Source organism: Sphingobium sp. WCS2017Hpa-17, assembly GCF_031843765.1.
In the GTDB taxonomy this organism is placed as follows: domain Bacteria; phylum Pseudomonadota; class Alphaproteobacteria; order Sphingomonadales; family Sphingomonadaceae; genus Sphingobium.
Window position 1 is genome coordinate 112,125 of the sequence record NZ_JAVTIV010000005.1, and the last position, 115,343, is coordinate 227,467.

The 115,343-nt window shown below is 63.9% G+C and carries 106 protein-coding genes and 1 tRNA gene (2 of these 107 cut by a window edge); 60 read left to right on the forward strand and 47 right to left on the reverse strand.

Going from position 1 to position 115,343, the window contains the following annotated elements; genetic code table 11:
- Nucleotides 1-2,452, forward strand: partial view of a translocation/assembly module TamB domain-containing protein gene (locus RQH62_RS10445; RefSeq protein ID WP_311268694.1) — the 3' portion only. It extends 1,769 nt beyond the left edge of the window; only the last 2,452 of its 4,221 coding nucleotides appear in the window; the start codon falls outside the window, past its left edge; the stop codon is at nt 2,450-2,452.
- Nucleotides 2,453-2,468: 16 nt separating this feature from the next.
- Here RQH62_RS10445 and RQH62_RS10450 read toward each other — a convergent pair whose 3' ends face one another.
- From RQH62_RS10450 to dapA, 8 genes are all read right to left on the reverse strand, one after another.
- Entirely contained in the window at nt 2,469-2,915 is a 447-nt protein-coding gene (locus RQH62_RS10450) for a hypothetical protein (protein ID WP_311268695.1), read from the reverse strand.
- Between the two features lie 39 nt (nt 2,916-2,954).
- Nucleotides 2,955-3,749 carry a transglutaminase family protein gene (locus RQH62_RS10455; RefSeq protein ID WP_311268696.1) on the reverse strand — a complete coding sequence of 265 codons (795 nt, stop codon included), beginning with the start codon at nt 3,747-3,749 and terminating at the stop codon, nt 2,955-2,957.
- 448 nt (nt 3,750-4,197) lie between these two features.
- On the reverse strand, nt 4,198-5,271 hold the full coding sequence (gene recA / locus RQH62_RS10460) for a recombinase RecA (protein WP_311268697.1): 1,074 nt from the start codon (nt 5,269-5,271) through the stop codon (nt 4,198-4,200).
- 123 nt (nt 5,272-5,394) lie between these two features.
- Entirely contained in the window at nt 5,395-5,751 is a 357-nt protein-coding gene (locus tag RQH62_RS10465; RefSeq protein ID WP_311268698.1) for a response regulator, read from the reverse strand.
- 99 nt (nt 5,752-5,850) lie between these two features.
- Nucleotides 5,851-8,262 carry an ATP-binding protein gene (locus tag RQH62_RS10470; protein ID WP_405053537.1) on the reverse strand — a complete coding sequence of 804 codons (2,412 nt, stop codon included), beginning with the start codon at nt 8,260-8,262 and terminating at the stop codon, nt 5,851-5,853.
- A gap of 38 nt (nt 8,263-8,300) precedes the next feature.
- Nucleotides 8,301-8,894 (reverse strand): DUF2062 domain-containing protein, encoded by a 594-nt coding sequence (locus RQH62_RS10475; protein WP_311268699.1) that lies wholly within the window; start codon nt 8,892-8,894, stop codon nt 8,301-8,303.
- A 3-nt stretch (nt 8,895-8,897) separates the two neighbouring features.
- Nucleotides 8,898-9,380 (reverse strand): SsrA-binding protein SmpB, encoded by a 483-nt coding sequence (smpB, locus tag RQH62_RS10480; protein ID WP_066599515.1) that lies wholly within the window; start codon nt 9,378-9,380, stop codon nt 8,898-8,900.
- 60 nt (nt 9,381-9,440) lie between these two features.
- Nucleotides 9,441-10,319, reverse strand: coding sequence for a 4-hydroxy-tetrahydrodipicolinate synthase (gene dapA / locus RQH62_RS10485; RefSeq protein ID WP_120251565.1), 879 nt, complete (start codon nt 10,317-10,319; stop codon nt 9,441-9,443).
- A gap of 99 nt (nt 10,320-10,418) precedes the next feature.
- Between dapA and RQH62_RS10490 the strand changes: the two genes are divergently transcribed.
- Both RQH62_RS10490 and greB read left to right on the forward strand, forming a co-directional pair.
- The gene (locus tag RQH62_RS10490; RefSeq protein WP_311268700.1) at nt 10,419-12,509 is read left to right on the forward strand and encodes a lytic transglycosylase domain-containing protein; all 2,091 of its coding nucleotides are present in this window, start codon (nt 10,419-10,421) and stop codon (nt 12,507-12,509) included.
- A gap of 21 nt (nt 12,510-12,530) precedes the next feature.
- Nucleotides 12,531-13,016: a transcription elongation factor GreB gene (greB, locus tag RQH62_RS10495; RefSeq protein WP_311268701.1), complete on the forward strand. Its 486-nt coding sequence runs from the start codon at nt 12,531-12,533 to the stop codon at nt 13,014-13,016.
- A gap of 86 nt (nt 13,017-13,102) precedes the next feature.
- Here greB and RQH62_RS10500 read toward each other — a convergent pair whose 3' ends face one another.
- Nucleotides 13,103-13,987 (reverse strand): LysR family transcriptional regulator, encoded by an 885-nt coding sequence (locus tag RQH62_RS10500; RefSeq protein WP_311268702.1) that lies wholly within the window; start codon nt 13,985-13,987, stop codon nt 13,103-13,105.
- A 146-nt stretch (nt 13,988-14,133) separates the two neighbouring features.
- Here RQH62_RS10500 and bla point away from each other — a divergent pair, with 146 nt between their 5' ends.
- Nucleotides 14,134-14,979: a subclass B3 metallo-beta-lactamase gene (bla, locus tag RQH62_RS10505; protein WP_311268703.1), complete on the forward strand. Its 846-nt coding sequence runs from the start codon at nt 14,134-14,136 to the stop codon at nt 14,977-14,979.
- Between the two features lie 43 nt (nt 14,980-15,022).
- Here the strand turns inward: bla and RQH62_RS10510 are convergent, their stop codons facing one another.
- The 4 genes from RQH62_RS10510 to aspS all read right to left on the reverse strand — a co-directional run bounded on the left by RQH62_RS10510 (nt 15,023) and on the right by aspS (nt 19,348).
- Complete coding sequence (locus RQH62_RS10510; protein WP_311268704.1) at nt 15,023-15,208, reverse strand: hypothetical protein; 186 nt, start codon at nt 15,206-15,208, stop codon at nt 15,023-15,025.
- A 65-nt stretch (nt 15,209-15,273) separates the two neighbouring features.
- Entirely contained in the window at nt 15,274-16,587 is a 1,314-nt protein-coding gene (locus tag RQH62_RS10515) for a methyl-accepting chemotaxis protein (RefSeq protein WP_311268705.1), read from the reverse strand.
- A gap of 77 nt (nt 16,588-16,664) precedes the next feature.
- Nucleotides 16,665-17,450 (reverse strand): polyphosphate kinase, encoded by a 786-nt coding sequence (locus tag RQH62_RS10520; protein ID WP_311268706.1) that lies wholly within the window; start codon nt 17,448-17,450, stop codon nt 16,665-16,667.
- A gap of 113 nt (nt 17,451-17,563) precedes the next feature.
- Nucleotides 17,564-19,348 carry an aspartate--tRNA ligase gene (aspS, locus tag RQH62_RS10525; RefSeq protein ID WP_311268707.1) on the reverse strand — a complete coding sequence of 595 codons (1,785 nt, stop codon included), beginning with the start codon at nt 19,346-19,348 and terminating at the stop codon, nt 17,564-17,566.
- 124 nt (nt 19,349-19,472) lie between these two features.
- Between aspS and rnd the strand changes: the two genes are divergently transcribed.
- The 3 genes from rnd to RQH62_RS10540 all read left to right on the forward strand — a co-directional run bounded on the left by rnd (nt 19,473) and on the right by RQH62_RS10540 (nt 21,441).
- Nucleotides 19,473-20,639, forward strand: coding sequence for a ribonuclease D (gene rnd / locus RQH62_RS10530; protein ID WP_311268708.1), 1,167 nt, complete (start codon nt 19,473-19,475; stop codon nt 20,637-20,639).
- An 11-nt stretch (nt 20,640-20,650) separates the two neighbouring features.
- Nucleotides 20,651-20,950, forward strand: a complete 300-nt coding sequence (locus RQH62_RS10535) for an I78 family peptidase inhibitor (protein ID WP_311268709.1) — start codon at nt 20,651-20,653, stop codon at nt 20,948-20,950.
- A 107-nt stretch (nt 20,951-21,057) separates the two neighbouring features.
- Nucleotides 21,058-21,441, forward strand: a complete 384-nt coding sequence (locus RQH62_RS10540) for a nuclear transport factor 2 family protein (protein ID WP_311268710.1) — start codon at nt 21,058-21,060, stop codon at nt 21,439-21,441.
- Nucleotides 21,442-21,514: 73 nt separating this feature from the next.
- Here RQH62_RS10540 and RQH62_RS10545 read toward each other — a convergent pair whose 3' ends face one another.
- The 10 genes from RQH62_RS10545 to coxB form a co-directional block, all read right to left on the reverse strand.
- On the reverse strand, nt 21,515-23,341 hold the full coding sequence (locus tag RQH62_RS10545; RefSeq protein WP_311268711.1) for a diguanylate cyclase: 1,827 nt from the start codon (nt 23,339-23,341) through the stop codon (nt 21,515-21,517).
- Between the two features lie 174 nt (nt 23,342-23,515).
- On the reverse strand, nt 23,516-24,385 hold the full coding sequence (locus RQH62_RS10550) for a class I SAM-dependent methyltransferase (protein WP_311268712.1): 870 nt from the start codon (nt 24,383-24,385) through the stop codon (nt 23,516-23,518).
- 139 nt (nt 24,386-24,524) lie between these two features.
- Entirely contained in the window at nt 24,525-25,925 is a 1,401-nt protein-coding gene (gene thrC / locus RQH62_RS10555; protein ID WP_311268713.1) for a threonine synthase, read from the reverse strand.
- Nucleotides 25,926-25,969: 44 nt separating this feature from the next.
- The gene (locus RQH62_RS10560) at nt 25,970-26,623 is read right to left on the reverse strand and encodes an SURF1 family protein (RefSeq protein ID WP_311268714.1); all 654 of its coding nucleotides are present in this window, start codon (nt 26,621-26,623) and stop codon (nt 25,970-25,972) included.
- Nucleotides 26,624-26,758: 135 nt separating this feature from the next.
- Nucleotides 26,759-27,589: a cytochrome c oxidase subunit 3 gene (locus RQH62_RS10565; RefSeq protein WP_311268715.1), complete on the reverse strand. Its 831-nt coding sequence runs from the start codon at nt 27,587-27,589 to the stop codon at nt 26,759-26,761.
- A gap of 40 nt (nt 27,590-27,629) precedes the next feature.
- Nucleotides 27,630-28,199, reverse strand: a complete 570-nt coding sequence (locus RQH62_RS10570) for a cytochrome c oxidase assembly protein (RefSeq protein ID WP_311268716.1) — start codon at nt 28,197-28,199, stop codon at nt 27,630-27,632.
- Nucleotides 28,199-28,327, reverse strand: coding sequence for a hypothetical protein (locus tag RQH62_RS10575; RefSeq protein ID WP_269462514.1), 129 nt, complete (start codon nt 28,325-28,327; stop codon nt 28,199-28,201). Before RQH62_RS10575 ends, RQH62_RS10570 begins: the two co-directional genes overlap by 1 nt.
- Complete coding sequence (locus RQH62_RS10580) at nt 28,324-29,256, reverse strand: heme o synthase (RefSeq protein WP_311268717.1); 933 nt, start codon at nt 29,254-29,256, stop codon at nt 28,324-28,326. The genes RQH62_RS10575 and RQH62_RS10580 overlap by 4 nt, the downstream gene beginning before the upstream one ends.
- A gap of 133 nt (nt 29,257-29,389) precedes the next feature.
- Nucleotides 29,390-31,090, reverse strand: a complete 1,701-nt coding sequence (ctaD, locus tag RQH62_RS10585) for a cytochrome c oxidase subunit I (RefSeq protein ID WP_311268718.1) — start codon at nt 31,088-31,090, stop codon at nt 29,390-29,392.
- A 17-nt stretch (nt 31,091-31,107) separates the two neighbouring features.
- Nucleotides 31,108-32,136, reverse strand: coding sequence for a cytochrome c oxidase subunit II (coxB, locus tag RQH62_RS10590; protein WP_311268719.1), 1,029 nt, complete (start codon nt 32,134-32,136; stop codon nt 31,108-31,110).
- Between the two features lie 290 nt (nt 32,137-32,426).
- Between coxB and pyrE the strand changes: the two genes are divergently transcribed.
- The 6 genes from pyrE to RQH62_RS10620 all read left to right on the forward strand — a co-directional run bounded on the left by pyrE (nt 32,427) and on the right by RQH62_RS10620 (nt 36,937).
- Nucleotides 32,427-33,008 (forward strand): orotate phosphoribosyltransferase, encoded by a 582-nt coding sequence (gene pyrE, locus RQH62_RS10595; protein WP_311268720.1) that lies wholly within the window; start codon nt 32,427-32,429, stop codon nt 33,006-33,008.
- A 5-nt stretch (nt 33,009-33,013) separates the two neighbouring features.
- A complete protein-coding gene (locus RQH62_RS10600; protein WP_311268721.1) occupies nt 33,014-33,742 on the forward strand; it encodes a pyridoxine 5'-phosphate synthase in 729 nt (242 codons plus the stop codon).
- A 250-nt stretch (nt 33,743-33,992) separates the two neighbouring features.
- Nucleotides 33,993-34,394 (forward strand): holo-ACP synthase, encoded by a 402-nt coding sequence (acpS, locus tag RQH62_RS10605; RefSeq protein ID WP_093086118.1) that lies wholly within the window; start codon nt 33,993-33,995, stop codon nt 34,392-34,394.
- 29 nt (nt 34,395-34,423) lie between these two features.
- Entirely contained in the window at nt 34,424-35,302 is an 879-nt protein-coding gene (gene lepB / locus RQH62_RS10610; protein WP_405053539.1) for a signal peptidase I, read from the forward strand.
- A gap of 21 nt (nt 35,303-35,323) precedes the next feature.
- Nucleotides 35,324-36,418, forward strand: coding sequence for an AI-2E family transporter (locus RQH62_RS10615; RefSeq protein WP_311268722.1), 1,095 nt, complete (start codon nt 35,324-35,326; stop codon nt 36,416-36,418).
- A 186-nt stretch (nt 36,419-36,604) separates the two neighbouring features.
- Nucleotides 36,605-36,937 carry a hypothetical protein gene (locus RQH62_RS10620; protein ID WP_311268723.1) on the forward strand — a complete coding sequence of 111 codons (333 nt, stop codon included), beginning with the start codon at nt 36,605-36,607 and terminating at the stop codon, nt 36,935-36,937.
- Nucleotides 36,938-37,011: 74 nt separating this feature from the next.
- Here RQH62_RS10620 and RQH62_RS10625 read toward each other — a convergent pair whose 3' ends face one another.
- Nucleotides 37,012-37,587 (reverse strand): FKBP-type peptidyl-prolyl cis-trans isomerase, encoded by a 576-nt coding sequence (locus RQH62_RS10625; RefSeq protein WP_311268724.1) that lies wholly within the window; start codon nt 37,585-37,587, stop codon nt 37,012-37,014.
- A gap of 77 nt (nt 37,588-37,664) precedes the next feature.
- Nucleotides 37,665-37,871 carry a 30S ribosomal protein S21 gene (gene rpsU, locus RQH62_RS10630; RefSeq protein WP_056686590.1) on the reverse strand — a complete coding sequence of 69 codons (207 nt, stop codon included), beginning with the start codon at nt 37,869-37,871 and terminating at the stop codon, nt 37,665-37,667.
- A 225-nt stretch (nt 37,872-38,096) separates the two neighbouring features.
- Between rpsU and RQH62_RS10635 the strand changes: the two genes are divergently transcribed.
- The gene (locus tag RQH62_RS10635; protein ID WP_311268725.1) at nt 38,097-38,855 is read left to right on the forward strand and encodes a class II aldolase/adducin family protein; all 759 of its coding nucleotides are present in this window, start codon (nt 38,097-38,099) and stop codon (nt 38,853-38,855) included.
- Nucleotides 38,856-38,868: 13 nt separating this feature from the next.
- Here RQH62_RS10635 and RQH62_RS10640 read toward each other — a convergent pair whose 3' ends face one another.
- On the reverse strand, nt 38,869-39,801 hold the full coding sequence (locus tag RQH62_RS10640) for a toll/interleukin-1 receptor domain-containing protein (RefSeq protein WP_311268726.1): 933 nt from the start codon (nt 39,799-39,801) through the stop codon (nt 38,869-38,871).
- Between RQH62_RS10640 and RQH62_RS10645 the strand changes: the two genes are divergently transcribed.
- Nucleotides 39,800-40,459 (forward strand): hypothetical protein, encoded by a 660-nt coding sequence (locus RQH62_RS10645; protein ID WP_311268727.1) that lies wholly within the window; start codon nt 39,800-39,802, stop codon nt 40,457-40,459. The two genes, RQH62_RS10640 and RQH62_RS10645, sit on opposite strands and share 2 nt — an antisense overlap.
- Before the next feature lie 24 nt (nt 40,460-40,483).
- Here RQH62_RS10645 and RQH62_RS10650 read toward each other — a convergent pair whose 3' ends face one another.
- On the reverse strand, nt 40,484-42,112 hold the full coding sequence (locus RQH62_RS10650) for a caspase family protein (RefSeq protein WP_311268728.1): 1,629 nt from the start codon (nt 42,110-42,112) through the stop codon (nt 40,484-40,486).
- Nucleotides 42,113-42,440: 328 nt separating this feature from the next.
- On the opposite strand from RQH62_RS10650, the gene RQH62_RS10655 reads away from it, so the two are divergent.
- The 7 genes from RQH62_RS10655 to RQH62_RS10685 all read left to right on the forward strand — a co-directional run bounded on the left by RQH62_RS10655 (nt 42,441) and on the right by RQH62_RS10685 (nt 50,657).
- Entirely contained in the window at nt 42,441-42,899 is a 459-nt protein-coding gene (locus RQH62_RS10655) for a hypothetical protein (protein WP_311268729.1), read from the forward strand.
- Nucleotides 42,896-44,524 (forward strand): SUMF1/EgtB/PvdO family nonheme iron enzyme, encoded by a 1,629-nt coding sequence (locus tag RQH62_RS10660; RefSeq protein ID WP_311268730.1) that lies wholly within the window; start codon nt 42,896-42,898, stop codon nt 44,522-44,524. Before RQH62_RS10655 ends, RQH62_RS10660 begins: the two co-directional genes overlap by 4 nt.
- A 66-nt stretch (nt 44,525-44,590) precedes the next feature.
- The gene (locus RQH62_RS10665) at nt 44,591-45,502 is read left to right on the forward strand and encodes a hypothetical protein (RefSeq protein ID WP_311268731.1); all 912 of its coding nucleotides are present in this window, start codon (nt 44,591-44,593) and stop codon (nt 45,500-45,502) included.
- Nucleotides 45,503-45,527: 25 nt separating this feature from the next.
- Complete coding sequence (locus RQH62_RS10670) at nt 45,528-47,072, forward strand: C1 family peptidase (protein ID WP_311268732.1); 1,545 nt, start codon at nt 45,528-45,530, stop codon at nt 47,070-47,072.
- Nucleotides 47,073-47,080: 8 nt separating this feature from the next.
- A complete protein-coding gene (locus tag RQH62_RS10675) occupies nt 47,081-49,219 on the forward strand; it encodes a RyR domain-containing protein (RefSeq protein ID WP_311268733.1) in 2,139 nt (712 codons plus the stop codon).
- Nucleotides 49,207-49,974 (forward strand): ABC transporter permease, encoded by a 768-nt coding sequence (locus RQH62_RS10680; RefSeq protein WP_311268734.1) that lies wholly within the window; start codon nt 49,207-49,209, stop codon nt 49,972-49,974. The genes RQH62_RS10675 and RQH62_RS10680 overlap by 13 nt, the downstream gene beginning before the upstream one ends.
- Nucleotides 49,956-50,657 carry an ATP-binding cassette domain-containing protein gene (locus RQH62_RS10685; protein WP_311268735.1) on the forward strand — a complete coding sequence of 234 codons (702 nt, stop codon included), beginning with the start codon at nt 49,956-49,958 and terminating at the stop codon, nt 50,655-50,657. The genes RQH62_RS10680 and RQH62_RS10685 overlap by 19 nt, the downstream gene beginning before the upstream one ends.
- Here RQH62_RS10685 and RQH62_RS10690 read toward each other — a convergent pair.
- The 3 genes from RQH62_RS10690 to RQH62_RS10700 all read right to left on the reverse strand — a co-directional run bounded on the left by RQH62_RS10690 (nt 50,615) and on the right by RQH62_RS10700 (nt 55,833).
- Nucleotides 50,615-51,205: an ABC-type transport auxiliary lipoprotein family protein gene (locus RQH62_RS10690; protein ID WP_311268736.1), complete on the reverse strand. Its 591-nt coding sequence runs from the start codon at nt 51,203-51,205 to the stop codon at nt 50,615-50,617. The two genes, RQH62_RS10685 and RQH62_RS10690, sit on opposite strands and share 43 nt — an antisense overlap.
- The gene (locus RQH62_RS10695) at nt 51,202-52,197 is read right to left on the reverse strand and encodes an MlaD family protein (protein ID WP_311268737.1); all 996 of its coding nucleotides are present in this window, start codon (nt 52,195-52,197) and stop codon (nt 51,202-51,204) included. The genes RQH62_RS10690 and RQH62_RS10695 overlap by 4 nt, the downstream gene beginning before the upstream one ends.
- 69 nt (nt 52,198-52,266) lie before the next feature.
- Complete coding sequence (locus RQH62_RS10700) at nt 52,267-55,833, reverse strand: hydantoinase B/oxoprolinase family protein (RefSeq protein WP_311268738.1); 3,567 nt, start codon at nt 55,831-55,833, stop codon at nt 52,267-52,269.
- A gap of 304 nt (nt 55,834-56,137) precedes the next feature.
- Here RQH62_RS10700 and RQH62_RS10705 point away from each other — a divergent pair, with 304 nt between their 5' ends.
- The 5 genes from RQH62_RS10705 to RQH62_RS10725 all read left to right on the forward strand — a co-directional run bounded on the left by RQH62_RS10705 (nt 56,138) and on the right by RQH62_RS10725 (nt 60,378).
- Nucleotides 56,138-57,388 (forward strand): putative DNA modification/repair radical SAM protein, encoded by a 1,251-nt coding sequence (locus RQH62_RS10705; RefSeq protein WP_311268739.1) that lies wholly within the window; start codon nt 56,138-56,140, stop codon nt 57,386-57,388.
- A gap of 79 nt (nt 57,389-57,467) precedes the next feature.
- Nucleotides 57,468-57,815: a hypothetical protein gene (locus RQH62_RS10710; RefSeq protein ID WP_311268740.1), complete on the forward strand. Its 348-nt coding sequence runs from the start codon at nt 57,468-57,470 to the stop codon at nt 57,813-57,815.
- A 78-nt stretch (nt 57,816-57,893) separates the two neighbouring features.
- On the forward strand, nt 57,894-58,364 hold the full coding sequence (locus RQH62_RS10715; RefSeq protein WP_311268741.1) for a hemerythrin domain-containing protein: 471 nt from the start codon (nt 57,894-57,896) through the stop codon (nt 58,362-58,364).
- Between the two features lie 28 nt (nt 58,365-58,392).
- Nucleotides 58,393-59,799 (forward strand): UdgX family uracil-DNA binding protein, encoded by a 1,407-nt coding sequence (locus RQH62_RS10720; RefSeq protein ID WP_311268742.1) that lies wholly within the window; start codon nt 58,393-58,395, stop codon nt 59,797-59,799.
- A gap of 207 nt (nt 59,800-60,006) precedes the next feature.
- Nucleotides 60,007-60,378 carry a hypothetical protein gene (locus RQH62_RS10725; protein ID WP_311268743.1) on the forward strand — a complete coding sequence of 124 codons (372 nt, stop codon included), beginning with the start codon at nt 60,007-60,009 and terminating at the stop codon, nt 60,376-60,378.
- Nucleotides 60,379-60,551: 173 nt separating this feature from the next.
- On the opposite strand, the gene RQH62_RS10730 is transcribed toward RQH62_RS10725, so the two are convergent.
- Nucleotides 60,552-61,109 (reverse strand): outer membrane beta-barrel protein, encoded by a 558-nt coding sequence (locus RQH62_RS10730; protein WP_311268744.1) that lies wholly within the window; start codon nt 61,107-61,109, stop codon nt 60,552-60,554.
- 314 nt (nt 61,110-61,423) lie between these two features.
- Here RQH62_RS10730 and RQH62_RS10735 point away from each other — a divergent pair, with 314 nt between their 5' ends.
- Together RQH62_RS10735 and RQH62_RS10740 are read left to right on the forward strand one after the other, a co-directional pair.
- Nucleotides 61,424-62,146, forward strand: a complete 723-nt coding sequence (locus RQH62_RS10735) for a peptidase (RefSeq protein ID WP_311268745.1) — start codon at nt 61,424-61,426, stop codon at nt 62,144-62,146.
- Nucleotides 62,146-62,829: a hypothetical protein gene (locus tag RQH62_RS10740; protein WP_311268746.1), complete on the forward strand. Its 684-nt coding sequence runs from the start codon at nt 62,146-62,148 to the stop codon at nt 62,827-62,829. The genes RQH62_RS10735 and RQH62_RS10740 overlap by 1 nt, the downstream gene beginning before the upstream one ends.
- A 362-nt stretch (nt 62,830-63,191) precedes the next feature.
- Here the strand turns inward: RQH62_RS10740 and RQH62_RS10745 are convergent, their stop codons facing one another.
- A complete protein-coding gene (locus RQH62_RS10745) occupies nt 63,192-63,644 on the reverse strand; it encodes a peptidylprolyl isomerase (RefSeq protein ID WP_311268747.1) in 453 nt (150 codons plus the stop codon).
- 168 nt (nt 63,645-63,812) lie between these two features.
- Between RQH62_RS10745 and mgtE the strand changes: the two genes are divergently transcribed.
- On the forward strand, nt 63,813-65,255 hold the full coding sequence (gene mgtE, locus RQH62_RS10750) for a magnesium transporter (protein WP_311268748.1): 1,443 nt from the start codon (nt 63,813-63,815) through the stop codon (nt 65,253-65,255).
- Nucleotides 65,256-65,277: 22 nt separating this feature from the next.
- Complete coding sequence (locus RQH62_RS10755) at nt 65,278-65,676, forward strand: DUF1489 domain-containing protein (RefSeq protein ID WP_311268749.1); 399 nt, start codon at nt 65,278-65,280, stop codon at nt 65,674-65,676.
- Between the two features lie 115 nt (nt 65,677-65,791).
- Here RQH62_RS10755 and ppc read toward each other — a convergent pair whose 3' ends face one another.
- Nucleotides 65,792-68,506: a phosphoenolpyruvate carboxylase gene (gene ppc / locus RQH62_RS10760; RefSeq protein ID WP_311268750.1), complete on the reverse strand. Its 2,715-nt coding sequence runs from the start codon at nt 68,504-68,506 to the stop codon at nt 65,792-65,794.
- 53 nt (nt 68,507-68,559) lie between these two features.
- Here ppc and RQH62_RS10765 point away from each other — a divergent pair, with 53 nt between their 5' ends.
- From RQH62_RS10765 to RQH62_RS10775, 3 genes are all read left to right on the forward strand, one after another.
- Nucleotides 68,560-68,820: a hypothetical protein gene (locus RQH62_RS10765; RefSeq protein WP_311268751.1), complete on the forward strand. Its 261-nt coding sequence runs from the start codon at nt 68,560-68,562 to the stop codon at nt 68,818-68,820.
- A gap of 86 nt (nt 68,821-68,906) precedes the next feature.
- Nucleotides 68,907-70,355 (forward strand): helicase HerA domain-containing protein, encoded by a 1,449-nt coding sequence (locus RQH62_RS10770; protein WP_311268752.1) that lies wholly within the window; start codon nt 68,907-68,909, stop codon nt 70,353-70,355.
- The gene (locus RQH62_RS10775; protein ID WP_311268753.1) at nt 70,355-70,813 is read left to right on the forward strand and encodes a low molecular weight protein-tyrosine-phosphatase; all 459 of its coding nucleotides are present in this window, start codon (nt 70,355-70,357) and stop codon (nt 70,811-70,813) included. The genes RQH62_RS10770 and RQH62_RS10775 overlap by 1 nt, the downstream gene beginning before the upstream one ends.
- A gap of 118 nt (nt 70,814-70,931) precedes the next feature.
- Here RQH62_RS10775 and RQH62_RS10780 read toward each other — a convergent pair whose 3' ends face one another.
- Together RQH62_RS10780 and RQH62_RS10785 are read right to left on the reverse strand one after the other, a co-directional pair.
- The gene (locus RQH62_RS10780; RefSeq protein ID WP_311268754.1) at nt 70,932-71,945 is read right to left on the reverse strand and encodes a substrate-binding domain-containing protein; all 1,014 of its coding nucleotides are present in this window, start codon (nt 71,943-71,945) and stop codon (nt 70,932-70,934) included.
- Nucleotides 71,946-71,954: 9 nt separating this feature from the next.
- A complete protein-coding gene (locus RQH62_RS10785) occupies nt 71,955-73,292 on the reverse strand; it encodes an MFS transporter (protein ID WP_311268755.1) in 1,338 nt (445 codons plus the stop codon).
- A gap of 276 nt (nt 73,293-73,568) precedes the next feature.
- On the opposite strand from RQH62_RS10785, the gene RQH62_RS10790 reads away from it, so the two are divergent.
- From RQH62_RS10790 to RQH62_RS10800, 3 genes are all read left to right on the forward strand, one after another.
- Nucleotides 73,569-75,692 (forward strand): sodium-translocating pyrophosphatase, encoded by a 2,124-nt coding sequence (locus RQH62_RS10790; protein ID WP_311268756.1) that lies wholly within the window; start codon nt 73,569-73,571, stop codon nt 75,690-75,692.
- A gap of 218 nt (nt 75,693-75,910) precedes the next feature.
- On the forward strand, nt 75,911-76,906 hold the full coding sequence (locus RQH62_RS10795; RefSeq protein ID WP_311268757.1) for a sensor domain-containing diguanylate cyclase: 996 nt from the start codon (nt 75,911-75,913) through the stop codon (nt 76,904-76,906).
- Between the two features lie 96 nt (nt 76,907-77,002).
- Complete coding sequence (locus RQH62_RS10800) at nt 77,003-78,961, forward strand: S9 family peptidase (RefSeq protein WP_311268758.1); 1,959 nt, start codon at nt 77,003-77,005, stop codon at nt 78,959-78,961.
- A 171-nt stretch (nt 78,962-79,132) separates the two neighbouring features.
- Here RQH62_RS10800 and RQH62_RS10805 read toward each other — a convergent pair whose 3' ends face one another.
- Nucleotides 79,133-81,196 carry a TonB-dependent receptor gene (locus tag RQH62_RS10805; protein WP_311268759.1) on the reverse strand — a complete coding sequence of 688 codons (2,064 nt, stop codon included), beginning with the start codon at nt 81,194-81,196 and terminating at the stop codon, nt 79,133-79,135.
- A 315-nt stretch (nt 81,197-81,511) separates the two neighbouring features.
- Here RQH62_RS10805 and RQH62_RS10810 point away from each other — a divergent pair, with 315 nt between their 5' ends.
- The 15 genes from RQH62_RS10810 (at nt 81,512) to RQH62_RS10880 (ending at nt 96,036) form a co-directional block, all read left to right on the forward strand.
- Complete coding sequence (locus RQH62_RS10810) at nt 81,512-82,201, forward strand: DUF2490 domain-containing protein (RefSeq protein WP_311268760.1); 690 nt, start codon at nt 81,512-81,514, stop codon at nt 82,199-82,201.
- Between the two features lie 123 nt (nt 82,202-82,324).
- Complete coding sequence (locus RQH62_RS10815; protein ID WP_311268761.1) at nt 82,325-83,971, forward strand: DNA methyltransferase; 1,647 nt, start codon at nt 82,325-82,327, stop codon at nt 83,969-83,971.
- Nucleotides 83,972-84,014: 43 nt separating this feature from the next.
- Nucleotides 84,015-85,139 carry an 8-amino-7-oxononanoate synthase gene (locus tag RQH62_RS10820; protein WP_311268762.1) on the forward strand — a complete coding sequence of 375 codons (1,125 nt, stop codon included), beginning with the start codon at nt 84,015-84,017 and terminating at the stop codon, nt 85,137-85,139.
- Nucleotides 85,136-85,750, forward strand: coding sequence for a dethiobiotin synthase (gene bioD / locus RQH62_RS10825; RefSeq protein ID WP_311268763.1), 615 nt, complete (start codon nt 85,136-85,138; stop codon nt 85,748-85,750). The genes RQH62_RS10820 and bioD overlap by 4 nt, the downstream gene beginning before the upstream one ends.
- Nucleotides 85,751-85,872: 122 nt before the next feature.
- Nucleotides 85,873-87,918, forward strand: coding sequence for a M13-type metalloendopeptidase (locus RQH62_RS10830; RefSeq protein WP_311268764.1), 2,046 nt, complete (start codon nt 85,873-85,875; stop codon nt 87,916-87,918).
- Between the two features lie 225 nt (nt 87,919-88,143).
- Nucleotides 88,144-88,551, forward strand: coding sequence for a DUF4168 domain-containing protein (locus tag RQH62_RS10835; RefSeq protein WP_311268765.1), 408 nt, complete (start codon nt 88,144-88,146; stop codon nt 88,549-88,551).
- A 144-nt stretch (nt 88,552-88,695) separates the two neighbouring features.
- Nucleotides 88,696-90,507, forward strand: coding sequence for a sodium:proton antiporter (locus tag RQH62_RS10840; RefSeq protein ID WP_311268766.1), 1,812 nt, complete (start codon nt 88,696-88,698; stop codon nt 90,505-90,507).
- A complete protein-coding gene (locus RQH62_RS10845; RefSeq protein WP_311268767.1) occupies nt 90,504-91,139 on the forward strand; it encodes an OmpA family protein in 636 nt (211 codons plus the stop codon). The genes RQH62_RS10840 and RQH62_RS10845 overlap by 4 nt, the downstream gene beginning before the upstream one ends.
- A 32-nt stretch (nt 91,140-91,171) precedes the next feature.
- Complete coding sequence (locus RQH62_RS10850; RefSeq protein WP_311268768.1) at nt 91,172-92,461, forward strand: adenosylmethionine--8-amino-7-oxononanoate transaminase; 1,290 nt, start codon at nt 91,172-91,174, stop codon at nt 92,459-92,461.
- A 58-nt stretch (nt 92,462-92,519) separates the two neighbouring features.
- On the forward strand, nt 92,520-92,738 hold the full coding sequence (gene infA, locus RQH62_RS10855; RefSeq protein ID WP_003049127.1) for a translation initiation factor IF-1: 219 nt from the start codon (nt 92,520-92,522) through the stop codon (nt 92,736-92,738).
- A gap of 11 nt (nt 92,739-92,749) precedes the next feature.
- Nucleotides 92,750-93,322: a nucleoside triphosphate pyrophosphatase gene (locus RQH62_RS10860; RefSeq protein WP_311268769.1), complete on the forward strand. Its 573-nt coding sequence runs from the start codon at nt 92,750-92,752 to the stop codon at nt 93,320-93,322.
- 8 nt (nt 93,323-93,330) lie between these two features.
- Nucleotides 93,331-94,320 carry a ribonuclease gene (locus RQH62_RS10865; RefSeq protein WP_311268770.1) on the forward strand — a complete coding sequence of 330 codons (990 nt, stop codon included), beginning with the start codon at nt 93,331-93,333 and terminating at the stop codon, nt 94,318-94,320.
- Nucleotides 94,310-94,504: a DNA gyrase inhibitor YacG gene (locus RQH62_RS10870; RefSeq protein WP_311268771.1), complete on the forward strand. Its 195-nt coding sequence runs from the start codon at nt 94,310-94,312 to the stop codon at nt 94,502-94,504. Before RQH62_RS10865 ends, RQH62_RS10870 begins: the two co-directional genes overlap by 11 nt.
- 50 nt (nt 94,505-94,554) lie before the next feature.
- Nucleotides 94,555-94,630 (forward strand) — tRNA-Phe (locus RQH62_RS10875).
- A 173-nt stretch (nt 94,631-94,803) separates the two neighbouring features.
- The gene (locus RQH62_RS10880; RefSeq protein WP_311268804.1) at nt 94,804-96,036 is read left to right on the forward strand and encodes a phage integrase central domain-containing protein; all 1,233 of its coding nucleotides are present in this window, start codon (nt 94,804-94,806) and stop codon (nt 96,034-96,036) included.
- A 105-nt stretch (nt 96,037-96,141) separates the two neighbouring features.
- Here the strand turns inward: RQH62_RS10880 and RQH62_RS10885 are convergent, their stop codons facing one another.
- On the reverse strand, nt 96,142-96,726 hold the full coding sequence (locus RQH62_RS10885; protein WP_311268772.1) for a hypothetical protein: 585 nt from the start codon (nt 96,724-96,726) through the stop codon (nt 96,142-96,144).
- Nucleotides 96,727-96,735: 9 nt separating this feature from the next.
- Nucleotides 96,736-97,482: a hypothetical protein gene (locus RQH62_RS10890; RefSeq protein WP_311268773.1), complete on the reverse strand. Its 747-nt coding sequence runs from the start codon at nt 97,480-97,482 to the stop codon at nt 96,736-96,738.
- A gap of 419 nt (nt 97,483-97,901) precedes the next feature.
- On the opposite strand from RQH62_RS10890, the gene RQH62_RS10895 reads away from it, so the two are divergent.
- Nucleotides 97,902-100,067, forward strand: a complete 2,166-nt coding sequence (locus RQH62_RS10895) for a hypothetical protein (protein WP_311268774.1) — start codon at nt 97,902-97,904, stop codon at nt 100,065-100,067.
- A 142-nt stretch (nt 100,068-100,209) separates the two neighbouring features.
- On the opposite strand, the gene RQH62_RS10900 is transcribed toward RQH62_RS10895, so the two are convergent.
- The gene (locus tag RQH62_RS10900) at nt 100,210-101,868 is read right to left on the reverse strand and encodes a hypothetical protein (protein ID WP_311268775.1); all 1,659 of its coding nucleotides are present in this window, start codon (nt 101,866-101,868) and stop codon (nt 100,210-100,212) included.
- A 551-nt stretch (nt 101,869-102,419) separates the two neighbouring features.
- Between RQH62_RS10900 and RQH62_RS10905 the strand changes: the two genes are divergently transcribed.
- The gene (locus RQH62_RS10905; RefSeq protein ID WP_311268776.1) at nt 102,420-103,385 is read left to right on the forward strand and encodes an HNH endonuclease; all 966 of its coding nucleotides are present in this window, start codon (nt 102,420-102,422) and stop codon (nt 103,383-103,385) included.
- Between the two features lie 237 nt (nt 103,386-103,622).
- Here the strand turns inward: RQH62_RS10905 and RQH62_RS10910 are convergent, their stop codons facing one another.
- The 7 genes from RQH62_RS10910 to RQH62_RS10940 all read right to left on the reverse strand — a co-directional run bounded on the left by RQH62_RS10910 (nt 103,623) and on the right by RQH62_RS10940 (nt 107,485).
- Nucleotides 103,623-104,501 (reverse strand): 3'-5' exonuclease, encoded by an 879-nt coding sequence (locus tag RQH62_RS10910; protein ID WP_311268777.1) that lies wholly within the window; start codon nt 104,499-104,501, stop codon nt 103,623-103,625.
- Nucleotides 104,502-104,517: 16 nt separating this feature from the next.
- Complete coding sequence (locus RQH62_RS10915) at nt 104,518-105,207, reverse strand: RES family NAD+ phosphorylase (protein ID WP_311268778.1); 690 nt, start codon at nt 105,205-105,207, stop codon at nt 104,518-104,520.
- Nucleotides 105,208-105,233: 26 nt separating this feature from the next.
- Nucleotides 105,234-105,647, reverse strand: coding sequence for an MbcA/ParS/Xre antitoxin family protein (locus RQH62_RS10920; protein ID WP_311268779.1), 414 nt, complete (start codon nt 105,645-105,647; stop codon nt 105,234-105,236).
- Between the two features lie 204 nt (nt 105,648-105,851).
- Complete coding sequence (locus RQH62_RS10925) at nt 105,852-106,040, reverse strand: helix-turn-helix domain-containing protein (RefSeq protein ID WP_311268780.1); 189 nt, start codon at nt 106,038-106,040, stop codon at nt 105,852-105,854.
- Nucleotides 106,037-106,264 carry a DUF2274 domain-containing protein gene (locus tag RQH62_RS10930; protein ID WP_311268781.1) on the reverse strand — a complete coding sequence of 76 codons (228 nt, stop codon included), beginning with the start codon at nt 106,262-106,264 and terminating at the stop codon, nt 106,037-106,039. The genes RQH62_RS10925 and RQH62_RS10930 overlap by 4 nt, the downstream gene beginning before the upstream one ends.
- A gap of 1 nt (nt 106,265) precedes the next feature.
- Complete coding sequence (locus RQH62_RS10935; RefSeq protein WP_311268782.1) at nt 106,266-106,937, reverse strand: TrbI/VirB10 family protein; 672 nt, start codon at nt 106,935-106,937, stop codon at nt 106,266-106,268.
- A complete protein-coding gene (locus tag RQH62_RS10940) occupies nt 106,862-107,485 on the reverse strand; it encodes an enoyl-CoA hydratase-related protein (protein ID WP_311268783.1) in 624 nt (207 codons plus the stop codon). Before RQH62_RS10940 ends, RQH62_RS10935 begins: the two co-directional genes overlap by 76 nt.
- Nucleotides 107,486-107,517: 32 nt before the next feature.
- On the opposite strand from RQH62_RS10940, the gene RQH62_RS10945 reads away from it, so the two are divergent.
- From RQH62_RS10945 to RQH62_RS10970, 6 genes are all read left to right on the forward strand, one after another.
- Nucleotides 107,518-108,150 carry a DUF3363 domain-containing protein gene (locus RQH62_RS10945; RefSeq protein WP_311268784.1) on the forward strand — a complete coding sequence of 211 codons (633 nt, stop codon included), beginning with the start codon at nt 107,518-107,520 and terminating at the stop codon, nt 108,148-108,150.
- Between the two features lie 185 nt (nt 108,151-108,335).
- Nucleotides 108,336-109,559, forward strand: coding sequence for a DNA (cytosine-5-)-methyltransferase (dcm, locus tag RQH62_RS10950; RefSeq protein WP_311268785.1), 1,224 nt, complete (start codon nt 108,336-108,338; stop codon nt 109,557-109,559).
- A gap of 3 nt (nt 109,560-109,562) precedes the next feature.
- Nucleotides 109,563-110,015 (forward strand): DNA mismatch endonuclease Vsr, encoded by a 453-nt coding sequence (locus tag RQH62_RS10955; RefSeq protein WP_311268786.1) that lies wholly within the window; start codon nt 109,563-109,565, stop codon nt 110,013-110,015.
- Complete coding sequence (locus RQH62_RS10960) at nt 110,016-111,338, forward strand: MvaI/BcnI family restriction endonuclease (RefSeq protein ID WP_311268787.1); 1,323 nt, start codon at nt 110,016-110,018, stop codon at nt 111,336-111,338.
- Nucleotides 111,339-111,579: 241 nt separating this feature from the next.
- Nucleotides 111,580-112,791 carry a sigma-70 family RNA polymerase sigma factor gene (locus RQH62_RS10965; RefSeq protein ID WP_311268788.1) on the forward strand — a complete coding sequence of 404 codons (1,212 nt, stop codon included), beginning with the start codon at nt 111,580-111,582 and terminating at the stop codon, nt 112,789-112,791.
- A complete protein-coding gene (locus RQH62_RS10970) occupies nt 112,792-114,399 on the forward strand; it encodes an NERD domain-containing protein (RefSeq protein ID WP_311268789.1) in 1,608 nt (535 codons plus the stop codon).
- Here the strand turns inward: RQH62_RS10970 and RQH62_RS10975 are convergent.
- On the reverse strand, nt 114,380-115,343 hold the 3' portion of the coding sequence (locus RQH62_RS10975; protein ID WP_311268790.1) for a hypothetical protein. Its footprint extends 755 nt past the window's final position; only the last 964 of its 1,719 coding nucleotides appear in the window; the start codon falls outside the window, past its right edge; the stop codon is at nt 114,380-114,382. The genes RQH62_RS10970 and RQH62_RS10975 overlap by 20 nt on opposite strands.

Below are 115,343 nucleotides of genomic sequence, written 5' to 3' on the forward strand. Positions count from 1 at the left end.
GTCGAAACAATATGGGCCGCTGGCGCTGACGGTGCGCGGGACGATGGAACGGCCGCAGGCGGTGTTGCGCGCGACGCGGCCCAATGTCGGCGTGCAATTGACCGATGTGGTCGCGAAGCTGAATGGCGAGGCGGCCGGTTATCGGCTGGAAGCGACAGGCGGGTCGCCTTATGGTCCTTTCTTCGCCAATGTGCTGATCCGCACGGCGCAGGGGCCGTTGACCATCGACGTCACCAAGGCGCGCTTTGCCGGGGTCGATATGAACGGCCGAATCCAGCAGAGCGCCGCTGGCCCCTTCACCGGGCAGCTGGCGCTGAACGGCTCCGGCATCAATGGCGCGGTCAAGCTGGCAGCAGTGGGCAAGGTGCAGGGCGTCGACGTCAACGCCACCGCCAGCAACGCCAAATTGCCGGGTGAGGCCGATGTGGTGATCGGCCGGGCGATCGTGACCGCGTCCATCCTGCTGACCGATCAGCCGCAGATCAAGGCCGACGCCCAAATCGCCAATGCCGCCTATGGCGACTATGTCGTGCGCAAGGCGCGGGCGCGGCTCGACTACCAAGGCGGACGGGGACGTGCGCAGATGGTCGCCGACGGGTCGAGCGGCGTGCCATTCTCCATCGCGGTCAATGCGGCGTTGCGCCCCGACCTTTATGCCGTGGTGTTGCAAGGCAAGGCCGCCAATGTCGATTTCAAGCTGGCGCAGCCGGCGATCATCCGCACCGATGCGGGCGGTTACAGGCTGGAGCCGGTGACGCTGGTGTTGCCGCAGGGCAAGGTCGACCTGGCCGGTCGCTTTGGCGACACGACCAGCGCGCAGGCGCGGTTCAAGGATTTCGACCTCGCCATCGTCAACATGATGGCGCCGGGCATGGGCATTGGTGGCCGGATGACCGGGACGCTGGATTATGCGCAGAAGGGCAGCGCCTTCCCCACTGCGACGACGCGGCTGGCGATCAATGATTTCCGCCGGTCCAGCCTGACCGCCGTGTCCGATCCGGTGTCGATGAGCGTCGAGGGCAAGCTGTCCTCGGCCGGCGGTGACCTGCGCGGCCTGATCCGCGAGGGCAGCAGCACGCTGGGCCGCTTTACCGCCACGCTGGCACCGCCGGGCGCGGGCGCGAGCTGGGCAGAGCAGTTGCAGAATGCACCGTTGGGCGGTGGCATCCGCTATGCCGGGCCGGCCGATGTGCTCTTCTCCTTCGCCGGGATGGCGGACCAGCAGTTGACCGGCGGGCTGGCGGTTGCGGCCGATTTCAGTGGGCGGCTTGCCGACCCGCGCCTCAACGGCGTGGTGCGGGCCAATGCGCTGACTTATGAGAATGAGACGTTCGGCACGCGGGTTACCCAGATGAAGCTGGATGGCCGCTTCACCAACGATCATCTGGAGATTCGCGACTTTTCCGGCCGGGCCGGCGACGGCACGGTGCAGGCATCGGGCAATGTCGGGCTGGCGGCGGACAGCGGTTTCCCGATGGATATCGCGGTGAAGCTCAACCGGGCGCGGCTGGCGCGCAGCGAGGCGATCACCAGCGTGGTCAGCGGGACGCTCAATATCACCAACAGCGCGGCCAATGGCGGCCTGATCAAGGGAGACCTGAACCTGCCCGAGACGCGCTATCGCGTCGCATGGCAGGGTGGCACGGAGATCCGGCAGCTGACGGGCGTGCGGCGCAAGGGTGATGGCTCCGATCCGCTGGCCGAGCGGCTGGCGGCGCGCAAGGCTGCGAGCAAGCCGGCCGACTGGAAGCTGGACATCCGGGTGCGGGCCGACAACGAGATTTATGTGACCGGCATGGGGCTTGATTCCGAATGGAAGACCAATATGCGCGTCACCGGCACCACCGCCAATCCGCGCGTGGTCGGCAAGATCGAATCGCTGCGGGGCCGCTACAGCTTCTCAGGCCATCAGTTCGACCTGGAACAGGGTGTCATCACCTTCAACGGGCCGATGCTGAACCCGATCCTGCAAATCAAGGCGCAGACGCGGATCGACACGGTGACGGCGGGCATCCAGGTGACGGGATCGGCGCAGCAGCCCGACATCGCCTTCATCTCCACACCCACTTTGCCGCAAGACGAAATTCTGTCGCGCATATTGTTCGGGGACAATGTGGCGAATCTGTCGCCGATGCAGGCGGTACAGCTTGCGGCAGCGCTCAATGGCCTGCGCGGTGGCAGCGGCGGCTTGAACCCGATGGGCAAGTTGCAGGGCGCGTCGGGGCTTGACCGGATCGGTATCGTCGGCGGCGACGAGACGACCGGACGCGGCACGTCACTGGCAGTCGGTCAGCATATCTCCAACAATATCTATGTGGAGGTGATCACCGATTCGAAGGGCTTCACCGCCACCCAGCTGGAGATCGCGCTGTCCAAGACGTTGAGCCTGTTGTCGAAGACCGGCACCAATGCCGGATCCTCGGCGAACCTGCGTTATTCGAAGGACTATTGAGGCGGGAGGAAGAGAATCAGTCCTCTTCCTCCACCCAGAAGGTGAAGGCGTGGTCGCGATCGAAACCGATCAGGCCGCAGTCGAAGGTTGCCGAGCTAAGGGCAGTCCATTCCATGCTGCCATCGGCGTCAGCCGACCACAGGCCGTTGGCGACGAAGTTACGGTTCGATCCAAGGGCGTTGAGGGCAAGTGCGGCGCTCTTGAAGTCATCTGAGCGGGGAGCGCGAAAGCCGTAAGCCAGACCGACTGTCCCGGCGACCGCCAGCACATATGCAACCTGCTGAAAATTCAGTGTCAGCAAACCGGGCGGCACGAAGGGGTCGTGGCGGGCGGTGGGATAGCCAATATGCGCGGCGATAGCGCGAGGAACGCTATCCGCCGGGCCATCGGGTCGGGGACCGATCCACCACCGTGCATCGCAATGGGCAGCATATAGGCGGAACAGGCTTTCGAGCATTTCCATGATGCCAACCAAGCATAGTCGCGCGCCGACAACCAGCCGCTATGCCAGATCGTCGACGACTCGGGTGACGCTGATCGACTGGGCGTTCATGGTTGCGCCGCCGAAAATGGTCATGAAGGCAATGTCGGTGGCGTCTCGACCGACGGCGATCCGGACCATGGTTTCGACCGGGGCGAGGCCGGTGGCATCGACCAGATGCCAGGCCCCGTCGAGCCAGACTTCGACCACGGCGTGGAAGTCCGGCGGATCGAGATCGAGGGCGTAGACCGACACGAGCCGGGCGGGAATGTCGCGCGAACGGATGAGTGCGGCGGTCAGATGGGCATAGTCGCGGCAGACGCCCTGCTGCGCGACGAAAGTGTCGGCGGCGGTGGTGGTGATGTTGGAACTGCCCGGCACATAGACGAGATTGTCATGCACCCAGTCAACCAGTGCCTGCACCAGCGCGCCGCCCTCAAGATCGGCGAAATGGCCGCTGACGAAGCTACCGAAACGGTCGGCTTCGCAATAGCGGCTGGGCCAGATGAAGGGGAGAACATCTTCCGGGAGGCTGGGCAACGGGCTTTTGGGCAGGCTGCTGATGGAGACAGGCAGGCGGTCTATCTCCACCGTCGCGCGATAGGTGCTGAGCATGCGGCCGGTGCCGGTACGCGTCCAGGTGCGGCGACCGATGCCGCTGCCGCCGACCTTGTTGGTCAACGGGCCGGCATTGTCAATGATGTGCGATTGGGTGACAACCCGCTGGTCGGGCACGGCCGCCGCCTCCACAGCCAGCAGCACATCGGTCGGTTCGGCAAATTGATAGTCGAGTATCGCTTCGATCGCGACGCGCATCTTTATATGTCCGGATGTCAGAGGGGGCGGCCGAATCGGGCTGCTACATGCAGCATCGTGGGGCCGCAGGCGGCGCGCAAGAGCCGGTTGGAGCGAGGCGTGGAATCTGCCTGCCGACCAGAGCCTTGCATGACTTTCAGCAGGGCCCTTCGACAGGTTCAGGGCGAACGGATCAAGAGTATGACGCCATATTGAGAAGCCGCGGCGGCGTTCATGCCGCCCCTTAGCGAAGTAGGATTACCTACGCTTAACTTCGCACATTTCACGCAGAATCAGACATTTTGTTGCGTCATCCTGATCCTATCGGAAAGTCGCTCCCTCCCCGCCATCAACGGTAAAAGGCCCGCTGCGTGGGAGACGCAGCGGGCCTTTTCGGTGCGTGATGCGCAAGGCGGGCGGGGGCCATGGGGTACGTTCCGGCTGATCCGGCCGGACGCTCCGTCAGGGCTTATTCGCCATCATCCTCCGCATCGGGTCCGGTCATCATGCCTTCGGCGACTTCATCGGTCTTGCCACGAATCGCCTGTTCCAGCTTGTCCGCCAGTTCGGGATGTTCGCGCAGATAGGTTTTGGCATTTTCACGCCCCTGCCCGATACGGATCGAGTCGTAGGAGAACCAGGCGCCCGATTTCTCGACCAGGCCGGCCTTCACGCCGATGTCGAGCATTTCGCCGATCTTGGAAATGCCTTCGCCATACATGATGTCGAATTCGACCTGCTTGAAGGGCGGGGCGACCTTATTCTTCACCACCTTCACGCGGGTCGCGTTGCCGACGATATCGTCGCGATCCTTGATCTGGCCAGTGCGGCGAATGTCGAGGCGGACCGAAGCGTAGAATTTGAGCGCATTGCCGCCGGTCGTGGTTTCCGGATTGCCGTACATCACGCCGATCTTCATGCGTACCTGGTTGATGAAGATCACCATACATTTGGAGCGCGAGATCGAGCCGGTCAGCTTGCGCAGGGCTTGCGACATGAGGCGGGCCTGAAGGCCGACATGGCTGTCGCCCATTTCGCCTTCGATTTCCGCACGGGGCACCAGCGCCGCAACGGAGTCGATCACGAGAATGTCGATGGCGTTGGAGCGGACCAGCGTATCGACGATTTCCAGCGCCTGCTCGCCGGTATCCGGCTGCGACACGATCAGTTCGTCGATATCGACGCCCAGCTTCTTGGCATAGGCCGGGTCGAGCGCATGTTCGGCGTCCACGAAGGCAGCGGTGCCGCCCGCCTTTTGCGCTTCGGCGATGGCGTGCAGCGTCAGCGTGGTCTTGCCCGAGCTTTCCGGGCCATAGATTTCGATGATCCGCCCCTTGGGCAGGCCGCCGATGCCGAGCGCGATGTCGAGGCCGATGGAGCCGGTGGAGATGGATTCAATCTCCAGCTTCTCCCGGCTGCCCAGCTTCATCGCCGAGCCTTTACCGAAGGCGCGGTCGATCTGTGCGAGCGCCGCGTCCAATGCTTTCTGTCTGTCCATGTTTCCCGTCTTCTTGGAATCGATGAGTGAGAGCAGTGCAGTCATCGGCCAGTCCTCTGTCAAGCGGAACGCATGGGCTCCGTGCGTCTGACCGATGATGTATCCCGTTTGTTCCACGAGAACAAGAGGGGAACGGAAATTTCCTATCCTGTTCCTGCTATCCTGTTTTTATCCGCCCAATATTTTACCCAGCGCGCGTTCGACCGCGCCGATGGTGAAGGGTTTGGGCAAGGTCGGGCGATCCGCATGCGCGGCCGGCAGGTCATCAGCCATGCCGCCGGTGGCGAAGATGAAGGGAATGTCCTGCTGGGCCAATATGTCGGCGACGGGCCAGCTTTTTTCACCCTGCAAATTGCAATCGACCAGCGCCGCGTCGAACCCGCCCGCGCTGGCCAGAGCACAGGCTTCGTCGACCGAAGCAGCGAGGCCGTGCAGGCGATAGCCCAGCGCGTCGAGATAATCCTCCAGCATCATGCCGATCATCGCCTCGTCCTCGACGATCAATATGCTTCTGGCGTCCGACATGCTGCTGTGTCCCCTGTTCTTCTGGCCCTTTGATGCAGCCGAATCGCTACCGCATCACGGCGGCATTGCCCAGCATATTCACCTTGATCCAGCGCAGGCCTATTCCGCCGCCGATGCACTCGCCAGCGCGTCACGCGCCGCCTCGGCTAGCTGGTTCACCGAGAAGGGCTTGGGCAGGAAGGCGACATTGGCGATATCGATCGACTTGCGCAGCTGTTCCTCCGCATAGCCCGACATGAACAGCACCGGCAGGTTGGGATGGGTGCGGCGGGCCTGCGCCACCATGGCGGGGCCATCCATATTGGGCATGACCACGTCGGAGATCAGAAGGTCGATCTTTTCGGCGCCGTTCAAGACCTCCAGCCCCTGCTCGCCGTCATTGGCGGTCAGCACCTTATAGCCTTGCCGGGTCAGCGCCCGTTCGGCGACGGCGCGGACCATATCCTCATCCTCCACCAGCAGCACCGTGCCAGTGCCCCAGGTTTCGGCGCGCGGGGCCGATGCCTTGGGCGCGGCCGGCTGTTCGACGTCGATGCCGCTATGGACAGGCAGGTAGATGACGAAGCTGGCGCCGCGGCCCAGTTCGGATTCGGCGAAGATATAGCCGCCCGACTGTTTCACGATGCCGTAGACGGTGGAGAGGCCAAGGCCGGTGCCCTTGCCCAGTTCCTTGGTGGTGAAGAAGGGTTCGAAGATCTTCGCGAGGATATCCGGCGGGATGCCGAGGCCAGTGTCGGACACGCGCAGCGCGGTATAGTCGCCGGCGGGCAAAATCTGCTGGCGCATTTCCCGCACCTTGATGGCAGGGACGGCATAGGTCTGGATATTGACGGTGCCGCCTTCCGGCATGGCGTCGCGGGCATTGACCGCGAGGTTGACAATCACCTGTTCCAGCTGGCCCGGATCGGCCCGGATCGCGCCCAGATTGCGGCCATGGGTGACGTCCAGCTTCACATTTTCGCCCAGCAGGCGCTTCAGGAGTGTGGAGACGTCGGCGACGATGTCGGGCAGTTGCAGGATTTGCGGGCGCAACGTCTGCTGGCGCGAGAAGGCGAGCAGCTGGCGGGTGAGGCCGGCGGCGCGATTGCTGTTCGACTTGACCTGCTGAATATCGTCATAGTCGCTGTCGCCGGGCGTATGGCGCATCAGCATCAGGTCGCAATGGCCGATGATCGCGGTCAGGATATTGTTGAAGTCATGCGCGACGCCGCCGGCCAGCTGGCCGATGGCCTGCATCTTGGTCGCCTGCGCCACCTGTCGCTTGAGATTGCTCTCCTCGCTATTGTCCTTGAGGCTGAGCAGCACCGCCGCTTCGCCAAGGCCGCGCACGCCGGCCAGCGACAGCGCGATCGGATCGTCGGGATTGTCGCGCATGCGCACGGCGATATCGCCCGACATTTGCGGACCGACGGCAAAGCGGCGCACCGCGTCGGCGACGGCCGCCTGATCTTCCCGTACGACGAGGTCGCCGGGGTAGCTGGGCTTTTCGCCATCGCGCAGGCCGGCGACGCGGGCGAAGGCATTGTTGAGGAAGAGGACGCGGCCGTCCCGGTCCGCCATGGCGAGGCCGAAGGGCAGCAGCGACAGCAGGGTTTCGATATAGGAGAGCGCCGAGGTGCCGCCGCCGCCCGAAGGCTCGTCGATCAGCAGGAGCAGCATCGGGCCGTCCTGCATCGACGCCTGCGATCCGTTGGGCTGGGCGGCGCGCTTCAGGGGCACCTGAAGCAGGCGCAACGGCAGGCCACCCTGCTCTTCGCGCGCCAGGAACAGCCGGCCCTTGTCATCCACCCGCATATGGGCAGCAAAATCCCGGCCGCTGATATTGGCGTCGATGCGCCCCGCGGCCCGCAGCAGGAAGGCGCCATTGGCCGCGCGGATGCGGCCTTCGCCGCCGATCATTACCGCCATGATGCCCGCTTCGCCCAGTTGCCGACCGGCTTCCCCGGTCAGGAAGCGGTTGACGTCGTCCAGTGCGCTCGGCTGGCGCACCGGGGTAAAGCGCCAGAGCAGATAATCTTCTGACCGGCCGGTGCGGGCAATGTCGATGTCGAGGCGGAGCGCGCCCTGGGTGAAGCCCTCCACCTTCGCCTCGCCATCGCGCCAGGCGGCACGGGCGGCTTTGGCCAGCGTATCGGCCAGCGCTTCGTCGGCGGTGACGGCGGGCGGGGTCGGATAGCCGGGAAACCATTCGCCGAACAGATCGCTGGCGCAGACGAGGCGGCCGGCCCGGTCGGTGACGGCGATCGCCATGCTGGACGCATCGGCAGCGGCGCGGGCGACGGTCCAGTCGGGCGTGGCTTCGCGATCGGATATCTGGGGCGGATAAAGATGCTGGTACCAGGTCAGCAGCGCGGCGGCGGTGAGGATGGTAGAGCCGAAACCGGCGGCCAGCGGCCAGCTTCCCACGGCGTAGAGGACGAGCGCGGCCGACGCCAGCGCGGCCAGGATCAGCAGCGGCAACGCCAGTCGCGAGCGCGGCTGGATCAGCCAGGCCTCTTCACCTCTTTTCAAACCCGATTTCCTGCTTTTGGTACCGAAATGCGCAGGCGTCAGCCGCCCGTCGCCTTCTCCAATGCGCCGCTTTTATGGACCTTGCCAATCCTCAATTTGCGCGCCTGCCATTTCCGGCCCATGCGATGGCGCCAGAACCAGTCGGCGACCACATAGCCGATCACGGCACTGACGAAAGAGATGAGGAAGAGGCCGATCAGCATGGCCGGGGCCGCTTCCGACAACAACCATGAGGTCCACTGGCTGACCGAGGCATGGCCGTCCACCAGCGCCATGAAGCCCGATGCGTCGGCGCTGCGGCCGAGCATCCAGTTGCCCAGCCACACCGACGCCATCAGGATGAGCGGGGTGGTGGCCGGGTTGGAGAGGAAGGTCATGGCCGCCGCCACCGGGATGTTTGCGCGGAAGGGCAGTGCGAGCAGCGCGGCACCGGCGATCTGGATGCCGGGGATCAGCAGGAAGATGCCGACGAACAGGCCCAGCGCCACGCCGCGCGGCACCGATCGGCGGGTGAAGCGCCAGAGCGAGGGTTCCAGCACGCGATGGGCGACGGGGGCAAGAATGCGGCTCTTTTCCAGCGATTCGCGGGTCGGGGCATTGGCATGCCACCAACGGGTGAGCCGATTGTCCATGGATCAGCCCTTGTCCCGCATGATGCGCTGCTGATCCCGCTTCCAATCGCGATCCTTGATCGTCTCGCGCTTGTCGTGATTCTGCTTGCCCTTGGCCAGCGCCAGTTCGATCTTGGCGCGGCCGGTGCTGTTGAAATAAATCATCAGCGGCACCAGCGTCATGCCCTTGCGGGACACGGCGCTGTGCATCTTCTCGATCTCCCGCTCATGCAGCAACAGCTTGCGGGGGCGTTTGGGCTCGTGATTTTCGCGGTTGCCATGGCTATATTCGGGGATGTTGCTGTTCACCAGAAACACCTGATTGCCCTTCACCTCGGCATAGCTTTCGGCGATATTGCCCTCACCGCCACGCAGCGCCTTCACCTCCGTGCCTTGCAGGGCGATGCCCGCTTCGAACACGTCCTCGATGAAATAATCGAAACGCGCGCGCCGGTTTTCGGCGACGATCTTCTTCTTGTCGAAGGTTGCGGGACGGGGGCGGGCCATGACTGTCTAACTACTCATTTCACTCTATGGGGCCACATATATGGGCCACCGACCGCGACTTTACACGAGGCCGGCAATTTCCAGCGCGCGATCGACCGCCGAACGGCTCGATTCCGACGGCCAGGTGATCGGCAGGCGAACGTCGCTGGGCATGTCGGCGCGGACGCGGGTGAGCGCATATTTGACCGGGCCGGGTGAAGAATCGCTGAACAGCGCGTCGTGCAGGGGGTAGAGACGATCCTGCAACGCCAAGGCGCCATCCCAGTCATGCGCGGCGCAAGCCGCCTGAAATTCGGCGCACAGGCGCGGTGCGACATTGGCGGTGACGCTGATGCAGCCGCGGCCGCCCATGGCGTTAAAGCCGAGCGCGGTTTCGTCATTGCCCGACAACTGGCAGAAGTCGGGACCGCAGGCTAGACGCTGGGCGGTGACGCGGCCGAGATTGCCGGTGGCGTCCTTGATCCCGACGATCGACTGATATTCCTCCGCCAGGCGATACATGACCGGCACGCCGATGTCGGTGATGGTGCGGCCGGGCACATTGTAGAGCACGATGGGGAGGTCGCAGCGTTCGGCCAGATAGGCGAAATGCTGGTAGACGCCGTCCTGATTGGGCTTGTTGTAGTAAGGCGCGACGACCAGCGCGGCATTCGCGCCGGCACCCTGCGCCGCATACATATGTTCGAGCGCGATTCGCGTGTCATTGGAGCCGCAGCCGGCGATCACGGGGACGCGGCCGGCGGCCTGATCGACGCAGATGGCGATGACCCGGTTATGCTCCTCCACCGTCATGGTGGCGCTTTCACCGGTCGTGCCGCAGGGGACGAGCGCGCTCGATCCTTCCTCTATCTGCCAGTCGACCAGCGCGCGAAACGCCGCCTCATCCACCCGTCCGTCGCGAAACGGGGTCACCAGAGCCGGAATCGAGCCCGAAAACATGATTAAACTCCTTCAAATCTCCGGGCAGCCGGGGCATGATCGGTCGAGCCGCGCGCTATAGCGCGTCATTCAGGGCCTGATAAGGATGCAATTGCGATTATGTCCAGCATGCGCACGCCCCCGATTGTCGAAAGTTACCTGATCCGCATGCCTATTATCGCCTTATTGCTGATGACCGCCGGTGCCGGCGCGCAAACTGAAACGGTCCAGCGCATTCCGCCGGAATATCCCGCCACCAGCGGTCCCATGGTGCAGCCCCTGCCGGCGCAGGACAGCGGCCCCAGCCCCTGGCAGCAGGCGCAGAGCCGAATCGGCGTGGCGCAGGACAGCAGCGTCACCGGCACGATCAACACATGGCGCGCGCTTCAGCAGAGCGACGGCCTGGGCTTTTCCACCTATGCCAGCTTCATCGTCGCCAATCCCGGCTGGCCGGGCGAGGACCGGATGCGGCGGCTGGCGGAGACGGGCATCAATCCCGACAGTTTCGACCCCAATCAGGTGGCGGGCTTCTTCGCACGCTTCCCGGCGCGCACCGCGACCGGCCATGCCCGCAACGCAGTGGCGCTGATGCAGTTGGGGCGCATGGACGAGGCGCGGGTCGCCGCGCGCAATGCATGGATCGGCGGATCGCTGAGTGTGACGGACGAGGCGCGGCTGCTTTCGCTGTTCGGGTCCAGTCTGACGCCGGCCGATCATGACCAGCGCGCCGATGCTTTGCTGTGGGCCAATGACAGCAATGGCGCGGCGCGGATGATCGCCTATGTCAGCCCGGCGCGCCGGGCCGCATTCCAGGCGCGGATCGCCTTTCGCCGCCAGTTGCCCGATGCCGCGTCGCTGATGCAGGCGGCCGAGGGAATCGGCGCCAGCGATGCGGGCTATATCGCCGACAAGGCGGCATGGCTGCGCGATACGGGTAACTGGGTTGCGGCGCGGCAATATCTGGCGAACCGGGGCAGCGTGACCTACCGCCCGTCCAATGCCGAGAAATTCTATGAAGTGCTGCTGGGGCAGGCGCGGGCTGCCGCCAATGACAGCCAGTGGAGCTTCGCCTATGGCATCGCCAGCAAGATCGACGATGCGATCGCGCCCGGCACCGATGTCAGCATCCAGCCGATCGGCGTGCGCGACGATTATACCAGCCTCGCCTGGCTGGCGGGCAGCACCGCCTTCTATAATCTCAATCGCCCGACCGATGCGGTGACGATGTTCCGCCGCTATGCCGACGCGGCCAAATCGCCCCAGACCAAGTCGAAGGGCTATTATTGGGCGGGCCGCGCCGCGTTGCAGGCCGGGGATCAGGCCAGCGCCAACAGCTATTTCACGCAGGCCGGCGTCTATCCCGACCAGTTTTATGGCCAGTTGGCGCTGGAACGGCTGGGCAGGCCGATCCCCGCCCCCGCCACGGTCGAGCGGCCGGTGCCGATTTCGGCGGCCGAACGTGCATCCTTCGACAATCGGACGGTAGTGCGCGCGGTCAAGGCACTGGGCCAGATGGGCTATTGGGAAGACCAGAGCAAATTCGCCCGCGCGATCGCCAATAATGCCGACAGCGACGTCGACCATTATCTCGCCGCCGAACTGGCGCAGAAGATCGGCCGTCCGGACATGGGCGTGATGGTGGGCCGCCGGGCGGTGTCGAGCGGCCTGACCGGCTATGGCGAGGCCGCCTTCCCGCGCGTGCCGGTGCCGTCTGAGGCGCAATATAACTGGACTATGGTACATGCCATCGCCCGGCAGGAAAGCCAGTTCGACAAGCAGATCGTATCTCATGCCGGCGCCCGCGGCCTGATGCAGTTGATGCCCGGCACCGCGCGCGAGCAGGCGGGCAAGCTGGGGATGAGCTATAATCCCGGATCGCTCAACGAACCCAGCTACAATATCATGCTGGGATCGGGCTATTTCCAGCGGATGCTGGACTATTATGGCGGCAGCTATCCGCTGGCGGTGGCGGCCTATAATGCCGGGCCGGGCAATGTGAATAAATGGGTCCGCGCCAATGGCGACCCGCGCATGCCCGGCGCCGACATGCTGCGCTGGATCGAACAGATCCCGATCTTCGAAACGCGCAACTATGTGCAGCGCGTGCTGGAAAATGCCGTGGTCTATGAAGCGATGAACCCGGAACGGGCGAAGTTCCGGGGGACCAACGCCGTGCTGAGCCGCTACCTGGGGAAGCAGACACCCGGCTAAGTTTGCGTTAGGGGGGTGGCGATGACCACCCCCTATCCCAATTATATCTCGCCCGAAGGGTTCGCGAAGTTGCGGGCCGAATACGACCATCTGCTGGGCGTCGAGCGACCGGCCATCGTGGAGGTGGTCAGCTGGGCGGCGGGTAATGGCGATCGCAGCGAGAATGGCGACTATCTCTATGGTCGCAAGCGGATGCGGGAGATCGATTTCCAGCTGAAGCGCCTGTCGAAGAAGATGAAGGACGCCAAGGTCGTCGATGCCCGGCAGCAGCCCGACAAGGGCCGGGTCTATTTCGGCGCGACCGTCACCATCGCCGACGAGGATGACCATCATCGCACCGTGACGATCGTGGGCAATGACGAGACGGATGTGGATGCCGGGCGGATCGGATGGGGATCGCCGATCGCGCGCGGGCTGCGCGGCGCAGCGGTGGGCGACCTGCGCCGGGTCAGGTTGCCGGCGGGCGAGAAGGAATATGAGGTGATGGCGATCGCCTATCCGGCCTAGGGCCGCGCGCCCTGCACCATTTGAGACAGCGAGTTGGACAGCTGTTTCGGTTTTGCGCTTTTTATGCGCAGTTGGAAGCAATCGCCTTATTCATGATTTTGAATCACGGATGACGCGGTGATCAGCCAGCGGCGGAAGTCGGCCATGGCGGGACTGTCGGGTCGCGACATGAGGCGGGTGAGCCAATAGCCGCCCAGATCGACCGAGGCTGTAAAAGGCTGGATCAGACGGCCGGCGCGCAAATCGGCTTCGAACAGCAAGGGCGGGGCGAGCGCGACGCCAAGGCCGCGCAGCGCCGCCTGTATCATCAGGATCGAACTGTCGAACACCGGCCCGCGCAGTGGCGGACAGGCAAGCCCCGCCAGCGCGAACCAGCGCGGCCATTCATCAGCGCGGTAGGAACGGAGCAGGATGTGCCGGGCGAGCGCGGCAGGATCGGGCAGATGCGCGGCCAGCTCTGGTGTACAGAGCGGGGCGAGCGGCGCGCGCAGTATCGGGTCGGCATGCGTGCCGTGCCAGGCGCCGTCGCCGAAGCGGATGGCCAGGTCCAGCCCCTCCCCCGCCAGATCGACGCGGTTGTTGTTGGTCATGATGCGCAGGTCGATATGAGGGCAGGCCCGTTCGAAATCGGCCAGCCGGTCCAGCAGCCAGCCGGCGGCGAAGGTGCCGACCACGCCGAGATTGAGGATTTCGCGCGGGTGGCCGCCCTCGATCCGGGCCAGCGTCGCGCCGATCCGGTCGAGCGCATCGCCCATCACCGGGAGCAAGGCCCGCCCCTCGTCCGTCAGCATCAGGCCACGCGGCAGGCGGCGGAAGAGCGGCGCGCCGAGCCGCGCTTCCAGTTGCGCGACCTGCTGGCTGACCGCGCCCTGACTGACGCAGAGTTCGATCGCGGCCCTGGTGAAGTTCAGGTGGCGCGCGGATGCCTCGAAGGCGCGCAGGGCATTTAGCGGCAGTTGGGCGCGGTCCATGGCCTTAAGGCATAAGCTGACCTCATGCCTCTGTCGAGAAATGATGCTTTGTTCGGGGCGTATGCGTGCGGCAATCTGAAGGCATTCAGGGTATGGAGGCGAAAAAGATGCGGAAGATGGCTTGTCTGGCTATTAGCGTGGCTGGGATGATGATGACGGGTGCCGGCAAGCCGGACGATCCGCTGACACGGCCGATCGCGCCGGAGTCTGCGAAGCGCTGGCTGGCGCCGCAACCGGCGGTGCGATTGCATGGCGCCACCTATCTGGTCGGCTTTGGCGGCCTGAACGTCGCGCTGATCCGCACCAGCGCGGGGCTGATCCTGATCGACGGGGCGGTGCCGCAGGCGGTGGGGGATATCGAGCGAAAGATCGCCGCAATGGGCTTTTCAATCAGACAGGTGAAGCTGATCCTGAGCACGGAGCCGCATTTCGACCATGCCGGTGGCATCGCCGCGCTGGCGCGGGACAGCAGCGCGACGGTGATCGCGAGTGGCCCGGCCGCCGCTGTGCTGCGTCAGGGCGGTGGCGATCCCGACGATCCGCAGGCCGCCTGGCTGGAGCGCTTTCCCGGCGTGACCAAGCTGCGCGTGGCGCGCGATGGCGAGACGATCCGGCTGGGCGATACCATCGTCACCGCGCAGGCGACGCCGGGGCATACGCTGGGCAGCATGAGCTGGCGCTGGAAAAGCTGCGAGGGGAAGGATTGCAGGACGATCGTCTTTGCCGCCAGCCTCAATCCGATCGCGGCCGATGGCTGGCGCTTTGCCGATCCAGCGCACCGGCAGTTCGTGGCGGCATTTCGCAGCAGCATCGCACGGATGAAGGTGATGCCGTGCGACATGCTGATCGCGTCACATCCACAGGATGGCGATGCGGAACGGGTGGCGCAACTGGCCAGGGCGCGCACGCCCAATCCGTTCGTCGATCCGGGCGTGTGTCGCCGCTATGCCGAGCGGGCAGAGACGGCGCTGGCGAAGAAGCTGGCGGAGTAGGAGGGCGCCGCGCGCGCGCCTGAGCAGGCGCGCGGCCGTCCTTTCAGTCGTGCGGACGGAGCGCCTGGTTGAGGGTTTCTATGACGGCATCGATGGGTTCGGTGACGGTCACGCTGCGCCCCTCTCCGAAGCGGATGCGGGTGCCGTCAGTGACCTGGGTGACGAAGGTGACCTGCGCGGGGTTGATCGCAGTCTGGGTGCGATCGGTGCCGACGAACATCACGAGCATGGCGTCCTCTCCTTTTTATGGAAGGACAGCCTAACGCTTTTGCGCGCAGATGCCAGAGGGATTGCTCAGGCCGCGCGGATCGCCGCGATGAAGCCGCCGGCGCGCTGTTCGAGCCGGTGCGCCTCCCCCGCCAGCCGGTCGGCGACGTCGCGCATGCCGCGCGCCGCCAGCGCCGTAGCCTGCGCATTGTCACTGATCTGGCGCGCGCCAGTGCGGATATGGGCGCTGGAGGCGCCGGCCTCCGCCACGCTGTCGGCCATGGTGCGGCTGAAGGCGCTCTGGCGCGCGACCGCTTCGAACACCGCCGCCGACAACCGGTCGGCACGGGCCATGGTGGCGTCCATATGGGCATGGCTGGCCGCGACATCGCCGATGGTGGCGCGGATATGGTCGATGCGCCCGGATATGCCGGCCGCAGCCTCGCGCGTCTGCTGCGCAAGCGACTTCACCTCGCGCGCGACCACGGCAAAGCCCTGCCCCGCCTCCCCGGCGCGGGCGGCCTCTATGCCGGCATTGAGCGCGAGCATGGCGGTGGCCTTGGCGATGCTGTCGATGAGGGCGATCACTTCGCCGATGCCGTCCGCCTCGATCCGCAGCGCGGCGCTGCGCTCCATGCCGGAGCGGCTGCGCGCGGCGGCTTCGGCAATGGCTTGCCCGGCGGCTTCCGCTTCGGCCTCCATCGCGCGGAACAACTGGCCCAGTTCCGTTCCGCCGGCAGCCAGTTGGCCCAACCGTTCGGCGGTCTGGGCCGCTGCAACCACCATGGCGGCCGAATCGGCACCGTCGCCGGCCGCGCGCACCGCCGCCTGCCCCGCCAGCGCCGACAGGCGTTCGGCCATGGCGGCCATGTCGGCGATCATGGTCGCGATGTCATGGCGGAAAGACGCGCTTTCCTGCGTGATCTGTTCGACGCGCACCGCCCGCTCCAGCGCCACACGGGCGTCGCGCTCCGCCGCAAGGCGCAGCAGCAGCGGGCCACCCAGCACGCCTTCATACCGGCCACCATCAGTGACGATCAGCCCTTCGCAGCCCGCGCCCTGCGCCGCGAACAGGTCGACCAGCGCCTCCACGCTTTCCATGCGATCGACGCTGGCGCAAGGGCGGACATGATCGTCCAGCCGCCCGCCGAAGCTGGGGTTGCGCAGCAGTGCATGGCCGAAGGGGTTGAACAGGATGCGGCGCATGTCGCGTTCATAGATGGCACCGACCGGCCGGTCCGCCGCATCCAGCACCGGCAGCAGGCGCAGGCCCGAATCGCGCTGGAACCAGTCGACCGCCTCGCTGAGCGGGCGGCCCAGCCGGATGATCGGGCTGCGTTCGGCCAGCGCGAAGTCCAGCGCGGCAGATGCGTCGGACAAGGTGAGAGGGACGGCGTTCATACTGGCCGGCCTAGTCCCGCAATGGTAAAGACGGCGTTAGATTTTGATGACAGTTTTGTTACAAGACACTGTTTTCACTATGTTTTTGCCTTATATCCAAAAGCATCCCGCGCCAGTTTGACGATCGCCGGATCAGCATCGGGAAAGTCCATCGGCACCAGTTTCTCCAGCCGGCCCGCGACATAGGTCAGCGCGGCGATCCGCCCCGCCTTGCGGTTATTATTGTCGATGACCTGCCAAGGGGCATGTTTGGTATCAGTCTTCTTAAACATCGACTGCATCGCGTCGAGATAGTCGGCGCGTTTGGCCCGGTTGCGATAATCGTCGGCGCCGGTCTTCCACCGCTTCCACGGCGTGTCGAGCCGTTGGGCCAATTGCTCGTCCTGTGTTTCCTGCGTGATATGGACGAAGAGCTTCACGAAATTCGTGCCGGCCTGCGCCAGCTGTTTTTCGAAGGCGTTGATTTCGTCATAGCCGCGCTTCCAGTCGGCCTTGCTGCAATAGCCCTCTACCCGCTCGACCAGCACCCGACCGTACCAGCTGCGGTCGAAGATGCCGATATTGTGGCTGGCGGGCAGGCGGGTCCAGAAGCGCCAGAGGAAATGATGATCCTGTTCGATCTGGGTCGGCGCGGCGATCGGATGGACCTGATAATAGCGCGGATCCCAGTCGGCGCTCAGCCGCTTGATGATGCCGCCCTTGCCGGCCGCATCCCATCCTTCCAGCAGGATGACGCTGCGCCGGCCGTGCAGGATATGGGCGACCTGAATCTTGGCGAGGCGCTGCTGGAGGGCGACGAGGTCGGCCTCATAATCGCCCTTATATTTTGCGCCCTGTTCGTAATCGGCAAGGTCGATGGTCATCACTCAACTCCGTTCGGCCCTTCGGCTTTGCTCAGGAGAGCCTGTCGAAGCCCTGTTCTTCTTTAAGAACAAGGATGGTCCTTCGACAAGCTCAGGACGAACGGAGGTTGACTTTATACCTTGGTCTGCGGCTCCACGACGCGGACGTGCAGTTCGCGCAGCTGCTTGAATTCGGCGGCGCTGGGGGCGCCCATCAGCAGGTCTTCGGCGCGCTGGTTCATCGGGAACAGCGTGATTTCGCGCAGATTCTGTGCGCCGCACAGCAGCATCACGATACGGTCGACGCCGGCCGCCATGCCACCGTGCGGCGGCGCGCCGTACTGGAAGGCACGGTAGAGGCCGCCGAAACGTTCCTCCACATCCGCCTTGCTGAGGCCGACCAGTTCGAACGCCTTGACCATCAGGTCGGGCGACTGGTTGCGGATCGAGCCGGACGCGATTTCATAGCCGTTGCAGACCATGTCATACTGATAGGCGTTGATGGTCAGCGGGTCTTGCCCGTTGAGCGCGTCGAGGCCGCCCTGCGGCATGGAGAAGGGATTGTGGGCGAAGTCGATCGACTTCGAATCCTCATCATATTCGTAGAAGGGGAAGTCCACGATCCAGCACAGGTCGAACCGGTCCTTGTCGATGAGGTCCAGCTGTTCGCCGACGCGGATGCGGGCGAGGCCGGCGAGCTTGGCGGCCTGCGATTCCTTGCCGGCGGCAAAGAAGACGCCGTCGTTCGGGCCGAGGCCGAGCGCTTCGATCAGCCTGGCGGTGGCTTCCTCGCCATGATTCTTGGCGATAGGGCCGCCGGGGACGCCTTCCTTGATGTTGATATAGCCAAGGCCCGAATAGCCTTCGCCACGCGCCCAGACATTCATGTCGTCGAAGAATTTGCGGCTGCCAGCGCCAGCGCCGGGCGCCGGGATGGCACGGATGCGCGCGCCGCCATCGACCAGAGACGCGAAGATGCCGAAGCCCGACCCCACGAAATGGTCGGTCACATCCTGAATGATGATGGGGTTGCGCAGGTCGGGCTTGTCGCTGCCATATTTCAGCATCGCTTCGGCATGCGGGATGCGCGGGAAGCTGCCGGCCGGGGTGACAGGCTTGCCCTCGGCAAATTCCTCGAACACCGAAGCGATGACCGGCTCCATCGTGTTCCAGACGTCTTCCTGCGTGACGAAGCTCATTTCGAGGTCAAGCTGGTAGAATTCGCCGGGCAGGCGGTCGGCACGGGGATCTTCGTCGCGGAAGCAGGGCGCGATCTGGAAATAACGGTCGAAGCCCGCGACCATCAGCAGTTGCTTATATTGCTGGGGGGCCTGCGGCAGGGCGTAGAATTTGCCGGGATGGATGCGCGACGGCACCAGGAAGTCGCGGGCGCCTTCCGGGCTGGACGCCGTCAGGATCGGCGTCGAATATTCGGTGAAGCCTGCGCCCTCCATGCGGCGGCGCATGTCGGAAATGACCTTGGTGCGCTTCACGATGTTGGCGTGCAGCGTTTCGCGGCGCAGGTCGAGGAAGCGATAGCGCAGGCGGATATCTTCGGGATAATCCTGTTCGCCCGCCACCGGCAGCGGCAGTTCGGCAGCGGCGGACAGGATGGTGACGCTGTCGGCCACGACTTCGATCTCACCGGTCGCCATCCTGGGGTTGATGGCTTCGGCGGCGCGGGCGACGACCTTCCCCTCGATCGTCACGACGGATTCGAGACGGAGCGATTCCAGCGCGCGGAGCGGATCGCTGTCCGCCTTCGCGACGATCTGGGTGATGCCATAATGGTCGCGCAGGTCGACGAAGAGGACGCCGCCATGGTCGCGCTTGCGATGGACCCAGCCAGACACGCGCACATCATTGCCGACCTCTGAAGTGGTCAGGGCGCCGCAGGTATGAGTGCGATAGGCGTGCATGGCGTTTCGATCTTTCAGATTCGTTTTACGGAAATGACAAACTGTTGCAGTCCCGCTATGGCCAGCAATGTCACATTGACCAGCCCACGGACGCGGGCCAGCCCATAATAAGATCGAAGACCATATGCAAATTCATCCGCTGATTACCGACAGCAAGACTCTCTCCGATTTCTGCGCCCGCATCGCAAAATCCCCGTACATCGCCGTCGATACCGAATTCATGCGGGAAAACAGCTATTGGCCCGAACTGTGCCTGGTGCAGGTCGCCGACCCGAACGAGGCCGCCGCGATCGACCCAAAGGCGCCCGGCCTCGACATGAAGCCGCTGCTCGACCTGCTGGTGAACAATGAGGAGGTGCTCAAGGTCTTCCATGCCGGCGGGCAGGATATCGAAATTGTCCACAACCTGACCGGCAAGACGCCGCACCCGATGTTCGACACGCAGATTGCCGCGATGGCGCTCGGCCTTGGCGAGCAGATCGGCTATGGCAATCTGGTCGATGCCTGGATGGGCGTGGTACTGGACAAAGGCGCGCGCTTCACCGACTGGGCGCGCCGCCCGCTGGACAAGCGCCAGATCGACTATGCGATTGGCGACGTCACTTACCTGATCCAGATTTTCCCCAAGATGCTGGACGAACTGCGCAAGACCGGGCGTGGCGACTGGCTGGATCAGGAAATGGAGCGGATCAGCGATCCGTCCCATTATGAAAATGACCCGCAGCAGGCGTGGCAGCGCGTGCGCATCGCCAGCAAGAAGCCCGACGTATTGGGCCGGCTGAAGGCACTGGCGGCATGGCGCGAAATGGAAGCGCAGGACAAGAACCTGCCGCGCGGGCGAATCGTCAAGGACGAGACGCTGGCCGATATCGCCAGCCATCCGCCGCGCAACCAGGAGGATCTGGGCAAAGTGCGGGGCTTGTCCGCCACCTGGAAGAGCAATGATATCGGCGCGCGGCTGATGAATGCGCTGGCCAAGCATCAGCCGCTGGGGCGCGACGAGATGCCCGATCGCGAACCCCGCCGGCCGGGGCTGGGCAAGGATGGCGCGCTGGTCGCCGACCTGCTCAAGCTGCTGCTCAAGATCCGGTCGCGCGATATCAATGTCGCGGCGCGGCTGATCGCGCGGACCGACGATATCGATGCGCTGGCGGCGGGCGTGCGTGAGGGCCTGTCGATTCTGGAAGGCTGGCGGTATGAACAATTCGGCCGGGACGCGGTTGATCTGGTCGAAGGCCGCATGGCCTTTGCCGTCCGCAACGGGCGGCTGAAGATGACGCGCACGGAATAAGGAGAGCGGTGATGCGGATGGCGATCGTGGGTCTGATGATGCTGGGCCTGTCCGCATGCGCCGGCGCGGGGGCCGAAGGACCGGCCACTCCGCCGGCCGCCGCCGAAGGACCGTGCAGGAATGACGGACTGGACCGCTTTACCGGACAGAAAGCCAGTGCGGAGGTTGGCGCGGCATTGCTCAAGGCTTCGGGCGCGAAGACGCTGCGCTGGGGCGGTCCCGGCATGGCGATGACGATGGATTTCCGGCCCGACCGGCTGACCGTCAGCTATGACGAAGCGATGGTGATTACATCCGCCCGGTGCGGGTGAACCTCTAGCACCGTTCGAGCTGATCCTGTCGAAGTTCTGTTCTTGCTCTAGAGAAGAAAACCCCTTCGACAGGCTCAGGGCGAACGTGCTTTTTGGATTTTGAAGACATGACCGCCACCGCCGACTTGGCCATCCGCATGGCGCGCGCTGCATTCAACCGGGCGCTGGCGGAGGGCGACCTCAATGCCATCGGGCCGCTCCTCACCATGAACGTGGTGATGATGACCGGGACGGACAGCGCCATCATCGCCGGGCGCAAGGCGCAGTTGCTGGCATGGAAGCGCGAGTTCGCCGCGAAAGAGCGGATGATCTATAGCCGCACGCCCGACAGGATCATCGCCTCCCCGGTCGAGCCGATCGCGATGGAGCATGGCCACTGGACCGGCATGGTGCGCGGTACGACGGTCGCGTCGGGCGCATATAGTGCCAAATGGCGGCATGTCGGGGGTGACTGGCTGATCGAGGCGGAACTCTATCTGACGATGGCCTGAACTGGCATCAACGTCCTTCGACAGGCTCAGGACGAACGGAAATCGGGTGATCCCAATTTGCCCTAAAATGCCTTCACGTGGCAGCGGCCAGATCGATGACGGTGCGGTTGCGGCCTTCGCGTTTGGCCCGGTAGAGCGCCGCGTCGGCCAGTTGCAGCAGCGCGGCGCCATCGCCCGCCATATTCTCGTCCCAGGTCGCGATGCCGAAGGACATGCTGGTCGATCCCAGCGCCCGGCCGCCATGGCGTAGCACGATTTCGGTGATGCCCTTGCGCACATCCTCCACCCGGCCTGCCAGCGCCTGCGCCGTAGTACCCGGCGCGATGACGGCAAATTCTTCCCCGCCATAGCGGCAGACGATATCGCCGTCGCGGAAGCGGCTGCGCATTTCATTGGCGACCGCCTGCAACACGACGTCGCCGGCATCATGGCCGAATTCGTCGTTGAAGCGCTTGAAATGGTCGACGTCGCACATGACCGCGCTGAGCGGTACGCCGGAGCGGCGGGCACGCGCGATCTCGATCGTCAGGGCTTCCTCCATGTAGCGGCGGTTGAACAGGCCGGTCAGCGGGTCGCGGATCGTCTGTTCGCGCAGGCCCCGCTGGAGGCGATGGTTGACCAAAGCGGAGCTGATATTTTCCGCCATCACCGTCAGACGGAACCGGCTTTCATTTTCGACCACCCCTTCCAGATAAAGGGTGCCGATCACTTCACCGCCGGCCAGCAGTGGTTCGCAATGATAGATGGCGTCCGGATCGACATGGGCGCAGACGATGTCGCCGCCCGGTTCCGCGACGAAATGGCTCTGCCCGCGCCGCAATGCCCAGCATTGATCGGGGGCGAAGCCGTCGGCGCGCGGCACATAGCCGCCCCATCCGGCGATCGGCACCAGCAGGTTGCGGCTGTTATTATGGGCATAAAGCCCGCCGGCGATACCCGGCAGCACGCGGGGCACGAAGACGCGGATGACCTGCGCCAGTTCCTCGTCCGTGCGGGCCGCCTGCATGCGATGGGCCATACCGCCCAGCAGTTCGATCACGCCGCCGCGTTCGCGCAGGACATCGCTGTTGCGCATCAGTTCGGCATGAGCAGCCTTCAGTTCCACTTCGCTGCGCCCCTGATCGGCGACGGCCGCCTGCAACTGGTCGGCCATTTCATTATAGCCCGAGGCGAGTTGGGCAAATTCCTGCGATCCCATGCCTGTGGTGACGCGCATGCTGCGGTCCCCATCGCCCAAGGCGGTCATCGCCCGGCGAATGACGCCGGCCGGGCGACGGATGCCCCAGATCAGCAGCAGCGAGACGGACAGGATGGCGATCGCGATGATCGGCCCGCCAATCAGCGCCAGTTGCCGGACCCAGGCCAGCCGGCGATCGGCGGCGTCGATGCGGGTGAGCCGCAGCGCCCGCTCTTCGGCGAGGAAGCTGTCGACGCGCAGGGAGACCATGGCCATCAGATCACGGCCGGTGCCGCTGGCGATGATGGTGCGCGCCTTGTCGAAATCGCCGCTGCGGGCATCGGTCAGCGTGCCGCGCAACATGGTGATGCGACGATCCATCAGGCTGCGCAATTCGCGGGCGCGCATATTCTGGGTCGGATTGTCGGCGGTCAGTTCGACCAGATGGTTCATCGCCTGGCGCGACACCGCGAGCCGCGCATCGGCCGGATCGGCGAAGCTGGCATTGCGGGTGAGGACGAAGCCGCGCTGGCCCGATTCCGCTTCGCGCAGGGCTGACAGCGCATCATCCATCGTCTCGATCACCTCGGCCGAATGGGTGACCCAGCGGAAGCTGTCGCGCGTCTGGATCGACGCGCCCACCAGCATCCAGATGAGCGCCCCCAAGGCGATGAAGACCAGCACACCAAAGGCGGCGATCCGGGAAGAGAGCGAGTTGAACATGCGCGACCTTGTTAAACGGCCGTCACGCTACCGCTCCAATGGTAAATAAAAACTATAGACTGCGACGAACCGAGGTGCCCGACGCGCTTTTGGCAAAGGATTGCCAAAGCCTGCCATCACCCATATTTCCGTTACGTTTCCAGGGTTTTGCTCGACAAGGGCCAGGGTGGACCGTCAGCGCTTCCAACGCGCCCAGATGGCAGTCGGCAGGCCGATGCCACGTGCCTCTTCACGTACCGCCAGTTCGCCCGCTTCCACGGTGCCCGGCAGGTCGGCAAAGGCCTGACGCAACAATTCGCCGATTGCCAGCGCGGACATGCGCACGGCATAGACGGTCAGGAACAGGAAGCGGCTGTCGGCATCCAGAAGCGCGCGGCAATTGGCGATCAGGCCGGGGAGATCCTCTTCCAGCCGCCAGACTTCGCCATCGGGACCACGGCCATATTTGGGTGGGTCGAGCAGGATGCCGTCATAGCGGCGATTGCGGCGCACTTCGCGGGCGACGAACTTGGCGGCGTCCTCCACGATCCAGCGAACGGGTTTGTCCTCCATACCGGACAAAGCGGCATTGGCGCGGGCCTGCGCCACCGATTTCTTGGACGCATCGACATGGACCATGCGCGCGCCGCCGGCCGACAGGGCCAGCGTGCCGACGCCGGTATAGCCGAACAGGTTCATGACCTCTGCGTCGGGCTTGTCGGCATAAGTAGCGCGCAGATCGTCCCAGATCGGCGCCATGTCGGGGAAGAAGCCGAGATGGCGGAAGGGGGTGCAACTCGACTGAAAGGTGACTTCGCGCCAGTGCAGCGGCCAGCCTTCGGCCGGGACCGGCTTGTCATAATACCAGCGGCCGCCGCCATCCTCGTCCGATCCGGGGATGAATTCGCCGTCGGCGCGCCAGTCGGTGGTCGCGGGCTTCCACATCGCCTGCGGTTCGGGGCGGATGAAGCGGAAGCGACCATAGCGCTCCAGCTTGCGCCCGTCGCCGCTGTCGAGCAGGCCGTAATCCGACCAGGGTTCGCCGATGAGGGTCTTGAGTTCCATTATATCCCTCCGTTCGCCCTGAGTAGCCGCTGAGCGAAGTCGAAGCGGCGTATCGAAGGGGCGGTTCCGCGCGATGCTTCGATACGGGTCTTCGACTTCGCTCAGACCCTACTCAGCACGAACGGCATCAAATTACCAATCAGCCCCGCGGCGTCGCGCGTTCGGCGACGTAGGCGGTCACGGCCTCGAACGTGCCGGGCAGCTTGGCATAGCTTTCCTCACGCGAGAAGAGGTCGCCCACGCGGGCGGGAAGCGGCGGACGGGTGCCGGTCGCCCGTTCCACGGCATCGCGGAACTTGGCCGGGTGCGCGGTCGCCAGCGTCACCACCGGGATGGAGGCATCGATGCCGGCCTCGCGGGCCGCCGCCAGACCAATCGCGCTGTGCGGATCGACGATCTGGCCGGCGCCGTCATAGGCCCAGCGCATCGCCATGGTCATGCCATCGGCGTCGACGCGGGCGGAGGAGAAGAGATGGGCGGCACCTTCGCGCTGGGCGTTGGTGAGGCGCATCGCCTTGCTGGCTTCAAAGCCGCGCATCTGGTCGGCGAGCGCAAGGCCATCACGGCCGCCGGCGTCGAACAATAGCCGCTCGAAATTGGAGCTGACCTGAATGTCCATGCTGGGCGTGGCGGTCGGTACAACCTGGCCTTGGCTATAGTCGCCTTCGGACAAAGCGCGGTGCAGGATGTCGTTGACGTTGGTGGCCACGATCAGCTTGGCGACGGGCAGGCCCATCTTCGCCGCGACATAGCCGGCGAACACGTCGCCGAAATTGCCGGTGGGGACGGAGAAGGCCACTTGCCGGCCCGGCGCGCCGAGGCGCACAGCGGCGTAGAAATAATAGACGACCTGCGCCATCAACCGCGCCCAGTTGATCGAGTTGACGGCAGACAGGTTGAAGCGGCTCTTGAAGTCGGCGTCGTTGAACATCGCCTTCACCAGCGCCTGCGCATCGTCGAAGCTGCCGTCGATCGCGATATTATAGACGTTGGGGGCCAGCACGGTGGTCATCTGGCGACGCTGCACGTCCGACACCCGGCCTTCGGGATGGAGCATGAAGATGTCGATCTTCTCACGGCCGGCCACCGCGTCGATCGCGGCGGAACCGGTATCGCCCGACGTGGCGCCGACGATGGTGAGGTGATCGTCCCGGCGCGAGAGGAAGCGTTCAAACAGCTGGCCAAGCAGCTGGAGCGCGACATCCTTGAACGCCAGTGTCGGGCCGTGGAACAGTTCCAGCAGCCAGTGCTGATGATCGAGCTGCACCAGCGGGGTCACGGCCTGATGGCTGAAGCGGCCATAGGCGGCGGTGCAAAGCTCGCGCAGTTCGTCTTCGGTCAGCGATCCCGCGACGAAGGGGCTCATGACCCGCACGGCGGTTTCGACATAAGAGAGGCCGGCCAGGGCGCTGATCTGGTCGGCGGTAAAGGCCGGCCAGCTGGTCGGCAGATACAGGCCGCCATCGGACGCCAGACCGGCCAGCGTCACATCCTCAAAACCGAGCGCGGGCGCGCTCCCCCTGGTGCTCTGATATTGCATAATGGGAAAGCGCGGTAGCGGCCCGCGCGCGCGGGAGCAAGCGATTAGGCGCTTTTGTTCCGGCGGCGCAGGGCGAGGATGTAGATGATGACCGCGACGGCGGCGAAGATGAACCATTGCACCGCGTAAGCGAGATGGTTGTTGGGCACGTCGGCGGCGCTGGGCGGGGCAGCTGGCTTGAGGCCGGCGGGCGCGGTGCGGGCGATCAACATCGGGCGGAGCGGCGGCGCCTTGCCGCCGATACGCTCGACAAGGGCGCGATGGTCCGGCTCCTGCGAAATCCAGCCTGCCACCTGCCCGCCGGTCCAGTTTGGTATGTCATCGGGCTTTTGCCCCACGCCGACCGCGACCAGCGCGCCCGGCCCTTCCGCCCCGGTCGCACATTCGGCGATATGGCGATAGCCGGTCGATCCGTCGTCAGCGCGTCCCGCTTCCACCCGCCAGCCGACGACGCGCAGGCAATGGATCGAAGACGGGCGGAAGAGGATGTCGGCTTCGACCGGCGGTAGTTTCGGGAAAGACACTGCTGGACGGCCGGGATTGGCGGCGGCCAGTGCAAGGGCTGCTGCCTTTTCGCCGCGACGCTGCAATTGCCACACGCCAAGGCTGATCATCACCAGCACAGCCAGCGCGACGAGGATGGTCGGGATCAGCGGAATGCGGGCGGGACTGGAAGCGAGCGGGGGCTGATCGGTCATGGCCGGTCCTTGATAAGCGATCGCAGATCTACAGTGTGCAGTCCGTCATGATAGTCTTTACGCCAAGCAGGACAAAAGAAAACGGCCGGAGCGCAAGGCCCCGGCCGCTTGATCTTTTAGCCCTAGTGCGTTGCCTCAGCCACCGTGGACCGGTGCGCCCCAGCCGCCCCAGACATAGACGGCGACGAACAGGAACAGCCACACTACGTCAACGAAATGCCAGTACCATGCGGCGGCTTCGAAGCCGAAATGCTGGCGCGGGGTGAAGTGGCCCTTATAGGCGCGGACCAGATTGACGATCAGGAAGATGGTGCCGACCAGAACGTGGAAACCGTGGAAGCCGGTCGCCATGTAGAAGGCCGAGCTGTAGGGATTGCCACCGAAGTCGAACGGGGCATGGGCATATTCATAAGCCTGCACCGACGAGAAGATCGCGCCCAGAATGATGGTGCACCACAGACCCTTGATCAGTCCATCGCGGTCGCCATGGATCAGGCTGTGATGCGCCCAGGTGACGGTGGTGCCCGAGCAGAGCAGGATCAGCGTGTTGAGCAGCGGCAGCTCGAACGCGTTCATCACTTCCACGCCCTTGGAGGGGAACATCCCCTCGATCGGGGCGAGCGCGCTGGGGAAGAGCGAGAAGTCGAAAAAGGCCCAGAACCAGCCGACGAAGAACATGACTTCCGAGGCGATGAACAGGATCATGCCGTAGCGCAGATGCAGTTGCACCACCGGCGTATGGTCGCCGGCATGCGCTTCGGCGATGACATTGGCCCACCAGCTGTAGAAGGTGAAGAGCACCCCGCCGACGCCCAGCAGGAAGACCCAGCCGCCGCCCGGCCCCATGGCATCGGGATGCAGCCACATGATCGCGCCCAGAGCCATGACCAGCGCCGACATGGAGCCGAAGAACGGCCAGATGCTGGGCGGAAGGATGTGATAATCGTGGTTCTTGGCGCCTGCCATCGTCTCTTCCCTGTTCGCTTTTCCGTTATCGTTTCCAGCTTTAGCTTGGCTTCCCGCCCTGCTCAACAGGGTAGAAGGTGTAGCTCAAGGTAATTTGCTGGGTGTCCTTGTTGTCGGGATCCTGCAAAATCTTCGGATCGACATAATAAAGCACCGGCATGCGGACCTCTTCACCGGGCTTGAGCGTCTGCTGGGTGAAGCAGAAACACTGGATCTTGGTGAAATAGGCGCCGGCCTGAGTCGGGGTCACGTTGAAGCTGGCGGTGCCGGTCACTGGCTTGTCCGACATATTCTTCGCGATGAAGATCGCCATGTCCTTGCGCCCGATCGTGACGGTATCCGTGCGATGTTCCGGGTAGAATTGCCAGGGCATGCCGGGCTGGACGTTGGAATCGAAGCGGATCGACATGGTATGGCCGGTGGCCACTGGTACGTTAGTCGATGCCTCGGCGCGCTGCGTCGTGCCACCGAAACCGGTCTGCTCGCAGAAGATACGGTAGAGCGGGACAGACGCGAAGCCTAAACCAAACATCCCAAGCGCGACCAGCGACACCTTTATCATCGTGCGGCGGTTACGACTTTTGGGATCTTTGGGATCTGGCTGCGCCATCAGTTGCCGCCCATCTTGGCGATGGTGATGCCGTAGAAGAGCAGGACGAGCGCGCCGAGCAGTAGGCCCATCACCAGCGCGCGCGACTTTTGCCGGGCGCGGATGCGGTCATTTTCCTCGGGCGTCATGCGAGCAGCCAGCGGTCGACGACCACTGCCCCGAACAGGAGGAAGAGATAGAGGATCGAATATTTGAACAACCGCTTTTCCGGGGCCATGCGGGCCGGATCGCTTTCGCGCCGGCGATAGACCTGGAAGGCGAAGACCGCGAAGAGCGCGGTGCCGAGCAGTGCGGCCGTACCATAGACGATTCCGGTCAGTTGCAGCAGCACTGGTGCCATCGCGGCGATCGCCATGATCGCGGTATAGCCCCAGATTTGGCGACGGGTCACGACTTCGCCTGACACCACGGGCAGCATCGGGATGCCGGCGGCGGCATAATCGGTCTTCACGAACAGCGCGAGCGCCCAGAAATGGGGTGGTGTCCAGAAGAAGATCAGCATGAAGAGCGCTACGGGAAGCGCGCTGATGTCGCCCGTCACCGCCGCCCAGCCGATCACCGGCGGGAAGGCCCCGGCCGCGCCGCCGATGACGATATTCTGCGCCGTGCGGGGCTTCAGCCAGATGGTATAGACGAGGACATAGAAGAGGATCGAGACGGCCAGTACGGCGGCGGCGAGCCAGTTGGTCGCCAGCCCCAGCAGGACCACCGAAAAGAAGGAGAGGCCGACGCCGAAATGCAGCGCCGATTGCCGGTCCATCCGGCCGGCGGGCAGCGGGCGGTTGGCGGTGCGCTTCATCTTTGCGTCGACATCCGCCTCATACCATTGATTGAGCGCGGCGGCCGCCCCGGCACCGATGGCGATGCAGAGAATCGCGGTGAAGGCGAGGATGGGGTGAATATGTCCCGGCGCGGCGAGCAGTCCGCACAGGCCCGTAAACACGACCAGAGTCATGACTCTGGGCTTGGTCAGCGCGACGAAATCGCGCCAATGGGCAGGCAGCATGGGGCTGTCGGTAGGGGCTTGCGCCCCGGTGGCGAACGGCGAACTGGCCATAATCTCCTCGTGGGTTCAGCCCGGCGCCTTTACACGGCCGGGCTGATCCGGGCAACGGGCTCGCCTGTGGGCAGATTGTCCGCCCCGGCACCCTTGGGGCGCCCCGGCAAACCGGAGCGCCCATTGGCAGCGATTAATGATGTGCCGTGTCGTCGATCACCGGCAGGGTTTCGAACTGGTGGAAAGGCGGCGGACTGGACAGCGTCCATTCCAGCGTGGTGGCGCCTTCGCCCCAGGGATTGCCTTCCGCCTTCTTCCCTGCGGCCAGCGACCAGATCAGGTTGATGAAGAAGATGCCCATGCCGGCGGCCATGATTTCATAGCCATGGGTCGCAACCGAGTTCCACTTTTCAAAGGCAGCCGGATAGTCCGGATAGCGACGCGGCATGCCCGACAGCCCCAGGAAATGCATCGGGAAGAACAACAGGTTCACGCCAGCGAAGAACACCCAGAAATGCAGGTGGCCGAGGAACTCGTTGTACATCTTGCCCGACATTTTCGGGAACCAGTAATAGAAGCCGGCGAACAGGCCGAACACCGCGCCCAGCGAGAGGACGTAGTGGAAATGCGCCACGACATAATAGGTGTCGTGCAGCACGTCGTCGACGCCGCCATTGGCCAGCACGACGCCGGTCACGCCACCCACGGTGAAGAGGAAGATGAAGCCCAGCGCCCAGACCATCGGCGTCTTGAAGCTGATCGACCCGCCCCAGATGGTCGCGATCCACGAGAAGATCTTGATGCCCGTGGGAACGGCGATGACCATCGTCGCGGCGGTGAAATACATCTTCACATTCACCGACATGCCGGTGGTGAACATGTGGTGCGCCCACACGACGAAGCCGACCACGCCGATCGCGACCATGGCGTATGCCATGCCGAGATAGCCGAACACCGGCTTGCGGCTGAAGGTCGAGATGATCTGGCTGACGATGCCGAAGCCCGGCAGGATCATGATGTAGACTTCGGGGTGGCCGAAGAACCAGAAGAGATGCTGGTAGAGTTCGGGGTCGCCACCGCCGGCGGCATCGTAGAAGGTAGTGCCGAAATTGCGGTCGGTCAGCAGCATGGTGATTGCGGCGGCCAGGACCGGGAGGGCCAGCAGCAGCAGGAAGGCCGTGACCAGCACCGACCAGACGAACAGCGGCATTTTATGCAGGGTCATGCCCGGTGCGCGCATGTTCAAAATGGTGGTGATGAAGTTGATCGCGCCCAGAATGGAGCTGGCGCCCGCGATGTGCAGAGACAGAATCGCCATATCGACGGCGGGACCGGCCGATCCGCTGGTCGAGAGCGGCGCATAGACGGTCCAGCCCGTGCCCGCGCCATAGCCGGTGCCGCCGGGCACGAAGGCCGATCCGAGCAGCAGGGCGAAGGCGGGGATGAGCAGCCAGAAGCTGACATTGTTCATGCGCGGGAAGGCCATGTCCGGCGCGCCGATCATGATCGGCACGAACCAGTTGCCGAAACCACCGATCATGGCGGGCATGACCATGAAGAAGACCATGATCAGGCCGTGCGCGGTGATCAGCGCGTTCCACAGATGATAGGCCTGATCCAGCGAGGCCGGCTCGACGCCCAGCAGGCTGTGCTGCATGTTCGCCCAGGTCTGAAGATACTGGATGCCCGGATGGGCCAGTTCGGCGCGCATCAGGCCGGAAATGGCCCCGCCGATGATGCCCGCGATGATCGCGAAGATCAGGTAGAGGGTGCCGATATCCTTGTGGTTCGTGGACATGAACCAGCGCTGGAAGAAGGCTGGCTTATGGTCGGCATCGTGATGATCGTGATCATGGGCATGATCGCCGTGATGATCTGCGGTGATGGTGGTCATGGCGTTCCTACCCCTGATCAGATTTTCGCGTCGGCGGCGGGCGCGGCGTCAGCCGTCTTCTCCGCATTTGCCGGTGCCGAGGCGGTCGCAGCCGCAGGTGCGGCCGCTCCGGCGGGCTTGCCGCCCTGCGAGAGCACCCACTGGTCGAACTGTTCGGGCGGCAGCGCCTCGATCGCGATCGGCATGAAGCCGTGGCGGGCGCCGCACAGTTCCGAACATTGGCCATAATAGACGCCCGGCTTGTCAATGGTGAAGCTCTTCTCGTTCAGACGGCCCGGCACGGCATCCATCTTCACCCAGAGCGAGGGCACGGCGAAGGCGTGGATCACGTCAGCGCCGGTGATGATCAGCTTGATCGGGCGACCGGCGGGCAGGACCAGACGATTGTCGGGCGCGAGCAGATAGGGCTCGCCATTTTCCTTCGCCTTGTCTTCCGGCAGCATGTTCGAAACGAATTCCGGAATGCCGTTGTCGGGATATTCATAGCCCCAATACCATTGATAGCCGGTCACCTTGACGACGACGGCGTCCTTGGGCGCGGGCTTATACTGGTCTGCGAGCAGGCCGATCGACGGGACCGCGATGACCAGCAGGATCACGACCGGCACGACGGTCCAGATCACTTCGATCAGCGTGTTGTGCGAGGTCTTCGACGGCACCGGATTGGCGCTGCGGCGGAAGCGGACCATCACATAGAGCATCAGGATCAGGACGAAGACCGAGATGATGGTGATGAGCGGCAGCAACATCACGTCATGCAGCCAGCGCGCGGTGTGGCCGGTCGAAGTGAATTGTTCCTGAAGGGTGATTTCGCCGGGCTTTGGCATGCCGATGCCTTCGGTCGGCTTCATCCGGGGCGGTGCTGCGACAGTGGCGGCGGGTGCGGCCTCCGTAGCATTGGCGACCGATTCGGCCGGTGCGGCGGCATTTTCCGTAGCTGGTGCGGCAGCGACGGTATTGTCCTGCGCAAGTGCATATCCGCCCATCGCGAGCGAAGGCGCTAAGGCCAACAACCCGGTTAGAACGAGCGATTTCACCTTTTTCATAGCGTCTTCTACCCCGTAACCCCTTGGCGCCGCTGCAACGAAGACGCGCATGTCATGCGCTCATAGTCCTCGCCCGTTTCGGTTCTGCCGCGGCTTATAGGCATGGTTTTCCCCTGCCTCAAGCATGACGGAGCAGATTTTCTTCGCTGTTGCAACGCTTCCCTTGGCCGCCTATTCGGCAGGCTCCGCGCACAGGGGCGCGATCATGGCGTGCCAGCGCGCGCGCCATGCGAGGAAAAGACCGACCGGACCGCAGGGCACCGGGTCGCACGACATGGATTTAGGACGGCATGACAGACGAGGAAGTATTGGCGGAATTCCGGGCAGCGGGGGCGCTGCTCGAAGGACATTTCATCCTGTCGTCGGGCCGTCGCAGCGCCAATTACCTGCAATGCGCCCGCGTGCTGATGAACGCCGAACGCGCCGGCAAGCTGGCCCGCGCCACCGTGCAGCAGTTGCCGCGCGAATTGCGGCAGGAGATCGACCTGGTCGTGTCGCCGGCCATGGGGGGCCTCATCATCGGCCATGAAGTCGGCCGCGCGCTCGACAAGGACGCGGTGTTTCTGGAGCGGCCCGAAGGCACGTTCGAACTGCGTCGCGGTTTCGCGATCACGCCGGGGCAGAAGGTGCTGATGGTCGAGGACGTGGTCACCACCGGCCTGTCGTCGCGACAGGCGATCGAAGCGGTCGAGGCGGAAGGCGGCATCGTCGTCGCCGAAGTCGCGCTGGTCGACCGGTCGGCCGGCGAAGTGGATCTGGGCGTCCCCTTCTACCCGCTCGTCTCCATCAATTTCCCGGTCTATGACGCCGATGCCATCCCGCCGGAACTGGCGGCGGTGCCGGCGATCAAGCCCGGCAGCCGGAAGCAGTAAGACAGATGACCACCCCCTTGCGCCTTGGCGTCAATATCGACCATGTGGCGACCATCCGCAACGCGCGGGGGGGCGAGCATCCCGATCCGGTCAAGGCCGCGCTGCTGGCGGTGAAGGCCGGAGCGGATGGCATCACGGCGCATCTGCGCGAGGATCGCCGCCATATCCGCGATGAAGATATCGCGATGCTGATGGCGGCGCTGGACGTGCCGCTCAATCTGGAGATGGCGGCGACGGACGAGATGCTGGCCATCGCGCTGCGCCACAAGCCGCATGCCGCCTGCATCGTGCCGGAAAAGCGCGAGGAACGCACGACCGAGGGTGGCCTCGACGCGGCGGGACATCTGGACACGCTGATGCCGATCGTCGGGCAACTGAATGATGCGGGGATTCGCGTCAGCCTGTTCATCGAGGCGGATGCCGCGCAGATCGACGCGGCGATCAGGCTGGGCGCACCGGTGGTGGAATTCCATACCGGGGCCTATGCGCATCTGACCGGCGAAGCGCGCGCGACCGAGTTGCGCCGGATCGCCGACGCCGCCGCGCTGGCGGCCAAGAACGGGATCGAGCCGCATGCCGGCCACGGCCTGACCTTCGACAATGTCGCGCCGATCGCGGCGATCCCGCAGATTGCCGAACTCAATATCGGCCATTTCCTGATCGGCGAGGCGATCTTCGGCGGGCTGGAAGGCGCGATCCGCGAAATGCGGCGGCAGATGGATCTGGCGCGGTGAGCAAACGAGCCGACTTTGTTCGTAGGCAACAACGATCGGCATCTCGGTTCTTCAAAACCGTCCCATTTTTTGTGGCGGTTATTTTCGGCCTGAATATCTGGGACGATGTATCTGAAAATCGGCCATTCGATTGGTCGAATGTCATAGATCCTTTGTGGATCGCCCTCTTTTGCGGGCTAGTATATCTGCTTTGCCAGCTTATTTTCAAACTCGTATTGGCAACCATTCCGCAAGAGGACGAAACCCGGAAGTGATCATCGGCCTCGGTTCCGACCTCTGCAATATCGAGCGCATCCAGAATTCGCTCGATCGCTTTGGTGAGCGGTTCGTGCAACGCGTCTTTACGCCGGTGGAGCAGGCCAAGGCGGAGCGCCGGCCCTTCACTAAGGCCGGCACGCTGGCCAAGCGCTTCGCGGCCAAGGAGGCTTTTTCCAAAGCCGTCGGCACCGGCTTCAAGGCCGGGGTGTTCATGAAGGATATCGGCGTCGTCAACGCGCCATCGGGCGCGCCGACGCTGGCGCTGACCGGCGGGGCGCTCAAGCGGCTGGAATCCATGGTACCGGCGGGGCATAAACCGGTCATTCACCTGACGCTCACCGACGATCATCCATGGGCGCAAGCCTTCGTCATCATCGAAGCGCTCCCCCTGTGAGCGATACTCCCCCAAGCGAAAGCCAGCCCGTGACGGCCATCGACCTGCCAGAAGACCAGCCCGCTCCCGACATGCCGCAGGAGGGCAAGGCCCCGGCGGTCAACTGGCTGCACGAGTTGAAAAGCATCGTCCTGTTGATTCTGGCGGTGCTGGCCTTCCACAGTTTCGTCGCCAAGCCCTTCTACATCCCCAGCGAATCAATGATGCCGGTGCTGCTGACCGGCGACCGGCTGGTGGTGAGCAAATTCCCCTATGGCTGGTCCTATGTCTCGCCCAGCTTCCACCCGCTGCCCTTCCTGAAGGGGCGTGTACTGGGGCGGCTGCCGGAACGGGGCGATATCGTCATCGTATCCCCCCAGAACCGGCGCGAGGATTATATCAAGCGGGTGATCGGCCTGCCCGGCGACATCATCGAAGTGCGCGGTGGGCAGGTGATTCTGAACGGCGTGGCGGTGAAGCAGAAGATGCTCAAGCCCATGCGGCTGGCCGTCGACGGTAACGCCCCCTGCCCGCCGCTGCAATTCCCCGGCGCGCTGGTGACGGACAAGAATGGCAAGGAATATTGCGAACTGCCGGTGCGGCAGGAAATCCTGCCCAATGGCAAGACCTACATCACGATCGACATGGGGCCGAGCGCGCTCGACTGGTATGGGCCGGTGCGGGTGCAGCCCGACCATGTCTTCCTGATGGGTGACAATCGCGACAACAGCGCGGACAGTCGCGCCCCGCTGGAGGAAAATGGCCTGGGCGGGCCGGTGCCGTTCGAGGCGATCGGTGGCCGGGCGGAGTTCATCACCTTCAGTCTGGACGGCGATTCGACCTGGAATCCGATGACCTGGCTGCATGCCTTTCGCAGCGGCCGGGCCGGGAACAGCCTGCGGCCAAAGAGCGTTACAGTCCCGGAATAATCGCAGAAGGGGCACCGGGTTTTGAGCGACGCGCACGAGCATCATGTCGAATTGCCCGGCCCCAGCGAAGCCCGCAGCCCGTTAGTCAGCCATGAATTGAAGCGGGCCGGCGTCTGGTTCGCGCTGGCCATCGCGGTGGCGCTGGTCGTGCTGCTGGCGCAGCCGCTGATGCTGATCATGGGCGCATTGGTGCTGGCGACGATGATGGATGGCGGCACGCGATTGCTGGGCCGCATCCTGCCGATCTCGCGTGGATGGCGGTTGACCATCGTGCTGCTCGGCGCGGTCGCCTTCATGGCCTATACTTTCTACCTGACCGGATCGAGCCTGGCGGCGCAGGCGCAGGCGATGCGCGGCATTGTGGAGGGACAGGTCGCCCGCATCGGCGGCTGGATGCAGCAACTGGGCATTTCCACCACGCCGGATGACCTGAAAAGCCTGGCCAGTCAGGCGATGAGCAGCATGGGCCGGGTGACGGCGGCGGTCGGCACGGCGGTCGGCGCGATTACCAGCGGCGTCATGATGCTGGTGCTGGCGATCTTCATCGCGGTGGAACCGAAGCTCTATGAGCGCGGCGTCGCCTGGATGCTGCCGATGGAGAAGCGCGCGCATTTCTACGCCATCGCCGACAAGATGGGCTGGACGCTGCGCCGGCTGATGTTCGGGCGGCTGATCGGCATGGCGGTGGAGGGCGTAGGCACATGGCTGCTGCTATGGGCCGGCGGCGTGCCGATGGCGGGGTTGCTGGGCATATTGACCGGCCTGTTCGCCTTCCTGCCCAATATCGGGTCGATCATATCGGGCGCGCTCATCATCATCGTCGGCTTTTCCGGAGGTACGGATACCGGCCTCTATGCCTTTGGCGTCTATATGGCGGTGCAGATCGTCGACGGTTATCTGATCGTGCCGATGGTGGCCAAACGCGCCACCGATCTGGCCCCAGCGCTGGTGCTGGGCGCGCAGATATTGTTCGGCGCGCTGTTCGGCATCATGGGACTGTTCCTGGCCGATCCGATCGTGGCGATGATCAAGGTCTATCTGGAGGAACGGTCCAAGGCGCTGGCCGGAAAGAAGGGGCTGATTCAGACCGGTACTGGTGGAGCGAAGGACGCTTAACTTCGCGCATTTCCCGTTCGTTCCGACATGTTCGAACCGAAGTTGGACATTTTCTGTCGCACCGCGATCGGTAGCCTTCCTTATAGCTATTTGCCCGCCTGTAGGACAGGATGGGGGAACCACAGCGGCAGGCCGGTCATTGGTCTAGTAACAGGTTCAAAGACCGGCGCTGGAGAGGAAATGACGATGACCATGCCATTGGACAAACAGAAGAAGCTGCATTTCGACCTGACCAATGTCGGGATGCGCGCGCAGGCGACCGCCGTCGGGTTGTTACAGCTCTGTCTGGAACTGCGCCGCGCGGGTGTGCTGGATGACGGCGCGGTCGAGCGGATCAAGGGCGCGATCGCCTGCGACATCGAAGTATCCGCGCCGCGCTCCGTCGCCACGGCCGAATATCGGCGCGACATCAAGGTCCGGCTCGACAAGCTGTTCAGCGGGGAAGAGAAGATCGGCAGCGCCGATGCGCTGGCTTTCGGCACCATGGGTGACGATTCGGTCTGTCAGGGGCATGCCTGACTCAAGGCCCGATTCGGGCATGAAAAAAGGGGCCGCGAAACGGCCCCTTCTTCACGCGAAGATGCTTGCCCGGCTCAGTGACCAGCGGGCGGTACGGCGCCCTGCGGCATCCCACCCTGCTGCTGCTGCATCTGCTGCTGGAGCTGCATCAGTTCCGCCTTCGACTTATAGTCGTGCAGCGTGACGTCGAACACCAGCACCGAACCGGCCGGGATCGGGCCGGCGGCCTGATCGCCATAGCCAAGCTGCGGCGGAATCCACAGGCGGTACTTGCCGCCCTTCTTCATCTTTTGCAGGCCTTCCGAGAAGCCGGGCACGACGCCGTCGATCGGCATCGGCGCCTGCGGATTCTCGTCGAACACCGTGCCGTCGAGCAGCGTGCCCTTATAACCCACCAGCGCCACGTCGGCGGTGGTCGGGCTGGCGCCGGTGCCTTCCGAAAGAACCTTATACTGAAGGCCTGATTCGGTGGTCACGACGCCGTCGGCATGGCTGTTCTGCGTCAGAAACGCGGCCGGCGAAGGCTCGACGCCCTGCTGCCCCGCCCATGCGAGGCCGCCTGCGGCCAGCGCAACGGCGGCGACGCCGATCCAGAGACGCGTGAGCGACCCCTTGGCGATAGGACGAAGGGGAACGGCCGTCGTGGACATGGGCGTTAGCTCGCAATTATGGGCAGGAAAGCAGCTTCAAGAGAGCGGGGCGGCGTATGAACCGCCCCGAACGGCGCTTACTTCGCGCCGTCGCGCTCGGCGCGCTTGCGCTCCATCTTGCGCGCGCGGCGAACCGCAGCAGCCTTTTCACGGGCGCGCTTTTCCGACGGCTTTTCGTAGTGGCGACGCAGCTTCATTTCGCGATACACGCCTTCACGCTGCAGCTTCTTCTTGAGCGCGCGAAGAGCCTGGTCGACATTGTTGTCGCGAACGATGATCTGCATAAGTCCGTCAATCTCCAATCGAAAACGGGCGGTTCGCCGGGACTTGTCTGTCCATCCCGACGGGCCGACCGAATAGCAAAGCCAGTGAGTCGTCGCGGGTCACCCCACGCCATGTGGGCGGCGCCCTACCAGCAGGCCCATGCAAATTCAACCCCAAAGGGCCAAAACTCGACATTCCGAACGGCCAGAGCGATAGTGGTGCGATAAAGATACAGGAGGATGCCCATGGCCACCGCTGCCAAACGCCCAGACATGTCCGCCGCCGAATGGGAGGCGCGCCAGCAACTCGCCGCCTGCTACCGCATCTTCGACCATATGGGCTGGTCGGAACTGATCTACAACCACATCACCCTGCGCGTACCGGGCGAAGACGGCGCTTTTCTGATCAATCCTTTCGGCCTGGGCTATGATGAGGTGACGGCGTCGAACCTGGTGAAGATCGACATTGACGGGCATGTGCTGGATGGCAGCCCCTACCCCGTCAATCGCGCCGGCTTCACCCAGCATAGCGTATTCCATCGGCATTTATCCGACGCCCATTGCATCATCCATACCCATACGACGGCGGGCATGGCGGTCAGCGCCTGCGCCGAAGGACTGCGGCCGATCAGTTTCTACGCTGCGGCCTTCATCGGCCGAATCGCCTATCATGATTTTGAGGGCGTCACGATTCGGCCGGAGGAGGGCGAGCGGTTGATCGCCAATCTGGGCGCGCGGCGGGTGATGCTGCTGCGCAACCATGGGACTTTGGTGATGGCCGGTAGTCTGCCCGAGGCCTTCCTTACCCACTGGCTGCTGCAACGCGCCTGCGAGATTCAGGTGGCGGCCGGCGCGGCGGGCACGCCGGTCGATATTCCGGCCGAAGTGATCGCCGTGCATCAGCGCGACCTGAGCGCGGTGCAATTGCCGGTCGGGCCGGGCGTGCCGGATTTCCAGACGATGCTGCGGCGAATCGACCGGATCGACCCAAGCTGGCGGGATTGAAAGCAGGCGGCGGTCAGGGCCGGGGGCAGTTTTCACCCTCGACCGCGAGCCGCCGCACCTCCTGCGCCGCGACCTGCGCCAGCCAGGCGCGCCGTTCCGCCTTGTCGGCATTCTCCTCCGCCAGCTTGCGCGCGGCCTGCGCCGCGTTGCGCTGCTGCACAGCCATGCGGGCATAGGAGAAGGCCGCGATCGACAGGCCCGACAGGGTGACGATGAGCAGGAAGGCGACAGCCGAGAGGGCTGCGGCGATTCGCCGGCTGCGGCGCTGGTCACGACGATAGAGCGCCGCATAGGGCGCGCCGAGCAGCCCGGCGATCAGCTTCAGCTTGACGATATTGCGTTCATTTTTTTGCAGGTCGGGCGCGAGCGGTTCGAGTGGTTGGCTGCGATCCAGTTCGCCCGCCGCGTCGAGCGCGAACAGCAGGGGCGCGGGAAAACAAGCCTGCCCCCCGTCACCGGGGACGCCGGCAGCGATCAGCGCGAAGACCGGCGCATCCGGATTCAGGCGCTTGAAGGAGCGGATTTCCTGATCGACCCAATGCGATCGGGCGGCATTGGGCGAGCATATGACGATGAGCGCATCGGACCGGGCCAGCGCAGCTTGCAGCTTTGGCCCCAATTCAGCCGCGCCGGCCAGTTCATCCTCGTCCCGAAAGATCGGGCGCAGCCGCGCCGGGATCGGCCCGCGATCGCCCTGCGTCCCGACCAGCGATTTGGGCACGCGGTAATTTTCGATTGCCCGGTGTAGCCAGCGGGCCACTTTCATGTCGGCATGGCTGTAGCTGATGAAGGCGGCATAGCGGCCATTGCCCGCGCCGCCGACGAGCGCCGAAAGCTGTTTATGGGCATAGCCGGCCAGTTCCGCACCGCCCGCAAGCACTGGCTTTCCGACCGCCGCGGCAGTATCCACAGGGGCGGAGAAAATCTTACCGAGGGGGTTGGACATGGTGCGCGGATTCCTGATCGCGGGAGCGATGATGGCCATGAGCGGCCCGGTGGCAGCGCAGGAGCAGGTGCCCGCCCCCACGCCTGTCTCGACAGCGCCGCCCGCCGCGCCGGCCGATCCCTTCGCGCAGGCGATCGCCGCGCGGCAGGTGGCCGACTTCGCCCGGCGTGAGCGCGATCCCTATGCGATGCTGACCGCCGCGCGGATGCTGCAACAAGTGCCGATCAGCGAGGAAAAGGCGCAGGGCGATGCGCCCTTCTCGCCCGAAGCGCTGTTCACCGAGGCCAAGGCGCTGGCGCGCGACGACCAGAATGTGCTGTTGCAAATCCGCATGGCGCAATCGTCCGGGCGCGGCGTGGTCGCCTCCGCCTTCGGCAAGGGGCTGGTGCGGCGGGTGCTGGATGTCGATCCGCGCAACGCCTATCGCTTCACCGTCACCGCCAAGGGGGGAGAGCCGCTGCGCATCGGCGCGATCGGTGACATCGGCACCAATATGTATATCCGCCTGCTCGATACGTCGGGCAAGCAGATCTGCCTGGACGACAATAAGGATTATGCCCCGGTCTGCGCGGTCACGCCGCGCGCGTCGGGGCAATATCGCGTCGACATCGGCAATCGCAGCACCGCCAGAAGCCGGACCGTGGTCCTGAGCAATTAGGCACGCGGGCGGCGACATGGCGGGTCAGTTGCCGGTATAGAGTTCGCCGATCGACAGGCTGGCCTGCCCTCCGGCTTTTATCAGCAGCGCGCGAATCGGTTCAATCAGCCGGGCGGCGGCGCGCTGATTCTCCACTGTCCGTAGCAGCAGGCGGAAATCCTGTGGCGGCTGCGGCGTGACCAGCGCGACGACATGATCGGCGCCGAAGGGCGGAATGACCTGGCTTTCGAGGACGGGGAGCGACTGGCCGGCGGCCAGCGCGCCATCGCCGTCCGAGGCGGCGACGGGGAAAAGCCGCTGGATCGTACCATCCGAGGCGATGTTGAACACGGTCGCGTAACGCGGACCGGGCGCGACGTCCTGCGTCTGGGCCAGCGCCAGCGTCACCGGCGCGCCGGACGGATAGCGCGCGCCATTGTCGAGCGGACCGACCATCAGCCGGGCGCTGCGTTCCGACAGGAGCGGGCGCAGCGCCTCCAGCGCCCCCCATGCGTCGATCACGCCGCGCACCTGCGCCGGCGTCTTCACATTCTGCGCGACGATATCGCCGGTCCGCCGCAACATCGCCTGCGCACGCGCGTCCCAGACGAAGTCGGCGCCCTGCCCGTCGGTCAGGATGCGCCAGGGATGATCGCCGCTGACGCTGGCACGCGCCTTGAGGTCCGCGACATAGAGGCCGGGCAAGGGCGGCGGCGCGGGGGGCGCTGGCGGCGGCGGCGCGGTGGCGAACAGGCCCTGCCGCTCCCGCCCCGGCGGGATGACGATATTGCTTTCCTGCCGCTGGCCGCTGAGCACCCGCACCTGCACATTGAGATAGGCGCCGAGTTCGCCGATCGAGAGCGTGCCGTCGCCATCCTGATCGGCGGCCATGCCCTTGCCGTCGGGGCGGGAGGTGGTGACGCCCTGCTCGAACGACCAGGTGAGGAAGCCGCGAGTCGGCGCGCCCTCCACCGGCAGCGCATTTTCCCACGCAATCTGGTCATCGCGCGCGGCGGCGATGTAGAAGAGGTTGGGCAGATCGTCGCGGGTGGCGCTGGCCCCCGCCCCATCACCGGTCGCCAGTACCGAGGCGAAGCGCGGCGCGGGCCGGGCGCCCAGTTCGACATTGCGGGCGCCCAGCGTGAGGCGCGGCGTCATGCCCATGGCGCGCGGATCGACCGAGCGATGCAGCGTGCCCGAATGGCAGGTGTCGGCCATCATCAGCACCTGCACGCCGCGCGGCACGTACAGGGACAGCCATGTGTAAAAATCCTTGTCGACGATGAAGCGTTCGGCATCCTTCACATCGGGATCGAAGCCCGGCAGTGGCAGGAACTGGTCGGTATCGCCGTCGCGCGTTCCCTTAACCGCCGCCTCCGCCAGCGCGCCATGGCCGGTATAATAGAGGAATATCCAGTCGCCCGGCTTCGACCGCAGGCCCAGCGCATGCAGAGCGGTTTCCACGGTCGTGCGGCTGACGCCGTCATTGCGCAGGACCGTGACGTCGCTGGCCCCCTGCCCCCGGATCAGCGTCTCCATCGCCGCCAGATCATTTTCCGGCCCGACCAGATCCATGATAAGACTGGATTTAAATTGCCATGCCCCGACCAGCAGCGCGCGCGTCTCGGCATGGGCATAACCCGGATGGGTTATTAGTGTGACAAATCCGGCCAATATTGTTGCCCAGAATCCACGTCGCCCCACCGACATTAGGAATCCCCCGCGCTTTTTTGTTGCCTTGAAACCCCTACACTCATAATCATGGATAAGTAATCGGGGCAATAACTATATCATGACTCGGAGCGGGCATATGACCGTGTTGCGTTGCACTATAGGCATTGCTTCGCTTCTATTTTTTTCCGGAAGCGTAACGAACGGCCTGGCGCAGGATGTGACCGTTCCACCGTCGGATCAGGCACCGGCAAGCGGCGCGACGGGCCGTGGCGTACGAATTTTGCCGCCGGAACAGCCGGACTCCAAAGTCGTTGCAAATGAGCAACAAGTGCAACAGCCGCCCGCCCATGCGGTCGCGCCTGCACCGGCGGCCGATCCGGGCAAGCAGGCGGCGGCGCTCCCTGTCCTCAAAAGCTGCGACCGGCCGGTGACAAAACCGGCCCTCCGCTTCGGCGACGGCGCCGGCTTCGATCATGCGCTCAAGGGCAAGCTGCGGCGCAGCCGGACCGTGGTGGTCGACATGGATACGCCCTATGCGGCGGATCATGAGGCGCCGCTGCCGCTCGGCGCATGGCTGAACGAGGTCAAGCAGAGCGGCGGCACCGTCAGCGTCGCGCCCTATTGTCAGAAGGGGCGCGGCTTTGGCGGCTTCTTCGCCAAGCTGTTCGGCGGCGGCCCGGCCGAACCCTATAAGGCCGCGCGCCGCTATGATGCCGTGCTGCATGTCGACGCCGTCGATCAGGTCGTGACCCAGGTCGAGTTCGCGCCGCGCAAGGCCGCGCGATGACACCCGTTCTGCCGGGGGGTAGGCGCGACCGGCTCCGCGCGCTGGCGGTTCTGCTCGGAACGCTGATGCTGACGCTGGCGGGGCCGGTGCGCGCAGCAGAGGAACCACGGCTGGCGCTGGTGATCGTCAACGGCGCTTACCAGTCGTTCGACAGACTGGGTTCCACTTATAGCGATGGCGACAAGATCGCGACCGCGCTCAATGCGACCGGTTTCATCGATGCCAGCGGCACCGGGCCGGTGCAGGTGCGCCGCGACCTGACCCGCGAAGCCATGAGTCAGGCCATCGCCGATTTCCGCGCGAAGCTGACCGCCGCCGGGCCCAAGGCGTTCGGCACGCTCTATTTTTCCGGCCATGGCGCGGCCCTGGGCAGCTATGGCGACGTCATGCTGCTGCCGGTCGATGCCGGCCGCGACCTGACACCCGAAAGCGCGACGATGACGCGCGCGGCGCTGACCCACAATCTGCTGGGATCGGGCGCGAAGACGGTGCTGATCGTGCTGGACATGTGCCGTAACGTGCTGCCCGCGCCGCCGCCCTCCCTGACCCAGATGATCGCCGCCGAAACCGGGACGGAGGCCAGCGCGGTGGGCGAACTGGCTGGCAGCAAGGGGCTGCGCCGCATGGTACGCGCGCCCGCCGCCGCGATCCGGCCGGATCAGGGCTATCTGGTCGCCTTTTCCACCAGCGCCGATCAGGTTGCGTTCGACGATGGCATTTTTTCCCGGATATTGGCCGAGGAAATTCGCCGGCCGCAGCAGAATATCGCCGATGCGCTGAAGCGCGTGTCGGACCGCGTCGCTTTGTCATCTGCCAAGAATTTCCAGAAACCGACCTTCGACTATGGGCTTCAGGGTGCGCCACCCTGCTTCATCAGTTGCGACCGGGCGGCGAGTGATCGTTTCTACGATTGCGCCAGCTGCCCGTGGATGCGCGCGATTCCGGCCGGGATCACGCCGTTTGGATCGCCGCCCTCCGAACCGGGGCGTAGCGGCGACGAGATGTCGCAGGCCGATGTGAAGATCGACCGGCCCTTCGCGATCGGCGTCTATGAAGTGACGATTGCCGAATGGAATGGCTGCGTGCGCGACAATGCCTGCCCGAAGCTGGGCAACTGGTCGAAGGAAAATCCCAATCCGCTGATCCCGGCGAGCGACATCAGCTATGAGGATGCGCAGGCCTTCCTCGCCTGGCTGACGGTCCAGTCGGGCCGCGCCTATCGCCTGCCGAGCGAGCAGGAATGGGAATATGCCAGCCGCGCCGGTGCGCCCACGGCCTTTCCCTGGGGCGACGATATCGGCCCGTCCATGGCCAATTATGATCATACCGCCCGCTATCATGGCTCAGAAACCGCGCCCTATCGCGGTTATCCTGAGGCGGTGAACAGCTATCCCGCCAATGCCTTCGGCCTCAATCAGATGCAGGGCAATATGTGGGAATGGACGGCGGGCTGCACCGATACGAGCTGCAAGGGGCGAATCATGCGGGGCGGGTCGTTCGAGAGCGCGCCCGATGCGCTGCGATCGGCCAACCGCTTTACCGTACCGCCGGGCAAGCGCCGGCAGGATGCAGGATTGCGCGTGGTGCGCGATCTGGATCAGGACGAAATCGGGGGATCGTCCTGATCCGGGGTTGAATGAGGGTTTGCACCGGCAGGTGGGACTGCCGGCGCATGATGAGGGGTAATATCCATGAACAAGTTTATGATCGCGGCCGCGGTGGCGGTCCTGGTGCCGGGCACGGCCTTCGCTTCGCCTTATTATGCGAGCATCGGCAGCCCGAACAGCCTGCAACATACAGCGGTCACGACCGCGCTCAATCTGAACGACCTCGACTATGACGAAAATCTGGACACGCCCGGTTTCGACATGGAGGGCGATGCCGACACGATCGGCGGTGCCTTTACTTATTGGGGCGGCGCCGGCGCCGAAGGCCAGCGCTACGAACTGCGCTACCAGAAGGCCTTCCGTCCGTTCGAGGGCAGCCGCGCCCGCGTGCTGGTCGATCCGATCCTGAACGTCCTGCATGTGAACAAGGGCGACACGGCGGTGCTGGGTACCCTGTCGGCCGGTGTCGAACTGCCGGTCCAGCCCAACTGGCTGATCACCCCGCGCGTTGCATTTGGCGTGTCGAACAATGACGGCTATTTCGGTGCCAGCAGCGAAGTGCTGACCCTGTCCGCCACCAGCCGCTACAAGATCGCACAGGTCGGCCGTGGCGACCTGACCATCGGCAACATGGTCGGCTGGTCCACCACCACCGATACCGGCATCGGCAAGAAGCCCTTCTTCTATTTCAAGGAAGATGTCTGGTCGTTCCGCAACGGCGTCGCCTACCAACTGCCGTTCAAGGGGCGGATGTTCGGCGGGCGGCAGGGGTCGCTGCGCGCCAGCTACACCTGGACCAAACTGGCCGGCGATCCGCAAGCCTATGAAAATGTGCATGAAGCCGCGCTGAGCGTCGGCATCCGCACCCGCGAGGTGGAGCAGAAGAGCCGCGCCGAGCAGCTGCGCATCGGCCTCATCTACACGCGCGGCGTCAGCAGCTTCTCGCATGATTTCGATTTCGACGCGGTGACGCTGACCATCGGTTATCGCTTCTAAAAACATATCGGGGGAGGAACGGGTGATGACACGCCGTCTCGTGAGTTGGGGAGCGCCGGCCTTGCTGGCGCTTTCGGGTGCGGGGCTTTCGGCGCAGCAGGCCGACGACAGTCCGTTCATGACCGGCGCCGAGCCCGTTTCCCCCGAAGATTATGCCAAACTGCCCAAACAGGGGCGGTTCCGCGCCTATCTGCCCAAGCAGGTCGACCTGTCCAACGCCTATCCGCCGCCCGGATCGCAAGGGCCGCAGCCCAATTGCGTCGCCTGGGCGACCACCTATGCCGCGCGCACCTTCCTCAATTTCCGCGACAAGAATGTGCAACCGGACGAGCCGGCCGAGCAGATGAGCCCGGCCTATGTCTATAACCGGCTGCGCCCGGCGGGGTCACCCTGCACCGGGTCCATCACCATCGTCCAGGCGCTGACCCTGTTGAAGAATGAAGGGGCGGTCAGCCTGGCCGACTTCCCCGACGACATGACCAAATGCGCCATCCCCGCACCCGATGCACTGAAGACGAAGGCGGGCGATTTCCGCCTGCTCGACTGGCGTGCGGTCGATCGCGAGGTGAAGGACGACTGGCGCACGCCGATCGTGCTGGACGATGTGAAAGGCGCGCTGGCACGGGGCGCACCGGTGATCTTCGCCATGCCCGCCGCGGCCGATTTCAAAGCGTTTAGGGGTGATGGCATCTATGCCCGCGCCGACAGGCCGGACAAGGCCGGCTATCATGCCATGGCGATCGTCGGCTATGACGAGGACCGGCAGGCGTTGCGCATCATGAACAGCTGGGGACCGGGCTGGGGCGACAAGGGCTATGCCTGGATCGGCTATGACACGTTCAAGCGACTGACCGGCGAGGCCTATTCGCTGGAAGCGCCGGTCGTGCCGGCCGCGCCCGGCACGCCGCCCCCGTCGCCGCGCAGCGACGCGCAGGTCTTCGCCGAACAGATGGCGGCCATGCCGTGCGGCGCAGTGTCGGTGCAAGGCGGCAGCGTGACCGGCTTTTCCGGCGACATGAATGCGATCGCCGCGCTGCGCGAGGCATCGACCAAGGCCGATCCTAGCCGCAGCTTCGCGGTACGCCATTTGCCCTGGCCACAATGCGAGGCGGCGCTGACGCTGGCCGCGCCGCTGGGACGCGAAGGCACCGCGATCAGCGTGCTGACGCAGGATGGCAAGGAGCGGGACGGCGATCCGGTGACGATGCGCGAGAATGACATTTTCGGCGTCAGTGCGACGACCAGCGCGGCGCGGCCTTATCTCAGCATCATCTATCTTCAGGCAGACGGCAGCGCGGTGGAACTGCATCGCGGCCATCCCGAGCCGGATCGCAAGGGCGTGCGCCGCGTCACCATCGGCCTGTCCCAGACGGCGCAGCGCTATCAGGTCGCGCCGCCCTTCGGCCCGGAAATGATCGTCGCGCTGGCGTCGGCCAAGCCGCTGTTCGGCGATGACGAGGTGGTGAACGGCACGGAACGGCAGTTCCTGACCCGGCTGCGTGCCCGGCTGGCCGCGCAACGGGGCGAGGGCGTATCGGCCGCCTTCGTCCGGCTCCAGACCAGCAACTGACCCCGGCGATGGGCGGCCGGGGCCATAAGGGACGACAGGCTCGCGGGACAGGGCTACGCCTGCCGCCGGTGGCCCCGGTCGTGCGCTTCGGCGCGATGGCGATCGCCTTCCTGCTCGGCACCTGGGGCTTTGCCCAGGCCTATGCCGAGGCGCGGCTGCCCACGACCGTGATGCAGGACGGGCTGCGCGCGCTGCGCCTGATCGTCGGCAGCTTTCCGCAGGTGCTGGAGGGACGCGACCTGCCGGTGGTGCTGAACATCGCGCGCTGGGCGCTGCCACTGCTGACTTTCTGGTCGGCCGCAGCGTTGGCCTGGGAACAGTTGCGCAATCCGCTACGGCTGGCGCTGATCCGGGCGCGGGGCGAGCATCTGGTGATCGCCGGCGACGAGAGCGGCGGACTGGCGGCGCAGGCGGCGCAGGGCGCGCTGACGGACGGACGGCGCGTGCTGCTGTGGCCGCAGGACCGGCGGAGCCTGTGGATCAGCGACGCGCTGGAGGCCGGCGCGGCGGAGGTTCAGCAAGACGTGGCGGAGGAGAGCGCCGCCGCGCTGGCGCTGGACAAGGCGCGGGCGGCGCTGCTGCTGTCGAACGAGGCGCGCGGTAATATTGCGCTGGCCTCCGCCCTGCTGGCGCAGGCCGCCGCCGTGCGGCCGGCGGGCGACCCGATCGACATCATCCTGCGCGTCGATGACCTGGACCTGCGGCGCAGCGTCGAGCAGCGATTCGACCATGGCGACCGGCGCACCGCGCGGGTGCGGCTGGCGGCGCTGCCCGACATTGCCGCGCGGCATCTGGCGCTGGCCCGGCCGATCGACGCCTTCACCCGCGACGGACAAGCGAACCGAGGCGTGCTGGTGATCGGCTTCACCCCGCTGATCGAGCGCTATGTGCTGCGAACGCTGGCAGGCGGTCATTATCGCGACGGCGGCAAGCCGGGCTTTACGATCCATATGGCCGATGCCGCGCAGGGTGAGGCGGCCTTTCGCGCGCGCAATCCCGGCGCGGACCGCCTGTCGCCGCTGCGCTTTGTGGAGGCGCGGCCCGATCCGGCGGGGATGGCGGGCCTGATCGACGTCCATGTCGCGCAGCATGGCGAACCGGTCGCGATCCTGATCGACCTGCATCACGACGACCGCACGCTGGCGGTGGCGCTGGCGGTCGATGCCCGCTATCGCGCCGCCGCCCTGCCCGCACCACCGATCCATGTGCGGATGGCAGGCGACCATGACCATCGCATCGGGGCGGGCATATTCCCGTTCGGGAGCCTGGTCGACCTGGCCGATCCCGACATGCTGTTGCAGGACCGGCATGATGCGCTGGCGCGGTCGATCCATGATTTCTACCTGGAAGGGCGCTTTGCCGAGGGCGAGCGGATCGGCGCGCGGGCGTCGATGCAGGAGTGGGAGGATCTGCCCGAAAGCTTTCGCGACGATAACCGGCTGGTCGCAGACTGTTATCAGTTGAAGTTGCGCGATATCGGTGCGCGGCTGGTCGAGGGCAGCGGGCCGTCGCTCAGCCTGACGGCGGACGAACTGGAGCAATTGTCGCGGGCCGAACATGACCGCTGGATGGCGGCGAAGCTGGTGCAGGGCTGGACCTATGCCCCGGTGCGCGACGATGCCCGGAAATTGCATCCCGATATCGTGCCTTATGATGACCTCAGCGAGGCGATCAAGGATCTGGATCGGGAGCAGGTGCGGATCATGGCGCGGTTGCTGAGCGCGTCCGGTCAGCGGGCCTTGCGCACGCTGACCGTGGCGCTGCGGCCGGGTGATGCCGGCGGCGTGCCCGATCCCGCCGCGCTGATCGCCGCGCTCGGCGTCCATTATCCCGACCGGGCACCAGTCTTTGCCGGCGACCTGTCTGATGACTGGTCGCGCGCGCTGATGATCGCGTTGCAGGATCGGGGGCAGTTGGTGCAACTGATCCTATCCGCCCATGTGCAGGCGATCTTCGATCCCCTGCCCGGCCGCGAAGCGACACAGGCGGCGACACTGCTGCGCGGAGCCGACAGCATCCATGCCGGCGCGATGGCGGGGCATATGGCGCGCGCGGACCTGCTGCTCGTCCCGGCGGCAGTCGACGATGGGCGCGCCATCCTGATCGAAGCGGACGGCGCGATCGGTCTGGCGCCATGGTCGCGCTGAACGGCTGGGCCAAGCTGCTGGCCGCGATCGGTGCGGGGGCCTGGCTGACAGCGCAGGCGGGCATGGGCATGGGCCGGCGCATCATCGCCGGCGATGCGCTGGCGCGACAGCAACTGGCGGACGGGCTGCCGCTGCATGTCTGGCGGCCGCTGCGCACCCTGCTGCCGCTCGCCGCGCTGGCGGGAGTCATCGCGGGCATTGGCGCGGCACGGCTGCTGGCGCTCTATAATGCGCAGATTCCGGTGCTGAGCGCGCTGGCGGATATCCTTCTGCGCGACATCGTGCCGCTGCTGGTCGGCTTGTTCGCTTGCGGCAGCGTGACGGTGGCGCTGTCGTCGCGGCTGGGCGCGATGGCGCTCAACCGGGAGATCGACGCGCTGGAGGCGCTGGGACGCGATCCGGTCGCCCATGCGCTGGGACCGGCGCTGGTCGCGGTGCTGCTGTCCGCGCCGATCCACATGGTGCTGGGCGGGATCGCCGCGATCCTCGGCTGCGCGCTGCCGCTGGCGATGATCGCCAATGTCGGCTGGGCGCTGTGGAGCGGTTTCGCTTTCTCCCATGATGCGGCGCAGGCGATGCTGACCGGCATGGCCAAGCTGCTGCTCTATGCCCTGATCGCCTTTGGCGTGGGCAGCGCGGTGGGGGCAAGGCCGGTGCGGTCGCCCGCCGATATCGGTCGGCGCGCGACCACCGCCTTCACCGCCGGATTGCTGGGGATATTCAGCGCGGCGGCGCTGTGGACGGCGTTGCTGTGAATACGCTGCTGGCGTTCGAAGCGGTGAGCCTGATCCTGGGGGAAACGCGGCTGCTCGACCGGGTGGATTTGACCATCGGGTCGAGCGAGCGGGTCGCTATCCTGGCGGACAGCGGGACGGGGAAAAGCTGGTTGCTGAAGCTGGCGATCGGGCTGGCGTCGCCCGGCAGCGGCACGGTGCGACTGATGGGGGTAGCGCTGGACGAGGCCGGGCCGGCGGCGCGGCGGTTGTTACGGGCGCGCTGCGGCGTGGCGATGCAGGGCGGGTCGCTGCTGGGCGACCTGAGCGTCGAGGAGAATATGCGGCTGGCGATCGGGACGGGCGGCGGGACGACGGCACGGCGGATCGACCGGCTGCTGCTGGAGTTCGGGCTGGAGCAGGTGGCGGCGACGCGGACCGATGCGCTGTCGGTGGGGGAGCGGCGGCGGGCGGAACTGGCCCGTGCCTTCGTGCGCGATCCCGAACTGCTGATATTGGACGAACCGTTCGAGGGCGCCTTCGCGCGCGGCGACAGGCTGGAGGCGCAGGTGCGGCGGCGGATCGTGCCGCAAGGCCGCGCGCTATTGCTGCTGACGCAGGATGCGGCACTGGCCGGGCGGCTGTGTGAGCGGGTCTATCGGCTGGACCGAGGCCGGCTGGTTCAGCAGGACGCGGCGGTGACGGTGCCGGCCGCGACATCCTGAACGAAGGCAACGACCGCCTGTTCGATCGCACCCTGGAAGGCGGCGGCGCGGGCGGTACCGGCAGCAGCAGCGATCGGCCGGGTCGCGCAGTAGCGGCCGGCCCAGATCGCCTTGCCTTGTGCGACCTGCGTGACGTCGAAGGCGATGACGGCCTGTGCGCCGGTGGGGGCGCTCACTTCCTCGAACCGGTCGAGCGTCGCCACGACGCGGCGTTCGGCGGCCAGTGGCAGCGACGGGCCGGTCACACTGGCGAAGCGGGTACGCAGGCCCGCGACCAGCGCACGGGCGAGGCTGTCGGCCGGCGGCTCTTCCCAGAAATAGGTGGCGGCCTGCCGGATTTCTCCGGGCGCGGCAGCATCGACATAGGCATAGCGCAACCCGCCCGACAGGCCGCGCGCCTGCACCGGAGCGACGGTGAAGCTGGGGCTGGCGATGGGCTGGCCGGGGGCGAAGACCGGGGAAAGGCGCAGGATGACGGGCGTGTCGCCAGCCTTGAGCGCGGCACAAGCGGACAGGGCGGCCAGGAGCATGAGGGCAATGGGCTTCATTTCTGGCCTCCCGGCGGGGGCGGATCGGCGTAGCGCTGGCCCCGGATCGCGAAAGTGGGATCGCCGGCCAGCCGCTCGCTGAGCGTACCGAGGCTGTTGCTGGTGCGCTCCAGATTGGCGCTGGTCGCCACCAGCGAGGCGGACGCCCCCTCCAATATGGTGCGCACTTCGCCGGCGCTGCTCTTTCCTTCGGCCAGCAGGCCGGCGATGCTGGCCTGATTCTGCGCCACCAGCGCGCGGGTTTCGCGCAGGATGCCGTTGAGCGCCGCGACGTCGATTTCCGACGCGCGGCCACTCGCCTGCCGGACATGGGAGAGGGTGACGGCAATGTCGCCACGGCCGGGCGTGAAGCTGCGGTCGAGCTGCGTGCTGAGGCTGTTGAGCGCGGCGAGCGTCTGGGTCGCATTGCGGGCGACCTGTGCCATGTCGACCGCGCTGCCGGTGCCGTCGCCCTGCAACAGGCCGGAGAGTCTCTGGGCCATGGCGTTGGCGGTGCGGGCGACATTGGCCGCTTCGCCGATGGCGAGCGCGGCGGTTTCGAACAGGTCGGCCGGGCGGCGGCAGCCGGTCAGCATCGCTCCGTCGCGCCCGGCCGGCACCGGATCGCAGCCATAAGCGCGGCGGGCGGCGGGGCATTGCGCGGCGGCGGTCTCCAGCGCCACCAGTTCGATGCGCGGCGCGGTGAGCGGATTGGCGGAAGCGACGGTGGCGAAGGAACAGGCGGACGGCTGCCAGTTACGGTCGATACCCATTTCGACGGCGAAGGTGCGGTTCCGGCGGTTGAGATCAACGGAGCGGACGGCGCCGACCGGGGCGCCCCGGAAATAGACCTGCACACCCGGCGACACGCCCTCCACATCGTCCAGCGTGGTGGCGATTGCCCGCTGGCGAAAAAAGGGATCGGGCACGAGCGCAAGGATGGCGACGACCGCCACAGCCAGCAGCGCGGCCCCCACACCCCATCTGATCTGCGTCGCTGAGTCCGGCGTCATGCCCCACTCCCCCGACAACAGAACAGACCTCTAAGGGGCGCTTGTCAAGCGGTCAGACCCGGATCGGGATCAAGCGCCAAAGCCGCCGCCGCCGGGCGTTTCGATGACGAAGGCGTCACCCGCGGAAAGGTGCACCGTGGCGGTGGGGCCGAGCGGTTCGATGCTGCCATCGGCGCGCTCCACGCTGTTGCGGCCAAGCGCGCCGGGCGCGCCGCCATCAAGGCCGAAGGGCGGTACGATGCGGCGGTTGGAGAGGATGCCGGCGGTCATATCCTCCAGGAAGCGGATGCGGCGCAGCGCGCCGTCGCCGCCACGGTGCCGCCCCTGCCCGCCCGATCCGGCCCGGACGGAAAATTCCTCCAGCAGCACCGGGAAGCGGGTTTCGAGGATTTCGGGATCGGTCAGGCGACTGTTGGTCATATGCGTCTGCACCACCGACGCGCCGTCGAAATCCGGGCCGGCGCCGGCCCCGCCGGCGATCGTCTCATAATATTGGTGGCGGTCGTTACCGAAGGTGAAATTGTTCATCGTCCCCTGCGCGCCGGCCATGACGCCCAGCGCGCCGAACAGGGCGTCGGTCACGACCTGGCTGGTTTCAACATTGCCCGCGACCACGGCGGCGGGGAAGCGCGGGCGCAGCATCGAGCCTTCGGGGACAAGGATCGTGATGGGTTTGAGGCAACCGTCATTCATCGGCACGGCTTCGTCGATCAGGGTACGCACGACATAAAGGACGGCGGCGCGCACGACCGAGACGGGGGCATTGAAATTATTGGGCAATTGATCCGCTGTGCCGCTGAAGTCGATAGTCGCGGCACGGGCGGCGCGATCGACATGGACAGCGAGTTGGACAGCCGATCCGCTATCCATCGCATAGCGGAAATGCCCGTCGGTCAGGCGATCGATCAGGCGACGGACGGCGGCTTCGGCCTGATCCTGCACATGGCCCATATAGGCCGATATCGTTTCGTAACCGTAACTATTGCTGATGCGGCGCAGTTCGCTCGCCCCCTTGGCACAGGCGGCGATCTGGGCGGAGAGGTCGGCGATATTCTGGTCGATATTTCGGGCGGGCCATGGGCCGGAGCCGAGCAGGTCGCGGATGGCGGCTTCGCGAAACGCGCCCTGATCGACCAGCAGCAGATTGTCGAGGACGATGCCTTCCTCCTCGACGCTGGTGCTGCCGGGCGGCATGGAGCCGGGGGTGATGCCACCGATATCGGCATGATGGCCCCGCGCCGCGACGTAGAAAGCGGGCGCTGCGGTGTCGCCGACGAAGACCGGCATCACCACCGTGACGTCAGGCAGATGGGTGCCGCCATCATAGGGGGCGTTGAGCGCATAGACGTCGCCCGGCAGCATGCCGCGCCCATCGATCGGCTGTCCGTCCGCGCCTATATCGCGACGACGCATGATGGTGCGGATGCTGTCGCCCATGCTGCCCAGATGCACGGGCATGTGCGGCGCATTGGCGACCAGATTGCCCGCCGCGTCGAACAGCGCGCAGGAGAAATCGAGCCGCTCGCGGATATTGACCGAGGAGGCGCTATGCTGGAGCGCGGCGCCCATTTCCTCCGCGATCGCCATGAACAGACCGCCCATCACCTCCAGCCGGACCGGATCGACGGTAGTGGCATCAGCGCTTTCAGGTCGGGCGCGGGGGATGTGGCGGGTGAGGATGAGATTGCCATGCCCGTCGAGCTGCGCGCGCCAGCCGGGTTCGACCGCCGTGGTGGAGACGGGGTCGATGATGAGCGCGGGGCCATCCACGATGCTATCGGCAGAGAGGGTGCCGCGGTCGTGGACGGGGGCAGTCGTACCGGCATAATCGACATGGGCGATGGGCGCGGCGCCCTGCGCGGCGATAGCCACGATGCCGTCCATCGCCTCCTGCGTGGACGCGATCGCTTCGACGCGGGCCATGTCGATCAGGATCGCCCCCTTGCCGGCAAAGCCGAAGCGGGCCTGATGCTGGGCGAGAAAGTCGGCCTGCATCGTTTCCGTGTCGGACAGAGGCACATCGAACAGGCTATCGGTGCCGTCATAGCGCAGGCGCAACAGCGTTTCGATTCGGTCGGCCTGCGGCAGGTCGGCGCGGGCGTCGGCGGCAAGGCTGGCGAGGGCGGCGTCGAGCGCTGCGTCACCCAGCGGCAGGGCGAGCGTGCGTTCGCGCACGGCGCGGCGATCGGCCAGCCCCATGCCATAAGCGGACAGCACGCCGCCCAGCGGATGAATCATCACCCGGTCCATGCCAAGCGCGTCCGCGACCAGACAGGCATGTTGTCCCCCTGCCCCGCCGAAGCTGGCCAGCGTGTAGCGCGCCACATCATGCCCGCGCGCGACGGAGATGCGCTTGATCGCATTGGCCATGCTGGCGACGGCGACGGCGATAAAGCCCTGTGCCGCTTCGCGCGGGGTCATGGTGCGGCCGGTGTCCGCCTCCACCTGCGCGCAGAGGGTGGCGAAGCGGGCCTCCACCGCTTGCGCGTCGAGCGGCTGGTCGCCATTCGGGCCGAACAGGCTGGGGAAATGGGTGGGCTGGATCTTGCCCAGCATGACGTTGCAGTCGGTGATGGTGAGCGGGCCGCCGCGCCGGTAGCAGGCGGGTCCGGGCACCGCACCGGCGCTTTCCGGGCCGACGCGGAACCGGCCGTCCACGAAGGAACAGATGGAGCCGCCGCCCGCCGCGATGGTGTGGATGCGCATCATCGGCGCGCGCAGGCGGACGCCGGCCACGCGGGCTTCATTGTCGCGCTCGTAAGCACCGGCATAATGGGACACGTCGGTGGAGGTGCCGCCCATGTCGAAGCCGATGACTTCGCCGAATCCCGCCTGCTCCGCCGTGCGGGCGAGGCCGACGATGCCGCCGGCCGGGCCGGACAGCACCGCGTCCTTGCCGCGAAACAGCGCGCCGTCGGTCAGGCCGCCGCTCGACTGCATGAACAGCATGTCGGCCTCTTCGCCCAGCGCGGTGCGCAGGCCGTCGACATAGGTCCGCAGGACAGGCGAGAGATAGGCGTCGGCCAGGGTCGTATCGCCGCGCCCGATCAGTTTGATGAGCGGGGCGACATCATGGCTGGCGCTGATCTGGGTGAAGCCGATATCGGCGGCGATGCGCACTAGCGCCTGTTCATGGGCGGGGTGGAGATAGCTGTGCATCAGCACGATCGCGACGGCGCGCAGGCCCTTATCATAGGCGGATTGCAGCGCGGCGCGGGCAGCAGTTTCGTCCAGCGCGGTGCGGACGCTGCCATCGGCCATCAGCCGCTCGTCGATTTCGATGACATCGGCATGGAGCGGATCTGGCAGGATGATCTGCCGCGCGAACAGGTCCGGCCGCTCCTGCGTGCCGATGCGGATGGCGTCGCGATAGCCACGCGTGATCGCCAGCAGCACCGGTTCGCCCTTGCGCTCCAGCAGGGCGTTGGTGGCGATGGTGGTGCCGATGCGCAGGATGCAGGGCGGAATCGGTCCGTCACCCGCGCCGGTCAGGCGGCGCACCGCCTCCACCGCCGCGTCGGCATAGCGTTCCGGATCGCTCGACAGCAATTTGGCGGTGTGCAGTTGCCCGTCGGGCGCGCGCGCCACCACATCGGTAAAGGTGCCGCCGCGGTCGATCCAGAATTGCCATGTCATGACGCGGGTGATGGCGGGGCGGGGTGGCGATGGCAAGGGCTGGGGGGAAGACGGACAGTCCTTCTCCCTTGGGGGAGAAGGATATGTAGCCTTGCCGCATAGCGGCTAGGCGGAGTTGGATGAGGGGGATTAACGCGAAACCCGTGCATCAATGCAACCTCCCTTCCCCCTCACCCAGCTTCGACTAAAGCAGCAAGCTGCCAAGTCTCCGCAACCCTGAGAGGGATATGGTTGCTCCTGTCCCTTGGTGCAGTTCTTGATCGAGATTGTGGACAGGTGGCCATATCGAACATATCAGGAACGAATGGCGCAGTTATCCACCCGTCAGAAGTTAGAGATATTGGCCGATGCGGCCAAATATGATGCCTCCTGCGCGTCGTCCGGCACGGCCAAGCGGGACAGCCGCGACGGCAAGGGCATCGGATCGACCGAGGGGATGGGCATATGCCATGCCTATGCGCCCGATGGCCGCTGCATATCGCTGCTGAAGATATTGCTGACCAACAGCTGCATTTTCGATTGCCATTATTGCATCAACCGCCGGTCGAGCGATGTGCGGCGCGCGCGCTTTACCGCACAGGAGGTGGTGGAGCTGACGCTCAACTTCTATCGCCGCAATTATATCGAGGGGCTATTCCTCTCGTCGGGGATCATCGCGTCGTCCGATTATACGATGGAGCAGATGGTCGAGGTCGCCCGATCGCTGCGCGAGGATCATGATTTTCGCGGCTATATCCATTTGAAGACGATCCCCGATGCCGACCCGGAATTGCTGCGGCTGGCAGGACTTTATGCGGACCGGTTGTCCATCAACGTTGAATTGCCGACCGAAACGGGCCTGCAACGGCTGGCTCCGGAAAAGGACGGCAAGCGGATCGAAGGGGCGATGGGGCAGCTGCGCAATGGCATCGAGGACGGCCATGATGCACGGCGCAAATATAAGAGCGCGCCGCGTTTCGCGCCCGCCGGTCAGTCGACGCAGATGATCGTGGGCGCTGACGCCGCCGACGATCGGGCGATCATCGCGAAGGCCAGCAGCCTCTATGACCGGCATAAATTGCGCCGAGTCTATTATAGCGCCTTTTCGCCTATCCCCTCGCCCAGCGCGGTGCTGCCGCTCAAGCGCCCGCCGCTAATGCGGGAGCATCGGCTGTATCAGTCGGACTGGATGATCCGCTTCTACGGCTATGATGCGCGAGAGATTGCGGCGGCGACCGATGCGACGACGGGCTGCCTGCCGCTGGACATCGATCCGAAGCTCGCCTGGGCGCTCAACCATCGCGCTGCTTTCCCGGTGGATGTGAACCGGGCGCCGCGCGAGGCCCTGCTGCGGGTGCCGGGGCTGGGCGTGAAGGCGGTGGATCGCATCCTGATGAGCCGTCGCCATCGGCGATTGCGGCTGGAGGACGTCGCGCGGCTGACGACGTCGATCAGGAAATTGCGGCCGTTCCTCGTCACGGCGGACTGGCGGCCGGTGGCGCTGACCGACCGGGCCGACCTGCGCGCCCGTCTCGCGCCGCCCGCGAAACAGCTGGATTTGTTCACATCACTGTAATTTTGGCCCCATTTTTCTATTGATCGCGCGCGCTACACATGAAATTCTGTCGCCAGGGTCACAAAAGGAGAATGGGGTCTTGGCGACCGCAATCGGCAATCGCGCGCAGGGTAGAGGTTTCGCCAAGCGCATCAGCTCGCATCTGGCTGCTGCCCTGGTCGTCTTCTGCCTTGCCCAGATCTTCATCGTCGCCAAGATGGGCGGCTCGCTCGTCCTGCACCTTGGCATCATCGTCGCCATCGGCGGCTATGGCATCGCCGCGCGCGGGCTGGAACGGCGCTGGCAGATGCTGGAACAGGGCGGCCTGTCGCAAGGCGGCATGGCGCTGCGCTTCCGCCGCGACGTGTTGCAGCTCTGGGGCGCCAGCATCCTCGGTGCGCTGCTGTGGATTCCTGTGGCGATCATCTTCCGCTTCCTGTTCGGCTGATCCTTCGGAGCCAATTGCCGCGGCCGGAGCCAATTGCCGCGGCCGTCGTTCTTCCTTCTCGCACGAGGAGGAACATCCATGGCCGACGCTACTATTTTCGACCGCCTGAAACAGGATCACGACGCCCATCGCCAGCTGTTCGCCAAAATGGCGGAGGCCGAGCGCGAGAAGGACGAGGACCGGCTGGAAAAGCTGTTCGAGCAATTCACTGTCGAAGTGTCTGCCCATGCTGCGGCGGAAGAGGAGTCGCTCTACGCGACCATGCTGGCGCAGCCGGACCTGCGCGAGGATGCACAGCACAGCGTGTCGGAACACAAGGAAATCGACGATTATCTGGAGGAACTGGCCGACCTGAAATTCAACGGCGAGGCGTGGCGGAAGAAATTCGCCGAAATGAAGAAGCGCTATCTCCATCATATCGACGAGGAAGAGGAAGAGATGTTCCCCGACGCCGCCAAGGCGCTGTCGGCAGCCGAGGAAGAGCGGCTGGGCAAGCTGTTCGCCAGGCGCAAGCCGGCCGAACTGGAGCGGGCGCAGGCCGAGGATTGATCCGCCCGCCGGTGCGTGACGGGGCCAGATGTACCGCATTGCGCTGACCGCACCGGACGATTTCGACGGCTGGCGCGCGGCGGCGCGGCAGCTGGCGCTGGCGGGCGTCGATCCGGCGGATATCGTGTGGCAGGTCGGCGAGCACAGCGTCGACCTGTTCGGCGATACGCCGCTGCCGGCCGAGCGGCCCGGTGCGGGCTTTGCCGTGCCGCGCGCTTTTGTCGATCTGGCCGAGAAGGCGATCCTCCATAGCGAACCGGCGCGCTTTGCCTTGCTTTATGCGCTGCTATGCCGGTTGCGCGCGCGGCCGGGGCTGATGGAGGACAAGGCCGATCCGCTGCTGCGCCGGGTGGACATGCTGGCCAAGGCGGTGCGCCGCGATATCCACAAGATGCGCGCCTTCGTGCGCTTCCGCGAAATGGCGGATGCGCAGGGCGAACGCTTCGTCGCCTGGTTCGAGCCGGAGCATCATATCGTCCGCGCCAATGCCGGCTTCTTCATCCGCCGCTTCGCCGCGATGCGCTGGTCGATCCTGACGCCGGAGATCAGCATCCATTGGGATGGCGCAACATTGACGCAAGGGCCGGGCGCGCAGCGGGGCGATGCGCCCGACGGCGATCCGGTCGAGGCACTATGGAAGGGCTATTATGCCGCGATCTTCAACCCGGCGCGGCTCAAGACCGGGGCGATGCTGTCCGAAATGCCGAAAAAATATTGGCGCAACCTGCCCGAAGCCGCGCTGATTCCGGACCTGATCGCCGGGGCGCAGGCGCGGGAAGCGGCGATGATCGCGACTGCGCCATTGCCGGAGAAAGCCCCGAAAAGGCAGGGTGATGTCGCGACCGTCTGGGCGACGATCCGGGGCAAGGCGATGGGCTGCACCCGCTGTCCGCTCCACCGCGATGCGACGCAGATGGTGTTTGGCGAAGGGCCACTGGACGCGTCGCTCATGCTGATCGGCGAGCAGCCGGGCGATCAGGAGGATCTGGCGGGTCGGCCCTTCGTCGGGCCGGCGGGTCAGTTGCTGGACCGTGCGCTGGCGCAGGCGGGGGTGGACCGGTCCCGCGCCTATGTCACCAACGCGGTCAAGCATTTCAAATTTGAGCGGCAAGGCAAGCGGCGGTTGCACCAGTCGCCCGACGCGGGCGAGATCGAGGCGTGCCGCTGGTGGCTGGGGCAGGAGATCGACCTCATCCGGCCGCGCATCATCGTCGCGCTGGGCGCCAGCGCGGCGCGGGCGATGCTGGGCAAGGCGGTGACGATCGGCCGCGCGCGGGGTGCGGCGATCGCGCTGGAGGACGGCGCGGAGGGATGGGTGACGGTGCATCCCAGCTATTTGTTGCGTCTGCCCGATGCGGAGAGGCAGGCGGCGGAGCAGGCACGGTTCGTGGATGACCTGCGGGTGGTGGCCGAGCGGGTGAACGCGCTGGGGTGAGTTTGTGGTGACAAGTGGCGAACGCCCCTATTCCAATCGTCATCCCCGCGAAGGCGGGGATCCATCTCCCCAGCGTTGTACCTCACGCAAGGTCAGGAGATGGGTTCCCGCCTTCGCGGGAATGACGAAAAGGGGTGGGTGGCGGACTGTCGGGTTTCGGTTTAACAGGGGTAGATAGCAGACATTCGTCGTGCCAGATTGCGCCCCATGGAATCTCGGACCGAAAAGCTACCCAAGGGTCGAAGCTATCCACTTCGTCCATCCATCCTTTCCGCTGCGGTCGAAGCGAGCGGCATCCTTATCCCAGTTCAACTCACGCGATGGGACAGGGGAGATTTTGTATTCGAAGCGAGTTTCATGCCAAATGGTTTTGTTAAGCTGGCAGAGCATGAATTGTTTTGGGTTTGTTGTCGGGCAGTTCCTTCAAGCGGCGCCAAGGAAGCAAGGACAGTAATCGAACAGCAGGCAATTCCGCAATTCATTGAATGGGCGAAGAGCATCGACAAACTGGACGCCACATCGACAGTTCGGCGTGAAAGCCAGACGTTCCGGTTTCCGGTAGAAGGCGTTGCTTCCTAAACGACAAAAACTGGTCGTTTTCAGACGCCCATCCCGCGCAAAATCGGGGGAATGCGGAACGGTTGCAGTCCTAAAAACCGTTCCGCACCCCAAACTCCTGCATCAAGAGGAACAGGAGGTTGACCGTAGGACGGAGCGGATCGCGCGGACCCGCCCCGTTCAACTATGCTCGATCAGAATTTCGCGACGACACCCGCCATCGGGCGGATTGAGCGGAAATTGCCCATCGTGTCGGCCTGGACGCGCAGGCGGATGTTGCTGCTCTGGGCCGATCCGCCCATGTCGGCGGGCGACAATTCGACGCCGGCGCCATAGGTGGTGCCATGGAAGTCGGGGCTGTCGGGACCAAGCGCGTCGAAATTGACCCACTTATAGCCGACCTTGCCGAAGATCAGGCTGTCCTTGCCCGCCTTCACGCCGGCGCGGCCCGCCACGCCATATTCCCAGTCGATATCGCCCGACACGCCCTTGGACGCGGTGCCTTCGACGCCGACGACGATGGGGCCGGCGACATTGTAATTCACGCCGGCGACGCCTTCGACCATGCGGCCCTTATAGCCGACGGGCGGAATGCCTTCCTTACCGGTTTCGCTGTCGAAATTATGCACGCCGCCCATCACGCCGACATAGGGTTCGATGCGACGGGTGGAGGAACCGGCATCGTCCTGGGCCATGGCAGCGGCAGGGAACAGGAACGCGGCGGCGGCTGCCGAAAAAAGCAGTGTCTTCATGGGTATGACCCTTTTTCTGTTGTGGATTTTATGCGGCGGTGTGGACCCGCCGGGCCGATGCGAGCGCTCAAAGCGGCTGCTGTCGACAGGGGGGATAATCGCCGGCCCGGACGGAAGGTTTCCTGAACGATTCCGAAAAGAGCAGCAAAAGGCGATTATGTGACGGAAAGAACACGCTTTCTGTCACCCGGATGAACAAAAGCCGGTTTTTCTGAACCTGCGATAAACGCTGGCGAAGAAAGGCTAATCCATTCACAACCAATTCAAGCGGGCCGCGTTACGCCTGACAGAAGATGAAGATGAGGAGAAAGGCGATGACGGGCATCCGACATCGGTTTCTGGCTGTGATCGGGCTGGCGGGCGCGCTGGCATTGGGCGGTTGCGCCTATGACGACGGTTATGGCTATGGCGGCGTGAACGTGGGCAGCGGCTATTATGGCGGCGGTGGCTATTATGGCGACGGCTATTATGGGCCGTCGGGCTATTATCAGCCCGGCCTCTATGGCGGCTGGTACGACAATTATTATTATCCGGGCAGCGGCTATTATGTCTATGACCGCGGCGGCCGGCGCCACCGCTGGAATGATGGCCAGCGCCGCTATTGGGAAGGCCGCCGGGGCGACCGCCGCGGTGATGACCGCTGGCGGGATCGGGACCGCGACGGCAACTGGCGGGACAGGGATCGCGATGGCCGGCCGGGCAACTGGACACGACCGCCGCGCCCGCCACAAGGCACCGGCAACTTCGACGGAAATGTGGGCCGCGACCGCAGCCCCGGCGACTGGGCGCGCGACCGCAACTGGAACCGCGACCGCAATCCGGGCCAGGGCGGCGACCGCAACCGCTGGCGCGGCAATGACGGACGCCGGGACGGCGCGCGTCCCACGCCGCAGCCGGGTCTGCGCCAGCCGCAGGCGCGCCCGCAGCCCCGACCCAGCCGCCCGCAGATGAGCCAGCCGCGCCCGCAGCGCAGCTGGAACAGCCCGGCGCGATCAGGCGGTGGACGCGAGCCGGCGGGCCGGGTACGTCCTGACTGATGCGGGCCTATAAGACGACCATGTTTCTGCTGCCCCTCCTGCTCGTCGCGGCCTGCGACGGGCGGGAGGAGAGCGCGATCGACAATCTGGCCAATGGCGCCAACGCGGCGCAACTGGGCAATAATGTCCGGGCCGAAGCCATGGCCCTGATGGAGCCGCTGAACCCGCCCGAGCCGGGCACGCCCGGCGGCCTGCCGATCGACCCCGAACCGATCGTGGAAGGCTCCATTACCCCCGACAGCGCGCAGGGCGCGGCGCAGGTGGTGCAGGGCTATTATGGCCTGCTGGAGGAAAAGCGCTTTGTCGACGCGCAGGATCTGTGGGACCAGAGCGGCGCGATCGGATCGCAGGATGACGCGCATTTCGCGGCACGCTTTCGGGGCTTCAGCGAGATTCATGCCAATATCGGCGCGCCATCCGAGCCAGTGACGGAACCGGAAGGAACCGCGAGCCATGTCACCGTACCGGTGCAGGTCTATGGCCGCATCGCCGCCAACGGCAAGCCCTGGCATGTGCTGCGGCAGGTGCTGCTGCGCCGGGTCGAGGATGCGCCGGAGGACAAGGCGGAACAGCGACGCTGGCATATCGAGTCGATCGGCGCCTATGTCCCCTCCCCGGACGCGCAGGCTGCAGCGCCGGCCCATGCCATTTCGATGACGGACGGCATGGCGAAAAAGCCGTAGCCCCCATTCACGCAGGGGGCCCATCAAGCGCCACGTCATCCTGAACCTGGTTCAGGATCCATTGCGCCTCCATGCCCTTTTCGTCTCGGGGGAAAGATGGATGCTGAGCCGCAGGCCAGCGCAGCTAAACAAGTTCAGCATGACGATGGAATAAAGCGAGCCACAAAATGGGATTATTGGCTCGCCAAACCGCTTCATACAAAAAAGGGCGCCCGGTCATGCAACCGGGCGCCCTTTTGCTGTCCGTTCAGGCCGTGCTTTAGAGCAGTTTCCGATCCGATTGCATCGGCCCGGCTGCTCTAAATTTTCGGCTTACCGCGTTTTCCGAGTCAGCAGGTGATTCCACCTGCTTAGAAAACGCTTTAAGCGACGGTCGCCTTGACGATCTTGCCCGGCGTGCGCGGCGGCTCGCCCTTGGGCAGGGCGTCGACATGCTCCATGCCCGACGTCACTTCACCCCAGACGGTGTACTGGCCGTCGAGGAAGGTGGCGTCGTCGAAGCAGATGAAGAACTGGCTGTTGGCGCTGTTCGGGTTGGACGAACGGGCCATCGAGCAGACGCCGCGGACATGGGGTTCGCGGCTGAATTCGGCCTTGATGTCGGGCAGCTTCGATCCGCCCATGCCGGTGCCGGTCGGATCGCCGCCCTGCGCCATGAAGCCGGCGATGACGCGGTGGAAGACCACACCGTCATAAAAGCCGTCCTTGGCCAGCGTCGTGATGCGCTCGACATGGCCGGGGGCGAGGTCGGGGCGCAGCTTGATGACGACGTCGCCGCCGCTGTCGAGGGTGAATGTAAGCGTTTCGTCGGCCATGAGGCTACCTCTCGTGGTTGAAGGAGTGATGCCCCCATATAGAGGCTTCAAAAGGGGATGGAAGTTTCTTGTGGAGAAGCCGCGCAACCGGCCCGATCCCCATTGCAATTCGATGGTGCATAAGCGAAAGCAGCCCAATGTTACAGGAACCGGACAGTAGGGGGCGCCATGAGCGAGCGCGGCGATCCAGCCGACCCCCTGTTGCATGGGGACGAAACTGACGAAGACATCATCCTGGAACAGGCCGAGACGGGCCTGGACGAGGATGACCGGCTGAAGCCTGAATTTCTGTCCGCCGTGCTGGACGCGGTGGAGGACGGCGACAGCGAGACGGCGCGCGACCTGGTATCGCCGCTGCACCCCGCCGACATTGCCGACCTTCTGGAACTGACGCCGTCGGAGCAGCGCGCCGATGTCGCCGCCGCGCTGGGCGATCTGGTCGGCGCGGAAGTTCTGTCCGAACTCAATGATTATGTCCGCGACGACCTGATCGGGGCGCTGGCGCCTGAGCAGGTCGCGGAGTTCGCCGCCGAACTCGATACCGACGACGCCGTCGCCATCATCGAGGATATGGAGGAAGCCGACCAGCAGGCCGTGCTGGAGGCGATGGAGCCGGAAGATCGCGCCGCGATCGAATCCGCCCTCTCCTACCCGGAAGAATCCGCCGGTCGCCTGATGCAGCGCGATCTGGTCGCGGTGCCCGAACATATGACGGTCGGTCAGGTGATCGACTATCTGCGCGACAATGCCGACCTGACCCGCGATTTCTGGGAAATCTACGTCGTTGACGCGGCGCATCGGCCGATCGGCTATTGCCAGCTCAGCTGGATACTCACCTGCCCGCGCGGCATATCCATGGCCGACCTGATGAAGCGCGAACAGACGCTGATCCCGGTCGACATGGATCAGGAAGAGGTCGCGCTGCGCTTCCAGAAATATGCGCTGATCTCCGCCGCCGTGGTCGATACGGCGGGCCGGCTGGTCGGCATGATCACGGTCGATGACGTCGTCCACATCATTTCCGAGGAAGCGGGCGAGGATATTTTGCGCCTGTCGGGTGCGGGCGAAGGCGACATCAACGAGCCGGTGATGGACAGCTATCGCGCGCGCGTGCGCTGGCTGCTGACCAACCTCGTCACCGCGCTGGTCGCGTCCACCATCATCGGCATATTCGAAGGGACGATCCAGAAGATGGTGGCGCTCGCCACGCTGATGCCGATCGTCGCAGGGGTCGGCGGCAATGCCGGCAGCCAGACCATGGCCGTCACCGTGCGCGCGCTCGCCACCAACCAGATCACCGGGTCCAACGCCCGCCGCACCATCGTTCGCGAAATCCGCGTGGCTTTGCTCAACGGCGTGACTGTGGCGCTGGTGCTGGGGCTGGGGGTCGCGCTCGTCTTCCAGAATATGCCGCTGGGCGGGGTGATTGCCGCCGCGATGGTGACCAATATCGTGACGGCAGGGCTGGCCGGAGCGGCGGTGCCGCTGGCGTTCGACCGGCTCAATCTCGACCCGGCGGTCGCCTCCTCCATCTTCGTGACGATGATCACAGATTCGATGGGCTTCCTCGCTTTCCTAGGCCTCGCCACGGCGGCGGGATTGACCGGCTGATAACAGCGCCCATCTAAGCCCCATGCCGCTGCACATGACCAAGATCGCCTTTGGCGCCGAAAGCCCCGCCACCCTACGTGCATGGCTGGAAAGCCATGCGGGCGAGGCGCGGACCACTACCCGTTACCTGCCCAAGCGGGTGGAGGAGATGGCGGGCGGATCGCTCTTCTGGATTCACGGCCATATGCTGGTGGGGCGCAGCCCGATCATCGGGTTCGAAGAGACGGGACAGGGCCGCTACTGGATCAGGCTGGAGCCGAAACTGATCCCGGTGCGCGCCAAGCCCAAGCGCGCGCATCAGGGCTGGCGCTATCTGGAGGACAAGGACGCCCCGGCCGACCTGAACGGGGGCGAGGCCGACGATCTCGACGCGATGCCGCCCGCGCTGATGAGCGAATTGACGAAATTGGGGTTGGTTTAGAACCCCATCCGTCATCCCAGCGTAGGCTGGGATCTCCCTTTTCTTTGCCCGGTCGTAGCGGTTGAAGAAAGAGGGATGCCAGCCTTCGCTGGGATGACGGTGATCAGGAGAAATCCTACCCGCTGTTCCGCAGCGCCGTGGCGATCGCGTTGATCGACAGTTCGATGCCTTCCTTGATCCGTGCATCATCCTCGCCCGCGCGGTGGCGTTTCAGCAGTTCGACCTGCAACAGGTTGAGCGGCTCGATATAGGGCAAACGCAGGCGGATGGATTCGTCGAGCGCCGGGTTCTTTTCCAGCAAGCGCGACTGGCCGGTCGCGGCCAGCAGCCCGTCATGCGCCTGTTGCCAGCCGCTGCGGATGCGGCCGAAGATCGCCTCGCCCGCCGCCTGATCCTCGACCAGCGGCAGATAGCGTGCGGCGATGCCGAGGTCCGATTTGGCCAGCACCATTTCCAGATTCGCGAGCGCGGATTGCAGGAAGGACCAATGCTGCCCCATATCGGCCAGCAGCGCCTTGTCCTCGAACGCGGACAGCGCCTGCCCCACGCCATACCAGCCGGGCAGCATGACCCGCGCCTGCGCCCAGCTGAATACCCAGGGGATGGCACGCAGATCCTCGATCGCGTTGCTCTTGGTCCGGCTGGCCGGGCGTGAGCCGATCTTGAGGCCGGAAATTTCCTGAATCGGAGTCAGCTGGCGGAAAAATTCCTTGAAGCCGTCCGTCCCGTAGACGAGGTCGCGATAAGCGGCGAAGGCGTTCTTGGACAGCTCGTCCATCGCCGCGCTGAACCGGGCGGCGTCGCGGTCGGAAATGCCCTCCGGTTCCAGACTGGCGAGCAGGGTCGCGCTGGTCATCGCCTCCAAATTGGTCATGGCGACGTCGCGCGTGCCGAATTTGGCGGCGATCACCTCGCCCTGTTCGGTGATGCGAATGCGGCCCTGCACGCTGCCGCGCGGCTGCGCCTGAATCGCCTTGAAGGCGGAGCCGCCGCCGCGCCCAACCGCGCCGCCACGCCCGTGGAACAGCTGCATTGCCGCGCCAGCCTCGGCAAAGACCGGCTCCAGCGCCTGACTGGCCTTGTACAGGCTCCAGGTGGAGGTGATGTAGCCGCCATCCTTGTTGCTGTCGGAGTAGCCGATCATCACTTCCTGATGGCCGCGATCCTTCACCACGCCGGCGATTTCGGGCAGGCCGAAATAGGCGGTCATGATGCTGGGCGCGGCTTCGAGGTCGGCGATGGTTTCGAACAGGGGGATCGCCATGATCGCGGCCTGCGGCGGCGCGCCGTCCGTGCCCGCCTGCCACAGGCCGGCTTCCTTGAGCAGGATGTTCACCTCCAGCAGGTCCGACACGCTTTCGGCCTTGGAAATGATATAATGGGTGATGCTCTGCGGCCCATAGGTGCGGTGCGCCTGCGCCGCAGCATGGACGATCGCCAGTTCCGACGTCGTTTCCTCCGAATAAGCGGAGAAGCGCCCGCCCAGCGGCCGGTTGTTCGCCAGTTCCCGCCGCAGCAGCGCGATGCGGGCATATTCGTCGAGCGCGAGATAGTCGGCCTCCACCCCCGCGACCTTCAGCAATTCGGCCACGACCCGCTCATGCACGGCACTGTTCTGGCGCATGTCGAGCGTGGCGAGATGGAAGCCGAACGTCTCGACCGCGCGAATCAGCCGGCCGAGCGCGCCGCCGGTCGACAATGCACCGTCGCCCTCGCTCGCCAGCCCCTGCGCGACGACGACCAGATCATGGCGCAGGTCGCCCGGCGTGGCATAGGCCTTGCCCTTCAGCGCGGAAGGGCGCGGCGGCGCTTTACCGACCAAGGCGGCATAGGTGGCGGCGAGCCGCGCATAAATGCCCGACAGCGCCCGGCGATAGGGTTCGTCCAGCCGGCTGGGCGACGCGTCGCCGCTGGCCTCCGCCAGATCCAGCACGGCTTGCGGCACATGGGCCAGTTCGGTCGAGAGCGACAGTTCGGCGCCCAGTCCGTGGATACCCTCCATATAGAAGGCCAGCGCCGCATCGCAGCCGCGCCCCAGCGCCGAGCGCAGCTGGTCCGCCTGCACGAAGGGATTGCCGTCGCGGTCGCCGCCGATCCAGTTGCCCACGCGCAGGAAGCTGTGCGGCCGCGCGCCGAGCACCCGTTCCCAACGCGCATAAAGCGCGGGCAGCACCGGCAGGAAGACGTCGCGAAAATAGGTCAGGACATTGTCGATTTCGTCCTGCACGAACAATTTTTCGCGGCGCAACGGGCGCGTCTGCCACAGCAAAGCGATCTGTCGGAAAATCGCTTCGTCCAGCTGTTCGCCCTCGTCGGTTTCGGTGCGGCCGGCATCCTTGAGCTGCATCAGGTCGGCGATGCGATTCTTGTGATCGATCATGCTCTTGCGCCGCACCTCGGTCGGGTGGGCGGTCAGGACTGGCACGATCAGACTGCGCGACAACAGGTCCAGCACGGCGTCGCGATCGACCCCATGGGCGGCGAGCCGCTCGACGGCGGAGGCAACGTCCGCGCCCGGCTCCGCCGCCACGCCCTGCCGATCCTCAGCCAGATTGGCGAGCATCGAGAAGAGCATGAAACCACGGGTGAAATTCAGCGTGTCGTCGAGGTTCAGCGCATCCAACCCGGTGTCGGTCAGGTCCGCACCCTGCAATCCGCGCGCCCGGTCGACCGAGGCGGAGCGGATATATTCGGTCTGCTTGTAGAGTTTCTCGCCACCATAAGCGCGAATGACGTCGCCGAGCAGCCGCCCGAGATAGCGGATATCGGGATTCTGCGTGATCGCAGGGGCGGCCTGCGCCGCGGGCGTGGCGGGTGCTGTTCTCTCCATAATGCGCTGATGCTGCACCGCAACAATGGGATGGTCAAGGGGAGGATGAATGGATGCCCTGTTTGAAGGAGAGATTAGACAATGTCGGTGCCTCCGGGCATCATCAGGACATGATGATCCTCTCCATTATGGCCTGGGCCGGGATGCTGTTTGTGGGTTGGCAAATATATGCCGGATTACGAAGCGGTATCATGACTCCCATCATCAGCATGGGCGCAAAGCCGGTTTCCTCGACGGAGGGCGGCAAATATCGGCTGATAGTTGCATATAACTTCATGATATTATTTTGTTTTATTTTATACCTATTTGGATAGAGCAGTGTTCATGACAGCTTGCCATGGCCGCGATCCCCTATCGTGATGGGCTTGCACTCCCCCACCCCCTGCGCCAAAGACGCTTCGTGACCGCCAGCATCAGCATAGGAACCGATCATCACGGCAAGGACGTGCTGGTCGATGTCGAGGAATTGCTCGCCACCCGTCTGCTCGTTCAGGGCAATTCCGGGTCGGGCAAGTCGCATCTGTTGCGCCGCCTGCTGGAGGAAAGCGCGCCGATGGTGCAGCAGGTGGTGATCGACCCGGAGGGCGATTTCGTGACGCTGGCCGATCAATATGGCCATGTGGTGATCGACGCGGGCGACTATAATGAGCGCGAGATCGTCAAGATGGCGACGCGCATCCGCGAACATCGCGCCTCGGTCGTCCTCAGCCTCGAATCGCTGGAGCTGGAGGCGCAGATGAAATGCGCCGCATCCTTCCTGTCCACCCTGTTCGATGCGCCGCGCGACCATTGGTATCCCGCGCTGGTGGTGGTGGACGAGGCGCAGATGTTCGCACCCGTCTCCGCCGGCGATGTGTCGGACGAAGCACGGCGGCTAAGTTTGGCCGCCATGACCAACCTCATGTGCCGTGGCCGCAAGCGTGGCCTGGCCGGCGTGATCGCGACCCAGCGGCTGGCGAAACTGGCGAAGAATGTCGCGGCCGAAGCGTCCAACTTCCTGATGGGCCGCACCTTTCTGGATATCGACATGGCGCGCGCCGCCGACCTGCTGGGCATGGAGCGTCGGCAGGCAGAGCAGATTCGCGATCTGGAGCGCGGACGGTTCCTGGGCCTTGGCCCGGCCATCGCGCGGCGGCCAGTGGCGGTGAAGATCGGCACGGTGAAGACCGGTACGCGCGGCGGCACCCACAAGCTGATGCCGCCCCCGGTGACGACCGGCGGCGATTTTCAGGAAATGCTGTTCGCCAAGGTCGAGGAAGAGGCGCTGCCGCCGCCCCCGCCCCGCCCCGAACCGCCGGTTCGCCCGGCCGAGGATATCATGCGCGCGCTGGCCGATACGCCGTCGGCCAAGCCCGCCGCGCCGGAACTGGATTTCGGAGAGAATGAGCCGGTCGTCATCGCCGTTCTGGAGGATATCGTCGCGGATCTTGGCGATGCCGCGCCCAGCGTGTCGGCGCTCTATCAGGATTTCGGCGTGCGCTGCCGGATGAAGGGGCTGAAGCGATCGCCGCTCGACCTGCCCGCCTTCCGCAAGCGCTTCGCCATGGCGCAGGCGGGCATGGCCGATGCCGACGACCCGCGCTGGCAGGATGCGATCCGCGCCGCCGAGCCGGTGCCGGAGGATATGCTGGCCCCCTTCCTGCTGATCGCGCGGGCGGCGCTGGACGGGCAGCCCTGCCCCGACGATGCGTTGCTGGGTCGCGCCTATGGCACCAGTTCGCCGGGCCGCGTCCGCCGCCTGATCGACTATATGGAGAAGTTGGGCGTCATCGTCGCGCGCACCGATTTTTCGGGCAAGCGGTCGATCGGCGTGCCGGGGCTGGGCCTCTCGACGGCGGCAGCGGACTGATGGCGACGCCTTCGGTCCTCTTCGTCTGTCTCGGCAATATCTGCCGGTCGCCGCTGGCCGAAGCGGCACTGCGGGCGGAGGCTGAGAAGGCCGGCTTCGATATCCTCGTGGACTCCGCCGGCACCGGCGACTGGCATATCGGCAGCCCGCCCGATCCACGCGCGCAGGCGGTGGCGCGGCGCCATGGCATCGACATCAGTGGCTATGCCGGGCGGCAGGTGACGGCGGAGGATTTCCGCCGCTTCACCCATGTGTTCGCGCTGGATGCGGACAATCTCAAAAATCTGCGGCGCATTCGCCCGTCGGACGGCACGGCAGAGTTGCGCCTGCTGATGGACATGGTGCCGGGGCGCGAGGGGACAAGCGTGATCGATCCCTATTTTGGCGACGATGCCGGGTTCGACCTGACCTGGGACGATGTGACCCGTGCCGCCAGGGCGATCGTCGCAAACCTCTGAAATAAGAACCGTTCGCCCTGAGCCCGTCGAAGGGCTATTCTTTTTTCCAAGCCCGTGATGAAGAAGAGCGGAGCTTCGACAAGCTCAGCCCGAACGGGGTTGTTTGGACGCAAACAACTCAGGACGATTCCCGCACCACCAGTTCCGGCGCGATCTGGAACGATCCGGCATCTTCGCCGCCGATCCGGCGGAACAGCAGGTCGACCAGATGATGCGCGCCCGCTTCTATATCCTGACGGATGGTGGTGAGCGGCGGACGGGCGAGCCGAGCCAGCGGAATATCGTCGAAGCCGACGATCGACAGGTCGCGCGGCACATGCAGCCCCTGCTGCTCGGCGGCGGCGATCAGGCTCATCGCGACCACATCGGACGCGGCGAAAATGCCGTCGGGCCGGTTGCCCGCCGCGAACCAGTCGCGCGCGGCCTCCTCGCTCGCTTCAGGCGTCACCGGACTGGGAACCAGCGCCACGTCGTCGCGCAGTTCCGGCGGCAGGCCGGCGAGGAAACCGGCATGCCGCGCGGCAAATTCGGGCACGCCGACATCGCCGAAAAAGGCGAGTCTGCGCCGGCCGCGATCGACCAGATGCTGCGCCGCCAGCCGCCCGCCGGCGACATTGTCCGTTCCTACGGTCGTGGGACCGTCACCGGGCGCCTGCTCGCCCCAGACCAGCAGCGGCCGGTATTTTGCGGCAGCGCTGGCGAGCACCGCGCCCTGATCCGACTGGCCAATGACGATGACGCCATCGGTGCGGCCGGTACGGATGAAGGTGTCGAGCCAGTCGTCCCGGCCCGGTAGTACACGCGACAGCAGCATATCATAGCCGCGATCGGTGAGTGCGTCGGCCAGATAGCCAAGCATGGTGAGGAAGAAGGGATCGGACAATTGCTGGCCGCGCGCATGGCCCAGCGGCATCAAAACGGCGACCGCGCCGGTGCGCCCCAGCCGCAAATTCTGTGCGGCGACGTTCAGGCGGAAACCATGGCGATCGGCCAGCGCCTGAATCCGTTCGCGCGTGCCCTTGTTGAGCGCGCCCTTGCCGGTCAGCGCCCGCGACACGGTGGACACGGACACGCCCGCCAGACGCGCCAGATCGGCGATGCTCTTGAGCGGTCCGGAACCCTGATCGTCCATGGCCGCAGACTAGGCCAAATCCGGGGCTTTCACAATATTTTGCGGATGAACCCTGACCAGCAGCGTCGCCGCCCCGGCGCACAGCATCATGACGCCCGCCAGCAGGATCAGGTTGCGCGGATCGCCGCCCAGCAGCGGGCGATAGACAAGCGGCACGACCAGCGTTTCCGCCAGCATGGGCAGGACGATGAACATATTGAAAATGCCCATGTAAATGCCGGTCCGCTCCGGTGGGATCGCGCCCGACAGCAGGACATAGGGATTGCCCATCATGCTGGCCCAGCCGATGCCGATGCCGATCATCAGCGCGAACAGCATGGCCGTATCGCGCGCCTGCGGGATGGCGATCATCGCCGCGCCCGACAGCGCGACCGACAGGGCATGGAGATTGCGCACCCCGATCCGACGGCTGAGTGGCATCATCGCAAAGGCAGCCACACAGGCAATGACATTGTAAAGCGCGCCCGCCTGCCCCGCCAGCAACACCGCCTGACGAAAGCCGGCGCTGGCCGGATCGGCAGTGCCCAGCAGCGACCGGGCCAGCGCGAAGGCAATATATTGCCAATAGGCGAACATCGCGAACCACTGGAACGCCATCGACAGGGCCAGTTGGCGCATCGGCAGCGGCATGTCCCGCACCGCCGCCCCGAAATCGCGCAGCGCGGTACGCAGCGACAGCGGCTCCGCCTGCATATGCGCAACCTCTGCGGTGGAAAGCGGCAGTTCGCGTACCCGCAGCACCGACCAGAGAATAGTGGAAAGCGACACCACCGCCCCGATCAGGAAGGCGATGCGGGTGATGTTCGGTATGCCGTTGGCATCGACCAGATCGGCGTCTGCCCCCCACCAGACCAGCAGCGAGGGTGCGAGATAGGACAATGTCTGGGCGAGGCCGGTAAAGGCGCTTTGCGTCAGGAAGCCGACGGTGCGCTGCCGTTCGTTCAGCCGGTCGCTGACATAGGCGCGATAGGGTTCCATGGTGATATTATTGGCCGCGTCGAGCATCCAGAGCAGGCTGGCCGCAAACCACAAGGTCGGGCTGTAGGGCATCGCCAGCAGGCCGATGCTGCACAGGATCGCGCCGAGCAGGAAATAGGGCGTGCGGCGGCCCCATTGGCTGACCGTGCGGTCGCTCATCGCGCCGACGATCGGCTGGACCAGCAGGCCCGTCACCGGCCCGGCCAGCCAGAGCAAGGGCAGGCTCGCCTCATCCGCGCCCAGATAGCGATAGATCGGCCCCATATTCGCCTGTTGCAGACCAAAGGAGAATTGGATGCCGAGGAAGCCGAGATTCATCTCGACGATGCGCGACAACCGCATGATCGGCCTGTTGCCCGCATTGTCCATGCTCGTCCCCTCTCTTTGTCTCTCTTTTATCCACAGGGACACCGATGCGCCATCCTGTTCCCCAGCCATCTTGACGCGCGCGGTCAGGTCTGTAGCTTCCTTGCACCCTATTCTCAGCCGGTTGGAGCGCACCTATGCGCATGGTCCAGTTGCTGATTGACGCGGTGCCCGATGCCGGACCGTCCTCGTCCGGCCGCCCGCCCTTATGCCTATCGCCTGCCCGTCATTCCCTGCGGAGTGGTCGATGACAGTCATAACAGGGGGAGAGGAACATCCATGCAGATTGTCTATATCGCCATAGGGTGCGGGCTGCTGGCCGTACTCTACGGGCTTTTCACCAGTCGCCAGGTCTTGAGCCAACCACCCGGCAATGACGTCATGCAGGCGATCGCCGGCGCGATTCAGGAGGGGGCGAAAGCCTATCTTGGCCGCCAATATACCACCATCGCCATCGTTGGCGTGGTGGTGGCGGTGCTGGTCGCCCTGTTCCTGGGCGTCACCTCCGCGGTCGGTTTCCTGATCGGCGCGATCCTGTCGGGGGCGGCAGGATTCATCGGCATGAATATTTCGGTCCGCGCGAACGTCCGCACCGCCGAAGCCTGTCGCGGCACGTTGCAGAGCGGCCTGACCGTCGCCTTTCGGGCGGGGGCCATCACCGGCATGCTGGTGGCAGGCCTTGCCCTGCTGGCGATCAGCCTCTTCTTCTGGTATCTGACCGGCCCGGCCGGCCATGCGCCCGACGACCGGCTGGTGATCGACAGTCTCGTCGCACTGGCCTTCGGCGCGTCGCTCATCTCCATCTTCGCGCGGCTGGGCGGCGGCATCTTCACCAAGGCGGCCGATGTCGGCGCGGATCTGGTGGGGAAGGTCGAGGCCGGCATTCCGGAGGATGACCCGCGCAACCCCGCCGTGATCGCGGACAATGTCGGCGACAATGTGGGCGACTGCGCCGGCATGGCGGCCGACCTGTTCGAAACCTATGTCGTGACCGTCGGCGCGACCATGGTGCTGACGTCGCTGCTGGTGACGGGCGTGGACAACGCCTTCCTGATGAAGCTCATGGCCCTGCCGCTGATCGTGGGCGGTGTGTGCATCATCACCTCCATCATCGGCACCTATATGGTCCGTCTGGGCGCCAGCCAGTCGATCATGGGGGCGCTCTACAAAGGCTTCTGGACCACGGCGATCCTGTCCATCCCCGCCATATATGTCGCCACCCAATATACGCTGGGCGACCTCAACGCCGTATTCGGCGCGGATCTGGACGGGGTCGGCGGCTATACCGGCATGGCCCTCTTCTGGTCGATGCTGGTCGGCCTCGCCGTCACCGGCCTGCTGGTGGTCATCACCGAATATTATACCGGCACCGCCTATCGCCCGGTCCGTTCGATCGCCAAGGCATCGGAAACCGGCCATGGCACCAACGTCATTCAGGGGCTGGCGATCAGCCTGGAATCGACCGCGTTGCCGACCTTGGTGATCGTGGTCGGCATCATCGTCGCCTATCAGCTGGCGGGCCTGATGGGCATCGCCTTTGCCGCTACCGCGATGCTGGCGCTGGCCGGCATGGTCGTGGCGCTGGACGCTTACGGTCCCGTCACCGACAATGCCGGCGGCATCGCCGAAATGGCGCATCTGGACGATAGCGTCCGGGTGAAGACCGACGCGCTGGACGCGGTGGGCAACACCACCAAGGCGGTGACGAAGGGCTATGCCATCGGCAGCGCCGGTCTGGCCGCGCTGGTGCTGTTCGGCACCTTTACCGAGGATCTCGACTATTATGGCTCCGCATTGGGGCTGACCCAGCCGGTCGATTTCAGCCTGAAGAACCCATACGTCATCGTCGGCCTGCTGCTGGGGGCTTTGCTTCCTTATCTGTTCGGGGCGATGGGCATGACCGCCGTGGGCCGCGCGGCGGGCGACGTGGTCAAGGACGTGCGCGACCAGTTCGCCACGAACAAGGGCATTATGGAAGGGACGTCGCGCCCCAATTATGCCCGCACGGTTGACCTCGTCACCCGCGCCGCGATCAAGGAAATGATCGTGCCCAGCCTGCTCCCCGTACTGGCGCCGATCATCGTCTATTTCGCGATCGCGGCGGTGGCGGGCAGCGATAATGGCTTTGCCGCGCTCGGTGCCCTGCTGTTGGGCGTCATCGTCTCCGGCCTGTTCGTCGCTTTGTCGATGACGTCGGGTGGCGGCGCATGGGACAACGCCAAGAAATATATCGAGGACGGTCATCATGGCGGCAAGGGCAGCGAAGCCCATAAGGCAGCCGTGACCGGCGATACGGTCGGCGATCCGTACAAGGACACTGCCGGCCCGGCGGTCAACCCGATGATCAAGATCACCAATATCGTCGCGCTGCTGCTGCTGGCCGCGCTGGCGCATGGCGGCTGATCGACCGTGAAGGGATGGAGGAGGGGTTTCACCTCTCCTCCCCTCATCTTTGGCCCGACCGGTCGCGCGGGGCCTTCCCAATCTAAACATTAACCTTTTCTTCAGGGCAGGGGCGCAGTCTGTCGCCGTGGTCGGCCGGTTAGGGGGCGGGCCGCACCGCAGCTTATGTCCCGCCATGCCCCTGTCGGCATGGCCTAGTTCGAGCAGCGGATGCCCTGATGATGCACGCGATTGTGAACGACGAACCCGGCCGTATCGCCGCCCTGCACCGTTACCAGATTCTCGACACCCCGTCCGAGGGCGCGTTCGACAAGGTCACCAACCTCATCCGCACCTTGTTCGGCGTACCGATGTCCGCCGTGTCGCTGATCGATACCGATCGCCAGTGGTTCAAATCGCTCGCCGGCCTCGACGCCACGCAAACCCCACGCAGCGAAGCCTTTTGCGACCATGCCATCCGCCAGGACGAGCCGCTGATCATCACCGATGCGCGGGACGACCCGCGCTTTTGCGACAATCCGCTGGTCACGGGCGATCCGGGCATCCGCAGCTATGCCGGCGTGCCGCTGCGCACGCCCGATGGCTATAATATCGGGTCGCTCTGCGCCATCGACACCCGCGCCCGCGACTTCGCGCCCGAACAGATTGAAATATTGAAGAGCCTGGCCCCGATCGTGGTCGAACAGATGGAGTTGCGCCTGCTGGCCGAGCGTGACCATCTGAGCGGCGCGATGACCCGCCGCGCCTTCGTCGCCGCGCTGGACAAGGCGATCGCGCTCCACATCCGGCACCAGCGCCCCGCCGCGCTGCTGATCCTGGACATCGATCATTTCAAGCGGATCAACGACAGTTATGGCCACCCGGTCGGCGACCGGGTGATCGAGGCGGTGGCGAAGCGCTGCGTGGAACTGTCCCGCCCCAGCGATTCGCTCGGCCGGATCGGCGGGGAGGAATTTGCGTTGCTGCTGCCCGAAACCAGCGAGGCGGATGCGCTGGCGGCCGCCCGCCGCTTCTGCACGGCGATCGGGGAAATGCACATCCCCAACGATCCGCCGCTGCGCGTCACCGCCAGTTTCGGCGTGGCCGCGATCGGCCCCGGCCGTATGACGAGCCAGGACTGGCTCTCCGCCGCCGACGCCGCGCTCTATGAAGCCAAGCGCGGCGGCCGCAACCGCGTGGCGCTGGCACCGCTGGCGGCGGATTGCGCCGCCTGACTCGTTCGCGCCAACGGATTGATAACAGCCTATTTTAAATGACGCGCGACGCGCGACGCCCTATATCGGCCCTGGGGTCGATCATTTGGGGGGATTATGTCGCGCATCATCATGCTGCTTGCGGGCGCAGCCATTTGCGGAAGCGCGGTGGCGCAGACGCCGCCTGCGGAAAACGCAGCACCAGCTGCCCCGCGCCAGTGGACGATCAAGGATTTCGCCGCCCTGCCGCTGATGAGCCAGCCAAGCCTGTCGCCCGATGGCCTGCATGTCGCCAGCCGGGTTGCGATCAATGGCGAATTGCGGCTGGTCATCGCCGACGTCTATGAAGGCCCCAACCGTATCCGGTCGATGGGTCTGGGCGAGAATGATCTCAACTGGTGGCAATGGGTCAATGACGACTGGCTGATCGCCGGGGTCGGCAATGAATCCAACGTACAGGGCAATCCCTGGTATATCAGCCGCGTCGTCAGCGTGAAACGCGACGGCAGCAAGGTGACGCTGCTCGCCAAGAATGTCGCCGCGCAAAGTGCCGACGACGTCATCTGGATCGCCCGCGACGGCAGCCCGCGCATCCTGCTGTCCTATCAGACGTCCATTTTCTACAATGATCCCGGCTTCTGGCCCAAGGTGGACGAAATCGACATCAGCACCGGCCGGATGCGCCATGTCGTGCCGCCCCGGCAGAATGTGCGTGGCTGGTATGCCGACGCCGGCGGCACGGTGCGGATGGGTGTGGGCTATAACGATTCCAGCCGCACGTCGACCCTGCTCTACCGCCCTGATGCCAAGGCCAGTTTTCGCGTCGTCGACCGCGCCGACCGGCGCAAGGATGAATCGCTGGTGACGCCGCTGCTGTTCACCGCCGATCCGGGCAAGGCTATCGCCAGCGACGACCGCGAAGGCACCGACGCGCTGTACGAACTAAACCTCGCCACGCTGGAACTGGGGCGCAAGATCTTCTCCGCGCCCGGTTTCGACCTGGGCGGAATACAGGAGGATGCATCCGGCACCGGCCTGGCCGGCGTGCGCTACACCGCCGATGCGCCGACGGTCCATTGGTTCGACGCCAATCTGGCCAAGATTCAGGCTGACATCGACAAGGCGGTGGGCGACCGGCGCGCCCGCATCGTGTCCACCAGCCGCGACGGGCAGAAGCTGATCGTCCATGTCGGGACAGCGGACCAGCCGGGCGCCTATTATTATTACGATACCGCCGCCGGGGCGATGAGCGTGCTGTCGCGCGTCAGCGACGCGTTTCCGGGCAAGACCCGCCTCTCCCCGGTCAAGACCATCCGCTACAAGGCGCGCGACGGGCTGGAAATCGCCGCCGTGCTGACCCTGCCCATGGGCAGGGACGTCAAGAATCTACCGCTGATCCTGATGCCCCATGGCGGCCCCTTTGCCCGCGACAGCGAGGAATGGGACTGGTGGGTGCAATATCTGGCCTGGCGCGGCTATGCCGTGCTGCAACCCAATTATCGCGGATCGTCCGGCTATGGCACCGCCTTTGCGAAAAAGGGCGAGGGGCAATGGGGGCTGGCCATGCAGGATGACCTCAACGACGCGGTCGACTGGGCGGTGCAGCAGGGACTGGCCGATCCGAAGCGGGTCTGCATGGTCGGCGCCTCCTATGGCGGCTATGCGGCAATGCGCGCGGCCCAGCGCGACGGCGCGAAATATCGCTGCGCCATTTCCTATGCCGGCGTGTCGGATCTGGCGGCGATGATGCGCTATGACGGCCGCTTCCTCAACCATGGCGGGCGCAAGGACTGGATGAAGGAACAGGCGCCCGATTTCGCCGCCGTTTCGCCGATCGGCTTTGCCACGCAATTCTCCACCCCGATCCTGCTGATGCACGGCAAGAAGGACCGGCGCGTGCCCGTCGCCCAGTCGCGCGAGATGGCGGAAAAGCTGAAGGCGGCCGGCAAGGTGGCGGGCAAGGAGTATATCTATGTCGAACAGCCGCTGGCCGACCATTTCTTCTCACGCGAGGCCGACCGGCTGGAATTTCTGGAGAAGATGGACGCTTTCCTGAAGGCGCATAATCCGGCCTGAGAGTCTGTTTGGAAAATGCGCGGAAGAGCGCATTTTTGATGCGGCACCGGCCCGCTCCCCCCACCCGACCACCCATAAGGGTACCATGTCTGGGCGGTCGGGTGGGCGAGCGGGCCGGTGCGGATGCGCCAGAGGCGCAGTTCCAAACGGACTCTCAGGCCTGCATGGCGATCAGAAATCGCGGCGCAGTTCCAGAAACACCGTGCGCGGGCGCCCGACAAAGGCGCCCTTGCGCGCATCGAACGTCGCCAGCGCATAGGTCTTGTCGAAGATATTCTCGACCCGCAGCATCGCTTCGACGAAGCCCAGATCCTTGGTGATGCTGCCGTCGAACACGGTGAAGCCGCGAATATGCGCACCGCGCCGGTCCAGCTGCCCCGACACATATTGGCCGCCGAGCGCGATCGCCGCGCCCCAGGCCGGTATTTGGTAACGGGACCACAGGCCCGTCTGATGCCGCGGCGCATTGGGGAAGCGCCCGCCCACGGCATTGTCGATCGTCGCGCCCGGCGCACTGTCGGTGATGCGCGCGTCATTATAGGCGTAGTTGGCGGTCAGCACCCAATTCTTGGTCAGGTCCGCCGACAGGGTGAACTCCGCGCCCTTGCTCGTCACCTCCCCCACCGGCGACAGCTGATCAAGGCCGCCGACCGGCGGCAGATCGGGATCGACCTGCACGATGCCGTTGCGCACGATATGATAGAGGGCGATCGTAGGTTGCAGCTTGCCGCCCATCAATGCGCCCTTTGCCCCGACCTCGAACTGGCGGCTGCTGATCGGGGCGAAGGGGCCGCCGACCGCCGGATTCTGGTTGCCGGCATCCTGCGGCTCGAAGCTTTGCGAATAGCTGCCATAGAGGGACACGGATGTGACCGGCTTGTAGATGCTGCCGACGCGCCAGCTCCACCGCCCCCCTTCCGCATATTCGCCGCCGATCCGGTCCTTGTCGTCGAACCAGTCGTGCCGCACGCCGCCGACCAGGATGACATGATCGCCGATATCCGCCTGTTCCTGCGCATAGACCCCATAGCGATGCGCGCGCGACGCCGTCACTTCGGGCGTCAGGCCCGCCAGATCCGCCTCGCTCGGGTTGCTGAGGCCATAGACCGGATTGCTGAGCGACAGACCGGGCACAGCGTTCAGCGACACGCCGGTGAAATCGGACGTTTCACGATACCAGTCCGCGCCGACCAGCAGCGTGTGTCGGACCCCGCCCATCTCCAGCTTCGCCACCAGATTCGACGCCAGGCTCAGCCCCTCGATATCGCGATGCTGCGACCGGAACTGGCGCGGCTGGGTATCGACCACCCCGTCGCCGTCGGTATCGACCGGCCCCAGCGGCTCATGATAGCGCTGATCTTCCCTGTAGCGGAACCAGCGGCCCGACGCATTGACGCTGACCGCATCGGACAGGCGGCTGTCCAGCCGTGCCTGCAACACCGTGCCTTTGAGCGCCAGCCGATCGCTCTTTTCATTATGTGTCCATGTCCGGTCGGCCAGGAAATCGCCATCGGCGTCGATCGCCACGCCGCGCAGGCGATTGCCCGGCAATGTCTGGTCATAGCGGGTCGCCTGCACGGTCAGGCTGGTGTCGGGTGCCAGCCGGAATGTGAGGCCACCGTCCGCCACCAGACTGCGGCTGCCGGAAAAACGCTGCACCGTGTCGAGCCGTTCGTAGAAGAGGCCGGCACGCCCCGACACCACGCCGTCAGCGTCGATCGGCCCGGTCACTTCGGCCGATCCGCCGATCCGGTCATAATTGCCCACCACCCCGCGCAAGGAGGCCGCAAATTCTTCCTTCGGTTTCTTCGTCACATAATTGACCATGCCGCCCGGCGAACTGGCGCCGTACAGCATGCCGACCGGCCCCTTCAGAAATTCGACCCGGTCGATGCTGAACAGGCTGGGCACGGCAAAGCCCTGAAACGGGTCGCCGCGCAGCCCGTCATAGAACATCGATTCCTGTCGGAAGCCGCGATAGGTGACTGTGGCATATTGGTTGGCGCTGACGCCCGCGACATTGCGATACAGATCGGTGATATCGCGCGCGCCCTGATCGCGGATCAATTCGCTGGTCAGCACCTGCACCGACTGCGGGATATCCATCGGATCGGCGCCGATCTTGCCGATCTCGCTGTGGTCGACGCGATAGAGTTTCTCCGCCCGCGCCGTCACCAATATGTCGGAATCGATAGCGGCATCCAGCGGCAGCTGGGCCTGGGCCAGACCGGGCAAGACAATTGGCAGGGCGAGCAAAGACAGGGAGCGGAAGCGAGGCAAGGCGGGGTTCCCGTAGGCTGGAAATGACGGCGCCGTGCGCCGTTATGAGCCTCTCCGTGCACGCGTCGCTAATGCGATTGCGAATAGATTTCAATATGTAACGTGCATGTTTCCGTCATTTTCGACGGCTATGCCAAGGCGGACCGAGTCCAGCCATGATGCAACGCTGACAAGGCAATGATTGTCATGAAATAGAAATATAAATGACGCCGTCATGTCACATGTTGGTCATATTGGGCGCGGCGACCCGTTGTTGGGAGAGGAATTGCCGTGCGCTTCATTCGCCTGTGTCTGTCGTCCGTTGTCGCCCTGCCCCTGTTGTGGGCCGCGTCCCCCGCCCATGCCAGTGAGGATGAACAATTGTGGACCACCGCCAGCGCGACGGTGAAGCTGGACGATCACTGGCGCCTGTCGCAGGAAATCGTCGCCCGCTTCAGCAACGACCGCAAGGGCCTGTATGAAGTCGAATCCAACACGCTGGTCGGCTACAAACTGTCGAAGGCAGTGACGGTCTGGGCCGGCTACACCCATGACCCGCAATATGCCGGCGGCGATTTCACCGTTATGGAGCATCGCGGCCGCCAGCAGGTGACGTTCGACAATATCGCGAAGATCGGCCGCATCTCGATCAGCGCCCGCATGCGGATGGAGGAGCGGTGGCGCGACGGGGTGGACGGCACCGCCTGGCGGCTGCGCCCCTATGTAAAGCTGGTCATGCCCTTCCGCGAAGGCGGCAAGACCGCGCTGGTGCTGAGCCATGAGAGCTTCTTCGACCTCAACAAGACCAATTTCCAGCGCGTGCAGGGCGAAGAGCGGATGCGCAACCTGATCGCCATCACCACCCCGGTCGCCAAGAATGTCAATGCGGAAATCGGCTATCTGCACCAGCACGGCTTCCGCCCCGACGCGGACGACAGCAACGACAATGTGGCGTCGTTCGCGCTGAGCTTCAGTTTCTGATCCGCGCGCAAATGCTCGACAAGGGACTGGATTTACAGTCGATCCGATTCACTCCGGACCGAATTGGATTGGCCTTGCTCCCTCTCTTCTGATGCTCTGCCCCCAGCAGAGAGGGCATTGGGCATGGCAAGCAAGGACAGCGGTAGCAGGCTCTATTATGGCGACAATCTGGACGTTTTGCGGGAACATGTCGCGGATGGCAGTGTCGATCTGGTCTATCTCGATCCGCCGTTCAATTCCAACGCCAGCTACAATATCCTCTTCCGTTCGCCCGCTGGCACGGGCGCCGACGCCAGCATAGAGGCATTCGACGACACATGGAGCTGGGGCCCGGCGGCGGCCAGCGCCATCATGGACATTACGGAAAGCGGTAATCACAAGCTGCATGTCCTGATGCAGGCGATGCGCACGGCGATCGGCGAAAATGCGATGATGGCTTATCTCGCCATGATGGCTGTGCGGTTGCAGGAACTGCACCGCGTGCTCAAGCCCACGGGCAGCCTCTACCTCCACTGCGATCCGACCGCGAGCCATTATCTGAAACTGGTGCTCGATGCGGTGTTCGGGGCCGAGCATTTCAGGAACGAGATCGTGTGGAAACGATCCACTGCCAAGGCACTAATGTCGCGTCGGTTGCCTACAAATCATGACGTCATTCTTGCATACACAAAAGCTAGTGAGGCAACGTGGAATGAGGACACAGCCTTTCAACCCTATGATCCTGCGGATTTGCCTGAAAAGACGGCGGCCAAATATTCCCGCAAGGATGAAGCTGGCCGACTTTACCGGCTCGATAATCTCATCAACCCCAATTCCAACAGACCCAATCTGACATACGAATTTCTTGGCATTACTCGCGTATGGCGATGGACGCGGGAGCGCATGCAGGCGGCCCACGACAATGGGTTAGTGATCCAGACCAGGGTGGGCTCTGTTCCGCAGTTGAAACGGTATCTCGACGAACAGAGAGGCGTTCCGCTGAGCGACGTTTGGACCGACATCCCACCTCTCAATTCCCAAGCCCAGGAACGCCTCGGCTATCCCACGCAAAAGCCGCGCGCATTGCTGGAACGGATCATCGCCGCGTCCTCCAATCCCGGCGACATCGTCCTTGATCCCTTTTGCGGGTGCGGGACGGCGGTGGATGCGGCGCAGAAGCTCGGCCGGCGCTGGATCGGGATCGACATCACGCACCTCGCCATCGGCCTGATCGAGAAGCGGCTGCGCGAAGGCTATGGCGATGCTGCCCAATTCGAAACGATCGGCAGCCCCCGCGACCTCGCATCTGCCCAACGACTGGCGCAGGACGATCCGCATCAGTTCCAGCACTGGATCACGCTGCGGCTGGGCGGATGGCCATGGATGGGCGGCAAAAAGGGTGGCGATCGCGGCGTCGATGGCTATTTCTATTATGTCGGCGTTGGCGGCCAGACCGAAACCGGCGTCATTTCCGTCAAGGCGGGGCATCATGTAAATCCGGCGATGGTCCGCGATCTTGGCCGGGTGATGCAGCGCGATGGCCATAGCCTTGGCCTGTTCGTCTGTGCCGGACTGCCGACGCGCGGCATGGAACAGGAAGCCGACAGCCATGGGCTGGTCCAGACCGAGTTCGGCCGCTTTCCGGCCCTCCAGATCTTCACTCTGGCGGAACTGTTCGCGGACCGGCACCCGCGCCTGCCGCCATTGGTCAGCCCCAATCGCAAGGCGCCGCGGGTGGAAACCCGCCGTTCGCACCAGCCCGGTGCGCAGGCCGCACTCGACCTGCAATAACCGCCGCTTGCCGCCTCCTCCGGCCGGGCTTATAGCCCGCGCCATGACCGCCGAACCCTATGCCAAGCAGCTTGCCGCGCTGGAGTCGCGCGGGCGGCTGCGTCGCCTGATCCCCCGCGCCGGCCGCGATTTCGCGTCCAACGACTATCTGGGGCTGGCCGGCGATCCGATCATTGCGCAGGCCGTCGCCGACGCGATCGGGCGCGGCGTGCCGGTGGGGTCGGGCGGATCGCGCCTGCTGCGCGGCAATGCGCCGGAACATGAAGGGCTGGAGGCCAAGGCCGCCGACTTCTTCCGTACCCAGGCCGCCCTGTTCGTCGCCAACGGCTTCGTCGGCAATCTGGCGCTCTTTTCCACCCTGCCGCAACGCGGCGACCTGATCGTTGCGGACGAACTGATCCACGCCAGCGCCCATGACGGCATCCGCATGGGCAAGGCGCAGGCCGTCTTCGCCCGCCATAATGATGTGCAGAGCTTCGCCGACCTGATCGCCGGCTGGCGCAAGGAAGGCGGTACCGGGCGCATCTGGATCGCCGTCGAGACGCTTTATTCGATGGATGGCGACATGGCGCCGCTGGCCGATCTGGCAAAGCTGGCCGCGACCCATGGCGGGATGCTGCTGCTGGACGAAGCCCATGGCACCGGCGTCTTCGGTCCCGGTGGACGCGGCCTGTCGGCGGGACTCGATGGCCTGCACAATGTCATCACGCTGCACACCTGCGGCAAGGCGATGGGGGTGGAAGGTGCGCTGATCTGCGGCCCGCGCATCCATATCGACTATCTCATCAACCGCGCCCGCGCCTTCATCTTCTCGACCGCGCCTTCGCCGCTGATGGCGGTAGCGGCATCGGCCGCGCTGGACCGGATCGAGCAGGCCGGCGACCTGCGCGACCGGCTGACCACATTGCGGCAGGATGCGGCGGAGGCGATCTGCGCGCCGCTGGGCCTGCCTTCGCCCCGCAGCCAGATCGTGCCGGTGATCCTGGGTGATGACGTTCGCACCATGGCAGTGGCGGTGGCCTTGCAGGAGGCCGGCTTCGACGTGCGCGGCATCCGCCCGCCGACCGTACCCGCCGGCACCAGCCGACTGCGCATATCGCTGACCCTGAATGTCGGCCGCCACGATGTCGCCGCGCTGGGCGACGTGCTGCGAAAGGCGATGGCATGAGCGTCCTGATCGTCACCGGCACCGACACCGGCATCGGCAAGACCGTCTTCGCCGCGGGCCTCGCCGGCGCGCTGGGCGCTCATTATTGGAAGCCGATACAGGCCGGGGTCGATCCCGAAGGCGACAAGGAAACGGTGGCCGCCCTCTCCGGCCTGCCCGCCGACCATATCCTGCCAGAAGCCTTTCGCCTGACCACGCCCGCCTCCCCGCATCTGGCCGCGCGGATCGACGGCGTCACCATCGCCCTCGACCAACTGGCATTGCCGCAGGTGGACGGGCCACTGGTGGTGGAGGGCGCGGGCGGCGTTCTGGTGCCGATTTCCGAAACGCTGCTGATGGCGGACCTGTTCGCCCATTGGGGCCAGCCGGTGATCCTGTGCGCGCGCACCGGGCTTGGCACGATCAACCACAGCCTGCTCAGCATCGAAGCGCTGCGATCGCGCGGCGCGCAGCTGGCGGGCATCGCCTTCATCGGCGACGCGCATGAAGAGAATGAGCGGATCATTCCCCAACTGGCCGGCGTGCCCTCGCTCGGCCGGTTGCCGCATCTGGACCGACTCGATCCGGCGTCCCTGAAGGCAGCGTTCGCGGCGAACATCCAACTGCCCTAATATTTCAACGGCCGACAATTTTCGACCAACGACATGGACAAGCCTGTTGCACGGGCGTTCAAGTCCCGGTCACGCCGGGCCTGCTACCGCTTGCCCATCTGTCACAAGCAAGGGATGCTTTGATGAAAACCCTCCTCATGGGCGCTGCCGCCACCGCGCTGGCGCTGGCCGCCACCATGGCGCAAGCCGATCAGTCCGCCACCCCAGCCACCGCTGCCGCCAACAGCACCAAGCCGACCTATGGCAGCTATGGTTTCGACGCGACCGGTATGGACCAGTCGGTCAAGCCGGGCGACGATTTCTACGATTATGCCAATGGCACATGGGCGAAGAACACGCCGATTCCGGCCGACAAGTCCAATTATGGCGCGTTCAACACGCTGGACGACCTGTCGCGTGAACGGACCAAGAGCATATTGGAAGCGGCCAAGACCGACCCCAACAGCAAGATCGGCATGGCCTATGCCAGCTATCTGGATGGCGCCACCGTCGAGAAGCAGGGCCTGACCCCGATCAAGCCCTGGCTGGCCGAGATCAAGGCGGTCAAGGATGTGAACGGCTATGCGCTGGTCGCGGCCAAGGCGGCGCGCGCCGGCGTCGAAGGCCCGTTCCGCTTCTATGTGGGCCAGGACGACAAGGATCCCGAAACCTACATCCTCTCGATGAGCCAAAGCGGCCTTGGCCTGCCCGACCGCGACTATTATCTGGATCAGGACGCCAAGATGGCGGCGATCCGCACCGCCTATGTCGCGCATCTGGAACAGATGTTGACGCTGGCCGGGCAAAGCGATGCCAAGGCGCGCGCCGCCGCGCTGATGGCGTTCGAGACGGAAATCGCCAAGGTCCACTGGACGCAGGTCGACAGCCGCGACGCCGACAAGACCTATAACAAGATGACGCTGGCCGACCTGCAGAAGGCCGCGCCGGGCTTCGACTTCGCCGCCTATTACAAGGCGAACGGCCTGACCCCGACCAGCCTGCTGGTGGCCCAACCCAGCGCCATCACGGGTGAGGCCGCGCTGATCGCCAAGACGCCGATCGGCGTGCTGAAGGACGCGCTGCTGCTGCGCAGCCTGCATGGCTTTGCCGACAAGCTGCCCGAAAATATCGCCAACGCCGATTTCGCTTTCTACGGCACCACCCTGTCCGGCACGCCGGAGCGGGAAGAGCGCTGGAAGCGCGGCGTCGATTTCCTGAAGGAATCGCTGGGTGAGGAAGTGGGCAAAGCCTATGTCGCCCAATATTTCCCGCCCGAAACCAAGGCGGCGATGGATGTGCTGGTCAAGAATGTGCTCGCCGCTATGGGCCGCCGCATCGACGCGCTGCCGTGGATGAGCGACACCGCCAAGGCGCGCGCGCACAAGAAGCTGGCCGCCTTCACCCCCAAGATCGGCTATCCCGACAAGTGGCGCGACTATGCCGGCCTGACCATCAAGGGCGGCGACCTGTTCGGCAATGCGCTGCGATCGAACCAGTTCGAATTCGACTATAATATCGGCAAGCTGGGCAAGCCCATCTATCGCTGGGAATGGGGCATGACCCCGATGGAGATCAACGCCTATGCCAATTTCGGCATGGTGGAGATCGTCTTCCCCGCCGCCATCCTGCAACCGCCCTTCTTCGATCCCAAGGCGGACCCGGCGGTCAATTATGGCGGCATCGGCGCGGTGATCGGCCATGAACTCAGCCATCATTTCGACGATCAGGGCGCGAAATATGACGAGACGGGCAAGCTCAATCAGTGGTGGACCGATCAGGACGTCGCCAATTTCAAGGCGCTGACCGGCAAGCTGGGCGCACAGTACGACGCCTATGAACCCTTCCCCGGCGCGCATGTGAAGGGCGCCTTCACCATGGGCGAGAATATCGGTGACCTGGGCGGCCTCGCCGTCGCGCTCGACGCCTATCACGCCTCGCTGGGCGGCAAGCCCGCGCCGGTGATCGACGGCATGACCGGCGACCAGCGCTTCTTCCTGGGCTGGGCGCAGGTGTGGCGCCGCAATTATCGCGAGGCCAATCTGCGCCAGCGGCTCATCACCGACCCGCATGCGCCGTCGCAATATCGCACCGACATCGTACGCAATTTCGATCAGTGGTATGATGCGTTCAAGCCCGCACCGGGCGGCAAGATCTACCTCGCGCCCAAGGATCGCGTGAAAATCTGGTAAGCCAAAAGGCAGCGGCCCGGATCGGGGTACGAATCCGGGCCGCCGCTTATTCCGCACCTGCGAATAGGGGCTGCGACGAATGGCGCCTGTCCGGGGACGAGCCGTTTTTGCGAGTCCTGTTATCTTTTGAATCGCACGGCTTACCGTTGCGCCCTTTCTTGCCCGGAACGATTTCAACAGCTTGACCGTCTGTTCATCAGCATATCGGTCAAGAGGAGAAAAAAGTTGACGGGTCTGAAAACCACCGCCCTGCTGAAAACGGGCTTTGCATCGCTGGCTCTGTTCGCGGCCTATCCCGCACTCGCGCAGGATGCCGCCGCACCGGCAGCCGCTCCGGCCCCCGCCGCCCCTGCGGCCGGCGCCAGCAATTTCAGCGATAGCGACATCAAGCAATTTGCCGCCGCAGCGGTCGAAGTGACGAAGATCCAGTCGGACACGTCCATCGCCGAAGCCGACAAGCAGCCCAAGATGCTGGCCGCGTTGCAGGCATCGGGCCTGCCGCCCGAAAAGTTCAACCAGATCGGTCAGGCCGCCGCCGCCGACCCGGCGCTCCAGCAGCGTATCCAGGCGGCCGCACCGCCGGCGCCGGCGGCGCCTGCTGCTCCGGCAACTCCGGCACAGCCGCCGCAATAAGGCAAACAGGAAAGGGCCGGTCATTCACCGGCCCTTTTTCTTTGCACAGCGGTCCCGCGCCACACATGGCCGGACCGATTGTTCCCCAAAGCGCAAAAAATATCGGGCGTGACGGGCGCGTTTCGCTCCGTCTATTCTGCCGCAATGCAGCAACAAGCTCTTTCCATCGCGCTGATCGGCATATTGGGGATCGGCGCGCAGTGGGTGGCCTGGCGCACAGGCTGGCCGGCGATCGCGCTGATGCTGGCCGCTGGCGTCATCGGTGGCCCCGTGCTGGGCCTGATCCACCCCCATGCCGTGTTCGGCGATCTGCTGGAGCCGATGGTGTCGGTCGCGGTCGCCCTGATCCTGTTCGAAGGGGGCCTCAGCCTCAATTTCCGCGAATTGCGCAAGACCGACGGCGCGGTGACGCGCCTCGTCCTGCTGGGGTCGCCGATCGGCTGGGTGCTGGGATCGCTCGCCCTTTATTATATTGCAGGGCTGGTCTGGCCGGTTGCCATCCTGTTCGCCGGCATCTTGGTCGTGACCGGGCCGACGGTAGTGCTGCCGCTGCTGCGCCAGTCCAACGTCGCCGCCCGCCCCCGCGCCATCCTGAAATGGGAAGCGATCGTCAACGATCCGACCGGCGCGCTGCTGGGCGTCGTCACCTATGAATATCTGCGGCGATCCGGCGAAGGCGGGACGTTGGCGTCGGTCATTCTGTCGCTGATCGCCGCCGCCATCGTCGCGGGGCTGATCGGCTGGATTGCGGCGCGCATCATCGGCTGGCTGTTCCCACGCGGTCATGTGCCCGAATATCTCAAGGCCCCGGTGCTGCTGGTCGCGGTCATCAGCGTGTTCGTTGGGTCCAACATGATCCAGCAGGAAACCGGCCTGCTGGCGGTGACGGTGATGGGCATCGCGCTCGCCAATATGCGGCTCGATTCCCTGCGCGACATCCAGCCGTTCAAGGAGAATGTCACCGTCCTCCTCATTTCCGGCGTGTTCGTGATCCTGTCCGCCTCGCTCGACCTCAATGTCCTGCGCCAGTTCGAATGGCGCTTCCTCGCCTTCCTGCTGGCGCTGCTGTTCGTCGTGCGCCCGGCGACCGTGCTGCTGAGCCTCGCTTTCTCCAAAGTGCCCTGGAACGAGCGGCTGCTGGTCGCCTGGATCGCCCCGCGCGGCATCGTCGCGGTCGCCATTTCCGGCCTGTTCGCGCTGCGGCTCGATCGGCTCGGCTATAGCGACGGGTCGATCCTCGTCACCCTGTCCTTCTCCGTGGTGGTGGCGACGATCCTTTTCCATGGCTTTTCGATCAAGCCGGTGGCGCGGCTGCTCAAGGTCACCGGTGCGTCGGAACGCGGGCTGCTGATCGTAGGCGCCACGCCGTTCAGCCTGGGCTTGGCTGCGCAATTGCGCCTGCTGGACGTGCCGGTGACCATAGCCGACACCAGTTGGCAACGGCTTGCCCCGGCCCGGCATCAGGGCATTCCCACCTATCATGGCGAAATATTGTCGGAGGCGACCGAGGAGCGGCTGGACCTGACCCAGTTTCAGATGCTGGCCGCAACCACCGACAACGAAGCCTATAATGCGCTGGTCTGCAACGAATTCGCCCCGGAGATCGGCCGCGACAATGTGCATCAACTGGGTGACGCCAGCGATGATGACGATCCGCGCACCCTGCCCGAATCGCTGCGGGGACGCGCGCTGTTCGCATCGGGCCATGGCGTCGAGGATATCATGCAACGCGAGGAGCAGGGCTGGGCCTTCCGCAAGACGCGGATCAGCGAGCAGTTCGATTATGACGCCGCGCGCGCTTCGCTGCCCGAAGATGGCGACATGCTGCTGCTGCTGCGCAAAAATGGCGCGCTGCGTTTCTTCACCCACGCCTCGCGGCCGACGCCCCAGCCCGGCGACACGATCTTATCCTATGTCCCGCCAACCCAGAAAAGGCCGAAAGGAGAGGAAGAATGACAAGATTTGCCCCGGCCGCCATCATCCTGAGCGCCGCGCTCGCCGCCTGCCAGCCGCCATCGGACGGCAGTGCCAGCAACGCGGCCAATGAAGCGGACAATGGTGCCAATGCCATGGCCGCCAACGCCGCCGACAATGGCGTGGAACCGCAACGCTCCATCCTGCGCCCCGAAGTGGTGCCGGAGGTGGAGGAGCCCAAGATCGAGCCGGTCGACGCGCTGGTCGGGTTCGGCACGTCCCCGATGGCACTGGACGATGCCGCCAGGACGACGCTCGATACGCTGCTCGACACCCCGGCGATGAAGGAAAGCGGGCCGATCACCCTGCGCGGCCACAGCGATTCGCGCGGCAATGACGGGGACAACAAGGTCGCATCGCGCATCCGGGCGGAAAAGGTGCGCGACTATCTGATCGCCAGGGGCGTGGACAAGGCGCGGATCAGCATCGTTGCGCTGGGCGAAGCGCGCCCCGCCGCACCCAATGCGACCGAAGATGGCAAGGACGATCCCGAAGGCCGGGCGAAGAATCGCCGGGTCGAGGTGCATGTGGCGCTGCCCACCGTGATGGTGCCGCCGCCCGTCGTCGCCAATCAGGCCGAACCGGCGAAGGCAGAGGGTGGGGCAAAGCCGTAGAAATTGCACGCGGCCGCGCGTAAGGCTCCGTCATGACCTCTCCCGTCTGGCACCCCTTCACCCAGCATGGCTTGAACGAGCCTATCCCCCATGTCGTGCGGGCGCAGGGCGCGACGCTGCATCTGGCAGACGGCAGCACGCTGATCGACGCGATTTCGAGCTGGTGGGTGACGACGCACGGTCATTGCCATCCGCGTATCGCCGCCGCCATCGCGCAGCAGGCCGGTCAGCTCGACCAGCTGATCTTCGCCGCCTACACCCATGAACCGGCAGAAGAGGTCGCGCGCGGCCTGATCGCCATCGCCCCGCGCGCCGAGGGCCAGCCCGAACTCAAACATGTCTTCTATTCCGACAGCGGATCGACGGCGGTGGAAGTCGCGCTGAAGATGGCGCTCGGCTACTGGCATAATCTGGCGCTGGACGGATTGGCGGAATCGCGCAGCCGCATCCTCGTTCTCGAACATAGCTATCATGGCGACACGATCGGCGCGATGTCGATCGGCGAGCGCGGCGTCTATAATGCCGCCTGGCAGCCCCTGCTGTTCGACGTCGGCACCATCCCCTTCCCCGCATCGGGGCAGGAACAGGCCTGCCTCGACGCGCTGGAGGCCGCCTGCGCCGACAAGCCCGCCGCCTTCATCGTCGAACCGCTGCTGCTGGGCGCCGGGGGCATGTTGCTCTATTCGCCCGTCCTGCTGCGCGACATGGCGGCGATCTGCCGCAAGCATGGCGTCTTGTTCATCGCCGACGAGGTTATGACCGGCTGGGGCCGAACCGGTACGCTCTTCGCCTGCGAACAGGCGGGCATCGTACCGGACATCATGGCCGTGGCGAAGGGCATCACCGGCGGCGCGATCCCGCTGGCCGCCACGCTGGCGACCGCGCCGATCTTCGATGCGCATCTCTCCACCGATCGCGCCCGGCTCTTCTATCATTCGTCCAGCTATACGGCGAACGCCATCGCCTGCGCTGCCGCTGCCGCGAATCTCGCCATCTGGCGCGAAGAGGATGTGCTGGGCCGCATCGCGCAACTGGCCGACGGCATCGCCACGCGACTCGGCACATTGGCGACTCATCCCGCCTTCGCCAATGCGCGCCAGCTGAGCACGATCGCCGCGATCGACCTCATCGCCGCCGACGCCGGCTATCTGTCGGACCTTGCCCCGCGGCTGCGCGCCTTCTTCCTGGAACGCGGCCTCTTGCTAAGGCCGCTGGGCAACACCATCTACCTCATGCCGCCTTATTGCCTGGACGCCGATCAGCTCGATCGGCTGTTCGCGGCCCTCGCCGAAGCCGGCGATATATTCGGCATGCAACCCTGACTTTCATTTTCCGCAATTTGGCGCTATGGCGGCGCGATTTTGCGAATTCGGGACAATAATGGCTAAAGAAGAACTGCTTGAAATGCGCGGACAGGTTGTGGAGCTTCTCCCCAACGCCATGTTCCGCGTCCGGCTTGAAAATGACCACGAAATTCTCGGCCACACCGCCGGCAAGATGCGCAAGAATCGCATCCGCGTGCTGGTGGGTGACGAAGTGCTTGTCGAGCTGACCCCCTACGACCTGACCAAGGGTCGGATCACGTACCGCTTCAAATAAGCCGGCAATTGATGCGGCTTATTCTAGCTTCGGCTTCCCCCAGACGGCGTGACCTTCTGGGCCAGATCGGTGTCGTCCCCGATGCGGTCGACCCGGCGGATATCGACGAAACGCCCCGGAAGGCAGAAGTTCCGGCCGCCTATGTCGCGCGCGTGGCGGCGGAAAAGGGCGTGGCAGTGGCCACGCGCCATCCGGGCGCCCTGATCCTCTCGGGCGACACGGTCGTGGCCGTCGGCCGCCGCATATTACCTAAGACGGAAAGCGAGGAAGAGGCGCGCGCATGCCTTACCCTGCTGTCAGGTCGCCGGCATCAGGTGTATAGCGCCATCACTCTGATTAATGGCGAAGGTCGCGCATGGCATCGCCTGTCGTCCAATATCGTCATCTTCAAGCGGCTGGAGCCGGCCGAGATCGACGCCTATATTGCCAGCGACGAATGGCGCGGCAAGGCGGGCGGCTATGCGATACAGGGCCGCGCAGCCGGCCTCATCCGCACGATACAGGGCAGCCATAGCGCGATCATGGGCCTGCCGCTTTACGAAACCCGCACGCTGCTCAAGGCTGCGGGCTACCCGATCGATTAGGAACGAACATGGCCGAATGGCTTTATGAAGAAGGCATTGGCGAGGCCCGCGCCGCGCTGATCGAAAAGGGCAAGCTGGTCGAGGCGCTGATCGAGCGTGACGGCGATGCCGTTCGTCCCGGCGCCGTGGCGCAGGGCCGGCTGGTCGCCACCCTCATCCCCAAGAAGCGCGGCGTCGTCCGCCTGATTTCGGGCGAGGAAGTGCTGCTGGAGCCGATCCCGCCCCGCCTGTCCGAAGGCGCCAATGTGCTGGTCGAGATCATCCGCGAAGCGATCGCCGAGGAAGGCCGCCCCAAGCGCGCCAAGGGCCGCATGCCCCAGCCCGGATCGAAGCCCCATGCCGGCCCCAGCCTGCTCCAGCGTATCCGCGCCACCGGCACCCCTGTCGTCCCCTGCCCCGCGCATGAGGAAGACCGGCTGGAAGCCCATGGCTGGAGCGAATTGATGGAAGAGGCGGTGAGTGGCGAGGTCGGCGCGGAAGATGCCGCGCTGCGCCTGTTCCTGACGCCGGCCATGGTGCTGATCGACGTCGACGGATCGCTCCCTCCCGCCCAGCTTGGACCCAAGGGCGCGAAGCTGGCGGCGCAGGCGGTGCGGCGCATGGGCCTGTCCGGTTCGATCGGCATCGACCTGCCGACGATGAACAACAAGGACGAGCGGATGATCGCCGCCGCCCAAGTCGACAAATTCCTGCCTCTCCCCTTCGAGCGCACGGCGGTGAATGGCTTCGGCTTCCTTCAGATCATCCGCCGCCGCGAGCGCGCGAACCTGATGGAATTGCTGCGTGAAGATCCGGTGCTGACCGCTGCCCTCGCTCTGCTGCGCCGCGCGGAACGCCATGGCCAGGGCGGCGCCGCCACCATCACCGCCGCACCCGCGATTATCGACCTGCTGCACAAGCGGGCCGACTGGATCGAATTGCTGGCCAAGCGCCGTGGCGGAGCCATTACGCTGAAGGCAGACGTCGCGCTGGCCCTTCCGGGCGGCCATGTCGCCTAAGCCTGCCTCCTGCCCCGTCTGCGGCCAGCCTGCGCAGGCCGCGACGCGTCCCTTTTGCAGCCCCGCCTGCCGCGACCGCGACCTGCTGCAATGGCTGGGCGAAGGCTATCGCGTCCCCGGCCCGCCCGCCGATAGCGACATGCAAAAAAACGGTAATTATGGGCTGGACAGCGAGCCGGATTGACGCTTATAGGCACGCCTCCATCCGGCGGACACCTCCGCCGTTGACCCGATGCCCGGGTAGCTCAGTTGGTAGAGCATGCGATTGAAAATCGCAGTGTCGGCGGTTCGAATCCGTCCCCGGGCACCATTTGTTCTCTTTTCAGCATCCAGCAGCGTCCAGAGGCATCCCAAAAGTGGCGGAAAACGTGGGTTTTTGAATAGCCCTTCGTCCTCCCACGTCCCCGGGGGTGCACTGTCAGCCACACCCTGATCATGGTATTTTCATGGTATCCGGCAATTTGCCATTTCGGAGATACCATGATGGCCCTCACAGTGACGGCGATAAATGCAGCAAAATCAAAGGATAAGCCCTACAAGCTGACCGATGGCTTGGGCTTGTATCTTCTGGTCAAGGAGACGGGCGGCCGGCTCTGGCGGATGAATTACAGCTTCCTTGGAAAACAGAAGACGCTCTCCTTCGGCAGCTACCCCGAAGTGTCTCTCGCTAAGGCTCGCGAGAAGAGAACGGCGGCGCGAGAAGCGCTGGCGGATGGGCAAGACCCGGCTGAAGTGCGGAAGGCCAAGGTTCGCGAGGCAAAGGCCAAATCGGAAGAAACCTTCAAGGCGATCGCCGATGAATGGCTTGCCCGCCTTGAGATCGAGGGGCGTGCGCCCAAGACGCTCCAGAAAATGCGCTGGCTGCTCGACCTCGCCTATCCACTCATTGGCAGCCGGCCCATCGCAGACCTCACGGCACCCGAACTGCTGGAAGCCCTCCGCACGGTTGAGGTGCGCGGGCGGTATGAGACGGCAAACCGCCTCCGCAGTACCTTCGGCACAATCTTTCGCTACGCGATCGTAACCGGGCGTGCGCAGCGGGACGTGGCCGTCGATCTTCGCGGCGCTCTGATAACGCCGAAGCCGCAGCACCGGGCGGCGATCCTGGAGCCCAAGGCGCTTGGTGGCCTCCTTCGCGCGGTCGATGCCCATGACGGCCAGCCCACCGTGCGAATCGCGCTAAAGATGCTTCCACATATGTTTCCTCGGCCCGGCGAACTTCGGATGGCCGAATGGAAGGAATTCGATTTCGAGGCAGCCGTCTGGACTATTCCGGCGGCGAAGACGAAGATGCGTCGCCCCCATAAGGTGCCGCTCACGCAGCAGGTCCTGGACATGCTGGTGGAACTGGAGCCGATCACCGGCGGTGGCAAATATCTCTTTCCCAGCGTTCGCTCCGCGGAGCGGCCGATTACCGACAATACCCTGAATGCAGCACTCCGGCGGCTCGGGTTCGGGAAAGATGAGGTGACGGCTCATGGGTTCCGAGCCACCGCCAGCACGCTTCTGAACGAAATGGGCAAGTGGCATCCCGACGCCATCGAGCGCCAGTTAGCCCATGTCGAATCCAATGATGTTCGACGAGCCTATGCGCGCGGCACCCATTGGGACGAGCGTGTCAGGATGATGCGGCATTGGTCGAACTACCTCGATGGCTTGCAGGCCTACGGGAAGGTCCTGAAGGCAAATTTCAGGCGGGGAGAGAGGCCGGATTGATCGAACTGCTTGACCGACATCCGGAGAAAGTCGAATTTCTTGGTTCCATTCGTTTGACAGCGCAAAACACCCCGTCCAGGAAACCAGCGCCACCTCAGTATCTTCTCAATCTTCCGCAGTGGTGGCACGCGCAATGGCTTCCCAGGCTTGATCTGTCCATGGCTTGAAAGGCTCTAAGTCAACGGTTTCGCCAAAGGGAATGATTTCCTCTTGGGTCCAGAGCATGTCATATCCCTCTCGGTCCCAACCTTTTAGAGGGCATATGTCGAGGAGCCGGCGGCCATCGATGCCGTAAACCAGCACGCCAAGCTGCAAGCCGGTCTCAGACCAAAGCCCGGCGGCAAGCTCTAAAGAAAGGCCTGCTCGCTCAAAACGCCTACTAAAACAGCCCTCATCCCATACGGTCCAAGCGCTGACGCTTAAATCTGGACGCGCCGGATTGCTAGGAGCACACGGCCTCCAAGCGGTAGGGACATCTACCCAAACATGGCGCCACAGTTCCTCAGTGAAGATGGCAAACTCTATCGGAACCTGACGCGCTGCCAACGACGCACGGTAGAAGGCAGGCACGTCTTTCCACTGCAGATTGTCAGGAACCTTCGGCTCCTTTTTTGCGAGCAGTAAATCTACGGCTGACTGTACAGCGGGCTGCTCAAAATATGCCAGGACACTTTGCGGGACGGTGATCACTACGCTCTCCTAATAAGCCCTATGCCACACCGTCCGGCGAAAGCGGCGATAGTCGGAGCAATCATGGGCTGGATCGATTTGCTGTTCGAGATGGCTAAGAAGGGTCCACCATGAAGCCGCGCGCCAACCAAATTTCTTGTTTTGGCGCAGAATGGCGCTGTTTAAGGCGGTGGTATCGGGGGCAACAACGAGGAATATGGATTGGTTCATTGCCCATCGGCAAACATCACGGGCGTGGTTATAGGCTTTGGGTAGCTGCCCCCGCGTTAGCTGGTGACCAAATTTGGCCTCGATGGAAGCGCCTATCAATTTCGATCCCGATCGTAGCTCAATCAGGATGTCTGTGCGGTTTTCTTCAGCGACGCAGCGAACCGAAAAGTCATCGAAGCCGTCAATTTCATCCAATTTCTGGTCAGAGCAGAGCGCTGCTGCTTGGAACAGCGCAAAAGCGCGGGATCTGCGAACCTTATGGGAGCCCTCGTTGAGAAAGTGCGCGAAGCCCGCCGTGATTTGTGGTTCATGAAAGCGCGTCCAAGCGTGCGGGCTGACGCTAAAACAATGGGACTGCCTATGAAGGCCGAACAATTGCTCAATGCCATGGCGTCCTGCCGCCCACGGTTGTGGCGCGATCATCGGAATTCCACGCCTGATAAGGGACACGGGGTCGCCTATAAGCTCTAAATATTCTTCGAGAATCTGTGCGTCGAAGGCGCGCGCGAAGATGCGTGATGCGTCAGCCCAACTTTCAATGGTCACGACTGCTAGCCTCTGCCGCACTGTTTTTTAAGGGCTAGAGAGGGCTGGGTGAGGCAACGACCATAAAGAGCATATGCCTTCGTGCCGACGCCAACATATATAATATCTTCTCGCATTGCGCTGGTCATGGTCTGCGATGAAGCAATCGGCAAGTCGAAAGCCAATGGTTCAAGGCCAAACTCCTTCGCCAAGGAGCGAGCGAAAGAAGAAGCTTGCCTCCATAATATGTAAGTCGACATTCTGTCTAACCAGTCCGCGCTACTGAGCCGCAATGAACCGATGGTCGCTTGGAGACGAGAATTGAAGGCGCGGCTATAGGCGGTCGATTATGGGCATCATAAGAGGTGCTGCGTACAAGGGCTGCGGTGCAGGATGGGCGTGCAGGCAGCTCTTAGCGGAAATTCGAAGAGGGAATTTGGATGTCTGGAACGCTGCAAGTCGAAATGGTGGGGGTCGGCCATGGAGACTGTTTTGTTCTGCGCTGGCTGCCGAGCGAAGGAGATCCAAGTGTTATCGTGATCGATGGCGGGCCAAGAGGGGGTGGGAGCAAGCTCGACACAACATTGAGGTCAATGGGCGCTGATAAGATTGATCTTATGGTGCTCAGCCACAGCGACGCTGATCATGTTGATGGCCTTCTTGAATATGCCAAGCTACCCTCGCGCGCGCCTATCAGCAGATACTGGGGGCCTTGCCTGCCGGCATTCGAGCGGCATCGATGGCTTTTTCCCCTGCGCATCGCGCGGGGGCTCGACGTCGCAGCAAATCTGGAGGCGGCGCTACGCAGTGAGACCAATATCTCATGGCCTGTTGAGCACGCTTTGTGGCAGTCCGAGGATGGAGGGTTGCGGATAAGGGTTCTCTCGCCAGCTGGGCGCCTCATCGAGAGGCTGCTTATTGGCGATGACGCTTTGGCCCTCTTTCTAGAACAGCCTATGCCACTGGGATGGTTGCTCGGCCCGCAGGACGATGCGGGGCCTGAAGATCGATATGCGGACCTTCGTGCCGCCATAGCTTCAGGTGAAATTGATCCTGCACGTATGCCCGATGATTTGCCCGGTGTGAGGCGAGTAGACCAGGCCGCGGTCGCTGGAGAAGCGGCGCGCGACTATGGGATTGAACCAGAGTTCTTCGGAAACTCGGTCCTCAACGACACCTCGCTCGTCCTACTGGTCGAGGCGGACCTAGGTGGAGCGCCTAAGAGATTGCTCTTCACAGGCGATCTGCAGACTTTCACCTACCTCATGGCAAACTATCCCATGGGGCTTGGTGCTGAGATCGTGAAGGCTCCCCATCATGGTTCGCTGTCGCACGTGGGCGAGAAGCTCAATGCCTATGACGAGGTGTGGCAGTGGCTGCGTCCCCGAGCCGTCCTTGTGAGCGCAGGGGGCAAACATGGTTTGCCGCGCCATGACTTTCGCAATGCGGCTTTAAGAACAGGGGCCTCGCTCTTTTGTGCGTGCCGACGGCAAAAGGAGCTTCTCGTCGGGCCGCCGCTAGAGAAATCCTGCCACGCCGAATTTGCTTGCAGCAAAGGCGAGCGTTCGATCCGACTTGATATGGGAAGAGACAGGATCGAAGCCAATGCGCAAGCCTGTGGTTCCCAAGGCACCTCACATGCTCCAGCGGTGATCCAAATGGTCCAGCATCTGGTGGATCCCAGTGCTATCCTCGATAGGCTTACGACCGCTGAGCGCGATCGGCATGTGAAATGGCTGCACGATATTTTGAAAGACGCCCATGCCGCCAGGCGCGCCGCTGGCGGTGAAGCTGGCTTGAAGCCCGTTGCGCAGACAAGAATTGCTGAAATAGCGACCGCTCGTGGCGCCTTCCGGGCAGCCACGTCCATGGATATCATTCTAGACGCAGCGGTCCGGGCAGGGAAGATCTGGGCATCAAATGCCGATCGCTTCCGCAACGGGGAGCGCTCAGCGTGGGTCATGCCCAACGATGCGCAATGGCGTGAACTGTCGGAGTGGCTGCTCAAACATGCAGTCATTCTCCTCGCCGTCGACGACAGGAAAGTTGGCCTAGTGCCGCGCGAGTTGCTGCTCGCGGCAGACACGCAATATCTTGCTCAGCGCGCTGCCAAGCTCTTTGCCTTTCCTGAAGACATGTTTGCGCCCATTATCTGGCCGCGGCTTGTCGAGCGGCTGATCAAAGAGAAATGGCAGATTTTTTACGCTGAATTTGAGGGAGACAAATTCACGTCGATACTATGCGCTCCTGCAGACATCGAAGGCACGTTTGAAAGTCTTGCAGATGGCTTTGTCAGAAATGAAGCAGAAAATTATCTTAAGAAAATATCATCAGATTCGTACAGTATGTATGAACCTATGCCTGAATCTATGGTTGATTTCGTCGTGCCATTGCGGTCATCGCTTCGCCCAGAGCCTCATGGTCGTGCATGGCGCCTTAACTCGACAGGTTCTGAGGGGCACATGCAGATTTTCTGCAACCCTCGCCTTGTGACCAACGAGGAACGTTGGCTTCTACATGGCGGCTATGAGGTCGGTAAGGACCCAGAAGCAGCGGCACGCCTGCTAGCGGCCTATTTTGTAGGGGGGTATGAGAGATGCAGATAGCGTCTCGGCGCCCGAGTGGCTTCTCCAGCAGACGATAGGTTATGCACAGCTACATATAGCGGATTGAACGAAGTTTGGACAACGCTTCACCCGGATCCCGCTGGAGCTTTGTCCCCCCCCCCCCCCGGAAGTCAGATAGCAATCACACGTTCCATGTGAACAGCTCCTCTAGGCGGCTATCCGATACCCCCCCTGTTGCGTCACAGAACGCACCCGGCACACCTTCTCCGCTGAACCGGACGTTGTCCGCGCCGAATATCTCCCGCGCGCTGTGCACAGCGGTGCCCTCGGGAAATGATCCCGGACCTAGGTTCGGTGGTCCGATAATCCCGCTAATTGACGGTTGCCAGCCGACGACGGTGCATCTGACTGGGTGGCTAGCGTCCGTCCGCTGCCGACGCGCAGCAAAGAACGACCGGTAGATCACGTCATCGGGCGGGAGCGAGTAGCCCATGAGAATGACGTGGTCGGCGCGCATGACCAGCGCGCGGAGATCACGCTGTATTTCGTCAATGAAGGATGGGGGAGGCTGCTTAAACGAGCTCTGCATTACGGTCTGGGTGTGTTCGGTGGTTGTCAAGGTTCCGCAGTGCAGGCAGGTTCGGGCGTCGACAACGCCCTCCTCCCAAAGCCGCTTCTCCGGCATTCTGGCGGCCCGGTCCGCAGCATTGAGGTTCGCCACGTCGGGGTAGGTGCAACGCGTCTCGAAACCCGCCAAAGGCGGCGGCGGAATGAGGCTGGTCGACCGCAGGCTCCACTCGTCGCCGTGATAGGCCGACAGCTTGCCGCAGTCGGGACATTCCCGCCAGCAAAGGCACCCGTGCGGAAACAGGAATTTGCTCAGCCGCACCTTGTGACTGCAGCCTGAGCTTTCCTCGTTAAGCCGCTGGGCCGAAGCCTCGTTCATGGGATACCACAGGTCGGGTCGGCTATGCGGCTCAACGCGCCGCGAGGGAATGAAGTGACCCATGTCGTGGAAAAGGTGAAGCGGAACGGAAGACCCGCCCCCGCTTGTGGAAGACCGATCCGCGTTAAGCTCACGGTTCGCAACGAACTGCGTCCACAGACTCAACGGATCATAGTTCAAGCTAACAAACGCGACATCGCCGCGGATGAACTCCGGCCGGTCGAAGTTCGCCGTGACCGACGCCGCGGCGCGCTGCATCCTTTTGCCGAGCCATCTCGCGAACTGCTCATACTTTTCTAGCGGGGAGTCGGGAGATCCGACACAGTTCTGGTAGTCGATGTAGAACATCGCGTGCAGAAGCATCTTTAGCGCCGCCTTTGCGCCCAAAAGACGCCGCGCGTCGAGAAAAGCGCCCCTCTCTGCACGGAAGCCATGGCCAAAAGGTGCGTACATGTCGAGGACATTAAAAAGGTCGTTGATCTTGAACTGGTCGGACCCAACCCCCGGGCAAATCCGCAGGACATCCTGCAGCGCCGACCAGTCGTAGGCGAGCCTCAAGTCAACCACCCGCTTGCGCAAGTCCTCGATCGTCGCTCCTGGCGCCCAGTTCTGCGCCATCGCCGATTCTTGTTCCGACGTGACGACGTGCATGCCGATGGCGGGATCGGCGCCGTCGCCGAGAATTATCAGCAAATCCCGCAGCAAATCCCGCTGCCTGCCATTGGCACGACTGCCCAAGGCCCTGTTGACGCGCGAGCCGAGATCGATCGACGAACCTTTCGCCAATCCCGCGAGCGCGAGAATGAAATCCGTCTGCTGGGCGGTCGTACGCATGCCGAGGGCGGCAGTGGCACCCGCTCCCCAAAACACCACGGTTGAAGCACTACTTGTCATTGCTGTTCGATGCCGCTTGGTGATCAACTTGTGCAAGCCTCAATTCTAACCGAGTAGCCGGTATGACTCGGGCTTCCCTCAAATCTCAACCATTCCGGATCAAGCCTCGCATCGCCCAATCGTCGGACCCGCTGAACGACCCAACGCACGACCGATTATGGGGCGCGTTGCTGATCGTCCGCCTTAACCCACTCAATCGGCAGCTCCCGACTGGACCGGACGTTCACCGAAAATGAAGTGAACGACCGGCTCTGGTCGGCCGCTGCCGGCAGTTCCGCGCCCATCCTTGCCGTTCGACATTCATTTTCCTGCGGCCGGGACCGGACATCCAAATCTTGACTGGAATTGGGAGAATGCGGTCCTTCAATGGAAAGCCGTTGTATCTCCATTTATGTCAAAAGCTCGCATTCTCAGCGGACTTCTTCAGCGGCTGTCCGAAGACCAGTTCTAATCGTATTCACTTTAGGGAGATTTGATGTAGGCGCGCGCGGGTAGCATAGCGATTTGGTATCTCAGCTGGCTCGCGCTCGGTCGAAGGGGGACTATTCCAGATGTCAGTCAGTGTCAGGTCTCAGAATATGCTTTGGGGTCGAGCTGCGGGCCGTTGTGCCTATCCCGGCTGCCAGTTAGAATTGGTCCATGAAGACGATGCCACAGATCTGACTATCATCGGCGAGAACTGCCACATTGTCGCGGAGAAAGAAGATGGCCCTCGGGGTAAATCTCCGATGGAATTAAAGGATCGCAATTCGTACCCGAATTTGATTTTGATGTGCCGGAACCATCATAAAATCATTGATAGCAACGAGCTCACATGGACCGTTGAGAAGCTTCACGAATTGAAGCGTGAACATAACGCTTGGGTACAGCAACTCGGGCTGGATGTAGATCGTATTCAAGATGATGAAGATTACAGCATTCTCATCGATGATTGGGCTGCTCTCTGCCACATTGATACTTGGTACACATGGACAAGTTACGTGCTAGGCGCTTCTCGTCCACGCATATTCGAGAATGTTGATCAAGATCTATCAGCGATGAGAATTAAATTCATTGGCAAAATTCTGCCGGGAAGGCACCGCTCACTCGAGGATGCTTTTGCAAATTTTTCAAGAGTTCTTGCCGATTTTCATTCGACACTACATCTCCACTTAATGCCATCTCAATCGAGTGGCTTGCTCATTACGGATAAGTTTTACTCAAACGGCGGAGCCTACAACCCAAATTACGAGATCGACTCTCAACGTTACGATGAGCACGTCGATCTCGTAATTGACCTAATGCTCGAACTCACACGGGCCGCTAACCTCGTATGTGATCAGATACGATCCACAGTCTTTCGGAGTTATCGAAGGAAGGATGGTCATCTGATGGTGGCACTAGGTGCAGCTGGTGGCTTTTCTTACGAAACAATCTTGACGCGCTATTCAGCTTTGGAAGCTGCGCAACTGCAGCCGTACCCGGGCCTTGCCGCGTTCCTTACTGTAAGGCGATCACGAGATCGCTTCGTTGGTTAGCGCTAGCGTAGTCGATGCGTAGTCTCCGACATCAATTTCTACATCCAACGGCGGCGGTGGCTTGAGCAGCCGTTTCCGTGAAGGGGATTAAATGCCCGGAAATTGCTCGGTAACCGACGCGGCGTGAACGTCCGAAATCCCAGCGACCCAGCTCCGAACCGGACGCCTCTCCCTACCGGCCAATCCCAGTCACGAGGTGCTCGGAGTTGAACGCATGACTGAAATGTGGCCTTGCGGTCAGCGATGCCGCTCGCAGGCGGTCACGGGAATGAACACAGGTTCCCCGTATCCTGCATAAACGTCGCTCAGCAGCCATGCACGTTCAGTATCGCTTTCGCCTTCTCCAATGGTTCTCCACCAGAACCGAAAGACAGCATCCCAGCGATAGCCGCGAGATTTGAGCCGATCCTTGGCGTCGAACGGCGCGTCGATCGCATTCACTCGATAGGTCGGCTGTTCCGAACGAGTGATGAGCTTTGCCAGGATCGTCTCTCCGTCTGGCAGCTCATGGGAAAGCAGATATAGAAGGGCGAGGATATCATTCTCAGCCCTGTGCCCTTTATAGAACCAACCGCATTGCGACACGAGATGCGCAAGGGCACGCCCCTCGAACCCAAGTTCGAGCCAATCCAGTTCGGCCATGGAGCAGGCCCAGGGCTTGCCGGCGATCGCCGGCAGGCGACGATCCACAAAAGGCCGATCGAAGGCGGCATTGTGGGCAACGATGATGTCAGCGGACGAGAGAATTTCCATGGCCACGGCATCGTCGATGGCTTGTCCGGTAACATCATCGGCCGACAGGCCTGTCAGCTTGGTGATCTTCGGGTCGATGCGGATACCGGGATCATCGCGCCAAACCCGGGGCACGCCGACCTGGATAATTCGGCCGGCTTCATCGAACCGGAAACGCTGGATGGCGAGTTCTATGATACAGTCAGTCTCGCGGTCGAGGCCGGTCGTCTCGACATCGATCGCAACGCCGATGCGGCTGGACGTCTGCGGGCCAGCCTCGTGAAAGTGCGTGACGGGCGTAAGGCGTCGCTGCACGCGATAATCAGGATGCGTGCCCAGCAGGTCTGCCGCCTGCTCATGACGATCAGCCGTAGCGAAACTCATCTTGCGGCCATTCCTGTCATGCGCTTTCTACCACGCGGAAGACTGTGCCGCTGCCGGCGTCCCGAACAAGATCAACCCGCTTTCCATCCCAATGATAGTCCAGATGCCGGCCTTGAACAGGCTTCGAGGCACAATCCGGATAGAAGAGCGCGACGCACTCGCCACCGGCCTGCCGAACGCTCGGATAGACAATGCCATCCGAGCCTGAACCGCGCAGGCTCGCCGCGAAATGCTGCGCCGCCCCATAGTGGTCAGGGTCGAGGCAGGTGCCGGCCGTGGAGTCATGCGTTCTGAGATCATGGAGTTCAGCATCCACCTTCAGGACGATCTCTCGAAACTGCGATGTCCAGCCGGCAGCTTCAGCCGTCCGGGCCATGAAAAGCGCATGATGGTGGATCGTCTCGAACAGCGCGGTTTCATAGTTTCGCGCAATATAGAGCACGCCATAGTGCCCGGTCGAAAATCGGCTTGGTCGATCGACACTGACGTGGGTGAACGACGCCATGAGATAGGAGGCGCCGACACCGCCGACCCGTCGCTCGGGCGGGATCAGATCGATGTTACCGACCGACGCCATGATGCGGGGGTTCGTCTTTTGCTCCGCCGAAATAAGAAGGGGCCAGTCAGCAGGATCTGCAATGTCTTCGAACAGGTCGATCGGTGGATAGATGCTGCGGATGATCCTGACCGCACCCTCCCATTCCACTCGGGACGTTGGCACCCCCACACTCGTCACCAGCCGCCCCGCTCCGCGTCGAGATAGCGCCGCACCCGCATGATATCGGTCAGTTCGCCGCCCAGCATGACCGCCAGCGCACTTGCGCCTTCGAAAGCGGCATTAGGCGCCTTGACCCACTCATAGCCGCGCTGCGGCTCCTGGAAGATGAGGCGCAGTGCTTTGTGGATACCCATGAGGTTGGAGAGACGAGCAAGCCCATCGCGCGAAATGCGGCTCGGCCCTTCGGCTTTCCAGCGACGAAAGCTGCGTACCGGCATATCGGTCAGCAGGGCGGCCTGCTCGTCGGTGACGCCCCATTTTGCAAACAGATTGAGGGCCGCGCGAAACAAGGCGGCACCTTCCTCCTGCGTAACAGGCCCAGGCTGAAATGGGATGGGAACGGTTTCAACAGGTTGCAGCATAGCCATAGGACAACTCCATATGGCATCATATATATTAATTGATGCCATATGGCAATTATCTTGTCATTATGGCTCAGTGGCAGTCGGCAATCGTGGAAGCCCGCATCGAGACGACACCAGCTATGCTGTTTAGCGCATAAACGCACTTTATGCGCTAAACAGCATAGCCTGCAGGGCATATGGCGAGCTCCGGCACCGCTGGCGGAAATGCTAGAGGCCGAGCAAATTCTTGAGGCTGTCATATCTTATCAGGGTGGCGCGGCCGACTTTCATCGTTTCCAGTTCGCCGGCTTTTATGATCTCGTAGAGCCGCGAGCGACTGAGCCCGGTGATCTCCACGGCGGTCGCCACGCGCACAGTCAGGGGCTCGCGTCTGAGTGGTTCCTGCTCGATCGTCATGGCTTGCTCCTTTGCGCGTCGCGCGCGCGCATGAACCCGCGATCGCTTTCGAGAAACGCCGCCAGCATCGCGGGAATGAGATCGGCGACGGGCTCTTCCACGCCATAGGCCTGCGCGTAGATCGACGCATAGGCCTGGAGCGCGGCCTGAAGGTCAGGCGTGATCGTGACGGCGAGCTTGATCGGCGTCCGGTCGGGGAGCTTTCCCAGTTTCAAGTCGGGCATGTCAGCCTCCAAGTCCGCGCCAGGGCGCGAGGATCAGGTCACGGTTCACAAGCAAGCGAACCGGAGCGCCGGGCCGGATGGTGATCGTGGGCGGGATATCGAGATTGCGCTGAGTGATCTGGTCGCCTGCCCTTGCTGTATTGGATTGGGCTGACTCTCGGATCGCTTCCACCAGATCACTCTCGCCGGAGATCGAGAGCTCCGAGCCGACGCCGAGCATCGTCGCGATCGCGACACCTTTGAGCAGGGTCCAACTGTGGAAATCGACCCCGTCCGAAAGCCCGGAATAGCCCGCTGCATCAGCCGCTGGCATATTGTCGAGACGGATCGAACTACCATCCGGCAGGATGAGACGCTGCCACACGACCAGCGCCCGTCGCTGCCCGAAGGCAACCACGCTGTCATATTTGCCGATCAATCGGGCGCCCTGCGGCACCAGCAGGATGGTGCCCGTGACCGTGTCGAACACATTCTGGGTCACCTGCGCCGTGACCATCCCAGGCATGTCCGAGTTGAGCCCGGTGATGAGGCTCGCGGCAATGATGCTGCCTGCAAGCAGGCTGTTGGGGGAGGCCGGCGCAACGAGCCGACCGGAATTCAGGTCGCCGCCAGTGTCGGGGGCCGACGCGAATTGTTCCTTGCGTGGCACGGCGGTGCCCGGGGTCGCGGCCACAGGGGCGGGATTGGCAGTAGAGGCTTCAACCGAGGTTGCTGCCGCAATGCTGCGGCCGGAAGTGATCTGCGCCAGGAGGCCGGACTCCCTTGCGGCCTTGAGGTCGGCCAGTCGCTGTTGGCGTGCGGCATCCGCCGTATCGATCCGCGCGGGCGGCATAGCCCCCTCTGCCCGTTCCTGGGCGCGCAGGATCGGACGGCCGAGATCTCCGGGCAGGGGTGGCCCAAGCCTGGGTGCATCGCCATAGCTGCCCGGTAGGCCCGAAAGCGCGTCCTGCGTCGGCTTCGCCAGCGGCTGCGACAATTCGCTGTCCTGGGCATGCCCGCCGTCCAGGCCGTGCCTTCGCCGGTCAGGACCAGTACGCCGACATCGTCCCGAAACTCCAGTTCGTCGAGCACGCGCATCATCTGGCGGTTGAGGCGCGGCGACATGCAGTTGCGCTTGTCGGGGCGGTTGAGGCTCACCCAGGCGATGCCATTCTCGATCGTGTAGGCGACGGTTTCGAGTTCGGTCTGTTCGACACCCTCGACATGCAGGATATTGGTCATGAGAAAGTCTCCGGAAAAATCAGGCAAAGGGGATGGGAGGGACCCATTTCAGTTGGGCCAGTTCAGATGGGCCGAGTTCAGATGGGGTAACCGAAGACCATCTTGCGCGCGCCGAAGCCTATGCCGTGCGGCAGCAGCGGGACCGGCCTGTGGCGGTATCGGTGATGTCCCGAACCCCTGTCGCCGACCTGGCAGGAAAAGACGCGCCGACCTGGCTCGATCGGGAGTTGTCGGAAGGAAGCGGAAACCCGGTTCGCGATGCTGGTTTCGGGCGCGAGGTCAGGGCGGCGCTGGCAGCGCGACGGCAATGGCTGGTCGAGCAGCAACTGGCTGATCCGGACGGTGCGGCGCTTCGGTTCCGGCAGGGGACCATAGATGTGCTTCGCCAGCGCGAATTGCGGCAGGCTGGTGCTCAGCTTGCGGAGGGCGTCGGTAAATCCTTTGCGTCTGCCGGGATCGGCGAGCGGATCGAGGGGACCATCGCCCGCCGGATTGATCTTGAAGGCGGCAGCTATGCGCTGGTCGAACGGTCGCGGGATTTTACCCTCGTGCCCTGGCGGGACGTTCTCGAGCGCAACATGGGCAAGGCGGCATCCGGCATCATGCGGGCGGATGGGATCAGCTGGCAGTTTGGGCGCGGTCGGTCCGGGCCGGTGATTTCATGAAGGTGCGGGCAACTAGGCTGTCCACCGTGCTTCAACTGCCATCTGATCAAAATTCCATTGCCGGGCTTTCCGGGGCACCCGTCGCCTGCTAGCTTGCCTGTGAACATAAATAGAACATTCACGGTTTGCGCCTTGCATTCTGGGTCAAATGGCGACACTATGTCGCAAATCGTCCCAGAGGTATCATGCAGAACGAATTCGCAACGCTCCGTGCACAGGCAGGCATTTCTATCGAGGAGCTGGCGAACCGTCTGGGCTATAGCCCCCGTCAACTATACCGGTGGGAACGAGGCGACGGCACGCCCCGGCGCGCCGCGCTGAACATGCTCCAGAATATGGCTGGCGGATCGGCAACCGGCTTTGGCGAGAGCCGCTTCAATTTCATCGATCTGTTCGCAGGGATTGGCGGCATCCGGAAGGGGTTTGACGCCATTGGCGGGCACTGTGTGTTCACGTCGGAATGGAACAAATATTCCCAGCAAACCTATGCGGCAAATTTCCGCGACAATCATACGCTGCATGGCGACATAACCACGATCAAAACCCATGAGATTCCGGACCATGATGTTCTGCTGGCCGGCTTCCCCTGTCAGCCCTTCTCCATCGCGGGTGTTTCCAAGAAGAACTCCCTGGGTCGCCAGCATGGTTTTCTGGATGAAACGCAGGGCACATTGTTCTTCGATGTGGCGCGCGTTCTGAGGGACAAGCGGCCTGCCGCCTTCATGCTGGAGAATGTCAAAAACCTGACCAGCCATGACAAGGGCCGGACCTTCCAGGTGATCCTGAAAACGCTGACCGAGGAGCTTGGCTACAAGGTCTGGCACAAGGTGATCGATGCGAAGCATTTCGTGCCTCAGCACCGCGAGCGCATTGTCATCGTCGGCTTCCGTGACGAAGTGCCATTCAGCTGGGACGATCTGGACCTGCCGGAGAAGGGTTCCGTGAAGCTGAAGGATATCCTCCATCCCGGTGACGGCACCGAGAAGGCGGAAGGGGCTTACACCCTTGGCCCGGACGCGATCGTGAACGGCAAATATACGCTCACTGACAAGCTCTGGCAGTATCTTCAGGGCTATGCCGACAAGCATAAGGCCGCAGGCAATGGCTTCGGTTTCGGGCTGGTGACGCCGGATGATGTGGCCCGGACCCTGTCGGCCCGTTATTATAAGGACGGGTCGGAGATTCTCATCAGTCAGGGCAAGAAGATGAACCCACGCCGTCTGACCCCGCGCGAGTGCGCCCGCCTGATGGGCTATGGAGACGATTTTCGCATCCCGGTATCCGATACGCAGGCTTATAAACAGTTCGGCAATTCGGTCGCCGTTCCGGTCTTCCATGAAGTCGCCCGGATCATGCAGCCGCATATCCAGACACTGGTCGAGGCAGGGCAGCAGCGCGAAGCTGCCTGACATTTGGCGGACGTTCACGATCCGGCGACCCGCAGTCGCAATATGGCGGCCATCAAAGGCAGTCATACGAAGCCTGAAATGCAGGTCCGCGCTGCCCTGCATGCGGCGGGTCTGCGCTTCAGGCTTCACGTAAAGAATCTGCCGGGCAAACCCGATCTGGTTTTCCCACGCTGGCGGGCCGTCATTTTCGTCAATGGCTGCTTCTGGCACCACCATGATTGCCACCTGTTCAGATGGCCATCCACGCGTGAGGATTTCTGGCGAGCGAAGATCGGGCGGAATGTGGAGAATGATGATCGTGTGGTCGGCGCGCTGCTGGCCTCCGGCTGGCGGGTAGCCACGGTCTGGGAATGTGCGCTGAAGGGCCGGACCCGGCTCGATTTTCCCGAGGCTATGCAGCGCCTAGTCGCCTGGATAAGGTCGTCGGAGAAGACTATGACTGTCAGGGGCGAATAATTGGTCGCATCACTGGGGCAATTGCTGGATCTCATGCGCCATCATGGCGCTCACCGCATCTACGCAAAGCATCTGTCGCCCAACGATAATTCGAAGAACCAGGTGTATCTGGGCGGCGGCTTTGCGGCGCTGAATGTCATCCCGCATGGCGAGGTCTATACCGACGCCTCTGAAAAGGCCGGCAGCGTGCGCGACCGCGCCAAGGCCGATGTCGAATTTTACTGGGTCAATGAAGAAGGCAGGCACCGCGCACCCGACGCGAACCTGATCCTCTACCCCAAATATCCCGAAGTGCGGATGTCCGGCTTTCTGAAGGGCTGCAAGGCGGCACCCTCAAAGCTCCTCACCGTTCGCGACGAGGGGCGGGCCATGTTCTTTGGCGTCACCCGGGACGGTGTCGTGCTGGGTTATGTGACGGATGCTGATAACCCGATCACAAAGGAACTGGCGGCGGGCGTCTGGCCGATGCTGGGCGTGTTCATCGAACTGCCGCTTAGCCTGGACCAGCCTGCCGATCCAAAAACGATCCTGCTCGACGAACTGCGCCGCATCTATCAGCTGAACTGGATCATGTCCCAGAAGCTGGCGAAAGACGGAACGAAGGCGCCCTACGCAGCCCGCAACGGCGGCGGCTACACTCTTGAAGCCGAGCTTGGCATTACCCCCAACGGCTATGCAGAGCCGGATTTCATGGGCTGGGAAGTGAAGCAATATGGCGTGAATAATTTCACGGCGTTCAGGCCGAAATCGCCGGTGACTCTGATGACGCCGGAGCCGACCGGCGGCGTCTACAAGACTGAGGGCGTGGCGGAATTTCTGAAGCGGTTCGGATATGCCGATCAGAGCGGCAAGGAAGATCGCTTCAATTTTGGCGGTCGCTACGATTGCACCCGCGACCACCATCATCTGACCGGCTTGCGCATGACGCTGACAGGATATGATGCAGCGAGCAGCAAGATTGCCGATATCGACGGGGGCATGGCGCTGGTCAGCGTGACCGACGAGGTTGCAGCATCCTGGACGTTCAAGGGTCTGATGGCGCACTGGAACCGGAAGCATGCGCAGGCAGCATATGTACCTTCGCTATCCCGCACGCCACCGCCGGAGTATAGCTATGGCGCACAGGTTCTCCTCTGCGAGCAGACCGATTTTCTGCTGTTCCTCAAGGCCTTTTCGACAGGAACGGTCTATTACGATCCGGCCGTAAAAATCGAAAAGGCTTCGTCAGCGAAGCCGGACATCAAACGGCGGAGTCAGTTCCGGGTTGCCCATGCCGATCTGACCCAGCTTTATCAGCGGAATGAAACCGTTCTTCTGCTCTGAATGGGATTTGTACGAACCCGGTTTGGGTAAGGCCATCGAGCCAGCGGCCGTCCGCAGCACTGCGCCGCAATCCGCTGCACTGTCGGGGGCTTCGATCAAAGCAACATTGCGTGAATCGTAAAATCATTCTTGGCGCTGACCCGCTTATGTAGGAGAGTATAACTCGACAGGCGATGTGCGTGGGATGCGGCTTTGTTGCTGCGCCAAAGTATATCGGGATTCCAAAAGCCAAGGGGGGCGTGTGGAAGATGCAGAGCCGGACACGAGAGACTGTCCAGATATTGATCGCCAAGCGGAAGTCGAAGATGACGACCTCACCGACTTTCTCTCTGAGGGCGATGAAGTCGATACGGATGATTTTGCAAATCTCGTTCGGCTAGATATCGTTGCGAAAGCGTTCAAGGCCCTTTCTGCCGACGCGCAGAGAGGGGGCGGTTCACTCCAGCGCAGCGATGTCAACCGCACCTACCTTCGCCGGAAGCTGTCAATCGCCGAGTGTGTGGAGATCGAGACCCTCTTAGCTTCAACCGGCTATCCCATCGTCGAGGAGGAAGAAGAAGCATTAGATCAAGGAAGCGGGGGTCCCGACAAAGGCCGACGGAAATATCGCTATTTGAATGAGGTCGAAGAGCGGGAACTCGGTCGTCGGATACAACTATCGCTCCAACTTCCAGAGGATACGGCCGGCCTCGATGCGGCCTATGTCGGGCGCGTGCGTGCGGATGCTGACAAGGCGAGGGCGACGTTTGTCGCGGGGAATCTCCGATATGTTGAAATGCTCGCGCGACGTCGGGGCCAAAAGAAACACCTTTCGCTCGAGGATCTCGTCCAAGAAGGCGTGATCGGGCTGATGCGGGCGACGGACTTATATGATCCCGAACGGGGGTTCCGTTTCAAGACCTATGCGACGTGGTGGATCGAGCAGCGAATCCGTAGGGCGATAGCGGACGGTGACCGATTGGTACGGCTTCCCGTCCATCTTCAGGAAAAGATGACAAGGATCAGGCGTGCCGAGGCCAGATTGACTCTGGCCAATGGCAAAACTCCGACATCAGATGAGCTTGCGGCAGCCATAGGGATGGACTCCGAGCGTTTGATGAAGCTGCTCTGGCGTGTCCAGGCGACGGATTGTATCGAAGGGGATGCTCCGATCGGCGAAGACACGACCTTGCTCGCCCTTGCGGTAGATCCCACCGAGTCTGCTTTTGACATGGTCTCGTATCGGGAACTGCAAGAGCGTTTCAGTGATATCCTGATGACGCTGTCCCCACGCGAAGAGCGGGTGCTACGGATGCGCTTCGGCATCGGTTTGGACCGTGACCATACCCTTGAGAGCGTCGGGCAAGAATATAGCGTCACCCGGGAACGGATTCGTCAGATCGAAGTGAAAGCACTTGGCAAACTGCGCCATTTCGTTCGTAGCACGCGCCTCCGCGGTTTCTTGGACAACTGAATGGCGCGGTATATCGGCCTCGGTTCTGACGAACCAATCGAGGATTCCGAACGCAGGGTTGCGGAGGCTTTGCGCCGGCTCCCCGACGGATGGGTCGTGTTGCATCATGTCAGCTGGCAATCGAAGCGCGGCGGCCGCCAAGGTGACGGAGAAGCGGATTTCATCATCTTCCACCCCCGCAAGGGCTTGATCGTACTCGAAGTAAAGGGAGGCGGCATCGACGTCGATCGCGGCCGTTGGATCACTACAGATCGCTTCGGGAAACGCCATGACATCAAAAATCCGTATGAACAGGCGACTGCGTCAAAGCATGCGCTGATCGGATGGTTTAGGGACCATGGTCTGGGTGCCCGCATGCGGATCGGCCATGCGGTGGTCTTCCCACATATGGACTCCGTACCGTCGGTCGGTCCGGCCGCACCGTCGCAGATCACCGTCTCCAAGACGGACCTTTTGGACATCGGTGGCGCCGTAGCGCGCTGCTTGACCCATTGGTCGCTCGAAGCGAACCTTCCTCCGAAAGACGTAGAGAAGGTGATTTCGCTGTTGGCGCCGACCGTGTCCGCGTCACCTACGCTGGCCAGCGCGAGTGGCGACGCTGAGGCCAATATGATCGTACTCACAGCGGAGCAGATCGAAGCGTTTTCCCGGTTGCGCGCCCATCGCGGTGGATTGATCATCGGCGGAGCCGGGACAGGTAAGACCGTTCTCGCTATAGCGCGCGCGCAACAGCTGGCTAGAGACGGATTTAGGACGCTCCTAGTCTGCTTTAACGAGCTGCTCGGGGCCGAGCTGACCGAACACGTCGGAAATGGTCCAGATCTCACCGCTGGCACGTTTCACTCGATATGCCTCCGGGAGGCTCATCGTGCTGGCATCCCCGTATCGAGCAAGCGCGATCAGGCGTGGTGGGAAGATGAAGCGCCGTCGATCCTGATCGACGCGTGCTCGCGCAACGAGACAATCTACGATGCGATCGTAGTCGACGAGGGGCAGGACTTCTCTCCGATTTGGCTCGACGCGCTCCGTTGCGTGACCCGGGGCATCGAGGCAGCGCCGTTCTTCGTTTTCGCGGACCCTCGCCAGGACTTGTGGAGACGCGGTTGGGATCTTGATGCGGCATATCCGTTTGTCTGGGAGCTGACACGAAACATGCGTAACACCCTCCCGATTGCGAAGCGTGTCGCCGCGATCGTGGGCGGCGACGCGCAGGGGCGCGGCATCCCGGGGCCTGATCCGATCTGGCGGATGTCCGAAGGTCCGGCCAAGGAGCGGGATGTCATCAGCGCGGTCGAAGACCTTCTGGACGAAGGTTTTGGTCCTACCAACTTGGTTGTACTTTGCTGCTCCGCCCGTATGGCCGAAAGGCTGCGGGAACGCTCGATCGGCCCATTCTCTTTTGGGCTCTGGGGCAGCCGCGGAATACCAGTCGAAACAATCCCCCGCTTCAAAGGCCTTGAATCCCAGGCCATCATCCTTGTCCTCGACTGCCCGTTTGCGGCGGACGGGCACGTCTCCGCCTATGTGGGAATAAGCAGAGCCCGTAGCGTCCTAGTCGTCGTCGGCGACGCCGCGGACATGTCCCGGCTTAGTTGGGAGACGTCGTGACGTCGAAATAGCCGAGACCGCCGGCCAAGGCCTTCCGGGACAGTCGAGTATTGAACATGCGGCAAGACGGTTCGCCGAGATGCAGGCAAACCGCACAGGCCCCGCCGGTGTCCTCGCAACCTGGGTCGAGGGCACATCGATGTTCGTCATCGACCATGCCATCCAGCAGGAGATGGAGATCAGATTCAAAAAGCGCTTGGAGGCCCCCGAGCACGAAGTCGCCACGGGCGGCGGCATAGACGAAGAACGAGAACGCCGTCGGCAAAACGACTTCGGAGAGGGCGCTCCGCTCGATCCCGGCGTAGACCGCCGCCCTCTTGATGAACGCGTGCGAGATCGAATGCACGAGTTCGATCACAGCTTCCGTCAGGTCGTTAGGCCTGTCTGTTGGTCCCATAGACGCCAGGATTGTCTCTGCCGCCTCTCGGTTCGAGGAAGCATTTGGAAGCGCAAAGCCCCTTCGGAGCAACCAGCCTAGGACCATGACCGGGTCGAGCTTGACCAACAGCGCTTCGGTCTGCGCCAAATCCCCGTAGACGATGTACTCGCCTGTCTTCTCCCGATAGGTGCGCAGCCTACTGTCGCCAGGGTTCGGTTTGCCACGGGTGTATCCGAACTGAGCGGTCAGCACCGGGAACTTGTCAATCAGTTCGATCCGCTCGATTCCGGCGCGGTGCAAGGCGCGTGGATATTCAGCCCGGTATTGTTCGCGGAGCCTCTCGGACGTCGACCGCGCGAGAAGGTCGGCGATCGTGATCCGGCTCTCGAACGTAGCCAGCGCTACTTGCTTCGCTTGGCGCTCCGCATCCGCGCGCAACTCGGGATCGAGCGCCAGTGTGCTTTTCCCGGATTCGGTTTTGTCGGGCATCGCGGATATCATCGCGGATATCGTCGCATCGTCGAACCCGCGATCCTCGAGCAGTTTACGGATCGAAGCGGGGTTC

Coding starts and splice junctions, on each gene's coding strand:
- RQH62_RS10450 (WP_311268695.1), bottom strand. CDS start 2,915: ATGGAAATGCTCGAAAGCCTGTTCCGCCTATATGCTGCCCATTGCGAT.
- RQH62_RS10455 (WP_311268696.1), bottom strand. CDS start 3,749: ATGCGCGTCGCGATCGAAGCGATACTCGACTATCAATTTGCCGAACCG.
- recA (WP_311268697.1), bottom strand. CDS start 5,271: ATGACTGCACTGCTCTCACTCATCGATTCCAAGAAGACGGGAAACATG.
- RQH62_RS10465 (WP_311268698.1), bottom strand. CDS start 5,751: ATGTCGGACGCCAGAAGCATATTGATCGTCGAGGACGAGGCGATGATC.
- RQH62_RS10475 (WP_311268699.1), bottom strand. CDS start 8,894: ATGGACAATCGGCTCACCCGTTGGTGGCATGCCAATGCCCCGACCCGC.
- smpB (WP_066599515.1), bottom strand. CDS start 9,380: ATGGCCCGCCCCCGTCCCGCAACCTTCGACAAGAAGAAGATCGTCGCC.
- dapA (WP_120251565.1), bottom strand. CDS start 10,319: ATGTTTTCGGGCTCGATTCCGGCTCTGGTGACCCCGTTTCGCGACGGA.
- RQH62_RS10490 (WP_311268700.1), top strand. CDS start 10,419: ATGTCCAGCATGCGCACGCCCCCGATTGTCGAAAGTTACCTGATCCGC.
- greB (WP_311268701.1), top strand. CDS start 12,531: ATGACCACCCCCTATCCCAATTATATCTCGCCCGAAGGGTTCGCGAAG.
- RQH62_RS10500 (WP_311268702.1), bottom strand. CDS start 13,987: ATGGACCGCGCCCAACTGCCGCTAAATGCCCTGCGCGCCTTCGAGGCA.
- bla (WP_311268703.1), top strand. CDS start 14,134: ATGATGATGACGGGTGCCGGCAAGCCGGACGATCCGCTGACACGGCCG.
- RQH62_RS10510 (WP_311268704.1), bottom strand. CDS start 15,208: ATGCTCGTGATGTTCGTCGGCACCGATCGCACCCAGACTGCGATCAAC.
- RQH62_RS10515 (WP_311268705.1), bottom strand. CDS start 16,587: ATGAACGCCGTCCCTCTCACCTTGTCCGACGCATCTGCCGCGCTGGAC.
- RQH62_RS10520 (WP_311268706.1), bottom strand. CDS start 17,450: ATGACCATCGACCTTGCCGATTACGAACAGGGCGCAAAATATAAGGGC.
- aspS (WP_311268707.1), bottom strand. CDS start 19,348: ATGCACGCCTATCGCACTCATACCTGCGGCGCCCTGACCACTTCAGAG.
- rnd (WP_311268708.1), top strand. CDS start 19,473: ATGCAAATTCATCCGCTGATTACCGACAGCAAGACTCTCTCCGATTTC.
- RQH62_RS10535 (WP_311268709.1), top strand. CDS start 20,651: ATGCGGATGGCGATCGTGGGTCTGATGATGCTGGGCCTGTCCGCATGC.
- RQH62_RS10540 (WP_311268710.1), top strand. CDS start 21,058: ATGACCGCCACCGCCGACTTGGCCATCCGCATGGCGCGCGCTGCATTC.
- RQH62_RS10545 (WP_311268711.1), bottom strand. CDS start 23,341: ATGTTCAACTCGCTCTCTTCCCGGATCGCCGCCTTTGGTGTGCTGGTC.
- RQH62_RS10550 (WP_311268712.1), bottom strand. CDS start 24,385: ATGGAACTCAAGACCCTCATCGGCGAACCCTGGTCGGATTACGGCCTG.
- thrC (WP_311268713.1), bottom strand. CDS start 25,925: ATGCAATATCAGAGCACCAGGGGGAGCGCGCCCGCGCTCGGTTTTGAG.
- RQH62_RS10560 (WP_311268714.1), bottom strand. CDS start 26,623: ATGACCGATCAGCCCCCGCTCGCTTCCAGTCCCGCCCGCATTCCGCTG.
- RQH62_RS10565 (WP_311268715.1), bottom strand. CDS start 27,589: ATGGCAGGCGCCAAGAACCACGATTATCACATCCTTCCGCCCAGCATC.
- RQH62_RS10570 (WP_311268716.1), bottom strand. CDS start 28,199: ATGGCGCAGCCAGATCCCAAAGATCCCAAAAGTCGTAACCGCCGCACG.
- RQH62_RS10575 (WP_269462514.1), bottom strand. CDS start 28,327: ATGACGCCCGAGGAAAATGACCGCATCCGCGCCCGGCAAAAGTCGCGC.
- RQH62_RS10580 (WP_311268717.1), bottom strand. CDS start 29,256: ATGGCCAGTTCGCCGTTCGCCACCGGGGCGCAAGCCCCTACCGACAGC.
- ctaD (WP_311268718.1), bottom strand. CDS start 31,090: ATGACCACCATCACCGCAGATCATCACGGCGATCATGCCCATGATCAC.
- coxB (WP_311268719.1), bottom strand. CDS start 32,136: ATGAAAAAGGTGAAATCGCTCGTTCTAACCGGGTTGTTGGCCTTAGCG.
- pyrE (WP_311268720.1), top strand. CDS start 32,427: ATGACAGACGAGGAAGTATTGGCGGAATTCCGGGCAGCGGGGGCGCTG.
- RQH62_RS10600 (WP_311268721.1), top strand. CDS start 33,014: ATGACCACCCCCTTGCGCCTTGGCGTCAATATCGACCATGTGGCGACC.
- RQH62_RS10620 (WP_311268723.1), top strand. CDS start 36,605: ATGACCATGCCATTGGACAAACAGAAGAAGCTGCATTTCGACCTGACC.
- RQH62_RS10625 (WP_311268724.1), bottom strand. CDS start 37,587: ATGTCCACGACGGCCGTTCCCCTTCGTCCTATCGCCAAGGGGTCGCTC.
- rpsU (WP_056686590.1), bottom strand. CDS start 37,871: ATGCAGATCATCGTTCGCGACAACAATGTCGACCAGGCTCTTCGCGCG.
- RQH62_RS10635 (WP_311268725.1), top strand. CDS start 38,097: ATGGCCACCGCTGCCAAACGCCCAGACATGTCCGCCGCCGAATGGGAG.
- RQH62_RS10645 (WP_311268727.1), top strand. CDS start 39,800: ATGGTGCGCGGATTCCTGATCGCGGGAGCGATGATGGCCATGAGCGGC.
- RQH62_RS10640 (WP_311268726.1), bottom strand. CDS start 39,801: ATGTCCAACCCCCTCGGTAAGATTTTCTCCGCCCCTGTGGATACTGCC.
- RQH62_RS10660 (WP_311268730.1), top strand. CDS start 42,896: ATGACACCCGTTCTGCCGGGGGGTAGGCGCGACCGGCTCCGCGCGCTG.
- RQH62_RS10665 (WP_311268731.1), top strand. CDS start 44,591: ATGAACAAGTTTATGATCGCGGCCGCGGTGGCGGTCCTGGTGCCGGGC.
- RQH62_RS10670 (WP_311268732.1), top strand. CDS start 45,528: ATGACACGCCGTCTCGTGAGTTGGGGAGCGCCGGCCTTGCTGGCGCTT.
- RQH62_RS10675 (WP_311268733.1), top strand. CDS start 47,081: ATGGGCGGCCGGGGCCATAAGGGACGACAGGCTCGCGGGACAGGGCTA.
- RQH62_RS10680 (WP_311268734.1), top strand. CDS start 49,207: ATGGTCGCGCTGAACGGCTGGGCCAAGCTGCTGGCCGCGATCGGTGCG.
- RQH62_RS10690 (WP_311268736.1), bottom strand. CDS start 51,205: ATGAAGCCCATTGCCCTCATGCTCCTGGCCGCCCTGTCCGCTTGTGCC.
- RQH62_RS10695 (WP_311268737.1), bottom strand. CDS start 52,197: ATGACGCCGGACTCAGCGACGCAGATCAGATGGGGTGTGGGGGCCGCG.
- RQH62_RS10700 (WP_311268738.1), bottom strand. CDS start 55,833: ATGACATGGCAATTCTGGATCGACCGCGGCGGCACCTTTACCGATGTG.
- RQH62_RS10705 (WP_311268739.1), top strand. CDS start 56,138: ATGGCGCAGTTATCCACCCGTCAGAAGTTAGAGATATTGGCCGATGCG.
- RQH62_RS10715 (WP_311268741.1), top strand. CDS start 57,894: ATGGCCGACGCTACTATTTTCGACCGCCTGAAACAGGATCACGACGCC.
- RQH62_RS10720 (WP_311268742.1), top strand. CDS start 58,393: ATGTACCGCATTGCGCTGACCGCACCGGACGATTTCGACGGCTGGCGC.
- RQH62_RS10725 (WP_311268743.1), top strand. CDS start 60,007: ATGGAATCTCGGACCGAAAAGCTACCCAAGGGTCGAAGCTATCCACTT.
- RQH62_RS10730 (WP_311268744.1), bottom strand. CDS start 61,109: ATGAAGACACTGCTTTTTTCGGCAGCCGCCGCCGCGTTCCTGTTCCCT.
- RQH62_RS10735 (WP_311268745.1), top strand. CDS start 61,424: ATGACGGGCATCCGACATCGGTTTCTGGCTGTGATCGGGCTGGCGGGC.
- RQH62_RS10740 (WP_311268746.1), top strand. CDS start 62,146: ATGCGGGCCTATAAGACGACCATGTTTCTGCTGCCCCTCCTGCTCGTC.
- RQH62_RS10745 (WP_311268747.1), bottom strand. CDS start 63,644: ATGGCCGACGAAACGCTTACATTCACCCTCGACAGCGGCGGCGACGTC.
- mgtE (WP_311268748.1), top strand. CDS start 63,813: ATGAGCGAGCGCGGCGATCCAGCCGACCCCCTGTTGCATGGGGACGAA.
- RQH62_RS10755 (WP_311268749.1), top strand. CDS start 65,278: ATGCCGCTGCACATGACCAAGATCGCCTTTGGCGCCGAAAGCCCCGCC.
- ppc (WP_311268750.1), bottom strand. CDS start 68,506: ATGGAGAGAACAGCACCCGCCACGCCCGCGGCGCAGGCCGCCCCTGCG.
- RQH62_RS10765 (WP_311268751.1), top strand. CDS start 68,560: ATGCCCTGTTTGAAGGAGAGATTAGACAATGTCGGTGCCTCCGGGCAT.
- RQH62_RS10775 (WP_311268753.1), top strand. CDS start 70,355: ATGGCGACGCCTTCGGTCCTCTTCGTCTGTCTCGGCAATATCTGCCGG.
- RQH62_RS10780 (WP_311268754.1), bottom strand. CDS start 71,945: ATGGACGATCAGGGTTCCGGACCGCTCAAGAGCATCGCCGATCTGGCG.
- RQH62_RS10785 (WP_311268755.1), bottom strand. CDS start 73,292: ATGGACAATGCGGGCAACAGGCCGATCATGCGGTTGTCGCGCATCGTC.
- RQH62_RS10790 (WP_311268756.1), top strand. CDS start 73,569: ATGCAGATTGTCTATATCGCCATAGGGTGCGGGCTGCTGGCCGTACTC.
- RQH62_RS10795 (WP_311268757.1), top strand. CDS start 75,911: ATGATGCACGCGATTGTGAACGACGAACCCGGCCGTATCGCCGCCCTG.
- RQH62_RS10800 (WP_311268758.1), top strand. CDS start 77,003: ATGTCGCGCATCATCATGCTGCTTGCGGGCGCAGCCATTTGCGGAAGC.
- RQH62_RS10815 (WP_311268761.1), top strand. CDS start 82,325: ATGGCAAGCAAGGACAGCGGTAGCAGGCTCTATTATGGCGACAATCTG.
- RQH62_RS10820 (WP_311268762.1), top strand. CDS start 84,015: ATGACCGCCGAACCCTATGCCAAGCAGCTTGCCGCGCTGGAGTCGCGC.
- bioD (WP_311268763.1), top strand. CDS start 85,136: ATGAGCGTCCTGATCGTCACCGGCACCGACACCGGCATCGGCAAGACC.
- RQH62_RS10830 (WP_311268764.1), top strand. CDS start 85,873: ATGAAAACCCTCCTCATGGGCGCTGCCGCCACCGCGCTGGCGCTGGCC.
- RQH62_RS10840 (WP_311268766.1), top strand. CDS start 88,696: ATGCAGCAACAAGCTCTTTCCATCGCGCTGATCGGCATATTGGGGATC.
- RQH62_RS10845 (WP_311268767.1), top strand. CDS start 90,504: ATGACAAGATTTGCCCCGGCCGCCATCATCCTGAGCGCCGCGCTCGCC.
- RQH62_RS10850 (WP_311268768.1), top strand. CDS start 91,172: ATGACCTCTCCCGTCTGGCACCCCTTCACCCAGCATGGCTTGAACGAG.
- infA (WP_003049127.1), top strand. CDS start 92,520: ATGGCTAAAGAAGAACTGCTTGAAATGCGCGGACAGGTTGTGGAGCTT.
- RQH62_RS10860 (WP_311268769.1), top strand. CDS start 92,750: ATGCGGCTTATTCTAGCTTCGGCTTCCCCCAGACGGCGTGACCTTCTG.
- RQH62_RS10865 (WP_311268770.1), top strand. CDS start 93,331: ATGGCCGAATGGCTTTATGAAGAAGGCATTGGCGAGGCCCGCGCCGCG.
- RQH62_RS10870 (WP_311268771.1), top strand. CDS start 94,310: ATGTCGCCTAAGCCTGCCTCCTGCCCCGTCTGCGGCCAGCCTGCGCAG.
- RQH62_RS10880 (WP_311268804.1), top strand. CDS start 94,804: ATGGCCCTCACAGTGACGGCGATAAATGCAGCAAAATCAAAGGATAAG.
- RQH62_RS10895 (WP_311268774.1), top strand. CDS start 97,902: ATGTCTGGAACGCTGCAAGTCGAAATGGTGGGGGTCGGCCATGGAGAC.
- RQH62_RS10900 (WP_311268775.1), bottom strand. CDS start 101,868: ATGACAAGTAGTGCTTCAACCGTGGTGTTTTGGGGAGCGGGTGCCACT.
- RQH62_RS10905 (WP_311268776.1), top strand. CDS start 102,420: ATGTCAGTCAGTGTCAGGTCTCAGAATATGCTTTGGGGTCGAGCTGCG.
- RQH62_RS10910 (WP_311268777.1), bottom strand. CDS start 104,501: ATGAGTTTCGCTACGGCTGATCGTCATGAGCAGGCGGCAGACCTGCTG.
- RQH62_RS10920 (WP_311268779.1), bottom strand. CDS start 105,647: ATGGCTATGCTGCAACCTGTTGAAACCGTTCCCATCCCATTTCAGCCT.
- RQH62_RS10925 (WP_311268780.1), bottom strand. CDS start 106,040: ATGACGATCGAGCAGGAACCACTCAGACGCGAGCCCCTGACTGTGCGC.
- RQH62_RS10930 (WP_311268781.1), bottom strand. CDS start 106,264: ATGCCCGACTTGAAACTGGGAAAGCTCCCCGACCGGACGCCGATCAAG.
- RQH62_RS10940 (WP_311268783.1), bottom strand. CDS start 107,485: ATGACCAATATCCTGCATGTCGAGGGTGTCGAACAGACCGAACTCGAA.
- RQH62_RS10945 (WP_311268784.1), top strand. CDS start 107,518: ATGGGAGGGACCCATTTCAGTTGGGCCAGTTCAGATGGGCCGAGTTCA.
- dcm (WP_311268785.1), top strand. CDS start 108,336: ATGCAGAACGAATTCGCAACGCTCCGTGCACAGGCAGGCATTTCTATC.
- RQH62_RS10970 (WP_311268789.1), top strand. CDS start 112,792: ATGGCGCGGTATATCGGCCTCGGTTCTGACGAACCAATCGAGGATTCC.